An 81,240-nucleotide genomic window follows, 5' to 3' on the forward strand; every position below is an offset into this window, starting at 1 on the left:
ATCGCCGTCGTTATCGAGAACATTACCTTCAGCGACGGTATCTTCAGCAACAGTATTGCTGTCATTTTCAAGTACCGCAGCATCATCAACAGGGGTGACTTCGAGGGTTAATGTTGCCGTATCACCAGTATTGGTGGTGTAAGTAATAACTGGAACTTGGCCATTCCAGTTAGCTTCAGGGGTGAAGGTGTAAGCTCCATCTTCATTGATGACGAGGGTTCCGCCTTCAACGGTAACTTCTGTACCAGCAGTATAAGTGACACCATCAACTTCAAAACTCACCACGGTTAAGTCGTTATCGATATCGCCGTCGTTATCGAGAACATTACCTTCAGCGACGGTATCTTCAGCAACAGTATTGCTGTCATTTTCAAGTACCGTATTATCATCAACAGGCGTCACTTCAAGGGTTAATGTCGCTGTATCGCCCGTATTGGTGGTGTAAGTGATCACCGGTACGTTACCGTTCCAGTTTTCATTTGGAGTAAAGGTATAGGTGCCGTTTTCATTTAGGACTAAGCTGCCGTCTTCGACAGACACGGTATCGCCTGCATCATGAATGGTGGCATCGCCTGCCACAGTGAAGGTGGCCACGGTTAAGGTGTTATCCACATCAGCATCATTATCCAGTACGTTACCGGTGGCGGGTGTGTCTTCGGCGACCGTGTTGGTGTCGTTCACTAATACCGATGCATCATCAACCGGGGTGACTTCAATGGTTAAGGTCGCTGTTGATCCCGTGTTGGTGGTGTAGGTGATCACCGGTACGTTACCGTTCCAGTTTTCATTTGGGGTAAACGAATAACTGCCATCAGCATCTATAACTAACACGCCATCATCTAATGTTACTGACGTACCAGTTGAGTATGTTTCGCCATTAACTTCGAAACGAATAACAGTGAGTGTGTCATCGGTATCGGAATCATTAGCTAATACATTACCCTCTGCTACAGTATCTTCAGCAACAGTAATGCTGTCGTTTACAGCAATTGTAGGGATATCATAATCTTCGTTAGCTGTTGCTGTTCCCTTTGCCCCATCAGCGCCGTATCCATATACAATGCCATCAATTACAGTGTCGGGATCGTTTAATAAGTCAGTCGCATCGACATCTACTGAGAATGTACCATCAGATTGCATAATCGCTTGGTATTCTTGACCATTAATGGTCAACATAATGATACCGGTAGTGATAGAAGCATCAGCGGTCACGGTACCTGTAATTGTAATCGTGCCAGTCGCTTCATCTGGCGTCAGTATGTTATCGCCAGTGACGGGATCAATATCTAAAGTAATGTTTGTATTATCAGGAAGATCATTATCATAAATACGTAACGTAGCCTGAGTATCACCTAGTACAGCATTGGTTGGATTAGATAAGTTTATTAGCGCAAATTCAGGGCTACCTTCTACGATTAAATCATCTGTAATAGGGACGCTAATATAAGCTGTAGTTTCACCAGGGAGGAAAGTCACAGTGCCACTTACATTAGTGAAATCTTCACCGAATAAAGCGGTTAGCTCTTCTGAGCTATAATCAAGGGTAATGGTTTCTGTGCTTGGTTCACTTAACGTCAGCGTGAATAATGCAAACTCCATTCCTTCTACAACAACGGCGTAGTCAATATCGACAACAGGTAAGTCTGAACCGTTACCGTCGTTATCAAAAATGGCAAATTCTAGTTCTTCATCATAAACATTTTCACCAGTAACAATGGCATTGAAATATTCAGTTGGTTCAATAATGGCATCATCAAAAATAGGCACGCGAATTAGGATGCTATTGTTACCTGCTTCAAGGTTGAAGCTAAATATAGGTCTAGCAAGATCACCACTTGAATCAATCCCTCCTACAGTCATGGTCTGCCACGTTAGGCCACCATCATTCGAGTATTCAAGAGGAACTAAATAATCATCAGCATATTCGGCAATTGGGTAACCGAGTTGCTCACTGAGTAATTCACTGGTGAAAGTGATGAACAGTTCTTGATCGGTTTCAAATGTGAGTTCACTATTTAAAGTGAATTGATTAAAACCAACATCTTCAAAAACATCTGGAATATTAGCAGATAGATGTGATTTATATTGATCTTGGGTCGCTGAAGTGACGTCTCTGAAGACGGTCCAATCTTCTACACGGTAATCAATACTTAGGCCTTCAAGATCGTATTGGGTAATACCTTCATTTAAGATAATGACAAAATTGCCATCACCTAAATCTTGTAAAGTCCCAATGTCCTCAAAAGCTGCGCTGAGTCTAACATTGCTAACCAATAAGTTTTGGTCGATAACCTGTTGGCCTACAGCACCTTCTAGTAAATCGTTGGCTGAGAAAGTAATTTGACCATCTAATTCATTATAGTTGTAGGTAATTAACCCACCGGGTACGTCAAGGATATCTACGGTACGTTCGTCATGTTCATCAGGGGTTCTATCGCCTGCAATATCATCAATGGTATCTGCAACATGCTCCATTGCAATGGTTTCGAAGACATTCTGACCATCTTCTTGTCTTTCGGTATCGCGGGTAAAAATAATGCCTAACTCAGCAAGTACTTGAGATATCATCTCTTTACCTGCAGTGGCAATATTTAAAGGTTGGCCTGTGGTGGGATCAATATAATTGGCTAATGCCTCGTGAACAGATAATAAAATATTGATATTAGTGCTGTAGCTGTCATCATTATTGATCAGGCTATTGGTATTTAAAATACCGTCATCAATGCCGTCGGATAAATCGTTATCCAAGGCTTGAAGGAAAATAGCCATGTTCTCAACATAATCCATGTTGGTATCAGACAGCAAAGTGCCAGCAATATCTTGCAGGAATAAAATATCCCCTTGAATGACATCGGCACTAAAAGTAGCAATAGTGACACCGCCGACCATAAAGGTAATGGTGTCGCCAGGGAGGTAAGCAAATGATCCCGGTGAACCCAAATCACCGGTAAAACCTGATAATCCAGAAGAGGTGGTAAAGGATACGCCATTGACAAAATTATCGGTAAACTGAGCTACATTAAAGTTGTTATTTAGCGCATCAACGCCATCATCACCTAATGAAAGACTCGCGGTTAAAATATCTGGTGCATCAAAAGAGGTATCAAAGCCTGCTGTAGCAATAGTTTCCGAGCCTTCACGAGCTAATGAAGCGAAATCACTACCACCTTGATTTGTTGCTGTCTCACCTGCTGCGGTTTCAGGTAGTTCAGCGGTTGGATCTTCACCGGATTCAATTAATGCCTGTAGGGCTTCAATCTCAGTGAGCTCATCTGTGGTCATATCTATGATAGTTTCGGCCGATAAGTTTTCAGCTATGTTGTCACCATTGAGAATAGTGCCATCATCAAAGGTCACCACAAACGCAATGCCATCGGCTACTTGGAGTTCTGCCCCTGCAGGAATAGTATCTCCTGGAAGAATGTTTTTTGTTTCATTGTTCAACGTGAGAGTAATCTCTCCATTAGTTGAATTTAAAACACCATTTTTTGTCGTTACAACAGAACTCATGACCTTAGCTCCAATAACCCGCATTTAACCTGATATTCATAGTGTTAGCATAACTATGCATATCGAGGTATTTGCTGTTATAAGTTTGAAAGTTAAATTAACCGCAAGTTAACAATTTTAGCAGTAGCCTTACTATAGGTCAATTTTTTGACCATCTAGTTCTTCGTAATAAACTAATGAATTTAAGAGGGAAATAGAAAAGTCTTGTAAATCAGTACAACTAAGTGATTACAGGCAAATGTTAAATTTTTAATACATTAGCATTAGGTGATGTTGGTAGGCTATTCATGAGATATTTGTTGCTAGATTAGCTTGTTTCACGTAGAAAAAAGCGATAAAAAAACCTGCCAAATGGCAGGCTTTAGTGTCTAACTGATTATAGAAAGCGATTAATTCATTATGAAATTATTGCTTAATATTTGCACAAGTTTTACTCGCTAGCATTAGCCGCTTTTCGATAACTTTGTAGTGCAGCGGTATTTTCACCGAGTTGCTCTTGCACTTGTGCTAATGCCAACCAATGCTGTCGTAATGGTGATACGTCACATACTTTTGTCCAGTGCTCTTTTGCGACTTTAGTATCACGTTTTTGCATGGCTAACTTGGCTAAACACACTTGATATCCAGCATCATGCTCATGGGTTTGCTGGTAACGTTGCAGTAGTTTTCTTATTTCATCATCGTCAGCATCTAGTATGTGGGGCAAGGCCGATAAAATGCTGTTACTGGGTTCGACTTTCAAACTCTTAGAAAGCAGCTTTAAGGCATCTTTTTTACGTTCATACTGGCATAAGCCGCGAGCATAAATGGCGATGAGAGTCGGTTGACTGCGCTCTGTTTTACTAAGCCAGTGCCAACACTTCTCAAGATCTTGTTCGTTAGATTCAGTTGCAGCAGTCAATAGGGCAATATTAGTTTGTTGCTCTATATTATTAAATATCTCATCAGTAACGATTTGACGTTTTTTAATAGCAGGTAAAAGTAACTTTAATGCTTGCCAGTCACCCTGTAACTGATATAAATCCAAGGCTAATTTTAGCACTGGGGTTTTACTTTTACTGGTTGGATTGAGTAATTGTAGCTCTATTCTCGCCTCAGCTAATTGACCCTGTTGGATAAGGTAGCGAGTTTTTGAGGTTCTGGCTGCGGTTTGTGCTAGCGGATCTTCTGCCGCTTGAGCTAAATATTGATCACGGGCTTGGCTATTGTGTTGATGATGAGCAGCGCGGGCGGCGGCAAATAAATTCAAAGCCGGCAGTTCGCCTTTTGCTGCGCCTTTAGACATGGCTTTTTCAGCACTAGGCCAGTCTTCTTCTGCCAGTGCTAAGGCCCCTTGTAAGGTATGTTTTTTAGCGGCTTGTTTGCGCCAGCGATCAGGTAAATAGCGGCTATGAATAATGATATTCAGTAGGAAAATAATCAGCCATTCAACTATCTGTAGCGCTGCATAAAATAAAATTAACCCCAGTAAACCAAAGACTAAACTGGTTTCTATTTGATAATCGCCCGCCGCAATATAAATATAGCCTGTGTTGCCGATGATAAATGGGCTGATACAAAAACCGATTAAAATGATAATCACATATGCAAGAGTTTTAATCATGACTGTGGTTCCTCTGCTGGAACCAACTCACCGTAAGTAATGAGCTGCTGAAGTAATCGGGTAGACTCAAATTTTTGCTGGTTTATTTCTTCAATGGTGACCGTCATTAGTGCATCTAAAGCCCGCAGCGCTTCTTGGGTTTTATCTTCGTCTAAATCAAAGTATTGCTGGATCCACGTTCGCGCAAAGCCAACCGATTGGCGATAATTAACTTGATCATGTTGATACAGGGCTAACTGAGCTTGGAGTAATTTATTGCGGATATTTTCAACCAGATACCATTGCTGATCTGGGGCTAGTAGCGGCTCAAGATCTGTAGTGCGCTTACGAATAGTGATAAAACCATCCGTTACTGAATGCCAAGTCTTGGCTAAATTACTTTGCCAGTCATCTACTGAATCTGAGATGGCATTTTGCTCCGCCAAGTCTTCTGCTGCTTGGGCTTTAGCGCGATTCAATGGCAAGGTATCTAACTGATTAAGTATGCCATCAATAGCGTAAATGGTGCCTGCCACATCAGTGGTTTTGATGGAATTAGTTCGGGCGAGATCATTGGCAAGTGCGCGGCGTATCGGCAATAAGGTGGGATCTTTCATTGCTTCAATACGCTCATCAGCAGATGTTAATAAACTTGCTGCTGTTTTAGGGTCGTTTTCAAGAGCCAGTTTTCTAGCTGCCATACGGACTAAGTATTCAGCTTCAGATGCCATCCAGTTATTTGGATTACGCTGAGCCAGTGTAGCGACCCGTTGCTGTAATTGCTGTTGTGATTTAGCTAACTGCGCTTGTTGCTGATAAGCCTGTGAATTTTGCTGTTGCTGGGCTTCTAATACTGCAATGCGTTTATTGGGTTCTACCAGCGCTTGCGTGACTTGACTACCTATTACGCTGGTTTGTTGGTTTTGAGTTTGCAGCTGCTGTTTTTGCTCTTGCAGTTCCATCCATAGCAGATAGCTTAGGCCTATTCCGCCAATGGCAATGATCAGGCAAATAAGAATACTGAAACGCACCCACCATGAACTTTTACTACGGTGTTTTTTTTCTGGGCTAGCCTCAGAGTTTGTGGCTTGCTTTTGTGTGGTTGATGAGGGATTTTCTGACTCAGGTTCGCTCACTTTATCTGCTTCGATAACAGGAGTTGATTCAATCACATCATTGTCTGAATGAGCTTGTTGATTAGGATCTTGTTTGTTGTGTTCCATGAGCTGTCCTTGAGTACCTAGTTTGATCATCCACAGTGCGACCAAATCATTAATGCGAGCAAAAACACGATAAGGCAAAGTTACAGTTTGGCAGGATTAAACATTATCGCAAATACAAATGACTAACTAATGATTAAACAGATAATGCAGCTAAAACAGCTTGAGTATTCGCGCCACTTGCATTGGTGACGTGAGTTAACCCGACTATTTTTGCTCTTTGCTCCACTCGATTACTGGGGACTATGATATGACATGATTGCAACCATGCAAATAACTCTTTTGGAACAAGTTTAATTAGATTCTCTAGCACATCGCCACTGGTGACGATTATGGTATCAATGCCGAATTGCTGCCACTGACTGCAAACCAAGGCTGAATCTAGCTTTGGCAGACTGCGTTGGTAGACTTCCCAGTAGCAAACATTGGCCTGTCTGAGAGTCAGTTGCTCAGCGATAGTTTCGCGGCCGCCAATACCTCTTACGATAACAATGTGTTGATTTTTAATATCGCTTAATGATGTCAGTGATAATAAGCCTTCACTGTCCTGGCTGTCTTCAGGGGCAATTTCAGGAGTGATGTTATATTGCGACAGGGCATCAGCGGTGGCTTGGCCAACGGCGTAATAGCGACAATCTGGAAATTTATCATTAAGGCTAATGGCTGCAAACTTTACCGCATTAGTGCTAATAAAAATTAAGCTGTCAGCTTGGGTGAGGGTGTTGGGGTTAATCCGGTTGTGAGTAGGTACCACAGCTAATAAAGGAGTGACCATGAAGTCGACTCCTTTCGCTTTAAGCTTATCTGCCATAGCTTGATTGCGCCCCTCAGGGCGCGACAGTAAGACTTTCATCTCGATTACTGGTTGTAAACAGCGTCTAGAATGGTTTTAGCACCGCGGCTAAGTAAATCTTCAGCCAGTTGCTCACCTAATGCAACCGCATCAGTTTTTAAACCAGTCACATTACCTTCAATGATTTGGCTGCCATCAGGGTTACCCACTAGGCCACGAAGATGTAAGCTATCGCCATCAATTTCAGCATAAGCACCGATTGGTACCTGACAGCCACCTTCTAAGCGCATATTCATCGCTCTTTCGGCAAAAACACGGTAACGAGTTTCTAAATGCTCAAGTGGCGCAAGCAATGCTTTAACGCGTTCGTCATTCATGCGGCACTCAATGCCGACAGCGCCTTGGCCATTTGCAGGTAGTGAGTCTTCAGCTGAAATAAAGCTGGCAATACGCTCATCAAGTTTTAGGCGGATAAGACCTGCAGCAGCAAGGATAATCGCATCGTAATCGCCGCTATCTAATTTAGCTAAGCGAGTACCGACATTGCCACGTAAGTCTTTAATGACGAGATCTGGGCGAGCCGCACGGATTTGACATTGACGACGAAGACTTGAAGTACCCACAACAGCGCCTTGTGGTAATTCTTCAATGGTTTTGTAAGTGTTTGATACGAATGCATCACGTGGATCTTCACGCTCACAAATCACTTGTAAACCTAGACCTTCAGGGAAGTCTACCGGTACATCTTTCATTGAATGCACCGCGATATCAGCGCGATTTTCAAGCATGGCAACTTCAAGTTCTTTAACAAAAAGACCTTTACCGCCAACTTTAGCCAGAGGCGTATCTAAAATAACGTCTCCTTTTGTGCTCATTGGTAATAGCTCTACGGTTAAATCTGAATGAATACGTTCAAGTTCTGCTTTTACGAATTCTGCTTGCCACATTGCAAGTGGGCTTTTACGTGTAGCGATACGAATAACATTTTGAGACATGCCAAAGAGTTCCATCAATAGACTTAATTGCAATAATGCTAACATTGCCAGAAAGCAGATGTAACAAATCGATAGCGATTGTTTGAACTATGCACGTAGTTTTTTGTGATGCAGATCTCATTTGCTGGTGTATTTAAATAAAAGTGCTAACATGATCACGTTTCTACTAATTTATTTAACGCTAATCAACATGGTTTTTAACTGCGCTGCAGTATGTTGATAATTAGTAACTTAGTGCTAGTAACAGGATGATACTTTGAATCAAAAGGTTTATCGCTCCATCGAGATAGCTAATCAACTCAATCTTGTTCGATATGAACGGGTTAAATCCTTATTGTCGCCAATTCAGCAACAGCTTTTCGATATCATTCCTTATTTGATCCATCATCATAATGTGCAACTGCCCGGCAGTAACTCCGCTTTAACGCCTTTTGGGATCAGCCAATTTGACATGACACCTGCTATGGAACAGGCGCGTCACAGTCTGCATTTACCCAGTTTAGATCTGCAAGCAGCCCAGCCCAGTGCGTTCGAAGGAGTGTATTCCATGGGCAGCACCGCAAGTTTTGGCCAAAACCCTAAAAGTGATGTTGATGTGTGGTTGGTTTACAAATCAAGCTTAAGTCATGCTGATTTAGCATTAGTTACTGAAAAAACAGACCAATTGACTCAGTGGTTTGCAAGTTTTGATTTTGAAGTGAATTTTTATCTGGTACACCCATTACAGTTTAGAGAATGCAGCGCATTTGATAATTGTTACAGCTCCCTTGGCGAAGAGCACAGTGGCAGCACCCAGCATTGGTTATTATTAGAAGAATTTTATCGCTCCCATATTCGTTTGTCTGGTAAAGCGGCGGGGTGGTGGCCGGGTGCTGACGCTGATAACGAAGTGTTGTTTTTAGGCGATGTGCAATCCATGCCGGCAACTGAATATTTTGGCGCCTCATTATGGCAACTCTATAAGGGGCTCAATAAACCCCATAAAGCCTTGCTTAAGGTATTGCTGCTGGAAACCTATGCCGCAGAGTACCCGCAAGCAAATTTTATTACCCAGCAGATTTGGCAACAGTGCCTGCAAGGGGATTTTACTGAATCCAATGATGCCTATTTAATTTTATATCAGCGTATTGAAGCATATCTACTCGGGCGACGGGACACGCGCCGCCTCGAAATTGTCCGCCGTTGTTTTTATCTTAAGTGTGGGGTCAATTTAACAAATCGCTGCGTGGCCAGAGATTGGCGCAGAGATAAAATGCAGCAATTGGTTGAGGACTGGGGTTGGCCCCATAGTTTGTTAGAAACACTGGATAACAGCCAGCACTGGCATTCAGGGCAACTGAAATGGTTTAACAAGCAGCTTAATGAATTGCTACTAATCAGTTATCGCACCTTATTGGACTTTGCCTCAAAACAAGCATTAAGCGATCGCTTTAGAGTGGAAGAGTTAGGGATCCTTGCCCGTAAACTTCATACTTATTTCAGTGACGATGAGCATCAATTATTACCTTTAAACAAGCTGTGGAGCAGCTCAATAATCGAGCCTCATTTAACCATTATCCATAGCCTTAAAGAGTCACGATTTTATTTATATCGCCAGCCGCATAATTCTGGGCAGCTATTGGGTGAGTCAGCCATTATTAAAGCCGACACACCCACAGCATTGATTGCGTGGGCGGTGATGAATGATATTTCTACTGCGGACACTCAGTGGCAAGAGTATGGCCGCAGTAAACACCGTAAAGCCCGCTTGACTCAATTGGCATTAAGCCTTAATCCGTTGATGACGGCGACAAGCAAAGTCTCCAAAGCTGAATTGTGTCAGCCATTTTTTTATAAAAAAATTATTGTTGTGGCCAATCTTGATAAAGACCCAACCATCAAGTGGCAAGGGCAAGAGATCATGATTGATTACATGAACTCCAATGTTTTTTCCTTAGGCAAAAAACAGCAAAATATGTTGTCTACCATTGATATCATTTGTCTCAATAGTTGGGGCGAGTGGCAGTGTCATCGTTTTAAAGGTCCATTGGGATTATTAGAGGCGCTGTCTTTTGTTGCTATAGGCTTAAAATGTAAACCTCAGCAAGTAGAAATTAATATTGTCGCCTGTGCCCAGCGGCTGAAAAAACAATTACATGATGCGCTGCAGGGGATTTTTTCTCAATGCGTCAAATACTGTTATGAGGCGCGCACTTTCTCAGGGTTAATGCATCCGTTACAGCTTGGCGGCCATCGTTATGGTTTATATTTTAATCCCATGGGTTTGGTGTATAACCTCTTGGGTGATGACGCGGTTAAAGCTGGGCCGATAAAAGTGCAGCGTTTTAAAAAGCCGCAGCTGAATGCGCCAGCTGCCATCATCAAAGCTGATCCCTACGGCGGTATCCCCAATGTGATTAAGTTGTATATTTCCAAAGGGGCAAAGCAATACTTTTTACGCCAGCGACCTGATGTTTTAGATGTGTTTATTATTGATGAAGCAAACGAGCTTAAACATCAATTATATGAAAATATGTCGATGCAGGAGTTGGTGGAAAAAGAAAGCCACAGTTTTGCATTTGAGCAGGGGGTATCATCACAGCATTATTTTAATATGCCGCAATTTTTTAAATTAGAAAGAATAAACGGTGAGTTAAACGTGGTGCCATTTGGGGTGATGATAAATGAATTGAGTTCAGACTTCTAAACCCAATTCAGTTTTGCTGACATTATCACTTTAGATATCGACAATTTGAGCTAGTACACCTGAGGGATTAAATCGCCAGCGAAATACCGCTTTGCTTTTTAATCGACTCAATCACAAACGGCATGAATATATTGTCATTACGCTCATCAAACCACTTTCCATCAACTAACGCAAAGTGATAACCACCAAAGCGAGTCGCAATCCAGAGCTCATGTAACGGCTCTTGTTTATTGATGACGATTTGCGAACCATCTTCAAACTCAAGCTGTAAAACATTACCACTGGCATTGATGTCTACATCGGCATCTTGCTCGTCAATAGCAGCTTCAATGGCATTTTCTATCTTGCTGAACATCTCATCTGCCAATTGATGAAACTCTGTATCTGTCATAGCCATGCATTTCAATCCTTGTGCTTTCTAGGTTATGAATGCGATTATAAGGCTATAACTCCCCAGATGCATAGAATGTTGAGAAAAATGAGACTGTTTTTATTCGTAATGCTTGCTAGCCTATCCATTATAGGCTGCGGACAAAAAGGCCCTTTATATAAAACTCCTGACGCAGAAACCAATCAGGAACAGCGAAAACCGCCAGAGTCTACCCTTGAGGAAAACCAAGTTAAACCTCAGACTCAGTCTCAACAATTGCCTCAAAAGCTAGGTTAAAGCCGCCTTTATCGCATAAAAGTATTACAGAATAATAAACAAGGAATCGCATAGTGGATCATTTTATTTATCAACAAGACAGCTTATTTGCTGAAGGCTGCTCAGTAGAGCAATTGGCTCGTGAGCATGGTACGCCGCTATATATTTATTCGCGCGCAACCTTAGAGCGCCATTGGCATGCCTTTGATAATGCCGTGGCAACGCACCCTCATTTAATTTGTTATGCCGTTAAAGCTAACTCTAACCTTGCGGTGCTGAACGTATTAGCACGTTTAGGCAGTGGCTTTGATATTGTTTCTGGCGGTGAATTAGCCCGGGTTATTACCGCTGGCGGCGACCCTAAAAAAGTGGTTTTTTCTGGGGTTGGTAAAACAACGGCGGAAATGGAACAAGCACTGAATATTGGTATTTATTGCTTTAATGTTGAATCAAGCGCTGAGCTTGAGCAACTTAATGAGGTAGCTGGCCGTTTAGGTAAAGTGGCCCCAATATCATTGCGAGTTAACCCAGATGTGGATGCCGGCACTCACCCGTATATTTCTACCGGGCTTAAAGAAAACAAATTTGGTATCGCCATGGATGAAGCTGAGCAAGTGTTCGCTCGCGCCCATAGTTTGCCTAATCTAGATGTTAAAGGGGTTGATTGTCATATTGGCTCACAGTTAACTGAAATGCGCCCGTTTTTAGATGCCATGGACCGAATGCTAGCGCTAATTGACCGCTTAGCAGTGCAGGGCATTGAAATTAAGCATTTCGATGTCGGTGGTGGCTTAGGGGTGACTTATGATGGTGAAACTCCGCCGCATCCTGATGTGTACGCCGCCGCCTTACTTGAGCGCTTGGGCGATCGACCACTAAAATTGATATTTGAACCCGGGCGCGCCATTGCAGCTAACGCCGGCATTTTTGTCACTCAAGTGTTGTCATTAAAAGAAAACAGCGATAAGCGCTTTGCTATTGTGGATGGCGCCATGAACGATCTCATTCGTCCGTCGTTGTATTCAGCTTGGCAAAACATTATCCCTGTTAACCAAACTGCGGCGCAAACCTTTGCTTATGATGTGGTCGGCCCAGTCTGTGAAACCGGTGACTTTTTAGGTAAAGACCGTCAGTTAAATGTGGCAGCAGGTGACTTTTTAGCTGTACGTTCAAGTGGGGCATATGGCTTTGTGATGGCATCTAACTATAACTCTCGTCCACGTGTGGCAGAGGTCATGGTCGATAAAGATCAAAATCAAGTGATCCGTGAGCGTGAAAAGATTGAACAATTGTGGCAAGGTGAACATATACTGCCGTAATAGTTTATCAATACGTTCATAATAGTTCGATAAAGGAAGACACTTTTGATCCAATTCACCAAGATGCATGGTCTAGGTAATGATTTTATGGTGGTTGATGGCGTAACACAGAATGTGTTTTTTTCGCCAGATCAAATTCGCCGATTAGCCGATCGTAACTTCGGGATCGGTTTTGATCAGCTGCTATTAGTCGAGCCGCCTTACGACCCAGATTTAGATTTTCATTACCGCATATTTAATGCAGATGGTAGTGAAGTTGAGCAGTGTGGCAATGGCGCCCGCTGCTTTGCGCGTTTTGTGCGTAACAAAGGGTTAGTCAATAAATACAAAATCCGCGTTAGCACCAGCTCAGGTAAAATGACCCTGCGCTTAGAGCGTGATGGCAGCGTTACCGTGAATATGGGCGTGCCTATCACAGAGCCCAGTAAAATCCCATTTCGGGCCAAACGCAGCGAAAAAACCTATTTATTAACAAGCCCCAAGCAAACGTTTCTTTGTGGTGCCATTTCTATGGGCAACCCCCATTGTGTATTAGATGTGGATGATGTTGCCACTGCAGAGGTGGAAGAAATTGGCGCTATGCTGACCCGTCATGAGCGTTTCCCTAAAGGGGTTAACGTTGGCTTTATGCAAGTGGTTAATCGTGGCCATATTAAGCTTAGAGTCTATGAGCGCGGCGCAGGTGAAACATTGGCTTGTGGTACCGGCGCTTGTGCTGCAGTGGCCATTGGGATTTTGCAAAATAAGTTAGATAACCAAGTTAAAGTTGACTTACCCGGTGGTAGTTTAAACATTAACTGGGAAGGTGAGGGCAAGCCGTTATGGATGACTGGACCTGCTGAACATGTATTTGATGGACAAATCCAGTTATGACCGATGTAATTAATACCAAAAAAATGCTCGCACAAAATGCCAAAGCAGCAGCTGATTTGGGCGCTGACTTAAGCATGCCGACATTATCGATGGAGGATTTAGCCATCGATGAGCACCTGATCCGCGAGTATTTGCTGCAAAATCCAGAGTTCTTTAATCGTTACCCTGAATTATTGCTGGCGATGCGTTTATCTCATCACGAACGCGGCGCAGTGTCATTGGTCGAGCGCAGGCAAGAAATGCTGCGCACCCGAGTTACCCAGCTTGAAGAAGAAATTACCTCATTAATGAAGATAGCCACCGAGAACGAGAAAATTTTTCGCTTTAATCGGCAGTTATCCTTAGACATTCTAAAGTGTGAAGATTTAGGCCAATTAAGACAGTTGGTGTCACAAAGCCTTAAGCAAGAGTTCGGCTTTACCCATGTAAGGCTGATAACCGTGCATGATATTGACAGCGAATTGGCTAAGATTTGGCGTCAGCGTATTCAGCAAGGTTATTATTTTGGCCGCTTAACCCAATCAGAGTCTAAGCGTTTATTTGGTGGCGAAGTCGGCTCAGTAGCATTGACCAAGCTGTCAGATGAAAATGGTCAGGTGATTTTTGGGGTTGCATCAGCTGATGCGGCGCATTTTCATCCGGATATGGATAATTTGTTTTTTGAACAAATACGCGATTTACTCGACCATATGCTGCCGAAATTTTAAATGTCACAACTTTTTTAAGCTTTAACATTACTGTTTTAGCTTTATCATGATCTGCTTGGAGGTAGTGTTATGAGTCAGCTAAGTTGGTTAGCCTCATTTGAACGCTACCTTATTTCAGAGCGACAATTATCCCCCTATAGTGTGCGCAACTATTTGTATGAAATTAATCGTGCCAGCAAAATAATATTTACTCACAATGAGTTAACCGAGAATGATGATTCATGGTTAGCGGTAAGCCGTGAGCAATTACAAGCCGTTCTCGCCAAACTTCACCGTCAAGGCTTAAGCCCGCGTTCTTTATCACTGTGTTTATCTTCCCTTAAGCAATTTTTTGAATTTTTAGTGCGTGAGCAAGTGATTGATGCCAATCCAGCTAAAAACCTCAATGCCCCCAAGCAAGCTAAGCCTTTACCAAAAAATATGGACCTAGATGCGGTTACGCATTTATTGGATATTGATGCTAGCGACCCCTTAAGTAAACGAGATAAAGCCATTATGGAGCTGTTTTATTCCAGCGGCTTACGTTTAGCAGAGCTTGCGAGTTTAAATATTCACGATATTGATTTTCAGCAACAGGAAGTCAAAGTCATGGGTAAAGGCAGTAAACAGCGGATTGTGCCTGTGGGTAAAATCGCTCTTAGCGCATTACAAACTTGGCTTGATTCGCGGGCTGAAATGCCATCAGCTGACGCGGGTGATGCGCTATTTATCAGCCAACAGGGAAAACGTTTATCACACCGTAGTATTCAACTGCGGATGAATAAATGGGGTCAGCAGCAAGCATTATCTGCAAAAGTTCACCCGCATAAATTGCGCCATTCCTTTGCAACGCATATGCTTGAATCAAGTGCTGATTTAAGAGCGGTGCAAGAATTGCTGGGTCATGCCAATCTGTCAACGACCCAAATCTACACCAGCCTTGATTTTCAGCACTTAGCGAAAGTGTATGATGGCGCTCACCCTAGAGCGAAAAAAGCCAAGGGGAAATAATGAAACAATACCTAAGACTGAAACCGTTTAAAGCCATTAGTTTTGATTTGGATGACACCTTGTACGACAACGTGTCGCACATTATTAAAGCGGAAGCTGAAATATCGCATTTTATGCAAGATAACTTTAAAGCGCCGTTAAATTGGGGGATCTCCCAGTGGCGCTTGTTGAAATCTCAGGTGATTGCAGAGCATCAAGAGTTGGCCCATGACACCACTGCCGCGCGCTATGAAGTGTTACGCCAAGGCTTACTGCTATGGGGCTACAGTGAAGCACAAGCTAGCCAAGGTGCCCAACAAGGGATGCAATGTTTTAGCTTTCATCGTAGCGATTTTAAGGTAACGGAGGAGGTATTGAGTTGCCTTGCCAACTTAGGAAAGCACTTTCCGTTAGTGGGTATTACTAATGGTAATGTGGATGCAACGCGCATTGGTCTTGATGACGTATTGCAATTTGTGCTGCATCCTGGACACGGGGTTAGGATGAAGCCCTACAGTGACTTATTTGATCTCAGTTGCCGCCATTTAGCCATCAAGCCCAGTGAGTTACTGCATATTGGCGATCATACAATCAGTGATGTGTTAGGTGCCAGAAAAGCGGGTTGTCAAAGTGTGTGGTTAAATCATCAAGCGAGTGACAACAGGCAAGCTAAATATATTTTACCCCATATTGAAATCCATCAATTAGATGATCTTACAAGCTTGTTTGGCTAATATTTTTAGCAATATCTATTTGTAAAAGAGTTTATTTTAACTCCCTTACTTTGAACTGTGTTTTTCAAATTATAAGTGCCTTAACGGGCATTTTTTGGCTGCTTTTGGCGAAAAATAGCCAAAAAAAATGGTTCTGCTGGGGAGCAAGAACCATTAAACATGATGAATGTTAAATTGGAGCGAAAACAATGATGAAACTGGGATAAAACAAATCTGGCTCTATTTACAGTGCTAATGCCGCTGGAAATAACAGGTTATTTTCAATATTAATATGGGTCTGTAAGTCTGCATCAAACTCAGCAAGTGTCTTGTAACACTTCTGCCAAGTACTACAAGCGCCTTCAGGAGCTTGATAGTTTTGGGTTAATTCTCGTAATTGTTGCAAGATGGTGCCAGCATGGTCATGCTCGTGTTCCATGGCATTGATTGGGTTACCAATATGGCCAAAACAACCATTTACTTCCAAGCCATCACCTAAGCGTCTCATGGCAGGAAACAAAATTTGTTCTTCTTTCATAAGATGTGGCATTAAGTCTGAAACCAAGGCTTGCACAAGGTTAGCTAAAGGCTGGATTTCTGCATGATCGCTAGCATGTGCTTGCACCATTCTTTGGGTGTATTCAACCAGTAAAGGCGCCGTTTCACGTACATATTGATGATGAGTCACTTCAATATAATCAATGAGTGATGCGAGGGGCAGTGCCTGTAATTGCTCAAAGCTTGAAGCTGTGGTCATGAATATTCCAAAGATGCATTTAATTTACATGTATTTTATATGCATCTTTAAATTGCTCAATACAAGCACCATAAAAGTGTTATCTAGATCACGTTTTATGGCGCAATATGTCTCTTTATGAGTACTGCTATTGAGTGCAAGCTTGATTGGTTTTTAGCGGTGAGCTCAACACAAGATTACTGACTTTTTGCTCGCTCACCATGCCGCCAATTCTTAGCAGCTTATCTTGATGACAAATGAGGCCGCGATGATCCATTGAGGGTGTTGCAAGCCTTATTGGGGTAAGCCAGCTGTTGCTAGCAAAGTCGAAGCTATATTGATATTGCTGTGGGGTACTGGGAGCGCCGTTATAACCGATACCACTATAATTGTATGGGTTGTCACTGCCACCAATAAAGATGGCGTAGCCTGCTTTGTTATTGTCTCTATCACTGTCTTTATTGCTATTTTTATTAGAGCCTACACCTGTTGCCGCCATTCTATAATGCGCAATAGCAGGCTTGTTCATGTCACTTTTTGCCGTCTTAGCAACAGAATAATGTGGCAGTAATTGCCAACTAATTCTTAAATGATTCTCTGGGTTCAGTTCACCATATAAACACACGGGTGATGATGCATAGCTGCGACGTTTACCTATATTAGCCTGAACTTTCACACCATCGCACAAGACAATTTTATTGTTAACCATGGCCACCGCTTGACCAAACACCGCCGGGGCAGGTATCGGACTTGCCTGAGACCAAGTATCGGTTTGAGTGTCATACACTTGCACTAAATTAACATTGCCGTCGTTGTGCCAACCACCAAATAAATATACATAGCGTTGTTGGTAAACACTGGCAGCCGTGTCATCAACAGCGACGGGCATGTCGGCAATACGTTGGTACTCATTAGCGCTGATGTCGAAACGGTAATTATCGACAGTGCTAATTTCTTCATGATTTTTAGCCACAGTGTAGCCACCAAAAACATAAGCTTGATCATCAACACCCACAGCGATTGAGGCTAATCTTCCAGCCAAAGGCGCGACAAAAGGAACATCTTTAATGGGCTGCCATTGGTTATTGGGACTCGATAAATCAAGCGCCCACGCTTTATTATGCACCGCGAGATAATCTTTTGCTTCAGCAAGCCCGGTAAAACTCAGTAAATACTGGGCATTATCTGTAGTGACTTTGGCGATGGCATTATTTGAAACTGACTCAGGCAAGGGCGCATAGGTTGCAAAAGCAATCGGTGCAGAAATGATTAATAAGATAGCCGAGTTGAGTTTTAAAGGCAGTTTCATGTAAATCCTTTTGTGGGTTAGCACTGTATTTATTAGTGTAGCGAGCAGTGTAATTATTCGTATGGTAAGCAGTATTTTTTCGGTATATGCAAGCATACTTTACACAAAATAAAGTATCGAGCGAAGCCTTGATAAGAAAGTATCACAATTAAATTTCTATGAAAATTAAGGTGTTTCAGGTAATTTAGACGCTTATTATTTAGTGAAAATTAACTCTATTCGCACCATAAATTAAAATAATAACAAGGGTAACGACAAATTTTGATTATCCATAAATCATATAGAAAAATATTCTCAGCCCACTTTCTCCATCGGTGGCTAATGCTGGTGCTGGCGATTCCCATCATCATATGGAGCGTGACCGGTAGCTACTTTGTGTTGATGGATATTGGCTTTATTCGCAGTGATCATGTGGTTAGCAAAGTAGAAGTTATTGACCCTTCTCAAGTGCAATACTCGGTAGGTAACGTCTATCAAAATTACCCTAAAGCCCAGCAAATATCCCTTAAAAGCGTGCTTAGTAAAGCGGTTTATCAAGTCAATTTAACAGATGATAAGCTGCTCATCGATGCGCAAACGGGTCAGGTACTTGAACGCTTTAATGAGCAACAGGCACGTCAAATCGCAGCTTTATATTTACCATCGGTTTCAGCGACCCAATTAAGCTCCATTAGCCTTATCGAACACAATGCACCAGCTGAGTTATCTGCAAGGCATCTACCTGTGTGGCGAGCTGAGTTTGATGATATTGGCATGACAACCCTCTATATATCCGCTAAAAGTGGCGATGTGGTAACCCGCCGACATGAATACTGGCGCTTGTTTGACTTGTTTTGGAAGTGGCACATCATGGATTATAACGACGGTGAAGCCATTGATAATCAGTTACTCTTTTATACTTCAATAAGCGCATTTATCGCTGTTTTTTCTGGCCTGGTGTTAGTGTGGCAACGCCGAAAGAGGTATGTGAAATGAGTGCTAAATCGAGCGTGAGAACAAGTAAAATACCAGGCAAGAAAGCCAAGCGGTTACAGCATTTGATCCGAGTCTGGCATTACTGGGTAGGCGCGTTAGTTAGCCTACAATTTTTGATTTGGCTAGGGACTGGTATTTACTTTAATATCACCCCACACGAGGCGCTAAAAGGCATGGCATATAGTCATCATGCTGCCCATGAAGACTATAATTTCAATGCTGCAGAACTAATAACGGCAAAGCAAGTACTGACAAACCATCCGAATCAACAGCAATTAGCACTCATATCATTGGACAGCAATCCCGTGTATTTACTGACTGAAACCGCAATGCGTTATAAACATGAGTGTCAGCAGCAAACCTTAGTGAATGCCTATAGCGGTGAAGTGATTCATATTGACCTATCGTTAGCAACCACGCTGGCCATCGACAGTTATAGGGGGCCTGGCAGCGTTATCAGTGCTAATAAACTTAAGCCGCCGATTAGCGAGTGGCCTAAAGAATGCAATCCCTTATGGCAAATCAACATGGATGATGATCTTGAGACACGAATATACATCAATGCCATTAATGGCCAGTTAATTGGCCACAAAAATAGCGACACTGAACTGGCAGATTTGATGTTCAAATTACATTTTATGGATTACTTACATCAAGGCAGTTTCAATAATCCTTTCAGTTGGTTTTTTGGCTTAATGGGCTTGTTTTTATCACTGTCAGGTTTGTATTGGGTGGGAGAGAACTTAGTGAATAAGCGTTATAAATTAACGCGGTTCTTAAAGGTTAAAAGCTGAGTTTAAGTGTAGTTATTTTCATGGTTTAATAAAATCAAACTAAAAAGAAGGCCCTCATCAGAGGGCCTTTCTCATAGGTATTGTTTGCTTAACATGCCTATATAATCGTGAAGCTTAATATTTAGTGAAGCTTACGGCGACGACCAGCGAATAAACCTAGTACACCTAATGCTAAGAAGCCTAAGCTACCACCGCTTGATTTTTTCTCTTCAACAACAGGAACTTCAGGTGCTGGCGCTACAGGCTCTACGCCATCAGAGTTAACCGTTAGCTTAAAGCTGGTGGTTGCTTGATCAGACGGGTAAGCCATATCATGCACAGTTACAGATACCATGGTTTCACCAAACCAGTCAGCATCAGGGGTAATCGTGATGCTATCACCTTCAACTTTAGCAGTGATGTTATCACCTGCCACCATAATGCCATTGACTGTGCCTTTAAGGTCAGCATAGACAACATTCATTGTAAGAGAGCTATTCTCTTCAATTACTTGGTCTGTAAAACCTGCAACTTGAATATTACTTGCTGATGAAACCGTATGGGATACCGTCACTAACTCTGAATCAGCGTATTGACTGCTAACCTTTACTGCATTATCCATTCCAACAGCTGCAGCTGATACACGGGCAGAGAAGCTAACCGTTAATGCTGAGCTTTCAGGGCCTTGATAATCAGCACAAACTAGCATGCCTTCAGCCACTTTTTCATCAACGTTATTGTAGGCAAAACCGTCATTGTACCAACCACCGACAGGCTGGTAGGTGCCACGCTCACCGTAATAACCATGTAGACCAATTGAACCAAAATGATCGTTAGCCGTTTGCAGCGCTTGATAACCAAACATGATTTCATGGGCACCAGGGGCAAAATCTAACTTAGTTGAGATAATGGTTTCAACATCAAAGTAAGCTGATGCATCTGGGTTACGGTTACCGGTAAAGCGGTTATCAATTTCTGCACCACCTTTCCACTGGAACACATAATAATCATCAACCACAGCACCATATACTAGGTTAGTGACTGCGCCGATATCTTCACGGAATGCCACTTCTGGCATAATCACATCACCACGCCACAATGGGGCAACCATAGTGTCAGGGAAGCTTTGGAACACATCATTAAACTCATAATGGTAATTATAGAAATCTGGCATTTCGTCAAATTTCACATAACCAAATGGTGAGATTTCAAGTAAGTCATGCAGCATGTCTTGCTCTGCACCGTATAAAGGTACGTGAGGTAAATCATTCGCTGACATTGGAATACTCAAATATTGGTTAGAGTAGCCAGTAATGCCTAAATCAGAGAAACCAAACTCACTTGGTACATCCACAAAGGTGTCACTCGCGCCCTGCATTTGCGCAGGAATACGACACGTCGCATCCTCTAGACTCGTGGTAAACACATAGTGACGTGGGGTATCTAATGACGAAGGTTGCACAGTATTAAAGGCAATGGTATTACCATCAATTGTCATGTCTTCAGTGTATTGTGGTAAGCCAGAAACCTGAACGCTGTCTTCAATTAACTGGAAGCCTGAAGCGAGTTCAGTACTTAAGGTTAACTGACGCTCACCACCTAACAAGTTAGGCGCTAGGCTGACTTCAAACTCAACAATATCACCGGCCTTGGCACTGGTATGGCTTGCTTCAATTTCGGTGTCGCTACCGTCATGAATAAGCTGTACTGGGATATAACCTAAGTTATCATCGTTATAGCTGTCGCTACCAATTCCCACATAACCATAATAAACATCGCCCTCTACAGCATCAGCTAAATCATAGTTTAACTGTACACGGTAAGGGTCCATGCCATTTGATGAATCTGGGCCAACGGCAGTCAGATTAGCGTCATCTTGATCACCGATGATAGCTAAAGCGAAGATCATATTATCAGCAAGGTTAGCTGCATCTTCATAATCATACTTATAGTTAGAGCCATAAGCCCAGTAAGTCCCTGGAGTTGGATTATTAATGGCGCAGTAATCGTTGTTATCAATACGAGAATAACAAATGGCTTCTTCATTCCACTGGATTTCACCGTCGTTATTGACATCCATACCGATATCGATTGATGCATAAGCATTATAGTCAGCTTTAACCACTTCCCACACAATACGCTTAGTGCCTTCTGGTACGTCAAAGAAGTTAACCACTTGGCCATCATCAATACGTGATTGCGCGGTATTGTCTAAGTCGCGCACATCACTGCGCTGCATTTGCACATCAAAAATTTCAGCTTTAACTAAGCCATTAACGCGGCTATTAAAGGTTTGAATTTCTTCAGTGGTGATTTCAGGGGTTAAAATATGCCCTTGTTGGCGGTGGATATTACCGACCACATTTTCAGGCATACTGGTACCACTGTAGCGAATGCTAACCGGTAAATGTTGCATTGGCATATCCGTGCTTGCAGGGGTAATAGTCACATCACCTAGTAAGCGTAGAGATGATGAATCTGCACCCGGTGCTTGAACTTCTAACACTGTTGCTGTGAGCATGATGGCTTGAGTTTCGCCTTTGCTAAGGCTAAATGTCTTAGGCGACACTTCAAGCGACAGCATATCTGCGCCATCCATTGCCAGCGACTCAGCATCCACAGTCCAACTGCCATCAGCTGTCGCGGTAAATGTCCGCATCATGGTACAAGTGCCACTGCAGCTTTCATTGTAAAAATATGGCACGTTTAGGGTGTTAACTGTGCCGCCATTTTTAGGGTTAGCCGCGCGGTAGTTATCACCGGTTTCATCCATGATTAAACCCGCTTTAAATGCGCGAGCAACGTTAATCACGCCACTACCTGCATCACTAAAGCCTGCTGGCTCTAAATCAACAAAGGGGTAAGTTTCAACCGTGCGAGTCACTTCAGCTAAATTCGCAGTCATCATTAATGCTGACTGAATTTGTGCTGGTGTCCAACTTGGTTGTGCTTGCTTTAATAATGCCATTGCACCTGCAACATGGGGCGCTGCCATTGAAGTACCACTAATGGTGTTGTAGTCACCAGGTACACCTACACCAGAAAACGGCATTTCATCAGCCCATGCCGCATAAATATCAACACCAGGAGCGGCAAGGTTTGGTGACATGACTTCAGGGTTATCAAAGTTATGTCCACGAGATGAGAAGTCAGCTAACGCATTAGGCACACGTTCAGTCGTCACCACATTTGAAGCCGTGATGGTTAACTGATGATCACTGCCTTTAGATAACCAGCTTGATAAACCAAACCAGTTAGTTGAAGCATCACCATAATAACCACTATAAGGCAAGTGAATACCGGGGATCACATAAGGGTCGTTATTAACCGACTCTGTAGAGCTGGCGTTACGTAAAATAAAACCACCTGCACCGCCTTCGGCTACGTTAATGGCTTTTTGTACACGAGCGATATCACCACGCTTACAAACTACAATTGGCGCAGTGTCATATGGAATGCCTTCAGGAGAGTTATCAAAAAAGCCTGCTGGGAAGGCTTCATTACATTTTTCATATTCCCAGCCGTAGGCTTTTGCTTCAACCACAGGGCCTGTATAACCTTCGGTAATCCCGCCGCCAACAAGTTCTGGTAGCTCTTGCTCGCCGCCAGTTGCGCCAGTAAGCATTTTACCTTCAACACTAAACTCACGTGTATGAGTGGTTGCTGCAACAGAGGTCACCCAAGGGGATAAGTGATCAATTGCGCCGCGGCGTACATTTGCTTCAGAAGGGTCAAAAGAGTTACCCGCTGAGGCTGATACCGAAATACCGGCTTCTCGTGCTGCTAAAAAGGCCATCTCCATTGGGTCTTCCCATGGGAATGCGCCATAAGCAGTACCAATTGAGTAGTTAATCACATCTACGCCATCGGCGACTGCATCTTCAATACCCGCAAGTAATGCAGAACCAGGGCAGCCGGTATAATTATTAAAGCTGCCGTCACCTGGGTGACACACTTGGTACATAATGACGTTAGCGTGCGGCGCGACACCTGAAATACGCGGTAACATTAAGTCCGTTGGTTTGCCGTCACTGGTTACGCCAACATCAGGCACCATATAGGTACTATCTAATATGATATTACCGGCAGCGGTAGAGGCGGTGTGTGAACCATGGCCGTTGTAATCTTCGCCATTTGCAGGTCTTAATGGACCTTCGATTTCCCACCAGCCTTTATCAGGTTGAAAACTTTCATCGCTATAAGTGTCGGTAATCACAGGGTAAGAGCGCACACCAATAAGCTTGTCATTACACATGCTGGCAAACTCTTCTAGCTCACAATCACCAATGTAGCCATCATATCGTGCTGGTAATTGATGTACGTAGCCATCATCGCCTTGTGCTGCAAACGATTCATGGTCGGTGTTAATCCCGGTATCGAGCACGCCTACAACAATACCTTTACCGGTAAACGCTTCACCAGTAACTTCACCGGTCCAAAACTTGTCAGCGCCGATATGCTGTGGACCCACATCAGTTTGTAATTGGTAGATGATTTCACGGGTCACACTGACAACACCAGATAAGCCGGCAACGCTTGCTGCTTGATCTTGAGTCATACGCATCGACATACCGTTAAAGGCAAGCTGATAGTTAGCGATAGTTTTAGTGTTACCTACCAAGCTGGTAATTTGCGAGCTTACGCTAGCTTGTTTTTCACTAAGGTAACTACGATATGATTGTACATCGGTACTATTGATATCAACTTTATCATGCAGCTGTGGGCTTAATGCCGCCGGGATTTTACTGGTTCGAGGAGTCGTAGCATTTAATCCAGCAACACCGCCTTGATATAATGAAACTGGCTTGTCAGATAACTGAATAATATAAGTTTGCTCACCTTCAACATCATCTTCATAAACAAAGGGAACTTTTTGATCAACACTTGAAATAGCACGATGAACATTACGTCCATTACTATTTCGAGTTTGTGTCACTACCTCTCCAGATAAACGATCTTTATTTTTATTGTCGTTATATTGCTTAATTGCATCGGTAATAACTATAGGCTTAATATTGGCCGAGTATGCACCATCAGCATTGGCGCTATCAGCACTCGCTCCGGCAGCACCCGCATAAATGGCCGCTAGGGTCATTATATGAACTTTGTTCAGTTTCATTGTCGTTTCTTCCGTTATTATTTGTGAATGCAAATTTTTTAACAAATTTGTCACATGAATATTTAACGTGTATTTGCGTTAGCGGCCAATGCATTTTATGAATCAACTGATAGTTTTTGTGAAAAACAATAAAGGCTAGCGATCAAATCATAAAATAAATAAGGTTAAAAACCAATGGTTTGACTTTTTTTAGATAAAAATATCAGCTATATAAGAGATTAAATGGAGTGAATTGAGTTTACTTGGCGCCTATGGTGATACAAAGTGAAACAGTCACTACAGGGTGATTGTTGTGATTATTAGGCTAATTGAACTATCGCCATTAGCTTTACTAATAAAATAATAACAATGGTACATTTTTACTGCTAAATAGCGTTAAGTATCTTTATAGCTAGAGATAATAATTTATTTAATAGTTGGCTTAATAGTTAGTGTTTTATGTTATTTGATAAAGATTAGTTGGTGAACATTATTTTATAAATTTTAGCACGGAAATATTAATTTAAATAATTCAGTTTAAATATAAGTAGGATTGATATGGAATTACGTCACATTAAATACTTTGTTGTATTGGCTGAATTAAAACACTTTCATAAAGCTGCCGCAGAGTTAAATATTACTCAGCCGTCACTATCCAAAAGCTTGCAAAAACTCGAATTATTAGTTGGTGGTAAGCTATTTCAGCGCGACTCTAAAAATATGACGCTAACCCCTTTGGGGGAAATGGTATTAGCTCATAGCCAAAACATTGTAAAGCAGCACGATAAACTAAAACGCGATATCGCCAGCTTTCATGGTGAAAATGAGCATGAAATTAGCATTGGCGCCAGCCCTATTCCATCAAACTGTTTAGTGGGCCCTATATTGGGGCAGTTTATTCAGGCTTGTCCCAAAATGACCATTGATTTTAAAGTGGATCATTGGCAATCATTAACAGAGCTGTTACTTCAAGGAAAGTTGGATTTGTTTGTTGCGGAAGCCAAAGTGACTGAGCTTGAAGATAACCCATTACTTCACTTACAAGCGCTGCCACCATTTCCGGTGATATTTTGTTGTCGTCCTGATCACCCGCTTACTAAGCTGCCGAGATTATATTTAGCGACATTTAGAGATTATCCTTTGGCGATCCCATTGAAATTGCCCATTACCATCGCCAATCAATTTGAAGACTTATTTCAATTACAAAGAGATGATTTTGCCGGTTTAATTCGTTTTGATCAGCTTCACTCAATTAAAGACGCTATTTTTCATTCAGATTTAGTAGTGCTAACTCCAGAAATAGCAGTACGTGATGAATTATTAGCGGGCACCTTGGTGCAGCTTAGCCCGCAATTGATGCCGAAACTGAATGCTAAGTTCAGTATTGTTAGCCTAGCAGAAAACCAACAAAGCCAATCGATTAAGGTGTTTAGCGAGTTTATTGTGCAGCGAGCTAACTCAGTTAAGGACTCAGTTAATGAGCTTGAAAACTTAGATATACAAATTGCGTAAGGCTGAAAAGTAGGGCAAACCTAACGAGTATCAAACTAACTTAGCTTGGCATGACTGCGTTACTGGCACAAATAGCATCACAATTTATATGGTTATTTCCAGAGGGTAGGCTATAACTAAGATGCTTGACTAAAATTGCCGCATGCCAACCAAGGATTGTCAGTATGCTTAAAATTGTATTTTTGCTTCTATTATTTAGTTATTCCCTCGAGATACTCGCCTCTCCTAAGTTTTTTAAAGTTTACTTTGATGCCGATAGAACGGGTCATATTGAATCGTCATTAGCAATTGAACAGGGTTTTAAAGTCGCATTTGAACAGGCAGATAATAAACTTGGTGGCCTTGGTGTGGAATTTGTCACCTTAGATCATCGAGGTAATGTCGGCAGAAGCAAAAAGAATATGGACCGTTTTTTGAAAGATCCTAATGGGATAGTGTTTATAGGCGGTCTGCATTCCCCGCCATTAATAAAATATCGAGATTTTATTAATGAGTCACAATTGCTCACCCTTGTCCCTTGGGCTGCTGGTGGACCAATTACTCGATACCCCTCAAAAGATAATTTTGTTTTTCGGCTTTCGGTAGATGATCAAAAAGTTGGCAAGCACTTAGTTGATTTTGCGATGCAAAAACAATGTAAAAAACCACACATGATGCTCGAAAATACCGCTTGGGGTAAATCTAATTATCGCAGTATGACTTCTGCCCTTGAGGCTTATGGCATGACTGAAGTGGGGGAAACTTGGTTTGCTTGGGGGATAAACCCAGCGCAAGCAAGATTATTATTAGCAACCGCCCAAAAAGAACAAGTTGACTGCTTATTTATGGTCGCAGGGGCCACAGAAGGGGCGTTAATCGTAGCCGCTGTGGCTGAGCTGGGTTTGGATATTTCAATATACAGTCACTGGGGGATTACCGGTGGGGATTTTGCCACTGTGGTGCCATTTGAGATCCGCAATAAAGCAAATTTACACTTCATACAATCATGCTTTAATTTTTATAGCTCAGAGGTAACTGATTTTAATCAGCAGGTTTTTAATGATGCTAAAGCTATGTTTCCAGAGCAGTTTGTTGATAAAAACATCAAATCGCCGGCAGGCTTTGTTCATGGTTATGATCTCGGTAAAATTTTTATCGCAGCCGCCAATAATGTCAGTTTTACTGACAATATAGTCACTAATCGCATCGCAATGAAGCAGGCACTGGAGTCGATGACAGCGCCGGTTGACGGATTAATAAAACAATATCAGGCACCATTTAGTGTATTTAGCCATAGCGCCCCAGATGCCCATGAGGCGCTAGATGAAAACGATTTATGTATGGCGATATACGATGATATTAATGCGGTTAAATTGATTGAGCAGTAAGCCTAAGGCGTCGAATTTATTATGTGGTTTGATAAAAAAAATGGAATGCATTTATTTTCGCTGTTTATTTTGTTGGGGGCCATTACCTTTATGGCGTCCAGTTATATTTTTGTGTCCAATCAGGCCGCTGAAACTGCAAAACTCATCAATGAAGAGAATTTAAAAGGTAAATTTTCTGCAATTGAACAATACGTTGCCGAGTTCATCGGCGCCCATGAAAGGGATGTTAATAAAATATCCTCTTACCCTGATGTTATCAGCGCGACGCTAGAAGGTGTTGATGATAAACATACCTTACATGACCAACTATCACTGATAAAACCACATGATGTAGATACTTTTGTGAACCTGTATGACTTTGCTGGCGAGGGCATTTATCTTGAATTTGAGCTTGGGGAGCAACTAAGACATTACCTGGTTGAGGGGATTAATGATGAGTCAATTCTTAATGATAACAACTATATCTTTTTTAATGAGCGTGGCCAAGATTACTTATTAATCACTGAGCCGATACGATATCACGCATTAGCTGAGGGCTTGACTGCTTATATTATCCAGTTAAATGACTCGCAATTAATAGGTCGATTAATTGCAGATAAAAATCATTGGTTTGGGATCAGACAAGACAGGTTTAACTGGGCTATGTCTCCCCAGGGTGGCTGGCAGACTCAAGCGAAAATGATCCCCCAATTTGATATTTATCTTCTGTATGCATCATCGCCACAATTTGTTGAAAAAATAGAGTCAGACTTCTTACGAAGCTTATTTCTTAGAATGCTGCTTGCTACCAGTATGACCATTTTACTCTTGTATTTTTTGGGTAGAAAAATCTTAGTATCCCCCTTTCAGTCATTAGCTCGCTCACAGCAATTACTTGAGCAACAGGCGGAAAATTTAAAAAATAAAGAGGCTGAATCAACTCGACTTGCGCGGGTTGTCAAATATATGCGAGATGCGGTGGTATTTACCGATCCTGATATCAAAATAATTTGGGTCAATGGTGCATTTGAGAAGATGACAGGCTATAAAAAACATGAAGTGTTGGGCATGAAACCCGCAGATTTACTGCAAGGGCCAAAGACTAGCAAAGTAACGGCTCGTAAAATTGGTGAGCTAATAAAAAATAGAGGCTTTGGTACTTTTGAGATAATTAACTACACCAAGAGTAACGAAGCCTATTGGTTAGAGGTGCAAATTGGGCCGCTGTATGATGATTCAGGTGAGCTAGAAGGTTTTATGGCGGTTGAGCGTGATATTACTGAGCGCAAAGAATTGGAAGACTCGTTAAAACTCACTGCCAAAAAAGCCGATGCCGCAAATATCTCAAAATCGCAGTTTTTAGCATCAATGAGTCATGAGCTTCGCACTCCAATGAATGGCGTGTTAGGTATGACAGAACTGATTAAAGACACTTCTCTTAATGTTGAACAAGAAGAGATGGTCAATACCTTATTGAGATCAGGAAAGCACATGCTATCTGTGCTCAATGATATTTTGGATTTTTCAAAAATTGAAGCGGGGAAATTAACCTTAAATTTAACCCGTTTTACCATCAACGAACTCAAGTCGGAAGTTGAACCGATTTATAAAGCCTTGTGCGATGAAAAAGGCTTGGCATTTAGCTTTGAGTCGGCTGGCGAGCAAGATAAAGTTTGTGTCGCTGATAAGATCCGAATTCAACAAATACTACAAAACTTGCTCAATAATGCGTGGAAGTTTACCCCTCAAGGCCATATTGCCGCGTCAATTAACGTCATCAATAATGGGGCTGAGCCGTTATTAGAAATTATTGTGTCTGATAGCGGTATTGGTATTAATAAAGATAAACAAGATTATGTTTTTCAGGCATTCTCTCAAGCTGAAGCGGATACCACCCGTCGGTTTGGCGGCACTGGGCTGGGGCTGGCGATTATCTCTGAGCTGGTGAATGTTATGGGAGGTAGCATAGAACTCAATAGTGAGCTGGGGGTAGGTAGCCAGTTTAGAGTGAGTATACCGATTAAATTAGATGCCAAACCGCAACAGGTCACAGGTCATCATAGCTCTATGTTTGATGGCTCAGGTTTAAAAGTGCTTATTGTTGAAGATAATAAAATCAATGTAAAAGTGATGAAGATGTTCCTCAACAAACGCGGCTTTGATTGTGAGGTCGCTGAAAACGGTCAAATTGGTGTCGATAAAGTGCAAGCAACACACTTTGACTTGGTGATCATGGATAATCATATGCCGGTGATGGACGGCATTGCCGCGACCAAGGCAATTAAAGCGTTAAACTTGGCTAATGAGCCGTTAATTATTGGCTGTACCGCAGATGCTTTTGAGCAAACCCGTATCGATATGATCAGCATGGGGTGTACTGAGGTTGTCACTAAGCCTATTCATAGCTCTAAATTAGACGAGATCTTAATCGCTATCTTTTGAGCTTACTCATAGCGATAGCCCGCAAGCCTGCTTACATAAAACGCCTGTCTATCTCATTAACCCCAGTTGCGGTTAACTCAATTGCCCATCGCTAAATCATTAGCAGATAAAGATCATGCTTAGGCGCTTAAGATTAAGCTATAGTGACGCCTAAATATCAATAGTTTGCTGTTCAGCCATTAAGCCGTAGGTTGTAAATTGTTACCAGAAAAATTTAAAAAATCAGAAAAAACGATCAAGCATAGTTGGTTTGGGCGCCTGTATTTAGGCGCTGCAGATGCCATTAAATTATCGGCTAATGGCATTGAGTTTCGTGCTCAGCAAGGTCGTTTATTTAGGCATTGGTTTACAGTAAAACCTGTACCTCAGCTGCAACAATTTACTTGGCAGCAACTGGTTGCGCCAGCCGAGTTTACCCCAAGCTTTTTAGGCAGTTTGCTTCGATTTCAAGCCCAAGGCCAGTTTTATCAGGTGCCATTTCTGGGATATTTTTCTAACCCCAAATTTAAACAAGACATTGAACAATATTGGGCGCAAGCTCATGAGCAGCAGCTGTGTGAGTTAGTTGCCCGCATTGAGCATACCTTAGCGAATAAGTATTTACGTCAGTCGTTACTTGGGCAAATGCAGCCTCGCATTAAACGTGAATATCGCCGCTGGTTTCCATGGTGTAAATCGGCGGGGTTATCGGTAACGCTTAACGCTGCGTTAGTGAAATTATCTGGCTTTTATCATTGGAATAACGCCAAGATAGCGCAAATTCGTTCGGCTTATGTTGACAGGCAATTAGTCAAATATGCAGACTTTTTTGATAATGTTGAATCAAAGCCATTAACCGATAAACAGCGCCGCGCTTGCGTTATAGATGATGATAACAATTTATTACTGGCAGGGGCTGGCACCGGTAAAACCAGTGTAATGGTGGGGCGTGCAGGCTATTTAGTTGCCAGCGGTCAAGCGCAAGCAGCGGATATTTTATTGTTAGCTTACGGCCGCAAAGCCGCTGATGAAATGGATGACCGCATCAAACAAAAACTGGCCACAGATGCAATAAAAGCCAGCACCTTTCACAGCCTTGGTTTAAGGATTATTGCAGCAGTGGAAGGCAAGCAGCCCAGTTTGTCACCATTGGCAGAAGATGACCAAGCCAAAGAGAAATGGTTACAACTCCAGCTTGATTACTTGCTTAAAGATGAGGTTTTCAGCAAACGGCTGTGTGAGTTTTTTAGCCAATATTATTATGTGGAAAAAAGCCCATTTGATTTTGAATCCGAAGGCGAGTACTTCCAATACTTAACTGACAATGATATTCGCACGCTTAAAGGCGAGCGGGTTAAGAGTTTCGGCGAACTGTATATTGCTAACTGGCTATTTAAAAACGGCATTGAATATCGCTATGAAGCCAAGTATGAGCATGATGTTAGTAGTGTTGATTTTCGCCAGTACCAGCCTGATTTTTACCTGCCAGAATATGATGTTTATATTGAATATTACGGCATTGATGAGGCTAATAATACCGCCAGTTATATCGATAATCAGGCTTATCTTGAGTCGATACAGTGGAAACGCGAGTTACATCAACAGCATGATACTGCCTGTATTGAGCTATTTTACTATCAGCATAAAAAGGGCCAGTTAACGGCAGAATTACAACAGGCATTAACGGCATTTGAACTGCAATATGCGCCGCTGCCCGATGACGCGATACTGGCAACCCTTAATGAGCTTGGGCGGGTGACTGAATTAGCCAAATTATTTAGTCAGCTTATTGGTTTATACAAAGCGGCTTGCCTTGATAATAAAGGCCTAGACAAGCTATTTAATCAAGCTACTGATCCCAAGCAAAGCCGTAAGGCATTTGAATTGCTCCAGCCCATATTAACCGCTTACCAACAGCAGTTAGCTGCAAATGGCGATATCGATTTTGAAGACATGATTGCCAAGGCGCTTAACTATATACAAACAGGGCAATTCATTAGCCCGTGGCGTTATATTATGGTGGATGAATTTCAAGATATCTCCGAGCCTAGAGCGCGTTTAGTTAAAGCATTAACACAGGCTTACTCAGCACAGAGTAAAACCACAGCCTCATTATTTTGTGTTGGCGATGACTGGCAGGCTATTTATCGTTTTAGTGGCGCAGATGTCAGCCTAACGACCCATTTTAGTGACTATTTTGGCGCAGCTGCGACAAGCTATCTTGACCAAACATTTAGATTTAATAGCAGCATTGGCGATGTTGCTACCCAGTTTGTCACTCAAAATCCGGCGCAGCTTAAAAAACAGATTCGCTCCAACGTGACAGTGACCCAAGCGGCGGTGTCAGTGATTAAGCGCGGCGAACATGAAGCCGCCACAGCTGACAACCCAAGCCCTAATGCGTTAGCGCAAGCATTGTCGGCGATTAGTGCTAGGGTCAATAAGCTTAAAGCTGGCGCAAAGCAACCGACAGTGTACTTACTGGCCCGCTTTTGGTTTCAGCTGCCAGATAGTAATACCCTAAGACTACTGAATCAGCAATACTCCAATATAACCATTGAGTGTCAGTCCTTTCATGGCGCTAAAGGTAAAGAGGCTGACTATGTGGTAATCATCGGAATGAAAACCGGCCAGCATGGCTTTCCATCAAATAAAATCATCCCGCCTTTGTTAGATGCCTTTTTAGCAAAAGAAGAAGACTTTAAGTACGCTGAAGAGCGACGGTTATTTTATGTGGCGTTAACCCGTGCTAAGCATCGCGCCTATGTACTGGCTGATATGACTGATGTCAGCCCGTTTGTCACAGAGCTTATTCAAGATGGTTATGCCATTGAGCAAGCAGAATTTACGACCTCTATAGTGCAAAGGCTGTTTGAAGATATTAACTGTGTTCGCTGCACCACAGGAGTATTAAAGCAAAGAACCGGTAACTTTAAGTCATTCTATTCCTGTTGCCACTTTCCTTTGTGCGACCACAAAGAAGCAGGCTGCGAGCTTTGTGCAAGCCCCATGACCCGTAAACGCTTTGCAGGCTTTAAAGTCTGTCTTAATGATCAATGCGCCCATACCACACCGTTATGCAGCGTTTGCGGCGCTGATATGGTGCTAAGAAAAAGCGCTCGGGGGGAATTCTGGGGCTGTAAAAATTATCGTGGTAGTCATCGTCAAAGTAGCAAGGCTAACAGCAGGCAAAGTTGCACCCATGCAGTTGATAAAGCCAAGTTAGTACTGCCGAAGTCGATCGACTTGAAAGGAGTGAGCCTTCTCTGATGCTATCAAAGATATAGCAGCAGCTAGCGGCTCACCCTAGGGGCCGATATTATTGCCCTGCTGTTTTTTGATTTAAGTTACGGGTATAAGTCGGGACATCGAGCTCAGCTAAGCAATGATTATCATCGTTACTGTCTACAGACTTTTCTTTTAGAAAATCGTGAAGATTAAGCAGCTCTACTGATGCAAAGCGGTCTGTTGAAGGCGGTACTTTAACATCATCCATAATGATTACTGATTGGTCGGTTGTGGCTTGAATACCGGTGGCAATCACCATCAATTCCAGCTCGCAATCCAGCTCAGGCACTATGGTTAATCCAATTATCACCAATGCACTAGGGTCGAGTTGCTGCTGCAGGGTTTCGCCAATCATATTATATTGGCTGAGCTCAATATTTTCAGATGCCATCACACTGACAATCGCTCCTTTGGCATGAGTCAGCTCAACGTCTTGCAGTAATGGATTTTTAAGGGCGCTATTAATCGTCACTTGGATATCTGCACCTGGCATTTGCTTCGCCACTCCCATAGCGGCTCGTCCATGGTGATTTACCACCGCAATGAAATCATTGAGATCGATATTAATCAAACCTGATTGGCTAATGGTGGTGGTTAACCCCAGCAATACATCTTGCAAAATACGGTTACTTTCAAAAAAGGCGTTAACTAGGCTGACTTTCTTATCCAGAGTTTTAGCCAGTTTGTCATTAGGTAACACGATTACAGCATTGGCGTGCTGCATTAATTTATCGACGCCTTTATTGGCCAGAAGATTCCTTTGCTGGCCTTCAAAACTAAAAGGGGTGGTAACCACGGCAATTAATGGTTTATTTAGCGCTGAGGCGACTGAAGCCATGAACGGGATGGCGCCAGTGCCAGTGCCGCCGCCCATACCGCCAGTAATAAAAATGATGTCGGCGAGTTCAATAAGCTCTTTTATTTGTGCTTCAGACTCCTGCGCAGCAGCTTGACCTTTTTCGGGCTTAGCGCCCGCACCTAATCCTTTAGTGGCTTCAATGCCAATTTGTAATCGAGTGCTAGATTGAGAGGCCTGCAGTGATTGTGCATCAGTATTGACGGCAATCAGCAGGACGTTGTCATTGAATGACGATTGGCTAAGTTGATTTATGGTATTGCAGCCGCAGCCTCCCACACCGAAAACGGCAATGCGAGGTGATGGGCTGTTTTGCGTCAGTAAGTCAAACATCGATTCATCTCCTTGAAGTTACGCTAAACAGCGTAACTTAAGGGTGCGACAGCCTAAGACGCAGCAATTTGATAGCGCGCATTGACCTTGCTAATTAATCGAGTGAAATGGGCTCTTAATTTGGCTGGTGCCAGCACTTCGACATTGTCAGCCATGCTCCACAACAATGTTCTTAATCCTGAGGTGTCTTCAACGGTTGCTTCAACCAGATAGCGTTTATCTTCTAACTGCTTAACAGTTTGATTGTCACTGAGCTTGGCATTGCGCATGATAAAGTTTGCTGATGCAGAAAAAAGCAATTCAATATCAATCAACTCCGCTTGGTTTTCCATTTTTCTACGGGCAATATTAGCTTCACTTCGAGTAATGGAAGGGGTGTCCAACACTCGCACATTACGTAGTAAGTCGATGGATTTGGCAAAAAGTTTTGGCTCAACCGTGCCAATGGTAAAGGTCAGTAGTGCGACACCATCTGATATTTGTATACCTTCAGGATTAATGGGCGTGTAATCAAGCCAATAGCTTTTCCCTTGGATCACTCGCTTTATTTGGCAGGCAATCTGGCGCTTGTTAAGCAGTGCCGATTGCACAGCTTCAAATATTTGTGGATCTTGCTGCTCAATTATAAAAGGAAAAGGTTTAGGTAACTGCGCCACGCGGCAGGCCCAGTAAAGCCAAGGGTTATCAGGATCATTTCCTAATATTTGATCTGCACGGTCAAAATAAGGGGTCAACTGCTTAAGGCTTTGGGGAGGCAGCAGTTGGCTAGCACTGTGCTTTAGGGTGTAAAATGCCAATGCCATGTGATTATCCATCAAGGTCAAGTTAAGACCACGCCAACAGGCGGCAATCGACCAGCCAAAAGGCTTGCTTCTGTCATCGAGCACTATGCCAAACAGCCCCATGTCGTACATGGCTTTTAATTCCCGCTGCACGGTTCTTAATCCAATATCAAAATCACGACTTTGCAGTCTTGCAGTGATGTCATTAGCGGTAATGCGCCTTGGATGAGCAGGTATTTGTTCCAGCATGGCAATTTGGCGTTGGATATTGATTTGCATCGATGTTCTCCCGATTATCTATGCCATGAGCATAATACTACCCTGCGACAGAATCTGACGCACTAAGCATTTTTTGTATCATTATCTGATATTTAACCATGAGTAAAAGTTAAAGTTTTAGCTTGGGAATTACGTTGAAGGAAAGCGGAATCGAATACAGGAAGGGGCAACAAAACAACGGGGGTATATATGGGGGACATATCAACAAAAACGGGCTTTCCATTGCTGGAAAGCCCGTTTTCTTACAATCACTTAGACGTTAAGTCTTAGTTCATGCCGTATGGACTGTATAGTTATCTTTTTATATCTTACTAATTCCTGATTTGCCTTCCTAACTTATTGTCACGAAAGGTTTACCTTCAATATTGCATCTCGTTTTATCTCGGAGTATTCTAACAGGTATCAACTTACTTGTGGGTTTAAGTGTGGGTTTAAAATGTCTCTAGTCGCTTCTAAACTGGATAAAATGTTAAAAGGGTTCGAAGGTAGGACACCTAAGAAACTAGCCGATAGAGACGGGTTGATAGCCTTATGTCGTCCATCTGGTAAGGTTTCATTTGTGTTTAGGTTCCGATTTGATGGTAAGCAACAAACCCTTACACTTGGTGAATATACTGGCAAGCCACAAGGAATGGCGTTGTCGGTTGCTAGAAGTAAGGCAGCCGAGTGCAAGGCATGGCTTAATGACGGCTATAACCCTTCTGTTAGGACTAAGCTTATCAAGAGTGGTAACGCAAAACCTGTGACTGTGAAGGATGCTTTAGAGCACTGGATAGATAACCACGCCAAAAAGAACAGAGTTAATTGGTCTAAGGTTCAATCTCAGTTTAATAAATGGATTTACCCAAAAATCGGAGAACTGCCTCTTGCAGATTGTGGTACTAGCAACTGGATAGCGGTATTTGATAAGTATAAAGCCGTTTACCCTGTGGGTTCTGGTTATGCTTTCCAAGCGGCTAAACAGGCGCTAAAGTTTTGTCGAGTGAGGAAGTATGCGGTTAGCAATGCTTTGGATGATCTTTCAATGGCAGATGCTGGAAGTGTCCAAAAGGCTAAGAAACGAGTGTTAAACTTTGACGAGTTATCCGAATTAATTCAATGGGTAGATTCGTTATCCCCCCATAAATATTATGCAAATATTGCCGCAATACTTCTTGCTACTGGTGCGAGAACTCAAGAAGTTAGATTATCAAAAATAGATGAATGGGATCTTGATAAGCGCCTCTGGACAGTGCCAGAAGAACACAATAAGAATAAAAAAAAGCTCGACAGTAAAGGGCTAAACGCTGAGATCCTAAGACCAATACCCAAGCATCTAATACCGTTAATAACAGAGCTAAAGCAACGGGCTATCGATAGCAATTGTGAATATATACTGGGAGAACTAAAACAGTCTCCAGCCGTCAGTAGTTTTGCGCCAACACTAGCCCAAAAATTAGGTCATGAAAAATGGAACTGGCACGATTTAAGGAGAACACTTGCAACTGTGTTAAATGAAAATGGAGTAAACCCGCTAACAGTAGAAAGCTTGTTAGGTCACTCATTGCAGGGATCTATGAGCCACTACGTTCATGCTGACAGATTAAGAGATAAATCCATTGCTTTGGATACATGGCGAAACCTGCTCGCTAATGAAGAAGCTAACAATGTAATAGTGATGAGTGCTGGTAATGAGTAAATTTCCCTTCGAAAGTTATTTTGATGATGACGATAATTATTACTGTGAGTTTGATGAGTTTAGGGCTGAACTATATGCGGTTGGCTCCTCATCCCAAATTGTTAATAATGTGATGGACAGGCTTCGCGAATGGAGAGTAAATAATGATCCTAGTTACTTAGACCTAGCTATTGTTCTACTGTCCACTGATGGGGTAGCAATACCGCCGATGATTACGAAAGAATTGGCAAAAGTAGCTTGGGGGAGGCTGAATGGTGATTATAAACCTTCTGAATCAGGAAAGAGTATGCGTAATGCAATGACTGAATTAGCTCTTAATCAGGCTATGCATTGGATTACGTTATTGAACACTTATTGTGGCATAACTAAGCACAAAGCAAGTAAAATGGCAGCAACACTGTTACTTGCTAAATTCCCTACAATGGAATCTTTCGAGGCTAGCACGTTAGAAAAGAGGCACCCTCAACTTGTTTCAAAAACATTTATCAATAACCTTAAAAAAACAACTCCTGAATGGTCAGCGGCAGACCAAGAAAAATTTATTAAGCAATTCCCAGAAATAGCAGAAAGGTTTAATAAATCAAGTCGTCATTAACCCGACAAAACTACCGCAATTTATTCCCTAAATTATTATCTTAAATCTCCTTAGTATGTTGGTTGTCTTCTCAAACAAGGTAACTAACATGACTAAATATCTCTCTTACAGTGATCTAGAAACCCGCTATAACCGTTCAAGTAAATCTATCTGGCGATGGTGGAAAGTCGATAAACGCTTTCCTGCACCTACTCGTATTAATGGGGTTTTACTTGGCTGGACAATTGAGCAAGTAGAAGCGTTCGAGCAAGGTCAATTCTCTTAAACAATCTATTAAAACTAACCCGCCAACATAAAAAGGATTACAGATGAAAAAGAGTATTACCCCTAAAAAGCTGGCCGCTGCAAAGTGCCTATTAACGCGACTGCTTAACGGTGAGGAGTTCACTGAAAAGGAGATATCAGATCAGTATGGTTATGGAGGAAGCCGTTTGATTGATGTTGTTAGATACGAGCCGTTATGGGTTCCAGTCCCAGATGCTAGAAAAGGGCGCATATATAGGGTTATGCCAGAAGAGATACAAGGATATTTTGATGGGTGTGGGCGTAAGATTCAGGAGAAAAAGCAAAGAAGTAAATACTACGCGCAAGAGCATGTAAAAGTTAAGAAGAAGCTGCATGAGATATCTGGAAGAAACGAGGCATCAAAGAGCCGAATATTAAGCATGGTCTACGAAGTGCTAAACGAGCTAACGGCCAACGATGACCCAGAAAGGCAAAAGGAGCCTAAACAATAAGTTCAAACCCCTTTCATTAGAACATGGTTAGCGGCTCAATCTTGGCGGAGCGACCGTTAACCATCATCCAAGGATAGCTTAACAATGAGCATTCATTCAAGCGTTAACCTAGCGCCTAAGAATTTGAAGGTTTCCGACCCCTCCAAAAATAAGACATTCCTATATTGCTGGTGGGTAGCGGGTTGCCATTTGCAGGTTTCCGACCCGTTTAAATATTATCTATATAGCACCTACTTTTTAATGATGGTGCTTTAATGGCTTATTCAACCAAAAAGCTCACGTTGAAGCATGGTGATTATGTGATTGAGATTTTGAGCGGGTCGTTAGGTTGGCATCGGAAAATCATGTTGGCTGGGTTGGGGCAGATTGAAAGCCTTTTAACTCATACCGATAGAATTTTTGTTATTCGGATGGATTGTCACCCATCTGGCTTTTCAACGAATAACAGCCAAATAGAGGTGTTTATAAGGCGCTTCAAGAGGAAGTTAAGGCGGCGCTATCCTGAGCTATTAATCGGTCACTTGTGGGTTAGGGAGCATGAGAAAGCTAAGAATCAACACTACCACTTTGTATTGATGGTAGACGCTAATCGGATTCCTCATTCGAACGTGGTTACTGATGCTGCGGTGGGGGTTTGGGAGAGGTTAACAGGCATTCACCCGCACATACCAAAGAACCCATTTTACTTAGTAAAGCGAGGTGATAAACAGTCAGTGCAGGAAGCTGCAAAGCGAATGAGTTATTTAGCTAAATCTAGGGGGAAGGGTTACAGACCCGACCAAACTAAGGATTATGGTTCAAGTAGAATTAAGGCGGCTTAATGGATTGGTATATTTATATTGCAGGAGTATGGGCTATCGGTGATTTTTTTCGTGTTCTCATTGGGCTTATTAGATCAATAGTGGTTCAGAACCAAAATAAGAACGGCAAGATTAGTTGCTCGACAACTACGTATAAACAGCTTTAATGGTTCATTAGAAAAGGTTTTTCGTATGATTGGTTGCTTCACTGGGCACAGAACAAGACGATATATTGACAGTAAACAGCGCATAGAAGCTAAGTCATTCAAGCCATTCATTAAAGAGCATAGCAAGAGGTTCAAGCTAGATAGCCCCGATAAATATCCCCAAGAATTTACCATTAAATCTCATAGTGAGTTACTGACAGTCCTATGGTTTGAATCAGAAGGTAATGAAAATTTCCCAGTGCCTTTGGTATGGGACAACACTAAATACCCCCGTTTGATATTCCTTTGTCCATGCTGTGAGTCCAAAAGGCTTTATCTATACGGTGCATCAAATGGTTGGGCTTGTAGGAAGTGTTTAAACCTTCATTACAGCGTGCAGTCGATGACTACTGAGGAAAGATTAAGGAAACGGATTAGAAAGCTTAGGCGCTTAATTTGGGGGGCTAACGCTTCAATGGATACTTTTGAAAGGTCGTATGCTTACGGGAAACCAAGGCTAGTAAGGTATAAGCAATTCATTGATGATGTTGTTAAATTAAACCAGCTTGAAGATCGTTACCTTGAATTGGTGGAAAAGCGATTTTCGAAGTTGAACGTTAGAATTACAAAGCTAATGCGGGAGGTTGGATCTACATAAATTATTGGTATTGAGCAATGAAAAGGTGTTAAAAGTAACTATAGGGGTTAAGTCAAAAGCCTAGATTAAGGGATTAAAATGAAAAGGTTTATAGGGTTGGCATTTATTTTTCTTGTTAGCTTATCAGCTCAATCGGAAGAGTTTGTAATAGAGTCAGTCAAAATAATGGATAAAGAGCCTCATTATGCAAACTCACGCCATTCTAGAATCACAGTGTTAATACCGAAAAACATAAACAGAGGTTACTCTGTTGAATGCACATACTACAAAATGATTAAGGATAGCGACCCTGAAATTGTGGCATCAACAAATCACTTAGCTTTAAAAGTAACACCTGAATGGACGGTAAAGGCTAAACCAGAAGATATCGATTTTGTTATCTGTAAGGGAATTGAGCTATGAGTCGAATTTTAGTTATTTTTTCTATATTGCTTCTAAGCGGTTGTGCAGCGCCAACTTTAAAAATGGTTAATCATGTAGGGGCGATTACCTATGAAGGGAATGCTGAGTATAGCTCTAAGCAAACCGAACAAGGTTTATTTGTCGTTGCGTTTCGCAGTGTGCACAGGTTTCTACCAGATACTCAAAAAGATTATCAAGAGTGCAGTGACGTGCTGAATACTGTAGCTAAAAACTATAAGCCAGTTTTATGGAATGAGGTTACTGTGGCTGCACATGAATACAATGGGGTGACAGGAACGGCCAATACAACATGTTCATTTACTTTCAAAGAAGTCATTTAAATCGTTATTTTCCGCTAACGAAATGAAGGGTAATATATTAAATGTGGGTTTAACTGTGGGTTCAAAATGTAAAACGGGCTAACTATTTCTAGTTAACCCGTTTTTATACAACAGCTTAGAGGTTTAACTCTAGTTCATGCCGTATTTTTTTAATTTTTTGCGTAAAGTGCCACGGTTAATACCTAGCATGTTCGCTGCACGTGTTTGGTTGCCACGTGTGTGTTGCATGATGATGTCTAGTAAAGGTGCTTCAACTTCACTTAATACCATTTCATATACTTCAGACGCTTCTTGACCGTCTAACTGAGAGAAGAAGTTTGTTACTGCGCGCTTAACTGCGTCACGTAATAATTGTGGCTTGATTGTACCGTTAGCGGTTTCAATCTTACCTACGGTTAGCTGGTGAACTTCTGTGTTAGTTGTCTGATCAAACATTCTATTCTGCTCTTTATATTAAAAATTAACTAATTCATCAAAGTAACATTCCACAAGGGAATATTGCTGTTCAGCGGTTTCAAGCCTATTGAAGTCAGCACGAAATTGACGCTGCTCTTCTTGGTTTAGGTACCATCCCATGTGCTTTCTAGCAAATCGGACACCTTTGTACTCGCCGTACAATTCGTACAAAGCGTTAAGGTGTTCGAGCATGATTTCTCGTTGCTCGCTTGCCTCAACTGGCGGTAATTTGTTACCTGTTTCCAAGTAGTGGTGAATTTCTCTAAAAATCCACGGTCTGCCTTGGGCTCCTCGTCCTACCATTACAGCATCGGCGCCAGTGTAGTCTAAGACGAACTTAGCTTTTTCTGGACTGTCGATATCTCCATTGGCAACAACAGGGATTGAGACATTTTGTTTTATTGCTTTAATCGTGTCGTATTCGGCAAAGCCTTTATACATACACTGCCTAGTGCGGCCGTGAACGGCTAAGGAGGCAATGCCACAATCTTCGGCAATATGAGCAATTTCAACACCATTACGGTGTTCAGGTTGCCAGCCTGTGCGAATCTTTAGCGTTACCGGTACATCAACTGCACTAACAACAGCCTGTAAAATCGCTTTTACTAGCTGGGGATCTTGCATTAATGCTGATCCAGCAAGCTTCTTATTCACTTTTTTGGCAGGGCAGCCCATATTGATGTCAATGATGTGAGCGCCTTGTTCAACGTTGAACTGGGCGGCCGCAGCCATTAAATCAGGATCTGCACCTGCAATTTGTACTGAACGAATACCTTCTTCACCAGAATGCATCATGCGCTGGCGGCTTTTATCGGTATCCCAAACTTCGGGATTAGATGAAAGCATCTCTGAAACCGCTAGGCCTGCGCCATAACGTAAACAAAGATTTCGAAAAGCGCGATCGGTGACACCTGCCATTGGTGCCACGATCAGCTGATTTTTCAGTTGATAGGGGCCAATTTGCATTGAGTTATTCACCATGCTCGTCAAAGGGGCGCTATATTAGCCCTTTTTTACCGTCCTGAAAAGGTCAATAAATGAACTAAAGATAACTTTTTTGCTTGACTTTTAGTTGTGGAGTCGTCAGCGCCCCTTTTGGCGTAAAACTAGCTGTCATAAGGGGTGTGCTGCCTTTACCGTTATTTGCGGGTGCCTGTCAAGCGGCTCCAGTCTTCTTTGTGAGCCGCTTCATCCATGATGAACCATTGGCTGTAGAATTGTGATACTTCTTCTGCTTGCTCTTGTAGTAAGCCTGAAAGGGCTAACTTACCACCTGTTTTGACTTTCTCTGCAATCAATGGGGCAAGCTCGCGCAGTGGGCCGGCTAAGATGTTAGCGACTAAGATATCAGCCTGTAAATTTTCTGGTTGGTTTTCGGGTAAATACAGTGACAACTGCTCGACAACACCGTTGCGCTCGGCATTGGCTGTCGATGCATCAATGGCTTGATAGTCAATATCAACCCCGGTGACCTTCTTCGCGCCAAGCTTTAATGCAGCAATGGCTAAGATGCCTGAGCCACAACCAAAGTCGATAACTTCTTTATCTGACAAATCTAAGCTGTCTAACCACTCTAAACATAATGCGGTGGTTGGGTGAGTACCAGTACCGAAGGCTAAACCTGGATCAAGAATAACATTTACTGCGTCTGGTTCAGGGATGTCACGCCAGCTTGGGCAAATCCATAAACGCTGACCAAATTTGATGGGGTGGAAGCTGTCCATCCATTCACGAACCCAGTCTTTATCTTCTACTTGTTCAATTTTATGGTTAAAGCCTTTACCTAAGCAGGGAACTGACTCTAATAACTCTATGGTCGGTGCTAAATCAGTGCCAGCATCAAATAAGGCCATTAATATGGTGTCTTGCCATAAAGGTGTTTCACCTAGTTTAGGCTCGAAAATTGGCTCATCTTGGCCGTCTTCGTAGGTGATAGACACAGAACCTTGATCCATCAATAAGTCGCCTAGCATGTCTGCATGATCGCGATGAGTGTGAATTCGTAATTGGATCCAAGGCATGGGATTTTCCTAACTGATAATAAAATTAAACATGAATTGGCGGCTATTATAGCTGATGCCATAACGAGGTGGCAGATATTCCTTTGGGTTTATCGGCCAAAAAGCAAAAACGCGCCAAATGATAACTATTTAGCGGCTGATATTTGTTGTGAAACATTGGTTTTTACACTTCAGAAGTGGACTGATTGTGGGACTATTTCACCGCGATGAGTGTATTTGAGTCAAATTGACTATGATGATTTAGAGGGTAATATTTGTATCGTTATCAAAATTATTTTAGTAATGAATGATTAAGATGTGAGATTAAGGTCCAGACAATGCAGATAAATGATTTACACCTGTTTGTGCGAGTGGCTGATTGCGGCAGTATTGGCGCTGCTGCAGTTGAGCTAGATATTTCAGCTGCTGCGGCAAGTGCAGCATTAAAACGATTAGAGAAACAGTTAAATAGCGTACTGTTTATTCGCACCACTCGTAGTTTGCGTCTGACCGCCGAAGGTGAGCATTATCTGATCCATTGTCGCGAGGCGCTGGCGCAATTGCAATTAGGCCAGCAAGCCTTGTTAACCGAAAAAGGTAAAATCTCAGGTCAGCTCAATATCTCAGTCTCTTCTGACTTTGGCCGGAATGTATTCTTACCTTGGTTAGACAGTTTTCTACTGCAGTATCCAGATTTAACCATTCAACTGCATATAGGCGATAGCCTTAGCCATTTTCAGCACGATAAAATTGATATGGCGTTACGTTATGGCATACCGCCTGATTCAAGCCAAGTGGCGTTTAATATTTGTCATACTCAACGGGTGTTATGTGCCTCTTCTGCTTATATTCAGCATCATGGCGAACCTAAAAGCCCAGCTGAATTAGCGCAGCACAATTGTTTAATTTATAAGGTTGATGAACGTAATTATGATTTGTGGACGTTAATTAACGAGCAGCAGAGCTTTAAAATACGGGTGAGTGGTGATCGAAGTAGCAATGATGCTGATGTCACTCGTCGGTGGGCAGTATCAGGCCAAGGCATTGTATTTAAATCGGCTTTAGATGTTGTAGATGATTTAAATAGCGGTCGACTGCAACAGATATTGCCTGGATTTACCAGTGAGGCGATGCCGTTGAATCTCATTTGTGCAGGGCGACAGCATGTCAGCCCTGCCATGTTGTTAATGCGTGATAAACTGCGGCAACATTGCCTGCAATTACAACAAGCTGTGGCTATTTAGTCTTATGTTTAGAGGGTTTGATATCAAGTTCAAATCTTTATCTCAAAGCGCAGTGGCTTGCTAACATCTCACGATTCGCGTTGGTGTGATCTGCATCTGACTCTTGCCTTGCGGTTGGTGATCTGGGTCACTTGCTGGTTTTTGGTTATTGCTACCGTTTGTGAACTTGATATGGTCATAAGTCATATTGAATTTACAGGACGTGCAAATTTATGGCTGATCAACCCGCTCTTGAAGCGCTAACCTCTGCAGCAAAAAAGACCAGCGGATTCTCTCATCCTGTATGGGCCGCTCGGGCCGATATGCTTCAAAGTGCAACTGGCCTGTTACTTGGCATATTCATCATTATGCATCTGCATTTTGAGTCGAGTATTTTGATCAGTAAAGAAGCCTTTTATCATGTAGGCCACTTCTTAGAAGGGGGCATGTTCAGTGAAACTGGCCATGGCTTTCCTGTTCTGACTAAATTCATTTCGGCATTTATGCTGATAGTCTTATTAATCCACGCTGTATTTGCCTTACGTCGCTTTCCTGCACAAATAAAGCAATGGCGGGCACTTAGAAGTCAAATGACCATTATGCCTCACCAAGATACTAAAATTTGGTTTTGGCAGTTAATTACGGGTTTTTTACTGTTCTTTCTCGCCCCCGTTCACTTGTTTGACATGATCACCAATCCTGAAATCGGCCCGCATTTATCGGCTGAGCGTGTTTACCACCAAGATGTGTGGATGCTGTATGTCTTGCTATTACCTGCTGTGGTATTGCATGCCATGTTTGGTCTCTATCGCCTAGCGGTAAAGTGGGGCGTGACCACAAAGCGTATGGCGGCGCTTAAGCTTGCCAAAATAATGGTGGTTTACTTAATGATTATTGGTATCGCAAGTTTATTGACCTACATCTTTATTGGGCAATCGTTGGAGTTACCCGTAACGCCTTTTGTACCGAGTTAAAGACACAGTGACTGTGCACAGTCATGCACCATTGAGTTTATCGCTTAGAAATACAAAGCCTAATACCGTATTAAAGGAATGCCAGTGAAAATTATTTATACAGATTCATTAGTTGTCGGCGCCGGTCTTGCTGGTTTACGTGTGGCAATCGCCTCCAAAGAGCGTGGTTTAGATACCGTGGTGCTGTCATTAATACCTGCCAAACGTTCCCATTCTGCTGCAGCCCAAGGCGGTATGCAAGCCAGCCTTGGTAATACAGTTAAAGGCATGGGTGACGATGAAGACGTCCACTTTCAAGACACAGTAAAAGGCTCTGACTGGGGCTGCGATCAAGATGTGGCGCGCATGTTTGCCCATTGCGCACCTAAAGCGGTGCGAGAACTTGCTAATTGGGGCGTGCCTTGGTCACGTATTAGTGCTGGCGATCGTGAAGTGGTGGTGAACGCCGAAAAGGTCACCATTACTGAAGCCGAGCAAGCCCACGGATTAATTAATGCCCGTGACTTTGGCGGGACTAAAAAATGGCGTACTTGCTATACCGCCGACGGCACCGGCCACTCACTACTGTATGCCGTTGACAACAAAGCCATTGAAATGGATATTCCTGTCCATGAACGCATTGAAGCATTATCGCTTATTCATGATGGCAAACGTTGTCACGGCGTCATTGCCCGTTGTCTCATTACGGGTGAATTACGTGCCTATATTGGTAAATCAACGACGATTGCAACAGGCGGCTATGGCCGTATTTATGAAGTCTCTACCAATGCCATTATCTGTGAAGGCATTGGCCAAGCATTGGCGTTAGATACTGGCGTTGCCACATTAGGCAATATGGAAGCGGTGCAATTTCACCCAACAGCGATTGTACCAGTGGGGATCTTAACCACGGAAGGTTGCCGAGGTGATGGCGGCTTACTGCGAGATAAAGACGGTCATCGTTTCATGCCAGATTATGAGCCTGAAAAGAAAGAGCTCGCCTCTCGAGATGTGGTCTCACGGCGCATGACTGAACATATGCGTAAAGATAAAGGCGTTGATAGCCCTTATGGGCCGCATTTATGGCTTGATATCACTTTGCTTGGGCGCAAACACGTTGAAACCAACCTTAGAGAAGTGAAAGAGATTTGTGAAAATTTCTTGGGCATAGATCCTGCCAAAGACTGGATCCCAGTGCGTCCGACTCAGCATTACTCAATGGGCGGTATTCGTACTAATGCTACCGGTGAAAGCCCGCAATTAGCAGGCTTATTTAGCGTGGGTGAGGCTGCGTGTTGGGATATGCATGGTTTTAACCGTTTAGGTGGAAATTCTCTGGCTGAAACTGTAGTTGGCGGTATGATCATCGGTAAGTACGTGGCTGATTTTTGTGAAAAGAACACCCTTGAAATCAATACAGCCGAAATTGAAGCCAGCATGGCTAAGATGCAGCAAGAAATCAACGGCTTGTTAGTCGGTAAGGGCACTGAAAATGTGTTTGATATCAAACTGGAAATGCAGCGCATCATGATGGATTACGTAGGTATTTTTCGCAATGGTCCTGAGCTTGAAAAAGCCATTGCTGAATTAAAAGAATTACTGGTTCGCAGTAAAAGTATTGGCCTTAAATGTAAAAAACGTCATGGGAACCCTGAGCTGGTGGAAGCGTTACGTGTGCCGCGTATGCTGCGGGTTGCCTTAACGGTTGCGTGCGGCGCCAATGCCCGTACAGAAAGCCGCGGTGCCCATGCTCGTGAAGATTACCCGCAACGTAATGATAAAGAATGGCTCAACCGCACTTTATCAACTTGGCCAGACGAAAACGCCCTTGAGCCCAAGCTAACTTACGAGCAACTTGATGTGATGAAGATGGAGTTGCCGCCAGGTTATCGTGGTTATGGTAACGACAATGCCATTGCGCATCCTGATACAGCTGCCCGTGAAGTTGAAATTGAAAAAATCCTCGCTGAGCTGGGTGACGATGCAGACCGCGTTGAAAAACAAGCAGCCGTTATGCCATTTGATTTACCAGAAAGCTTGCGTCCGCGTAATGAAAGATTAAGTGACACCTTTTTGGCGTCAGGAGAAAAGAGCTAATGACCAGCCCACGAACTATCAGTTTTAATATCTTTCGTTACGATCCACAAGATCCAAGCGATAAACCTAAAATGGTCACATATGAGCTCACTGAAGCGCCTGGAATGACAGTATTTATTGCGCTTAATATGCTGCGTGAGCAACAAGATCCTTCACTGCAGTTTGATTTTGTCTGCCGCGCAGGGATCTGTGGCAGTTGCGCTATGGTGATTAATGGCAAACCTACATTGGCTTGTAGAACCTTAACCGCTAATTTCCCTGACGGTAACATTACCCTAATGCCGTTACCGGGTTTTGAGTTAATTGGTGACTTGTCAGTGAACACGGGTAAATTCATGCGCGAGCTAGCTGAGCGACTGCAGTTATGGTTGCAACCTGATGCCAACGATATTGATATTCATCGCTTAGAAACGCCAATGGACCCTGCTGAGGCGGCTAAGTTATATGAGCTTGAACGCTGCGTTGAATGTGGTGTTTGTGTGTCTGCATGTGCCACTAAGCAAATGAAAGACAGTTTTGTTGGCGCTGTGGGGATGATGAAAATCGCCCGCTTTGAAATGGATAGCCGTGATATTCGCAGCGCAGAAGATTTCTATCATGTGATAGGTAATCAAGATGGCGTATTTGGCTGTATGACCTTACTGGGTTGTCAAGATGCCTGCCCGAAAGATTTACCGCACATGCAGCAAATTGCCTATTTACGCCGTAAAATGGCGCAAACTATTGTGAGCTGTTAACTCAGGCGTTATAAGGGTTAAATTTACAAATAAAAATGCCGCTAACTCAGTTAGCGGCATTTTTGTATTCAGTTTACTGTACTGAAACGATAAAGAGAATTAACTCTTAGCGCGTTTCATTGCAGTGAAGAACTCATCGTTAGTTTTGGTCATTGCCAATTTATCGATAAGGAATTCCATGCCGGTAACTTCATCCATAGGATTAAGGATTTTACGTAAAATCCACATCTTCTGTAGCTCATCAGGCGTGGTTAGTTTCTCTTCACGACGAGTACCAGAGCGGTTAAAGTCGATTGCAGGGAAAACGCGTTTTTCAGCTGCTTTACGAGAAAGGTGTAACTCTTGGTTACCAGTACCTTTAAATTCTTCGTAAATAACTTCATCCATTTTAGAGCCAGTATCCACAAGCGCTGTTGCGATAATGGTTAAGCTGCCGCCATGTTCGATGTTACGTGCAGCACCGAAGAAACGTTTTGGACGATGTAATGCGTTTGCATCAACACCACCAGTAAGCACTTTACCTGATGATGGGATTACTGTGTTGTATGCACGGGCAAGACGAGTGATTGAATCTAATAAGATAACCACGTCTTTTTTGTGTTCAACTAAGCGCTTGGCTTTTTCAATAACCATTTCAGCAACTTGAACGTGACGACTTGCTGGCTCATCAAAGGTAGAAGCAATAACTTCACCTTTTACCATGCGCTGCATTTCGGTTACTTCTTCAGGACGTTCATCGATAAGTAATACCATTAACACCACTTCTGGGTTGTTATAGGTAATGCTTTGCGCCATGTTTTGTAGCAATAAGGTTTTACCCGCTTTAGGCGGAGCCACAATCAAACCACGCTGACCTTTACCAATTGGAGAACATAGATCCAAAATACGTGAGGTGATGTCTTCTGTTGAACCATTACCACGTTCCATACGCATACGTTCTTCTGCATGCAGTGGGGTAAGGTTTTCAAAGAGGATTTTTGTGCGAGAATTTTCAGGCTTATCGAAGTTAACTTCGTTAACTTTTAAGAGTGCAAAATAGCGTTCACCATCTTTCGGTGGGCGGATTTTACCAAAGATGGTATCACCGGTACGCATATTGAAGCGTCTGATTTGGCTAGGAGAGACATAAATGTCATCAGGGCCTGCTAAATATGAACCATCTGAGCTTCTTAAAAAGCCGAAACCATCTTGGAGGATTTCAAGCACACCGCCACCAAAAATGTCTTCACCGCTTTTGGCGTGGGATTTCAGAATAGAGAAGATGATGTCCTGTTTACGGGCACGGGCCATGTTCTCTAATTTCATGCTATCTGCTAGTGAAACCAGATCTGATATAGACGTGTCTTTTAATTCAGTTAAATTCATGTTGGGGGTCTTGTATTACGCGACGATGCTTACTGCAATCAATCTTTCTTTGGGTCTTACGAAATTGAAATAGTCGATTGATAAGCGAGTAGGGGTTTGGTTGAAAAATCTGATGAATAAATTAGCACTATATGGGCAGTGCGTCCAGAATTTTAGCGAAAAAACGGCACAAATTGTTCATATATTGTGCCGATTGTCACTTTTCAAACGTAAAACACGCAACATTATTAAAATTGATTGTTGTTCATTACACTAAAATAGCGTTTTTTTTAGCAATAACCTGCTAACGGGGTTAGCAGGTTATGTCATTAATCAATAGTGCCGCGATTTTATAAATAGACTTGATTAAGCTTGTGCGTCAATAAACTCTTTAAGTTGAGTTTTTGATAAAGCACCCACTTTAGTAGCAACTAACTCGCCGCCTTTAAACATTAATAATGTTGGAATGCCACGTACACCGTACTTAGCAGGTGAAACATTATTTTGGTCAACGTTTAATTTAGCTACAGTTAGCTTACCCGCGTACTCTTCAGCCACGTCGTCTAGGATTGGGGCAATCATTTTACAAGGACCACACCACTCTGCCCAGAAGTCTACCAGTACTGGTAATTCTGAGTTAATGACGTCGTTTTCGAAGCTGTCATCGCTTAGGTATACAATTTTATCGCTCATGTAGATCTCCAGATTTGGCACCATTGCTAGTTTATTAATGGCTTACCATGTATATTGGGACGGTTAAATAGCTTTTCAAGTGACCGTTCTATTAATGTAGCTATTTGAAACGATCGAGTCTTTTTTTGCAACACTAACGGGTATGCTTGCGCTATGAGCGAAACACATTTATCAACACAAAGATTCGCCGACTTCCCTCTGAAGTCAGAGGTTATACAGGCTTTGAACGAAAATGGCTTTGAATTTTGTACGCCAATTCAGGCGTTATCTCTTCCCATTTTATTACAACAAAAAGATATTGCTGGCCAGGCACAAACAGGAACTGGCAAGACAATGGCCTTTTTAGTGGCCACTTTTCACCACCTTCTCTCAGTTGCTGAGCCAGAAGGTCGTCAAATTAATCAGCCTAGAGCTATCATCATGGCACCGACTCGCGAACTTGCGATTCAGATTGCCAAAGATGCTAAATTGCTTGCACGACATACGGGTTTAAAAGTCGGTATTGTTTATGGCGGTGAGAGTTATGATGTTCAACGCCAAGTGCTTGATGCTGGTGTTGATATTTTAATTGGTACTACGGGTCGTATTATCGATTACGTACGCCAAGGTGTGATCAGTTTAAATGCAATTCAAGCCGTTGTGCTTGATGAAGCTGATCGCATGTTCGATTTAGGTTTTATTAAAGATATTCGTTTCTTGTTTAGGCGTATGCCTGATGCTAAGTCACGCTTAAATATGTTGTTTTCAGCGACGTTATCAATGAAGGTTCAGGAATTAGCTTACGATCATATGAATGATCCAGAAAAAGTTGAAGTCTCACCTGGCGAAAAAACCTCAAAGAACATCAAAGAAGAAATTTTCTACCCTTCGACTGAAGATAAAATGCGTTTGCTTCTGACATTAATGGAAGAAGATTGGCCAGAAAAGGCTATCGTATTTTCAAACACCAAACACAGCTGTGAAAAGGTGTGGTCATGGTTAGAAGGCGACGGCCATCGAGTGGGGTTATTAACCGGTGATGTACCGCAGAAAAAACGTATTCGCATTTTAGAGCAATTTACTTCAGGCGCGCTTGATGTGTTAGTTGCAACTGATGTGGCGGCGCGTGGCTTACATATTTCTGATGTATCTCATGTTTATAACTATGATTTACCAGATGATTGTGAAGATTACGTTCACCGTATTGGTCGTACAGGTCGTGCGGGACAAAAAGGTGTGTCAGTGAGTTTTGCTTGTGAAGAGTACGCACTGAATTTACCGGCCATTGAGACGTATATTAAGCACTCAATACCAGTCACTAATTATGATCGTGAAGCTTTGCTAGACGATTTACCTCCACCGGTTCGTATCCATCGTAAGCACCCAACAACACGTACGCGTGATGGTGCGAGAAGTGGTGCGCATCGCAGTGGTGGACGTCCACCTCAAAGGGCACGTAGACATTCGTAAATGACAGTGACAGCTGCAATGCCTGCATATGCCGCGATAACACTCGGCTCAAATAGTTTTAATATGTTGGTCGCTCACACCCTGAACGGCCAACCCACTATTATTGCAAAATACAAACGTAAAGTACGTTTGGCTGAAGGTATTGGGGCTGATAACCGTCTTGATGAAGCCGTATTACAGCGCGGGCTAGATTGTTTGCAAATGTTTGCTGAGATGCTTGATAAACATCAAGTCGCAGCTGAGCATGTGGCGGTATTTGCCACCGCAACTTTACGTGTGATCAGCAATGCTGATGAGTTTCACCAACGGGCATTACCGATTTTAGGTCATCCGATTGAAGTCATTAGTGGTTTGCGAGAAGCTGAATTAATTTACCAAGGTATGGCGGCCACTACAGAAGGTGGCGGCCAACGCTTGGTGATTGATATTGGCGGCGCCAGTACTGAGTTTATTATCGGAAATGGTAATCAAGTGCTGTTTAAAACCAGTTTAGACTTTGGCTGTGTGCGCTTTAATCAACAGTTTTTTAAGCAAACGCCTTATCTAATGGCTGATTTTGAGCAAGCTAAAGCTGCGGTACTGATGGCGCTGAAGCCTTGCTTGCAACAACTGACACAATTGGGTTGGCAAGGCGTTGTGGGCGCATCAGGGGCTGTACAGTCTGTGGTGTCAGTACTTCATCATCGCGAGCTGTCTGAGATCATCACTTTGAAAGTGCTGCATCGTTTTAGAGACGAAGTGTTGGCACAGCAAAATGAGTCACTGCATCATATTCAAGGCTTATCTGCTGAAAAAGCACCGACATTTGCCTCAGGGATTGCGATTTTAATCGCCTTATTTGAGTTACTTGATATTGAGTCGCTTAATTTATCGGGTGGTGCGCTGCGTGAAGGAGTGCTAAGCATGTTGGCTGCAAGAATGGCTTAATGCTTTAATGACCTTGTAATAAAAATCGAATACAAAAAACGGGATCATTTGATCCCGTTTTTATTTGCCTGAAAAAACTCAAGAGGCTTTCAAAACAGACTATTTCAGAATGTTGACTAAATCTTGTTCCAGCGACACTGTTGGACGTTCAACGATTCGGCCAATTTCTTCATCTTGTTGCTGAATGATAAAGGTCGGGATTCGGGTGAATTCATATGCTGCCGCTAGGCCTTCTGGATCAACTTTGCTGCGATCAATACCTATGTAAGTCACGGTAATATTCGGATTGGCCGCTTCTTCGATAAGGCGCATGAAACGTGGCGTTTCACGATGGCAATCAGGGCACCAAGTACCAATAATTACCACGATATTTGTTGGGGTAGTTACCGCTTTTAATTCAGTTAATGCGGCAGCATCAATTTTATACTGCTCATACTCTGCAGCGTAACCTGGTAAGTCTTTTTCAAGTGTTGAAATATCAACAAGTCCGGTAATAATCACTTCTTGTTTCTCCTCGCTGCATGTTGCCATGAAGCCTGTTTGCTCTTCATCGAATGAACAACCACTGCCAGCCATGGCTGAGCCAGCAACCAAATGGCTGCCAAAGAAAATTGCGGTTGTAGCTAATAATGTTTTAACAGTGTTATGCATGATAAGGCCTCAAGAAAGAACAATAAAACAATTCAATCATTTAACCTTAGGTTAGTGAAGTTGAATATTAGCTAGCTGTTAGCTAGATCACTAATATAAGTAAAATTCAAAGATAACTTTGCACTGGCTCATAGTGCATTAGCAAGAGTTAATGTTTATTGCTACGGCGATGAATGTCACTATTGGGGGGTGTTTTAGTCGCCTTTGTAATCAATTTGAATCATTTAGCCTGCAAAATGCGCAATAAAAAAGGAGACCAATAGGTCTCCTGTTTGTTATTCATCTTGTATAAATAAAATCTTTTATTTACTTATCTTCTTTTAGCCATTGAGCGGCACTTTTTGCAAAATAAGTTAATATGCCATCAGCGCCTGCGCGTTTAAAACAAAGTAATGATTCCATTACAATGGCTTTTTCAGCTAACCAACCATTTTGAATTGCTGCCATGTGCATGGCATATTCGCCACTCACTTGGTATGCAAAAGTCGGCACTGCTAGTTCGGTTTTTACGCGGCGAACGATATCAAGGTATGGCATGCCAGGCTTTACCATTACCATGTCTGCACCTTCTTGAATATCTAATGCGACTTCATGTAAGGCTTCATCGCTATTGGCTGGATCCATTTGGTAGCTATGCTTGTTGCCACCTTTAAGGTTACCTGCTGAGCCGACAGCGTCACGGAAAGGGCCGTAGTAACTAGAAGAGTATTTGGCTGAATATGCCATAATTTGGGTGTTAACGTGGCCTGCAGCTTCTAATGCTTCACGAATAGCGCCAATTCGGCCATCCATCATGTCTGAAGGAGCGACAATGTCAGCGCCGGCTTCAGCGTGTGATAAGGCTTGTTTGACTAAGATCTCAGTGGTGATGTCGTTAAGGATGTAACCTGTGTCATCAATAATGCCGTCTTGACCATGGGTGGTGAAGGGGTCAAGTGCCACATCTGTCATAATCCCAAGCTCAGGAAAAGCTTGTTTTAACTCACGTACGGCGCGCTGTACTAAACCGTCACAATTGTAAGCTTCTTCAGCCATGAGGGTTTTCTTTTCCGCAGGTGTAACTGGGAACAGGGCAATCAAAGGAATGCCAAGTTCGACTAATTCAGCGGCTTCTTTGAGTAATAAGTCGATTGAATAGCGTTCAACACCCGGCATCGACGCCACTTTTTCGGTGCGATTGTTGCCTTCAAGAACAAACATTGGGTAGATAAGGTCATTCACCGACAGTTTGTTTTCTGACATTAAACGGCGGCTGAAATCATGTTTACGCATGCGGCGCATTCTGCGCTGTGGAAAAGCACTAGTAATTATATTCACATTCGACTCCTGAAATTAGACTGATCTTAATCAGACGAAAACAGACAAACCTGATTTCGTCCACTGCGCTTAGCTTGGTAAAGCGCTTTATCTGCTTGTTCAAGTAACTGAGTTGGCTGTTCATTGGTTTCGATAATGGCAGCGCTCACACCGATACTTACGAAAAGGGAAATAGGGTTATTATCCCAATCGATTGATAAATTAGAGATTGCTTGGCGAATTCTTTCAGCCAATAGCATCGCTCCTACACTATCAGTATTTGGTAATATAATAGCAAACTCTTCACCTCCAAAACGTGACACCAGATCGGTTGGACGTTTTAAAAACTCAGAAATTGTTGTCGCAATCACTTTAATTGCAAGGTCGCCAGCAAGGTGACCAAATTGATCATTAATCTGTTTAAATTTATCAATATCAACCATTAGGATAGCAAGTGAGGTTTGCTGACGACGACTAATGCGTCCTTCTGCGGTTAGGCGTTTATCAAAGGCGTTTCTATTTTTTACCCCAGTTAAACTGTCAGTGGTGCTTTGTTGCTGCAGCTTTTGATTGGCATCATTTAGCTCACGTAAGGTGACTTCGAGCTCAAGAGTCCGCTCAGCGACCATTTGTTCGAGACGTTCATTGGTTCTCGCTTCTGCTTTTAAAGCTTCATCACGGTTTTGTTGTAGTTTTTGGGCTTGCTCTAGGGCCTTTTTTTGCATTTGAAGTTTGGCTTTTCGTTCATCGTTATAGCGCACTGCTAGCACTGCAGCCATGACAATGACTTCAAAGGTCAGTCCGATCATCATTGGAGTATGCGCTGGCATATACCACTGTAAATAGCCCAGATAAATGAGCCCGCTGAGAATGGCACCAATAAATAGCCCGATACGGGCAATAGCATATAAACGTGCATTTTTACTGCCTTTAATTACTTGTATTAAAGATACTGTAATCAGTACACAGCTAATGGCGATTACCGAGAAAGTGAGCAAATATAAGCTGAACTTAAAATCAATAAACGAGATAACCAGACTCAGTAAAACGCAGTAAACCGCAAGGTAACGACCGACTAATAGCATCGGTTTATTATGATATTTAAGTAGCATCACTTTTTCGGTAAACATCAGCGCAAAAGCTAAGGCTATCGGGATTAATATTGGAATGGCTAAGTTTTGCACCACCGGCAGTGTGGGCCATAAATATTGAAAGGCAATACCATGAATAGTGGCCACAAGTAGAGTTAAACTGAGTACATAGCCACTATAGTAACTATAACTAAAAGACCCTGATGCGAGGGCAATAAACAAACTAAATAGCCCAATGGCAATCAATATCCCAATTTGAAAGCCATTAGCAAGGCTTTGAGACTCAATGGCATGGCTGTAATCATTTTTACTCCATAGTACCAATGGAAAATTTAAGCTGCCGCGATTATCGATTTTTAAGTAAAAGGTATGTGTTTCGTTTGGCTGTAATTCAAAGGGGTAAAGAAATAAATTACTTTGCAGTGGGCGCTGTTTAAACGGATAGCTATCACCCATTAGCTCCACTTTTACTAATTTGTTATTGACTAAATGATATAGTTTCATGCTATCTAGCAGTGGGTTATTCAGCGCTATCATGCGTGATAGATGGTCATTAGGGCTAAAAATACTAAAACTCAACCAAGTATTTTTAGCGCCAATTTTACGCATATCGCCGCGGCTTAACTTGCGCCAATCTTGTTGGCTATTTTTTAGCAGTGTTAAGCTGGCAAGCTCTTCAATATCTTGAGACTGATTGATATACATCCAATCCGTTAATTTGATTTTTGTAATGGATGAGGCGGTTAATCTTAGCGGGGGATTGGCGTGCTCAACGGCAAGCGCGTGGGCTGCTTGTAATTGAGTTAGCAATATAATAAAAAACAAAGTAAATGCTTTAAACGCCCAATGCACTTGCTGCATTAATCCTGCCCTAGGTTAAAAAAACGCTGGCTGTTGGTGTAGCAATGGGCTGCCAGCTCTGCATAGGGTTGCTGACGAAGATTAGCAATATACTCGGCAATATAGGGCAAGTATTGTGGCAAATTTTTGCTAGATTTGGGTTTAGGGCGCATGCTGCGAGGTAATAAATAAGGGCTGTCAGTTTCAACCATTAAGCGGTTGTTTGGGATCAATGGCACTATGCTCGCCAGCTCAGCGCCGCGACGTTCATCGCATACCCAGCCAGTTATGCCGATATGTAAATCTAATTCAAGACAAGCAAGTAACTCATCTTTGCTGCCCGTAAAGCAATGCAGCAGCGCTGCAGGGAGCTTGTGGCGATATTGACTTACTATTGCAATAAAGTCCTCGTGAGCGTCACGACAGTGCATCAGTACCGGCATTTGTAATGCAACTGCCAATTCAAGTTGGGCGTGAAAGGCAAGGCGCTGGGCATTACGGGGAGAAAAGTCGCGATTATAATCTAAACCGCATTCACCAATAGCAACCACTTGCTTTAATGCTGCTAAGGTTTTTATCTCATCAGCACTGGCAGCATTCCAGCTACTGGCGTGGTGAGGGTGAACCCCTGCAGTGCTATAGAGTTGCTGAGGGTATTTTGCGCACAGCGAGGCGCTGTCGCTACTTTCAGTAATATCACTGCCAATAACAATTAACGGCGAAACATGATGTTGCGCCGCTTGAGTCACTATGTTGTCAATATCAGCGATTAACCTGCTGCTAAGCAAATTAACGGCTATGTCGATATGCTGCGGCATGATTTATTTTAAACGCTTCACTCGAATAGTGGAGTTACGATCATCGCTGCCCAGTAGGAATGAACCGAGAGCGCCTTTTTCAACAAAGACGGTTTGATCTTTTTTCACTTTATAGCGGTCAGTACCTGATTGCTTCCAAGTTTGATTATTAGACAGGGTAATAATTAATGAGCCGTAAGGATCTTTTTTTACCGATACAACGTCAGCATAAAGGCGAGTGACATCCTCATCGACCTTCTTTTTAAGACCAAACTCTTGTTCTGCAGTAGGATTGTTAGACGTTGCAACTGCAGCCTTTGTTACGGCAGATGCAGTTACTACTGCTGGCGTCGATACCGCAGTAGCAGTCTCTGTTGTCGCTGAAGTGAGGGAGGTGTTAACTGACGCGGCTAATGTGTCGTAACACATTAGCCGGTCAAGTTTGTCAGTTTGAGCTGCACAGCTCGCCAGTTGTTGCTCAACACTGGCCTGTGCTTGAGAAGAGATAGCCAAAGCAAAAGTGGCAATCAAAGTTAAACGCATTACAGAATCCTTCTTTTTATTGGTTAACTAGTCCATGAGTGCGATGCGCAATTTAACTATCAGCTTTCTCGTTCTCTGGCTCTTCGTTATCTGTATCTTCTTTTGGGGTATATAGCCTAGCTGCTAATAAACCACCTTCAAATAATATTAACATAGGAATCGCTAACATTGTTTGTGAAATAATATCAGGTGGCGTTAGCATCATGCCAACCACAAATGCACCTACAACAATGTAAGGGCGTTTTTGTTTAAGCTCATCTGGTGTTGTCACGCCAGCCCAGCACATTAATACTACGGCTACAGGGATTTCAAAGGCTAAACCAAAAGCAAAAAATAGCTTTAAGATAAAACTTAAATAGCTACTAATGTCGGTTGCTACTTGCACTCCTTCTGGTGCGACACTGGTGAAAAACGCAAATACCACCGGAAATACCACGTAATAGGCGAAAGCAATACCGAGGTAAAATAATACCGTACTGCTAAATAGCAGCGGCATAATCATGCGCTTTTCGTGTTTGTATAAACCGGGCGCCACAAATGACCATACTTGAAATAGTACGTAGGGGATCGCCACAAAAAATGATAACACTAAGGTTAATTTAAATGGCGCAAAAAAGGGCGCGGCTACATCCGTTGCAATCATACTGCCGGTCTCTGGCAGTGATTGCATTAATGGGATTGCCATATAATGGTAAATGTCATTTGCCCAATAAACTAAGCAGATAAATACCAGCAATACGCTGCCGATAGCTCTAAGTAACTTATTTCGTAACTCAAGCAAATGACTGATAAGAGGTAGCTGTTGTGACATTGGTTACCCGTGTTAGCTTTTGGTATTTGAACTGTCAGAGTCGTTTGCTTGTTCACTTTTGGCAGTAGAACTTTCAGCGGGTTTAGCTGCAGAGGTATCTTTGGCTACTTCGTCAACTTGATAGGGACGATTAACCGATTTTGCAGCATCTTTTAGCTGATCAATGGACTCTTGTAGTTCAGGTGATAGGTTCGACAAACCTTTGCTTTCTGCTTTTTTAAGGTCAGCATGAAGCTGATCAATTTTAAGCTCTTGCTCTAATTCATCTTTGACTGAGTTTGCCATCCGCTTTAATGAGCGGATCCACTCAGATATTGAACGTACTGCAACCGGAAGTCTTTCGGGGCCGAGAACCACAAGCCCCAAAATTCCAATCAGCAGTAGCTCCATAAAGCCAATACCGTCAAACATAATGAATTACGCCTGTTCTTTATCCTTTGACTCGGATTTCTGCTCAGTTGCCTGTTCAGACTTTTTCGCAGTGCTGTCTTCTAGAGACTTCTTTTCTTCATCTTCAGGATTCATTGCATTTTTGAAGCCCTTAACAGCCCCACCTAAATCGCCACCTAAAGAACGTAATTTTTTAGTTCCGAATAACAACACAACAATTAACGCAATAATTAGAAGCTGCCAAATACTGATGCCGCCCATGAACATTTCCTCTATAAGAATAAAAACATGATGTTGGAATTTTTACATTCACAATTGTAACCTTTATACATAGAGTATTATGAACCTCTAATGTATAAGTGCTAGTTAAAATTTACGGTTTTTTGGTCTGGATCGCCATCCTGTGAACCAAAGCACTATACCTGATGTGATACAAATGTAAGCAGGCCATAGTGTAGCGTATTGGTTTAATAATATTGTGCCACAGATCAACATTACAGCAGCTGTTATTAATAAGTAATTACTTTTATGGGCTTTATGTTGAAATTTTAGGTACTTATCAAGCATTTGTTGTTGGGTGCCCAGTAGTTTTCGACCCATTTTTAAATTGTCATAGATAAGTTCTGGAAATTCTGGCAGCTTTTCAGCCCAATAAGGGCTCTTCATTTTAACTTTATCAAAAATGGCTTTCGGGCCGACTTGTTCAGACATCCACTGCTCTAAAAACGGTTTAGCTGTTGACCATAAGTCTAGCTGTGGGTACAGCTGACGACCTAAGCCTTCAATGTAAAGTAATGTTTTTTCGAGTAAAACAAGTTGTGGTTGCACGACGATATCGAATCGGCGGGCAGTGCGAAATAACTCCAGTAACACATGGCCAAATGAGATTTCGTCTAATGGCTTATTAAACATGGGTTCGCAAACCACTTTAACCGCTTGCTCAAATGCCAGTACGTCAGTGTTTTCTGATACCCAACCCGATTCAATATAAAGCTGGGCAATACGCTGATAATCACGATTAAAAAAGGCTAAGAAATTTTCTGCTAAATAGCGTTTGTCGACATCATTAAGGGTGCCCATAATGCCGCAATCCATGCCGATATAAAATGGGTTGTCAGGGTGTTCACGGCTTATAAAAATATTGCCAGGGTGCATGTCAGCATGGAAAAAATTATCACGAAATACTTGGGTGAAAAACAGCTCAACACCGCGTTCAGCCAAAAGCTTTAAATTAGTCCCTTGGGCTTTTAAGGCTTCAATATCTGAAACAGGAATGCCGTAAACACGCTCCATTACCATTAGGCGAGGGTAGCAATAATCTTCATAAACATAAGGCACATACAAGCTATCAGAGTCTAAAAAATTGTTACGTAGCTTGATGGCATTGAGCGCCTCTAGTTTAAGGTTTAGCTCGCCTAAAATGGTGGTGCGATAATCATCAATGACTTCAGCAGGGCGCAGACGATTGCCTTCACCTAATAGCTTTTCAAGTAAATTGGCCGCTTGGCACATCAGTTGTAAATCAGCATTAACTTGCGCTTCAACGTTGGGACGTAAAACTTTTAACACCACCTCTGCGCCATTTTCTTTCAAGTTAGCAGTGTGAACTTGAGATATGGATGCTGACGCTAAGGGAATGTCTTCAAAGTTGTCAAATAATGAGTCTATCGGCGCTTTTAGTTCTGCTTCAATAGCTTGGCGGGCAAGGGTTGAATCAAAAGGTGGTACGCGGTCTTGCAACATCGCCAGCTCACTGGCCCACTCATCATTGAGTAAGTCACGGCGAGTTGACAGCATTTGTCCCAGCTTGATGTAAACCGGTCCTAAATCTTGCATCGCCAGCTTTAAACGCTCAGCAGAAGATTTGTCTTTGTGTTGGTTGCGGATCCAAAAGAAACAATTTCGCAGAAGTGAAAAGTACCAGGGAGTTTTATTTTTGGGTAAAACATCATCTAAGCCGTAATGGAGTACAGTTTTTATGACTTGGTAACCACGCCTGATACTTGCAATTGTCATGGGGTAATTTTTTCTCTTAATTTTGCTATCTTGGACTCAATGCTTGTTGTTCTATCAACAAGCTGTTCCAGATTATCACGAAAATGAATGAAGTCGATTTGATGAGGGGCGAGTCGATATTCTTCAGTGGTTAATTGACCCACATGAGAGAGCGACTTTTCAAACACTTGCTTCATTGAACTGGCTAAGTGTTTGGTATTAGTCAGCAACATATGAGTCGGGGCATCACCAATATACTTTGATAATGGCTCGGCAAAATCTAACTCAATGTGCTTTAAGTAATGACTAAAGCTTTGCAATAAGTTGATATCGCCATCGAGGATCAGCTTATCTTGCTTAATGAGCTCGGTAAGGTTAGCCCCTTCAGTCACCTTATAAAGCGTAGTGACATCAGCAGTAATACTGACGTCAACAGTGGCTTCATAAGCGCTCATGACTTGAATTTGCGGTGCAAAAATAAGGTATATTGGCCAACTAACTTGGGTTAACTGAATTTTGAATACTTTACCGTGCAACGGCTTTAGTCGCGCATATTCACCCTGATCTTGTGCTTGTAACTGCCCGAGAGCAGTTTCCATTGCAGCACAAGCCAGTAATGAACAGTGGTTCGGCAGCATTAGAATTTATAACCGCGATGTAAGGCGACAACACCATCAGTCATATTGGTGTAGTCAACTTGTTCAAGACCGGCATCAAGCATCATTTGCTTTAAGGTTTCTTGATCTGGATGCATGCGAATTGATTCAGCTAGGTATTCATAGCTGTCAGCATCTTGGGTAATTAGTGCGCCCATTTTAGGCAACACTTTAAAGCTATAAAGGTCATAAACTTTACGCATGACTTCGTGTTGAGGTTTTGAGAACTCAAGCACTAATAACTTTCCGCCAGGTTTTAGTACCCGGCGCATCGAGCGTAATGCTGCGTCTTTATCGGTCACATTACGTAAACCAAACGCAATGGTAATAATATCAAAATGATTGTCAGGAAACGGCAGTGCTTCAGCATTAGCTTGTACGTAACTGACATTGCTAACAATGCCTTTGTCGCGCAATTTAGTACGGCCAACTTTAAGCATTGAATCATTAATGTCAGCAAGAATAACCTGGCCGCGCTCACCCACAAGGTGTGAGAATTTAGCGGTTAAATCACCGGTGCCGCCAGCAAGGTCAAGTACTTTCATGCCCGGTCTTGCGCCTGCGGTCGCAATCGTGTGACGTTTCCAAAAACGGTGTACACCGAATGACATAACATCATTCATGATGTCGTATTTAGCAGCAACCGAATGAAATACGTCAGCAACTAAATCCGCTTTTTTCTCTGAATCAACGGTTTTGTAACCAAAATGGGTGTTCTTTGGGTCGCCCTCAGACATCTGTGTATTCCTATAATGTGCGGTAATTAACAGCGAGTGTATGTCATTGCTTGCTTTGCAGAAACTTCAATCAGCCAGAATGTGATCAAGTTTACTTGAAATAGCTAAGAATGCGTTAAGACAGCGTATTATTCTATCTCATCAAAATTGCCCTGCATTAGAGCATAAAATTCACAGTTATTGAATAGTGAAAGTATTAGGTAATAGCGTGCAATAAATTTAACAGCTTAAGTTTGTACGATCCTTAAGCGAGAGAAGTTCAAATATCCCTTGCTTAAGCTAGCTTACTTTTCTTGCCTGGATATAACTGTACATTAATTCACAGACACTTTGGCCTACATCACGCTTACCAGCCATATCACCCGCATCGTGACATTGAGGCGCGGCTTCAGCAATATGCAGATAAGCACAAGGGCAGTGTTTAGCGATGTGATGAATATAGTGGCAGGCATCTAACAAGGGCACACCGGCAAAAGTGGATGCGCTGCTGGGCATTTTGGCGATGGCATCTACATCAATTTCTAAGGCCACTGGCAGTTGAGTTTGATTAAGATTGCTGGCGATTTGTTGCAGCGCTTGGCTTAAGTCGATTTCTCGTCTGACCCAAATTTGCTGAAAGCTGTGCCAATGACCGCCAAATAAGCTTAATTGCTCTAAGGTGGCTTCAGTGTTTTTTAGCTCATGTAAACCTAGCACATGGTAATAAGCCAGTGCGCCATTGGCTGCAGCATAGCTAAATCCGTTGCCACTGTGGCGCCCTTCCCGTGGGCGAAAATCGCTATGGGGATCAAGGTTTACTGCCGCAGCCGCCTGATTAAAGTGAGCCTTAGTCGCCATTAGCATGCCATATGCATTGTTATGACCGCCGCCGATCACTATGGGCTCAAGCTCTGCTGCCATAATTTGGCTGATCACACTAATGACTTGGTTATCAAGTTCTTTAGTCGCTTGCCTTAACTCTTCTAGGGATGCCGCTTCTGGCAGTGGGGCCTGAGATATTTCCCCTAAAATAAGACACTGTTTACCATCAAGGTAGCGGTTGGACTGCAAATTAAGCCATTGTTGCATAGTGGCACTAAAGGCTGCAGATGAGCCGCCGCGGCCTAAGTTAGCCCTTGGACCAGCATCTTCGGTAATTCCGACGATAACAAATTGCACCCCATTGGTTTTAGCCTCACAAAGTGCCTGTTTAAGATCCGCTAAAGAGGGGGCTGATTCGGAGATAAGCTTGACGGTTTGGCCCAGTTTGCTTTCGCCATCTCTGCTGGAGAGGTATTGATTAACTTCACGACGGGTCATTATCTGCAACATTAAGAACCTATTTCATTCAATTGGGGTTAGCTTTAAGGCTAATATGTCGAGCCACATATCTAGAGTCAAATACTTAGAGCTTATGACTTAAAAATAGGCCATAAAAAAGCCAGCATAGCTGGCTTTAGTCGATATTTAAACTGGTAATATGTAACCAGCAATATCAATCGATTATTCGATATCTAATGGCTCTGGCGATAAGATAACGCCAGTATTGTCAGCATAGATATGGTCGCATGGCAGGAATGTTACCCCACCAAAGTTAACTGGGATTTCAACTTCACCAACGCCATTAGTGTCAGCGCCAATCGGGATTGAAGCTAATGCTTGAATACCAATATCCATTTCTTCAAGGGTGTCAACGTCACGTACTGAGCCGTAAACAATAATGCCTTCCCACTTGTTAGCCACTGCGATTTCAGCAATCGAGGCATCAATTAATGCACGGCGCATTGAACCGCCACCATCTACTAACAAGACTTTACCTTCGCCTTCTGCTTGCAGCGCATCAGCAATTAAGCCGTTATCTTCAAAACATTTGATGGTACTAATCGAACCACCAAAAGAGCTACAACCGCCGTAATTACTGAACATTGGTTCTACTACATCAACGACATCTAAATACATATCACACAATTCTGAGGTGTTGTATTCCATAGTGACACTCCTTGGGGTTAGCGATTCACAGAGGTTTTCGCCAGTTATCAAAGCAATAATATATGAATTATATGAGCTTTTTATGAAAATAACAGCGATATTCATCACTTGATAAAGATAATCAGTTAGTTGTTCAGTCTTTGGTCTTAAGGCGGGATGACTTAAACGGCTGTTGTTTATCGCTGTGATAAGCCCTTTATTAGCCTTAGTTCTTGTTTTTATATGATTAACTGCATTGTTGCCCTGTCTGTGGTGACTCCTTTGAGTAAGTTATGATTGTCATAAAAGTTTCGATAGCTTGTCATCTAAGCGTCATTAGCCCTATTTACAGTTCTTATTAAGGTTGAACAATTGAACTATAAGGATTTTGTATGGCTATGACGATTAGCGCATTGGATAAGTTTGTGTTTTGCCACATTATTACTTTTTGTCGAACTCATGAGTTAACCCCTTTAGCGAAAAGAATCTCAGCAAGTGGGGATGGCCATTATTACGTGTATATGGCGGTAGGTTTATTGTTTTTACATCCTCAAGGCAGTCAGTTTTTTAATTTGATGTTAGTGAGTTTTATCATTGAACTGCCGTTATATTTTGTCTTTAAAAATGCCATTCGCCGCACTAGGCCTTGCGCCGCTTTTGCAGGCTTTGATAGCAGCTTTCAGGCATCAGACAAATTTAGTTTGCCATCGGGGCATACTGCAGCGGCCTTTATTATGGCGATGGCTATCACTTCGACTTTTCCTGCATTGTGGCCAATCGCAATGACCTGGGCTGTGGCGATTGGATTATCTCGAATAGCGCTTGGGGTGCATTATCCATTGGATATTGTTGCTGGTATTGGGTTGGGGGTCGGTGTGGTTATCTTAGCCGAGCCGTTGATTTAGCTTGTCATAGCGCTGAAATTGGTCATTAAACAAGGTAAATCATGAAAATATTATACGGTGTTCAAGGGACGGGAAATGGCCATATTAGCCGTGCCAGAGTCATGGCAAAGGCGTTAAGTAAAACTGATATCGAGGTTGATTTTTTATTTAGTGGTCGCGCCAAAGATGAGTACTTTGATATGCAATGTTTTGGCGACTATCAAGTTAGAACGGGCATGTCTTTTATTACCGAAGACGGGCGAGTCAGCATTGGCAAAACCATTAAAAGAAATATCACTTCACCCATTGTGTCTGAAGTGAGACAACTTGATTTGAGCGGCTATGATTTAGTGTTAAACGACTTTGAGCCAGTGAGTGCTTGGGCTGCTAAAAAACAGGGCGTGACCGCAATTGCGATCAGTCATCAAGCGTCCTTACAATACTCAGTACCTAAACAGGGAATGAGCTGGTTTGATGAATTACTGTTAAACAACTTTGCACCTGCAGATATCAAATTAGGCTGTCATTGGCATCATTTCGGTTTTGCTATTTTACCTCCCTTTGTAGAAGTTGAGCCAAGTTGTGGTGCTCACAGTCATCAAATTTTGGTGTATTTACCCTTTGAAAGTGCCGACGCGATAGCAGCTTTTTTAAGGCCTTTTCCTGACTATCAATTTTTTGTTTACCATGGCAATAAGCCAAAGCAGTCATTACCAGATCATATTAATTGGTTCAGCTTTGATCGCTGTGGGTTTAAACAACACATGTCGCAATGTGGTGGGGTAATAGGTAATGCAGGTTTTGAGCTTGCCAGCGAGGCGATGACATTAGGTAAGAAGCTACTGGTTAAACCGCTTCAGGGGCAATTTGAGCAATCATCAAACGTAGCAGCATTAGAGCTGTTGGCTGCAGGACAAAGTATGGATAGCTTAGATAGTAAAATGTTAGCCCGATGGTTAAAGGCGGCGTCGCCCAAGCCTATTGCATATCCGCAAGTCGGTGATGCCTTGGTGGGGTGGTTACTACAAGGTAATTGGCATCAACATCAAGCGCTTTGCCATGATTTATGGTCCCAAGTCGATCTACCTGATAACTGGCGCAAGTAAATGGCATCAGTAAATCGAGCCTTTCTTTGTCTGTGACTCAAGATCAATCAGTTAGCCGCTAGCTTTGCTAATTACTTTGGTAAGTAATAAGTAATAAGTAATAAGTCACATTAGCTGACTTTTGAATGATGCTGATGAAGTTGCTCGAGTAACTCATCTTCCAAAGCAAAGCGCGCTTCCATTGCTTGAGCTAAATTAGAGAGATCGCTATCTAATTCTAGCAACATAGAATCGCTATCTGCTTCAGTATATTTGTCATTGAAGTCTAATGCGGCATCAGTTGATTCACTGATTTGTGGTAATAACAGTTGTGCTCGGGCTTTACTTTGTTCACCTGATTTTTCACACTCATTAACCAATTGATCGTATACCTCAAAATGACCTTCAGAGACATAATCAACTAATTGAGCGCAAAACTGCTTAACGGTATCTAGTTCAGGTAAGCTTTTTGCTGGGACAGAGTAAGGGGCGAGGCCAGCAATTTTGAAGTATTGGATCAGTAATGCTCTGCGGTGCTGCAGCCATTGATCAACCAGCTTATTGGAGCCACCCCATTTTTGTTCGGCTTTTTCTAGTTTTGTCAGCATTATCATTCTCAATTTAGTAACCAATACATAACACTTAATGTATGAGAGAAAGTAGTGATTAATCAACTCTTTTCTGCAAAAGAAGCAATGGATTGACCAGAGGAATGGGCTGAGTTACGAGGGAAATATTCTTTGTTATTGTAATCTAAAGAAAAATGCCCAGCGATAGCATGCTACCGCTGGGCAAATAGATTTTTAAGGGCTCGATTTATCGTGCTTCTTGATTGTTCTTGCTAGCGCAGACTTTTTATATCAAAGGTGCAGCTAAGGTGCAACTTTTTTGTCGAGTTAGCTTCACACCTAGTCAAAAATCACCCTTTTTGTGAGCATATTAACGTTTATATTAGCAATTTTGATACTAGTAGGAGGGGCAGCTCACATAAATTTAGCAGAACTGGTTACATTAATACCTTAAGTCGCTAAACTACGGTTCAGCGGATATCAATATATGTTTAGGAATCAAGCCCAATGGCAGAATTAAAGAATGATCGTTATTTACGCGCTTTACTAAAACAGCCTGTTGACAGAACGCCTGTATGGATGATGCGTCAAGCTGGTCGTTACCTTCCAGAATACAAAGCAACCCGTGCTCAAGCCGGTGATTTCATGTCGCTTTGTAAAGACCAAGACTTGGCTTGTGAAGTGACTTTACAGCCATTACGTCGTTATGATTTAGATGCAGCTATTTTATTTTCAGACATTCTAACCATTCCAGATGCAATGGGCTTAGGCTTATACTTTGAAACTGGTGAGGGTCCACGTTTTGAACGTCGAGCTGATACCGTTGACTCGATTAAAAAGCTTTGCATTCCAGATCCAGAAGATGAACTTGGTTACGTGATGCGTGCAGTAAGCACGATTCGTCGCGAGCTAAAAGGCGAAGTACCGTTAATTGGTTTCTCTGGTTCTCCTTGGACGCTAGCCACTTATATGGTTGAAGGTGGTTCAAGCAAAACATTCGAAAAAATTAAGAAAATGGCTTACGAAGAGCCAGCAGCATTACACATGCTTTTAGACAAGTTAGCTGATTCAGTTATCTTGTACCTAAATGCACAAGTTGCTAACGGTGCTCAGTCGTTAATGATCTTTGATTCATGGGGCGGTGCGTTATCTCACCACGCTTACCGTGAGTTCTCATTACGTTACATGCAAAAAATCGTTGATGGCCTAACTCGCCATGCTGACGGTCGCCAAGTTCCTGTTACCTTGTTCACTAAAGGTGGCGGATTATGGTTAGAGTCTATGGCTGAAACTGGTTGTGATGCGCTCGGTTTAGATTGGACTGTTGATATCGGTGATGCACGTCGCCGTGTTGGTCATAAAGTTGCGCTGCAAGGCAACATGGACCCATCTGTACTTTATGCTTCACCAGAGCGTATTCATCAAGAAGTGGATCAAATCCTATCTTCTTACGGTGAAGGTACTGGCCATGTATTTAACTTGGGTCATGGTATCCATCAACATGTTAACCCAGAACATGCTGGTTCATTCATTAACTCAGTACATGAGCTATCAGCGAAATATCATAAGTAATTGATAATGATGCGCACAAAAAAAAGACGAGCAATGCTCGTCTTTTTTTTAATTCGTTTTCGACCACTGAGCTTTACCATATTTTATTCATCATAGTTTTAATGGTAATGAGTGCTCTCTATCACAAAGTGACAATTGAATATTCTAAATTGTGATCTTAACAAAACTCTTAGTGGGGTTTATTTGATACTTTATCGTCATTCTGAGAATTAAGTATTATTTAGCTAACTAGCTTTGTTTCATGATGAAACAGAGGCAAAAACTAGTAGCCTTTGCCAAAAAGAGTTAATTATGAAAATTCAAATTATTGTTGCTTTAATGTTCTTTGCTGTATTTGCTGCGCTACTACCAGGTACCCATTACATTTATGTGGCTAATGCCGATTATTATATGGGGCAATTTGTGACTGTTGCGGCAGTATTATTAATGTGGGGAAGTCTATTTGCTGGTTTTGTGAGTCTTTTCTTCCACAAAATTAAAAAACTTTATCAATCTATCTAAAGTTAATAGCTATTTCTGTAGCTGAATATAGGCGCTCCCTCTAAAGGAGCGTGTTCAGTTATGACCCTCAAAGTCACCTTAATTATAGGTGGCTTTGTTATTTTTAGTGTTTGTCTAATTTAGTGTGTGGCTAGTTCAATCATAAAACGGCTTCCTTTGCCGGGAGTGCTTTTAATATCAATACGGCACTTTAGGAGTCCAAGCAATTGGCGCACTATGGCTAAACCAACACCCAACTGTGGCAATGTTTGATTGGGCTCAAATGATAACTGCTGCATGGATAATTGTTTTAAGGCTTCGACTTCATGCTTATGCATGCCTGCGCCAGTATCTTTAACGGCTAACCAGCTTTGACCATTTAAGCTTTCGCTGTATACCTTGATGGTGCCACCTTTTGGGGTGTATCTCAGGGCATTATCTACAAGATTATTTAATATTCGACGCATTAATTGTGGGTCGGTATACACTTGCAGCTCATCGGCAATATTAAAGTCTAAGAGTATTCCAAGTTTTTGCGCTCTGGGTGCAAAAGTTTGTTTTAAATCCAGTAATACCTCTCGCAAATTAATTTGACTTATTTGGGCACTGATTTGACCATTTTCCAGTGCTGCTAATTCAAGTAATTGTGCCAGTAACTGCTGTAAGTTTTGCCCTGAATTAGCGGCGTACTCAATTAATTCTGGTTGGCGCTCTGCTGGCGGTAATAGTAGCCAGGTATCGATATATCCCAGCAAAGAGGTGAGTGGGGTTTTTAAGTCATGGGACAAATGCAGTAAGAAGTCATGTTTGGCTTGTTGTTGGCGTTTGACTTGTTGGTGTTGTTGGCTGATTTTATGCAGTAAATGATTAATATTGTCACTGAGGACTCTGATTTCTTCGCTGCCATTGTAACGGTTAGGCAAAGCCAGTGTGCCGCTTAATGGCGAATCTTTTAATTGGTTGAGATCGCTAGCTAATTTTTTAATTGGTTGGGTAAAAAAGCCCAGCAATAGCACAAATAACATCAGTGCAAAAATAATCCAAAAGCCAATGGTAGCGCCCCAAAGCTTGGGCTGATTTTCTGAGTTTATTAGTGCTTGCCAGCTATCATAATCTTCGCCGCCGATGATGACATATAAGTATCCACTGTGAAGCCCGTCAGTAGTGATGAGCGGGCTGACGGAAAAGATTTTTTCTGTTTTTTTTGAGCGGGGATCTGTGCCTAAAATCGGTAGGTCTCGACCTGCAATAAATTGCTTTATCTTGGCTAAATTTACTCGAGTGGTTTTGATTTTCTCTTCTTTGGCATCGTAAGCAATGACACGACCTTGTGGATCTAAGGTATAAATTTCAAAACTTGGGCCCAGCAGCATAAAGTCGTGAAATGCTTCTTTTAGCGCTGCATCTGAGGTAATCCCTTGTGACAATAACGGATTAATGTGCGCCATATGTTCAGCAAGTTGTAAGTGTAATGATTGCTGAATTTGATTACGGCTAAATTCATGGTTGAGTTGTAACCATTGCCACAGGGCTACAAAAAGTAGCAACACCATTAAAGTGGCAGATAAGAATAGTCGGTTAAATAAGCGGTTCATTAGAGACCCATATACACTTTAAAAATAACATGCTTAAAACGAATATCAGCTAAGTTGCTGATGGTGGAGAGAACTTATAGCCTACACCCCAAACGGTTTTGACTAATTCTGGATGCCCAGGGCTGTGGGCGAGTTTATTGCGTAAGCGATTAATGTGACTGTTAATCGTATGCTCATAACCGTCATAGTTGTAACCCCACACTGCCTCTAATAATTGCATTCGGCTAAATACTTGTAGTGGATGCTTGGCCATAAACAGCAACAGATCAAATTCTCTAGCGGTTAATTCCAGCGGGCAGTCATTGGTAATGACCTCACGGGTTGCTGCGTTAATGGTAACGCCATTAAACTGCAGTTGCTCAGAGCTGATTTGTTGAGTTTTACTACGCCTAAGCATGGCTTTTACTCGCGCTCGTAGCTCCAGCACACTAAAGGGTTTGACTAAGTAATCATCAGCACCGGCTTCAAGGCCCAATACAATATCGGCTTCTGAATCTTTGGCAGTTAGCATCATCACAGCAACCGAGTTGTCAGCTTCACGAAGTTGCTGGCACAACATAATGCCATCGCCATCAGGTAGCATACGGTCCATCAAAATCAAATCAATTACACTAGATTTAATGATGTTAAGCGCTTGGCTTAATGTGGTGGCATGAAACACCTCATAATTTAGTGCGGTTAGATTTAGCATGATGAGCCTTGCCAAATCTTGCTCATCTTCAACCAACAAAATATGTGGCTTGATTTGGTGCTGATGGTGCTGATGGTGCTTATTAGAATCATTCATCCAGAATTTCCCATTTCAGGTCCTTATCCAGCAGACCTGAGATGGGCGGATAAACTTTCAGCTTGTTTGGTTTTTAATCATAAAGGCTGATGCTTGCTATTGTGTGCGGCTGATTGATATGGCTATTGCCGGATTATCAAAACGGTGTGATGGCGTTAGGACTGAGTCCATTAAACCGTCATACATGGTGATCACGCCTGGATGAATATGAACAAAATCAACATCATCACGGGTTGCATTAAACCCCTCTCCGCCATCAGCAGGTCCGGGCATGGTACCTTTTTCTTCTGTATTAGCTTCAGTGCCAGCGTCGTAAACCATGCCTTTCATAGCGACCATAGTGTCGACTGCTAACATCGAAATGTCGTAACTGTTTAATCCAGTAAAGGCATCGTTGGTGTTTACCAGCATGGTTGCTACGGTAAGGTTGGCAACATCGGCTTCATCTAAAGTAATTGTGATGGTTTCTGACATGCCTGGCATCAATATACCAGCGCCACTGGCCGTAACCTCGATACCCTCAATAGCCGCTACATCACTTGAATCGCCGCCTTCAGCAATTTTCTCTAGGGCGACATTTGCGCTTTCGCCTGCTTGCCATAACATCACATCATTGCTATGAACGGCAATTGCAATCGGTGACATGGGTTGATTAGCCGTTAAGTTTGTCACTGTGACGCTATAGGTTTGCATTACCGTATCGGGCGTTGGGGTTGGAGTCGGCTCAGGAGACGGTGAGTTGTTATTGTCTGAACAGCCACTTAAGCCCAGCACAGCAATTAATGCTGCAGCACTCAGGCTATATTTATTGATATTTTTGATTGGATATTTCATCACATGCCCCTTATTTAACGGTAACAACAACTTTCGCAACAGGGTTTAACCAGCGATGAATTCGGCTGTCTAAATCACTGGCGCCGCCGGCTGGATCAGTATCACCAAGCACACCTGGGTGAGTGTGGACATAACCATTAGTAGCACCATCCATAACACCAGTACCATTCATACCTCCGTCACCACCTGGCGCTGCTGGAATACCTGCAACGCCGGACATTCCGCCGCCATTAACCACTTCATCATTGGCTTCAGTACCCGCATCATAGGCGTTTACATAAACTGTGTAAGTACCCGACTCAGTCGGGATCTCCCAGCCATCTAACCCCATAAAGGCATCATTGGTTGGTAGTACCATAGCAACGATAGAAAGGTGCGTCATTTCCATTGAATCAAGCATGACATCACTGACATTAGCACCGGGGGCTAATAAACCCATGGCTGGGTTGGTAACAGTCACGCCACCTGCGCCCATAACTGCGGCATCTAAATCAGCAATATCACCGCCCTCGGCCATTTTTTGTAATGCTGGTGTAGCCATTTCGCCCACTTGGAATAGGTGACTGTCAGCATCGTGTGCTGCAATAAACAATGGCGTGAAGTGATTACCGTGGGTTAGGTTAACAACACTGATTTCAACTTCAGCAGCATTAGCTGACATACTGAACAGGCCAGCGGCGATGAGTCCACAAGTCAGTAAGCTTGCTTTTTGTGAGATAGGTTTTAATACAGATGATTTCATAACGGAGCTCCTTTTGTTTAATTGCAATCGATTCTGCCAAAGGGATCTCACTGTGTTATCGCCAAATTATCACAAAAGTTTAACATCGTTATTTTTGCTAAATAATTGTGCTATCTTGGCGATATATTAAGACAACCTGGAGTCAATATAATAATGATAAGAAGCTTAACTCCTGATGATTTTCAACAAGTTATTGAACTCGGAAACTTGGTTCATGGTGAAGGGTATTTAAATCTATCTTCGCTTGAAAAAATTTATCGAATGGGTATAAAAAATAATATCAATGCTCACTTCATCGCAGAAAGTGAACAATTATCACCAACTAAAAATACCCATAATTCGACGGCTAATATTGTCGGTTTTAGGCTGACTTATGCCGCTGGGAAGTGGCCAGTTGATCAATGGTGTACTCCTGAAAAGTGGCCTGTTACTGCTGAAAACATGTGTTATTTCAAATGTAATACAGTAGCAGAAGCATATCGCGGTCAGGGGATTGGTTCTAAATTACTGCAAGCGTCTATTGCGGCTGTTAAGCAACAGGGCGCCAAAGCGGGGGTGAGTCACTTATGGCAACAAAGCCCAAATAACTCGGCGGTAGGTTACTTTACTCATGCTGGTGGGCAATTAATTAAACAACATCCGAGCCGTTGGAACCAAAAAGTAGACGGTAGCGATTATCTTTGTGTGCTTTGCGGCGATGATTGCCACTGCACAGCTTGTGAAATGGTGATTGAATTTAGCTAACCATTTATAGATAGACGTTATCAAAAGGCTTTATTGCAGATTTTAGTGCCCGCATTTGCACTCATATAACCAAAATAAAAAGAGCCGCTGCTATGTATGATCCTTTAATAACCCCGAATGCTGCTTCACAACCACTGGCCAATAGCTATTGGGCAAGTACCCAAGCTTTGCCGCCACGCTTACCTCACCTAAGTGGTCATCAGCAAACGGATGTCGCGATAATTGGCGGCGGTTATACAGGATTACTGACGGCATATTATCTCGCCAGTAAATACCATATAGATTGCCATGTATTAGAGGCAAACCAAGTGGGTTTTGGTGCCAGCGCCCGTAATGCAGGTTTTGTATTAAAGGGCTCGGGCAGGTTGGGCTATGCCGCTATGGCAAAACGTTGGGATTTAGCCACCACTAAAGCCATTTATGGCGAGTTTAGCCAAGCTGTCGAGCGCGTTGAATCACTAATTCATAAATACAATATAGAGTGTGATCCGCAGGAGAAAGGCTACTTAAAGGTGGCGCATAACCCTAAGGCGTTGCAGCAGCTTAAAACAGCCGCTGACTTTATTCAGCAGCATTTAATACCTTCACCATTAGACAGTAAATCACCCTCGTCAGCAGGCTCTGCAAATATGGATCAGCATGCGCAATTTATTAATGCTGCAGACTTTCGCCGAGATTATTTAAATCATCACCAAGCCTATGGCGCACTGCGATTAAGTGATGGCTTTGGGGTAAACCCGCTAAAGTTATTGCTGGGCTATAAATCAATGGTTGAGCATCAAGGTGTCACCCTATCTGAAAGCTCATGCGTGCTTGACTGGATCGAGGAAAATGGCAAGCACCGTCTGTTCACTGAGCATGGTGAGTTAAGCGCAAATAAAGTGATAGTGGCCGCCAATGGCTATACGCCCAAAGCGTTTAATCACCGCATTGATGAAAAGTTTTTGCCAATACTCAGTAATATTATCGTCACTGAGCCACTTAGTGCTGATGAGCTGCAAGCCGCTGGTCTATTTAGCCATCAAGTAACCATGGACACCCGCATTTTAAAATATTACTTCAGGTTACTGCCTGATAATCGATTACTGTTTGGCGGCCGCGGCGCTGTGTGGGGGAAAGACGCTGCAGATCCGATTTATGGTCAGCGACTCAAGCTGGCCATGAATAAATGCTTTCCTGCATTAGCGACTAAAAAAGTGGCCTATAACTGGACGGGCTGGATAGCGGCATCAATGGATGATATGCCCCATGTAGTTGAGAAAAACGGCGTGGGTTACAGCTTAGGTTATTGCGGCGCTGGGGTGTCTTTTAGTGCACAAGCGGCTTTTCGATTAGCCCAAAGTATTGCCGGTGAAACACCAACTGAAATAGCTAATTTACCACTTTATCAAAACCCATTACCCCGTTTGCCCTTTGCTAAAGCAAGGCGAATAGGGCAATGGGGTTACTATCATTATGGCTGGTTGAAAGACCGTTTTGGATAACAGCTTATATAGTCATTTATATAGTCACTTATATAGCAGCAGGCTAAGTCCGTATTTTTGAAATTTATAAACCTTCTGTGAGTTGCAGTGATTCATCTAGCGGTTGTATTTTGATATTGAAATACGCATAGGATGCACTGATGAATGGGCAAACTAGGTTAAAGATTGCATAAGGCAAATAAGCAATGGTTGCTACGCCTAAGGTACTGGCCATGAAAGCGCCGCAGGTATTCCACGGGATAAGTGGGCTAGTTACTGTAGCTGAATCTTCTAGAGTACGGCTTAGATTAACTGGCGCCAACTTGCGTTTTTGATATTCAATTTTGAGCATTCTACCGGGCAGTACAATGGCAATATATTGATCGGCAGTAATAATATTTGCGCCGATACAAACTCCCAAAGTGGTGATAATTAAGCTGCTAGTCCCCGTCACTAAACTTAAGATACTTTCCAGTAAGCGCGATAATGATCCTGTCACTTCCATCACGCCGCCAAATGTCATGGCGCAGAGGATTAACCAAACCGTGGTGACCATGCTGCTCATGCCGCCGCGGCTTAATAAGTTATCTAAAACCGTGTCACCTGTGGTGGCCACATAACCATCAAACATCGCAATCCAAATACCTTTAATGAGCGCCACAATCGGTAGCAGATTATCCTCATTAACATAGCTGACCACATTATCAAATTGGAAAATCGCCGCACAAATAGCCCCAGCAATCGTCCCTAGAATTACGGTAGGAAAGGCTGGCATTTTTTTGTTAGCAAAAAATAACACCACTAATAAAGGAATAAGCAGATGCAGGCCAGGTTGATAAGTTGCTTCGAGGAGCAACAGGGTGCTATCAAGATCTGAATTGAAGCTAGCAACATCGGCTGATAGCCCTAAAACAGTGAAGACAATTAGCGCAATGATAATGCTGGGAACCGTAGTCCAAGTCATGTATTTGATGTGGCTGAAAATATCAGAGCCTGCAACCGCTGGCGCTAGGTTGGTTGTGTCTGATAATGGTGACATTTTATCGCCAAAATAGGCGCCGCTAATAATCGCGCCAGCGGTGATATTAATATCTAATCCCATAGCGGAAGCTATACCAATTAAGGCAATACCTAGGGTACCCGCCACAGTCCAAGAGCTACCAATACTGATCGCGACCACGGCACATAAAATACAGCTAGCGGCATAAAAATATTGTGGATGCAGGATCTGCATACCGTAATAAATCATTGTCGGCACAGTACCCGCAAGTATCCAAGTACCGATAAGCGAGCCCACGGTAAATAGAATTAACAAGGCGCCAGTCGCCACTCCAATACTTTTAATGATGCCGCGCTCCATTTCATTCCAGCTATAACCATTTTTATAACCGATAAGAATGGCAATACAGGCCGCTAGGATGAGGGCAATTTGATTTGCACCAGAAGAACTATCTGAAGAGAAAAGATACACCGCAGTGCCTAGCATTGCTATGAGGGCAAAGACGGGTGCAAGGGCATCGAGCAAACTGGGCTGTTTGTGTTTGTTTAGCTTTTGCTTATCAGACATTGAGTGATCTCTATTATTATTTTTTTGGGGTGTGATGAGATTTTTTATATTTATGCTGGCTGTTGCGCTGTCAGTATTATTTGTTATTAACTTGTGACAGAGTGACATCCTGCCATAGGTCTAAGGGGTAAGTCGATGTTTTATGGCAATGACCAGCAGTGATAAAAAATGTGGCTCTTTGGAGCTGATGAGGCGATTGTGACTATTAAGTTAACTCAGTAAAATAGCTATTCGCTTAGGCTAATAAAAGTGAATAACTATGTAAAATTTATAATGTAGTTATTATCGAAACCTTAGCCTTTGTTTGAATAAATAGTCTTTGTATGAATAAATTTTTATCATTCTTACAAATACTTGTATGTGTATTTTTGCTTATATCCTAGACTGTATTATTGAGAGCTTAGAGTTCAGTTTCAGCACTATTTCATCACTATTTCATCATCAGTTAGAGAGTTAATATCATGTCCGCAGCGGAAAAATCATCTCGTAAGTTAAGTTTTTATATTATCGGCGTGATCCTGTTTGTGTGGTTGTATAGCCTATGGGCCGATAGAGTCACCCCTATGACAGGCGATGCGAGAGTCCATTCCTATTTGGTGAGAGTTGCCAGCCAAGTGGCTGGTAATATCGTTGATGTTAATGTCAAAAATAACCAAGTGGTAGAAGCGGGTGAGGTGCTGTTTAAAATCGACCCACGCAACTATCAAATTGCCTTACAGTCAGCCCAAGCTAACCTTGCTATCACAGGGCAAAGTATTGGCGCCAATACTGCAGCAGTTGAAGTTGCTCAAGCGAATGTGATTGATGCGTTAGCAGCCCGCAATAACGCCAAAGAGCAAGCGGTAAGGATCACCGAGTTAGCAGCGCAGGGGGTATTAAGCCAATCTGACTTAGATAATGCAATTGAGTCTCGAGATCGAACCCAAGCCAGTTATAACGCCGCAGAAGCCTCATTAGTACAAGCCAAACAAAATTTAGGCCCACAGGGTGAAAATAACCCGCAGTTATTGGCGGCCATGGCCAACCTTGAGCAAGCGCAGCTAGACTTACAGCGCACCGAAGTGATTGCGCCTTCACAAGGTGTCGTGACCAATTTACAACTTACTCTAGGGCAAAGAGCCACGGTTGGCACGCCGATGCTGACCTTTATAGATCCCCGCGGTATTTGGATTTCAGCACTGGTTAGAGAAAACTCTCTAGAGCATATTCGTGAGGGGCAACGAGTTGAAATTGTGCTCGATGCACTGCCAGGGAGGGTGTTGAATGGCAAAGTCGATAGCATAGGTTGGGGGACTGGTGGCAGTAATAATATTGACCAAGCAACAGGCTTTTTAACCGCAGATACCACTTCGTTAAATGCCCAGCGTTATCCGGTTAACATTGTTTTTGAAAACGATGATATACCGCAAAACATTCGTTATGGCTCCCAAGCTACCGTTGCCTTTTTTACAGAGCAAAGCAGCTTTGGCGAATGGTTAGCTAAAATTTGGATCCGAGTTGTGAGCGTGTGGACCTATGTTTCGTAATGCGGTGAATCCGATCATCAGGCTGGTATTTTTCCCGGTCTTTTTGCTGTTTTATTTGCAATACTCTGGGGCGGCTATGCCTATTTTAGCGCCGATGTTTGTGGTGATATTTTTAACCATCATGCCATCAAAGCCGCCTATGAGTATGTTACTTAAACTGCTTATCATATTATTCTTTCTTAGCTTTATATTGGTGTTTCTTGCTGGGGTGTTAAAAGACACTCCCACAGGTTATGCGCTATTTTGCTGGGGATTATTTTTTTGGTGCTTTTACCGCAGTCATCACGATCCTAAAGATATGCTTGCCACCTTAGCCTTAATGGTGGTGATTATCATGACAGTGATGAATTTCCAAATGGGTGCGCCAGTGGACGTGTTACCTTGGTTGATGTTTGAAGCCTTTTTAATTGCCATCGTTATCACCTACATCAGTTTTTTATTATTCCCAGGTGATGAGCAAGATATTTTAATGGATGAAACCGTTAAAGAAGGGGCGCAAACTAACATTGGGCTTATCATGTTTAAAGCCACCGCCATGTGTATTACGCTGGTGGTACTTATCAGTATTGGCAGTACGCAAACCATGCTGATTGCCATCACCATTGGCAGTTTGATTAAAATTCCTATCTCGAATGATCATCGTATTTATAGCCAGAATAAAATTGTCACCACCGCCACTGGGATCTTATTTACCTTACCTGTGATGCTACTGTTTGCCTTTGGGGTTTCAACTTGGATGTTAATTGGGGTGACGTTATTTTGCGGTCTGCAGTTAGCTTGCTTTGGCATTCGTCGACAATGTCGCTTTAGTATTTACCAGTTATTGTTTACTAATTTTATCGTATTAACGTATCAAATCATTAAGCACCAAGCGGCAGATTCACTGTCGTCTGAATTTACCCGTTTAATCTCGATTGTTATTGCCATACTGGTTGGGGTGTTGATTTTGAATTTAAGCAAACACTCGGCGGTGCCTTTAGTAAAGGAAGATAAATAGTTTAATAAGCTCCTAATACTTTAATGGAATTGAATTTTGAACGCTAAAACAAAAATCCCTGTGACTTTTGGCATTAGTTGCCATCACAGGGATTTTTTTAATTCAGCATTAGGCTAAAAAATTAACCTTTACCTTGCTCACGTGCGATAGCGCGGTAGGCAATATCAGTGCGGAAGTAGACGTCATCCCAGTGGATAGCATCGACTAGCTTGTATGCGCTAGCTTGTGCTTCTGTCACAGTGTTACCTAGTGCTGTGGCACATAATACGCGGCCGCCTGCAGTGACAACATGGCCGTCTTTCATGGCGGTGCCAGCGTGGAATACTTTGGCGTTGTTATCACCTAATGATAAACCGTCAATCACGTCAGCTTTACGGTAAGCATCTGGGTATCCGCCTGCTGCAAGTACAACACCGACTGCTGCGCGTGAATCAAATTCAGCAGTCACTTTATCTAACTCACCCCGGGTAGCGGCTAGACAAAGCTCAACTAAGTCTGATTGCAGACGCATCATGATTGGCTGCGTTTCTGGGTCGCCAAAGCGGCAGTTGTACTCAAGTACTTTTGCGCTGCCATCTGGAGAAATCATTAAGCCTGCGTATAAGAAGCCGGTGTAAACATTGCCTTCTGCTGCCATGCCGTCGACCGTTGGGCGGATAACATTAGCAATGGTCCAGTCGTGAACAACTTGGGTCACTACTGGTGCAGGTGAATATGCACCCATGCCGCCAGTGTTAGGGCCGTTATCGCCGTTATCACGGGCTTTATGGTCTTGGCTGGTGGCCATTGCTAAAATGTTTTTACCATCTACCATTACGATAAAGCTGGCTTCTTCACCTTTTAAAAATTCTTCGATAACAACCCGTGAACCTGCTTCACCAAACTTGTTACCTGCTAGCATGTCTTCGATTGCTGCGTCAGCTTCAGCTTGGTCTGCCGCGATAATCACGCCTTTACCCGCTGCTAAGCCGTCAGCTTTAATCACCACAGGGAAACCTGTTTTGTTGGTTAACTCAACTGAGTAAGTTTTTGCTGCTTCAATTTCAGTAAAGTTTGAGTAGTCAGCTGTTGGGATGTTATGACGTGCTAAAAAGTCTTTAGTGAAGGCTTTTGAAGACTCAAGCTGTGCAGCGCCTTGAGTTGGACCAAAGATAGGCAAACCTGCTTCATTAAAGGCATCCACTACGCCAAGTGCTAATGGTACTTCTGGGCCAACAATGGTGAGTTCAATTTTATTATCTTGAGCAAATTTAACCAGCTCTGAAATTGCTTCAACCTTAATGTCGATGTTTTCTAGTTTTGGCTCTAAGGCTGTACCAGCATTACCTGGTGCAACAAAAACTGTTTCAACTTGAGCTGATTGTGCTGCTTTCCAAGCTAACGCATGTTCGCGTCCGCCGCCACCAATAACAAATACTTGCATCTTTTAATCCTCTTATAGCTGCGCCATGGTCTCAGTTTCTGCTTCAAACATGCTCACTTATGCTTATAAGCTCCGCGTGTTTTCATTGAACTTGAAACAATGGCTTGCTCTAATATGCTTAAAAAGTCCATGGTCTCAATTTCTGCTTCAAGCATGCTCACTTATGCTTATAAGCTGCGCTTACTTTCATTGAACTTGAAACAATGGCTTGCTCTAATATGCTTAAAAAGTCCATGGTCTCAATTTCTGCTTCAAGCATGC

At 42.5% G+C, this 81,240-nt stretch carries 69 protein-coding genes and 1 pseudogene; 34 read left to right on the forward strand and 36 right to left on the reverse strand.

Annotation, left to right across the window (positions count from 1 at the left end):
* The 5 genes from Q4546_RS12475 to hemC form a co-directional block, all read right to left on the reverse strand.
* Positions 1–3,510 (reverse strand): retention module-containing protein (locus Q4546_RS12475; RefSeq protein ID WP_303446361.1); only part of this gene is annotated, 3,510 nt, incomplete at its 3' end.
* Between the two features lie 430 nt (positions 3,511–3,940).
* Positions 3,941–5,113 carry a heme biosynthesis HemY N-terminal domain-containing protein gene (locus Q4546_RS12480; protein WP_102440239.1) on the reverse strand — a complete coding sequence of 391 codons (1,173 nt, stop codon included), beginning with the start codon at positions 5,111–5,113 and terminating at the stop codon, positions 3,941–3,943.
* On the reverse strand, positions 5,110–6,315 hold the full coding sequence (locus tag Q4546_RS12485) for a uroporphyrinogen-III C-methyltransferase (protein ID WP_157936125.1): 1,206 nt from the start codon (positions 6,313–6,315) through the stop codon (positions 5,110–5,112). Before Q4546_RS12485 ends, Q4546_RS12480 begins: the two co-directional genes overlap by 4 nt.
* Positions 6,316–6,448: 133 nt before the next feature.
* On the reverse strand, positions 6,449–7,165 hold the full coding sequence (locus Q4546_RS12490; RefSeq protein ID WP_102440237.1) for a uroporphyrinogen-III synthase: 717 nt from the start codon (positions 7,163–7,165) through the stop codon (positions 6,449–6,451).
* A gap of 5 nt (positions 7,166–7,170) precedes the next feature.
* Positions 7,171–8,100: a hydroxymethylbilane synthase gene (gene hemC, locus Q4546_RS12495; protein WP_102440236.1), complete on the reverse strand. Its 930-nt coding sequence runs from the start codon at positions 8,098–8,100 to the stop codon at positions 7,171–7,173.
* A gap of 256 nt (positions 8,101–8,356) precedes the next feature.
* Here hemC and Q4546_RS12500 point away from each other — a divergent pair, with 256 nt between their 5' ends.
* A complete protein-coding gene (locus tag Q4546_RS12500) occupies positions 8,357–10,786 on the forward strand; it encodes a class I adenylate cyclase (RefSeq protein WP_102519924.1) in 2,430 nt (809 codons plus the stop codon).
* A gap of 67 nt (positions 10,787–10,853) precedes the next feature.
* Here the strand turns inward: Q4546_RS12500 and cyaY are convergent, their stop codons facing one another.
* The gene (cyaY, locus tag Q4546_RS12505; RefSeq protein WP_076539407.1) at positions 10,854–11,183 is read right to left on the reverse strand and encodes an iron donor protein CyaY; all 330 of its coding nucleotides are present in this window, start codon (positions 11,181–11,183) and stop codon (positions 10,854–10,856) included.
* Positions 11,184–11,264: 81 nt separating this feature from the next.
* Between cyaY and Q4546_RS12510 the strand changes: the two genes are divergently transcribed.
* From Q4546_RS12510 to Q4546_RS12535, 6 genes are all read left to right on the forward strand, one after another.
* On the forward strand, positions 11,265–11,453 hold the full coding sequence (locus Q4546_RS12510) for a lipoprotein (RefSeq protein ID WP_241901024.1): 189 nt from the start codon (positions 11,265–11,267) through the stop codon (positions 11,451–11,453).
* A gap of 53 nt (positions 11,454–11,506) precedes the next feature.
* A complete protein-coding gene (lysA, locus tag Q4546_RS12515; protein ID WP_102476048.1) occupies positions 11,507–12,751 on the forward strand; it encodes a diaminopimelate decarboxylase in 1,245 nt (414 codons plus the stop codon).
* 45 nt (positions 12,752–12,796) lie between these two features.
* A complete protein-coding gene (gene dapF / locus Q4546_RS12520; RefSeq protein WP_102440233.1) occupies positions 12,797–13,624 on the forward strand; it encodes a diaminopimelate epimerase in 828 nt (275 codons plus the stop codon).
* A gap of 74 nt (positions 13,625–13,698) precedes the next feature.
* Positions 13,699–14,331, forward strand: coding sequence for a DUF484 family protein (locus Q4546_RS12525; RefSeq protein ID WP_102440240.1), 633 nt, complete (start codon positions 13,699–13,701; stop codon positions 14,329–14,331).
* Positions 14,332–14,400: 69 nt separating this feature from the next.
* Complete coding sequence (xerC, locus tag Q4546_RS12530; RefSeq protein ID WP_102476047.1) at positions 14,401–15,321, forward strand: tyrosine recombinase XerC; 921 nt, start codon at positions 14,401–14,403, stop codon at positions 15,319–15,321.
* On the forward strand, positions 15,321–16,034 hold the full coding sequence (locus Q4546_RS12535; protein WP_303446362.1) for an HAD-IA family hydrolase: 714 nt from the start codon (positions 15,321–15,323) through the stop codon (positions 16,032–16,034). Before xerC ends, Q4546_RS12535 begins: the two co-directional genes overlap by 1 nt.
* Positions 16,035–16,257: 223 nt before the next feature.
* Here the strand turns inward: Q4546_RS12535 and Q4546_RS12540 are convergent.
* Both Q4546_RS12540 and Q4546_RS12545 read right to left on the reverse strand, forming a co-directional pair.
* Positions 16,258–16,749: pseudogene (locus Q4546_RS12540) on the reverse strand (hemerythrin domain-containing protein); the annotation flags it as partial.
* Between the two features lie 148 nt (positions 16,750–16,897).
* A complete protein-coding gene (locus Q4546_RS12545; RefSeq protein WP_102476040.1) occupies positions 16,898–18,058 on the reverse strand; it encodes a kelch repeat-containing protein in 1,161 nt (386 codons plus the stop codon).
* Positions 18,059–18,379: 321 nt separating this feature from the next.
* On the opposite strand from Q4546_RS12545, the gene Q4546_RS12550 reads away from it, so the two are divergent.
* Complete coding sequence (locus Q4546_RS12550) at positions 18,380–19,033, forward strand: peptidase (RefSeq protein ID WP_102440228.1); 654 nt, start codon at positions 18,380–18,382, stop codon at positions 19,031–19,033.
* Complete coding sequence (locus Q4546_RS12555) at positions 19,030–19,827, forward strand: PepSY domain-containing protein (RefSeq protein WP_102440227.1); 798 nt, start codon at positions 19,030–19,032, stop codon at positions 19,825–19,827. Before Q4546_RS12550 ends, Q4546_RS12555 begins: the two co-directional genes overlap by 4 nt.
* A 121-nt stretch (positions 19,828–19,948) precedes the next feature.
* Here the strand turns inward: Q4546_RS12555 and Q4546_RS12560 are convergent, their stop codons facing one another.
* Positions 19,949–24,925: a S8 family serine peptidase gene (locus Q4546_RS12560; RefSeq protein ID WP_303446363.1), complete on the reverse strand. Its 4,977-nt coding sequence runs from the start codon at positions 24,923–24,925 to the stop codon at positions 19,949–19,951.
* Positions 24,926–25,462: 537 nt separating this feature from the next.
* Between Q4546_RS12560 and Q4546_RS12565 the strand changes: the two genes are divergently transcribed.
* The 4 genes from Q4546_RS12565 to Q4546_RS12580 all read left to right on the forward strand — a co-directional run bounded on the left by Q4546_RS12565 (position 25,463) and on the right by Q4546_RS12580 (position 33,453).
* Positions 25,463–26,416 carry a LysR family transcriptional regulator gene (locus Q4546_RS12565; protein ID WP_102519929.1) on the forward strand — a complete coding sequence of 318 codons (954 nt, stop codon included), beginning with the start codon at positions 25,463–25,465 and terminating at the stop codon, positions 26,414–26,416.
* A 164-nt stretch (positions 26,417–26,580) separates the two neighbouring features.
* Complete coding sequence (locus tag Q4546_RS12570) at positions 26,581–27,783, forward strand: ABC transporter substrate-binding protein (protein WP_102476036.1); 1,203 nt, start codon at positions 26,581–26,583, stop codon at positions 27,781–27,783.
* 21 nt (positions 27,784–27,804) lie between these two features.
* Positions 27,805–30,204: an ATP-binding protein gene (locus tag Q4546_RS12575; RefSeq protein WP_303446364.1), complete on the forward strand. Its 2,400-nt coding sequence runs from the start codon at positions 27,805–27,807 to the stop codon at positions 30,202–30,204.
* Between the two features lie 198 nt (positions 30,205–30,402).
* The gene (locus tag Q4546_RS12580) at positions 30,403–33,453 is read left to right on the forward strand and encodes a UvrD-helicase domain-containing protein (protein ID WP_303446365.1); all 3,051 of its coding nucleotides are present in this window, start codon (positions 30,403–30,405) and stop codon (positions 33,451–33,453) included.
* Between the two features lie 49 nt (positions 33,454–33,502).
* Here Q4546_RS12580 and ftsZ read toward each other — a convergent pair whose 3' ends face one another.
* Together ftsZ and Q4546_RS12590 are read right to left on the reverse strand one after the other, a co-directional pair.
* Complete coding sequence (gene ftsZ / locus Q4546_RS12585) at positions 33,503–34,660, reverse strand: cell division protein FtsZ (RefSeq protein WP_303446366.1); 1,158 nt, start codon at positions 34,658–34,660, stop codon at positions 33,503–33,505.
* A gap of 53 nt (positions 34,661–34,713) precedes the next feature.
* Positions 34,714–35,721, reverse strand: a complete 1,008-nt coding sequence (locus Q4546_RS12590) for a YafY family protein (RefSeq protein ID WP_102437015.1) — start codon at positions 35,719–35,721, stop codon at positions 34,714–34,716.
* Positions 35,722–36,157: 436 nt separating this feature from the next.
* Between Q4546_RS12590 and Q4546_RS12595 the strand changes: the two genes are divergently transcribed.
* The 7 genes from Q4546_RS12595 to Q4546_RS12625 all read left to right on the forward strand — a co-directional run bounded on the left by Q4546_RS12595 (position 36,158) and on the right by Q4546_RS12625 (position 41,078).
* The gene (locus tag Q4546_RS12595) at positions 36,158–37,399 is read left to right on the forward strand and encodes a site-specific integrase (protein WP_303446367.1); all 1,242 of its coding nucleotides are present in this window, start codon (positions 36,158–36,160) and stop codon (positions 37,397–37,399) included.
* Entirely contained in the window at positions 37,392–37,994 is a 603-nt protein-coding gene (locus Q4546_RS12600; RefSeq protein ID WP_102530746.1) for a hypothetical protein, read from the forward strand. Before Q4546_RS12595 ends, Q4546_RS12600 begins: the two co-directional genes overlap by 8 nt.
* 88 nt (positions 37,995–38,082) lie before the next feature.
* Positions 38,083–38,259 (forward strand): AlpA family transcriptional regulator, encoded by a 177-nt coding sequence (locus Q4546_RS12605; RefSeq protein ID WP_102530745.1) that lies wholly within the window; start codon positions 38,083–38,085, stop codon positions 38,257–38,259.
* 43 nt (positions 38,260–38,302) lie between these two features.
* A complete protein-coding gene (locus tag Q4546_RS12610; RefSeq protein ID WP_102530744.1) occupies positions 38,303–38,731 on the forward strand; it encodes a hypothetical protein in 429 nt (142 codons plus the stop codon).
* 254 nt (positions 38,732–38,985) lie between these two features.
* Positions 38,986–39,552 carry an inovirus-type Gp2 protein gene (locus Q4546_RS12615; RefSeq protein WP_102530743.1) on the forward strand — a complete coding sequence of 189 codons (567 nt, stop codon included), beginning with the start codon at positions 38,986–38,988 and terminating at the stop codon, positions 39,550–39,552.
* 861 nt (positions 39,553–40,413) lie between these two features.
* On the forward strand, positions 40,414–40,737 hold the full coding sequence (locus Q4546_RS12620) for a hypothetical protein (protein WP_102530741.1): 324 nt from the start codon (positions 40,414–40,416) through the stop codon (positions 40,735–40,737).
* The gene (locus Q4546_RS12625; RefSeq protein WP_102530740.1) at positions 40,734–41,078 is read left to right on the forward strand and encodes a hypothetical protein; all 345 of its coding nucleotides are present in this window, start codon (positions 40,734–40,736) and stop codon (positions 41,076–41,078) included. The genes Q4546_RS12620 and Q4546_RS12625 overlap by 4 nt, the downstream gene beginning before the upstream one ends.
* A 129-nt stretch (positions 41,079–41,207) precedes the next feature.
* Here Q4546_RS12625 and fis read toward each other — a convergent pair whose 3' ends face one another.
* From fis to prmA, 3 genes are all read right to left on the reverse strand, one after another.
* Entirely contained in the window at positions 41,208–41,513 is a 306-nt protein-coding gene (gene fis / locus Q4546_RS12630) for a DNA-binding transcriptional regulator Fis (protein WP_011494902.1), read from the reverse strand.
* An 18-nt stretch (positions 41,514–41,531) separates the two neighbouring features.
* Positions 41,532–42,500 carry a tRNA dihydrouridine synthase DusB gene (dusB, locus tag Q4546_RS12635; RefSeq protein ID WP_102437013.1) on the reverse strand — a complete coding sequence of 323 codons (969 nt, stop codon included), beginning with the start codon at positions 42,498–42,500 and terminating at the stop codon, positions 41,532–41,534.
* A gap of 173 nt (positions 42,501–42,673) precedes the next feature.
* Positions 42,674–43,555 (reverse strand): 50S ribosomal protein L11 methyltransferase, encoded by an 882-nt coding sequence (gene prmA / locus Q4546_RS12640; RefSeq protein WP_102437011.1) that lies wholly within the window; start codon positions 43,553–43,555, stop codon positions 42,674–42,676.
* Between the two features lie 317 nt (positions 43,556–43,872).
* Here prmA and Q4546_RS12645 point away from each other — a divergent pair, with 317 nt between their 5' ends.
* The 4 genes from Q4546_RS12645 (at position 43,873) to Q4546_RS12660 (ending at position 48,544) form a co-directional block, all read left to right on the forward strand.
* Positions 43,873–44,778 (forward strand): LysR family transcriptional regulator, encoded by a 906-nt coding sequence (locus Q4546_RS12645; RefSeq protein ID WP_303446368.1) that lies wholly within the window; start codon positions 43,873–43,875, stop codon positions 44,776–44,778.
* Between the two features lie 212 nt (positions 44,779–44,990).
* On the forward strand, positions 44,991–45,731 hold the full coding sequence (locus Q4546_RS12650; protein WP_102437007.1) for a fumarate reductase cytochrome b subunit: 741 nt from the start codon (positions 44,991–44,993) through the stop codon (positions 45,729–45,731).
* 84 nt (positions 45,732–45,815) lie between these two features.
* On the forward strand, positions 45,816–47,807 hold the full coding sequence (locus tag Q4546_RS12655; protein ID WP_102437005.1) for a fumarate reductase flavoprotein subunit: 1,992 nt from the start codon (positions 45,816–45,818) through the stop codon (positions 47,805–47,807).
* A complete protein-coding gene (locus Q4546_RS12660) occupies positions 47,807–48,544 on the forward strand; it encodes a fumarate reductase iron-sulfur subunit (protein WP_102437003.1) in 738 nt (245 codons plus the stop codon). The genes Q4546_RS12655 and Q4546_RS12660 overlap by 1 nt, the downstream gene beginning before the upstream one ends.
* A gap of 99 nt (positions 48,545–48,643) precedes the next feature.
* On the opposite strand, the gene rho is transcribed toward Q4546_RS12660, so the two are convergent.
* Positions 48,644–49,909, reverse strand: a complete 1,266-nt coding sequence (gene rho / locus Q4546_RS12665; protein WP_076539336.1) for a transcription termination factor Rho — start codon at positions 49,907–49,909, stop codon at positions 48,644–48,646.
* A 345-nt stretch (positions 49,910–50,254) separates the two neighbouring features.
* Complete coding sequence (trxA, locus tag Q4546_RS12670; protein ID WP_055023577.1) at positions 50,255–50,581, reverse strand: thioredoxin TrxA; 327 nt, start codon at positions 50,579–50,581, stop codon at positions 50,255–50,257.
* A 153-nt stretch (positions 50,582–50,734) separates the two neighbouring features.
* Here trxA and rhlB point away from each other — a divergent pair, with 153 nt between their 5' ends.
* Both rhlB and Q4546_RS12680 read left to right on the forward strand, forming a co-directional pair.
* The gene (gene rhlB, locus Q4546_RS12675) at positions 50,735–52,030 is read left to right on the forward strand and encodes an ATP-dependent RNA helicase RhlB (protein WP_102436991.1); all 1,296 of its coding nucleotides are present in this window, start codon (positions 50,735–50,737) and stop codon (positions 52,028–52,030) included.
* On the forward strand, positions 52,031–52,957 hold the full coding sequence (locus Q4546_RS12680) for an exopolyphosphatase (protein ID WP_241904971.1): 927 nt from the start codon (positions 52,031–52,033) through the stop codon (positions 52,955–52,957). It begins immediately after the preceding gene.
* A 99-nt stretch (positions 52,958–53,056) separates the two neighbouring features.
* Here Q4546_RS12680 and Q4546_RS12685 read toward each other — a convergent pair whose 3' ends face one another.
* The 13 genes from Q4546_RS12685 to rraA form a co-directional block, all read right to left on the reverse strand.
* Positions 53,057–53,608 carry a thioredoxin family protein gene (locus Q4546_RS12685; RefSeq protein ID WP_102476031.1) on the reverse strand — a complete coding sequence of 184 codons (552 nt, stop codon included), beginning with the start codon at positions 53,606–53,608 and terminating at the stop codon, positions 53,057–53,059.
* A gap of 306 nt (positions 53,609–53,914) precedes the next feature.
* Positions 53,915–54,925 carry a porphobilinogen synthase gene (gene hemB, locus Q4546_RS12690; RefSeq protein WP_102436987.1) on the reverse strand — a complete coding sequence of 337 codons (1,011 nt, stop codon included), beginning with the start codon at positions 54,923–54,925 and terminating at the stop codon, positions 53,915–53,917.
* Between the two features lie 26 nt (positions 54,926–54,951).
* The gene (locus Q4546_RS12695) at positions 54,952–56,856 is read right to left on the reverse strand and encodes a diguanylate cyclase (protein WP_303446369.1); all 1,905 of its coding nucleotides are present in this window, start codon (positions 56,854–56,856) and stop codon (positions 54,952–54,954) included.
* On the reverse strand, positions 56,856–57,653 hold the full coding sequence (locus tag Q4546_RS12700) for a TatD family hydrolase (protein WP_102436983.1): 798 nt from the start codon (positions 57,651–57,653) through the stop codon (positions 56,856–56,858). The genes Q4546_RS12695 and Q4546_RS12700 overlap by 1 nt, the downstream gene beginning before the upstream one ends.
* Before the next feature lie 3 nt (positions 57,654–57,656).
* Positions 57,657–58,175 carry a hypothetical protein gene (locus Q4546_RS12705; protein ID WP_102476028.1) on the reverse strand — a complete coding sequence of 173 codons (519 nt, stop codon included), beginning with the start codon at positions 58,173–58,175 and terminating at the stop codon, positions 57,657–57,659.
* Positions 58,176–58,227: 52 nt separating this feature from the next.
* Entirely contained in the window at positions 58,228–58,986 is a 759-nt protein-coding gene (gene tatC, locus Q4546_RS12710) for a twin-arginine translocase subunit TatC (protein WP_076539321.1), read from the reverse strand.
* Positions 58,987–58,998: 12 nt separating this feature from the next.
* Positions 58,999–59,397: a Sec-independent protein translocase protein TatB gene (tatB, locus tag Q4546_RS12715; protein ID WP_303446370.1), complete on the reverse strand. Its 399-nt coding sequence runs from the start codon at positions 59,395–59,397 to the stop codon at positions 58,999–59,001.
* A gap of 6 nt (positions 59,398–59,403) precedes the next feature.
* Positions 59,404–59,637: a Sec-independent protein translocase subunit TatA gene (tatA, locus tag Q4546_RS12720; protein ID WP_076539319.1), complete on the reverse strand. Its 234-nt coding sequence runs from the start codon at positions 59,635–59,637 to the stop codon at positions 59,404–59,406.
* Between the two features lie 105 nt (positions 59,638–59,742).
* Positions 59,743–61,392, reverse strand: coding sequence for a ubiquinone biosynthesis regulatory protein kinase UbiB (ubiB, locus tag Q4546_RS12725; protein ID WP_102476026.1), 1,650 nt, complete (start codon positions 61,390–61,392; stop codon positions 59,743–59,745).
* Complete coding sequence (locus tag Q4546_RS12730) at positions 61,389–62,009, reverse strand: SCP2 domain-containing protein (protein WP_102476025.1); 621 nt, start codon at positions 62,007–62,009, stop codon at positions 61,389–61,391. The genes ubiB and Q4546_RS12730 overlap by 4 nt, the downstream gene beginning before the upstream one ends.
* Complete coding sequence (gene ubiE, locus Q4546_RS12735; RefSeq protein WP_102436973.1) at positions 62,009–62,764, reverse strand: bifunctional demethylmenaquinone methyltransferase/2-methoxy-6-polyprenyl-1,4-benzoquinol methylase UbiE; 756 nt, start codon at positions 62,762–62,764, stop codon at positions 62,009–62,011. Before ubiE ends, Q4546_RS12730 begins: the two co-directional genes overlap by 1 nt.
* A gap of 279 nt (positions 62,765–63,043) precedes the next feature.
* Positions 63,044–64,075 carry a formimidoylglutamase gene (locus Q4546_RS12740; protein WP_303446371.1) on the reverse strand — a complete coding sequence of 344 codons (1,032 nt, stop codon included), beginning with the start codon at positions 64,073–64,075 and terminating at the stop codon, positions 63,044–63,046.
* A gap of 171 nt (positions 64,076–64,246) precedes the next feature.
* Entirely contained in the window at positions 64,247–64,732 is a 486-nt protein-coding gene (gene rraA / locus Q4546_RS12745; protein ID WP_076539310.1) for a ribonuclease E activity regulator RraA, read from the reverse strand.
* 371 nt (positions 64,733–65,103) lie between these two features.
* On the opposite strand from rraA, the gene Q4546_RS12750 reads away from it, so the two are divergent.
* Together Q4546_RS12750 and Q4546_RS12755 are read left to right on the forward strand one after the other, a co-directional pair.
* The gene (locus Q4546_RS12750) at positions 65,104–65,616 is read left to right on the forward strand and encodes a phosphatase PAP2 family protein (protein ID WP_102436970.1); all 513 of its coding nucleotides are present in this window, start codon (positions 65,104–65,106) and stop codon (positions 65,614–65,616) included.
* 41 nt (positions 65,617–65,657) lie between these two features.
* A complete protein-coding gene (locus Q4546_RS12755; RefSeq protein WP_102476023.1) occupies positions 65,658–66,701 on the forward strand; it encodes an MJ1255/VC2487 family glycosyltransferase in 1,044 nt (347 codons plus the stop codon).
* A 110-nt stretch (positions 66,702–66,811) separates the two neighbouring features.
* Here Q4546_RS12755 and rsd read toward each other — a convergent pair whose 3' ends face one another.
* On the reverse strand, positions 66,812–67,288 hold the full coding sequence (gene rsd, locus Q4546_RS12760; RefSeq protein ID WP_198590413.1) for a sigma D regulator: 477 nt from the start codon (positions 67,286–67,288) through the stop codon (positions 66,812–66,814).
* 468 nt (positions 67,289–67,756) lie between these two features.
* On the opposite strand from rsd, the gene hemE reads away from it, so the two are divergent.
* The gene (hemE, locus tag Q4546_RS12765) at positions 67,757–68,821 is read left to right on the forward strand and encodes a uroporphyrinogen decarboxylase (protein WP_102436964.1); all 1,065 of its coding nucleotides are present in this window, start codon (positions 67,757–67,759) and stop codon (positions 68,819–68,821) included.
* Positions 68,822–69,112: 291 nt separating this feature from the next.
* Positions 69,113–69,322 (forward strand): hypothetical protein, encoded by a 210-nt coding sequence (locus Q4546_RS12770; RefSeq protein ID WP_102519941.1) that lies wholly within the window; start codon positions 69,113–69,115, stop codon positions 69,320–69,322.
* Positions 69,323–69,441: 119 nt separating this feature from the next.
* On the opposite strand, the gene Q4546_RS12775 is transcribed toward Q4546_RS12770, so the two are convergent.
* From Q4546_RS12775 to Q4546_RS12790, 4 genes are all read right to left on the reverse strand, one after another.
* On the reverse strand, positions 69,442–70,896 hold the full coding sequence (locus tag Q4546_RS12775) for a HAMP domain-containing sensor histidine kinase (protein ID WP_102519942.1): 1,455 nt from the start codon (positions 70,894–70,896) through the stop codon (positions 69,442–69,444).
* Between the two features lie 49 nt (positions 70,897–70,945).
* Complete coding sequence (locus tag Q4546_RS12780) at positions 70,946–71,683, reverse strand: response regulator transcription factor (RefSeq protein WP_303446372.1); 738 nt, start codon at positions 71,681–71,683, stop codon at positions 70,946–70,948.
* A 96-nt stretch (positions 71,684–71,779) separates the two neighbouring features.
* Entirely contained in the window at positions 71,780–72,517 is a 738-nt protein-coding gene (locus Q4546_RS12785) for a spondin domain-containing protein (protein WP_198589304.1), read from the reverse strand.
* Positions 72,518–72,527: 10 nt separating this feature from the next.
* Complete coding sequence (locus tag Q4546_RS12790; RefSeq protein WP_303446375.1) at positions 72,528–73,178, reverse strand: spondin domain-containing protein; 651 nt, start codon at positions 73,176–73,178, stop codon at positions 72,528–72,530.
* 234 nt (positions 73,179–73,412) lie between these two features.
* Between Q4546_RS12790 and Q4546_RS12795 the strand changes: the two genes are divergently transcribed.
* Together Q4546_RS12795 and Q4546_RS12800 are read left to right on the forward strand one after the other, a co-directional pair.
* Entirely contained in the window at positions 73,413–74,003 is a 591-nt protein-coding gene (locus Q4546_RS12795; RefSeq protein ID WP_102436952.1) for a GNAT family N-acetyltransferase, read from the forward strand.
* A 92-nt stretch (positions 74,004–74,095) separates the two neighbouring features.
* A complete protein-coding gene (locus Q4546_RS12800; protein WP_303446373.1) occupies positions 74,096–75,487 on the forward strand; it encodes an FAD-binding oxidoreductase in 1,392 nt (463 codons plus the stop codon).
* Between the two features lie 64 nt (positions 75,488–75,551).
* Here Q4546_RS12800 and nhaC read toward each other — a convergent pair whose 3' ends face one another.
* On the reverse strand, positions 75,552–77,033 hold the full coding sequence (gene nhaC, locus Q4546_RS12805) for a Na+/H+ antiporter NhaC (RefSeq protein ID WP_102436948.1): 1,482 nt from the start codon (positions 77,031–77,033) through the stop codon (positions 75,552–75,554).
* 461 nt (positions 77,034–77,494) lie between these two features.
* On the opposite strand from nhaC, the gene Q4546_RS12810 reads away from it, so the two are divergent.
* Together Q4546_RS12810 and Q4546_RS12815 are read left to right on the forward strand one after the other, a co-directional pair.
* Positions 77,495–78,559: an HlyD family secretion protein gene (locus Q4546_RS12810; protein WP_102436946.1), complete on the forward strand. Its 1,065-nt coding sequence runs from the start codon at positions 77,495–77,497 to the stop codon at positions 78,557–78,559.
* Complete coding sequence (locus Q4546_RS12815) at positions 78,549–79,556, forward strand: DUF2955 domain-containing protein (RefSeq protein ID WP_102436944.1); 1,008 nt, start codon at positions 78,549–78,551, stop codon at positions 79,554–79,556. The genes Q4546_RS12810 and Q4546_RS12815 overlap by 11 nt, the downstream gene beginning before the upstream one ends.
* A gap of 121 nt (positions 79,557–79,677) precedes the next feature.
* On the opposite strand, the gene purD is transcribed toward Q4546_RS12815, so the two are convergent.
* The gene (purD, locus tag Q4546_RS12820) at positions 79,678–80,979 is read right to left on the reverse strand and encodes a phosphoribosylamine--glycine ligase (RefSeq protein WP_303446374.1); all 1,302 of its coding nucleotides are present in this window, start codon (positions 80,977–80,979) and stop codon (positions 79,678–79,680) included.
* Positions 80,980–81,240: the final 261 nt, after the last annotated feature.

The sequence above is a fragment of the Shewanella sp. 4_MG-2023 genome (assembly GCF_030548015.1).
GTDB lineage: Bacteria > Pseudomonadota > Gammaproteobacteria > Enterobacterales > Shewanellaceae > Shewanella.

Bases quoted from the DNA above. Each gene is read 5' to 3' on its own strand.
- Q4546_RS12790 (WP_303446375.1), bottom strand. From the start codon at position 73,178: ATGTCAGCTAATGCTGCTGAAGTTGAAATCAGTGTTGTTAACCTAACC.
- Q4546_RS12535 (WP_303446362.1), top strand. From the start codon at position 15,321: ATGAAACAATACCTAAGACTGAAACCGTTTAAAGCCATTAGTTTTGAT.
- Q4546_RS12590 (WP_102437015.1), bottom strand. From the start codon at position 35,721: ATGCAAATCAATATCCAACGCCAAATTGCCATGCTGGAACAAATACCT.
- Q4546_RS12485 (WP_157936125.1), bottom strand. From the start codon at position 6,315: ATGGAACACAACAAACAAGATCCTAATCAACAAGCTCATTCAGACAAT.
- nhaC (WP_102436948.1), bottom strand. From the start codon at position 77,033: ATGTCTGATAAGCAAAAGCTAAACAAACACAAACAGCCCAGTTTGCTC.
- Q4546_RS12660 (WP_102437003.1), top strand. From the start codon at position 47,807: ATGACCAGCCCACGAACTATCAGTTTTAATATCTTTCGTTACGATCCA.
- hemE (WP_102436964.1), top strand. From the start codon at position 67,757: ATGGCAGAATTAAAGAATGATCGTTATTTACGCGCTTTACTAAAACAG.
- Q4546_RS12770 (WP_102519941.1), top strand. From the start codon at position 69,113: ATGAAAATTCAAATTATTGTTGCTTTAATGTTCTTTGCTGTATTTGCT.
- Q4546_RS12595 (WP_303446367.1), top strand. From the start codon at position 36,158: ATGTCTCTAGTCGCTTCTAAACTGGATAAAATGTTAAAAGGGTTCGAA.
- Q4546_RS12550 (WP_102440228.1), top strand. From the start codon at position 18,380: ATGCTGGTGCTGGCGATTCCCATCATCATATGGAGCGTGACCGGTAGC.
- Q4546_RS12705 (WP_102476028.1), bottom strand. From the start codon at position 58,175: ATGCGTTTAACTTTGATTGCCACTTTTGCTTTGGCTATCTCTTCTCAA.
- xerC (WP_102476047.1), top strand. From the start codon at position 14,401: ATGAGTCAGCTAAGTTGGTTAGCCTCATTTGAACGCTACCTTATTTCA.
- Q4546_RS12700 (WP_102436983.1), bottom strand. From the start codon at position 57,653: ATGCCGCAGCATATCGACATAGCCGTTAATTTGCTTAGCAGCAGGTTA.
- Q4546_RS12815 (WP_102436944.1), top strand. From the start codon at position 78,549: ATGTTTCGTAATGCGGTGAATCCGATCATCAGGCTGGTATTTTTCCCG.
- tatB (WP_303446370.1), bottom strand. From the start codon at position 59,397: ATGTTTGACGGTATTGGCTTTATGGAGCTACTGCTGATTGGAATTTTG.
- Q4546_RS12795 (WP_102436952.1), top strand. From the start codon at position 73,413: ATGATAAGAAGCTTAACTCCTGATGATTTTCAACAAGTTATTGAACTC.
- Q4546_RS12620 (WP_102530741.1), top strand. From the start codon at position 40,414: ATGAAAAGGTTTATAGGGTTGGCATTTATTTTTCTTGTTAGCTTATCA.
- Q4546_RS12570 (WP_102476036.1), top strand. From the start codon at position 26,581: ATGCTTAAAATTGTATTTTTGCTTCTATTATTTAGTTATTCCCTCGAG.
- ftsZ (WP_303446366.1), bottom strand. From the start codon at position 34,660: ATGTTTGACTTACTGACGCAAAACAGCCCATCACCTCGCATTGCCGTT.
- fis (WP_011494902.1), bottom strand. From the start codon at position 41,513: ATGTTTGATCAGACAACTAACACAGAAGTTCACCAGCTAACCGTAGGT.
- Q4546_RS12645 (WP_303446368.1), top strand. From the start codon at position 43,873: ATGCAGATAAATGATTTACACCTGTTTGTGCGAGTGGCTGATTGCGGC.
- tatA (WP_076539319.1), bottom strand. From the start codon at position 59,637: ATGGGCGGCATCAGTATTTGGCAGCTTCTAATTATTGCGTTAATTGTT.
- Q4546_RS12565 (WP_102519929.1), top strand. From the start codon at position 25,463: ATGGAATTACGTCACATTAAATACTTTGTTGTATTGGCTGAATTAAAA.
- Q4546_RS12755 (WP_102476023.1), top strand. From the start codon at position 65,658: ATGAAAATATTATACGGTGTTCAAGGGACGGGAAATGGCCATATTAGC.
- rsd (WP_198590413.1), bottom strand. From the start codon at position 67,288: ATGCTGACAAAACTAGAAAAAGCCGAACAAAAATGGGGTGGCTCCAAT.
- ubiB (WP_102476026.1), bottom strand. From the start codon at position 61,392: ATGACAATTGCAAGTATCAGGCGTGGTTACCAAGTCATAAAAACTGTA.
- Q4546_RS12600 (WP_102530746.1), top strand. From the start codon at position 37,392: ATGAGTAAATTTCCCTTCGAAAGTTATTTTGATGATGACGATAATTAT.
- Q4546_RS12810 (WP_102436946.1), top strand. From the start codon at position 77,495: ATGTCCGCAGCGGAAAAATCATCTCGTAAGTTAAGTTTTTATATTATC.
- Q4546_RS12730 (WP_102476025.1), bottom strand. From the start codon at position 62,009: ATGCTGCCGAACCACTGTTCATTACTGGCTTGTGCTGCAATGGAAACT.
- Q4546_RS12800 (WP_303446373.1), top strand. From the start codon at position 74,096: ATGTATGATCCTTTAATAACCCCGAATGCTGCTTCACAACCACTGGCC.
- Q4546_RS12525 (WP_102440240.1), top strand. From the start codon at position 13,699: ATGCCGACATTATCGATGGAGGATTTAGCCATCGATGAGCACCTGATC.
- Q4546_RS12560 (WP_303446363.1), bottom strand. From the start codon at position 24,925: ATGAAACTGAACAAAGTTCATATAATGACCCTAGCGGCCATTTATGCG.
- Q4546_RS12740 (WP_303446371.1), bottom strand. From the start codon at position 64,075: ATGTTGCAGATAATGACCCGTCGTGAAGTTAATCAATACCTCTCCAGC.
- hemC (WP_102440236.1), bottom strand. From the start codon at position 8,100: ATGTCTCAAAATGTTATTCGTATCGCTACACGTAAAAGCCCACTTGCA.
- Q4546_RS12575 (WP_303446364.1), top strand. From the start codon at position 27,805: ATGTGGTTTGATAAAAAAAATGGAATGCATTTATTTTCGCTGTTTATT.
- Q4546_RS12775 (WP_102519942.1), bottom strand. From the start codon at position 70,896: ATGAACCGCTTATTTAACCGACTATTCTTATCTGCCACTTTAATGGTG.
- prmA (WP_102437011.1), bottom strand. From the start codon at position 43,555: ATGCCTTGGATCCAATTACGAATTCACACTCATCGCGATCATGCAGAC.
- dusB (WP_102437013.1), bottom strand. From the start codon at position 42,500: ATGCAAATTGGCCCCTATCAACTGAAAAATCAGCTGATCGTGGCACCA.
- Q4546_RS12615 (WP_102530743.1), top strand. From the start codon at position 38,986: ATGGCTTATTCAACCAAAAAGCTCACGTTGAAGCATGGTGATTATGTG.
- cyaY (WP_076539407.1), bottom strand. From the start codon at position 11,183: ATGGCTATGACAGATACAGAGTTTCATCAATTGGCAGATGAGATGTTC.
- Q4546_RS12610 (WP_102530744.1), top strand. From the start codon at position 38,303: ATGAAAAAGAGTATTACCCCTAAAAAGCTGGCCGCTGCAAAGTGCCTA.
- rho (WP_076539336.1), bottom strand. From the start codon at position 49,909: ATGAATTTAACTGAATTAAAAGACACGTCTATATCAGATCTGGTTTCA.
- Q4546_RS12510 (WP_241901024.1), top strand. From the start codon at position 11,265: ATGAGACTGTTTTTATTCGTAATGCTTGCTAGCCTATCCATTATAGGC.
- Q4546_RS12780 (WP_303446372.1), bottom strand. From the start codon at position 71,683: ATGAATGATTCTAATAAGCACCATCAGCACCATCAGCACCAAATCAAG.
- purD (WP_303446374.1), bottom strand. From the start codon at position 80,979: ATGCAAGTATTTGTTATTGGTGGCGGCGGACGCGAACATGCGTTAGCT.
- Q4546_RS12685 (WP_102476031.1), bottom strand. From the start codon at position 53,608: ATGCATAACACTGTTAAAACATTATTAGCTACAACCGCAATTTTCTTT.
- Q4546_RS12545 (WP_102476040.1), bottom strand. From the start codon at position 18,058: ATGAAACTGCCTTTAAAACTCAACTCGGCTATCTTATTAATCATTTCT.
- Q4546_RS12650 (WP_102437007.1), top strand. From the start codon at position 44,991: ATGGCTGATCAACCCGCTCTTGAAGCGCTAACCTCTGCAGCAAAAAAG.
- tatC (WP_076539321.1), bottom strand. From the start codon at position 58,986: ATGTCACAACAGCTACCTCTTATCAGTCATTTGCTTGAGTTACGAAAT.
- Q4546_RS12605 (WP_102530745.1), top strand. From the start codon at position 38,083: ATGACTAAATATCTCTCTTACAGTGATCTAGAAACCCGCTATAACCGT.
- Q4546_RS12480 (WP_102440239.1), bottom strand. From the start codon at position 5,113: ATGATTAAAACTCTTGCATATGTGATTATCATTTTAATCGGTTTTTGT.
- rraA (WP_076539310.1), bottom strand. From the start codon at position 64,732: ATGGAATACAACACCTCAGAATTGTGTGATATGTATTTAGATGTCGTT.
- trxA (WP_055023577.1), bottom strand. From the start codon at position 50,581: ATGAGCGATAAAATTGTATACCTAAGCGATGACAGCTTCGAAAACGAC.
- rhlB (WP_102436991.1), top strand. From the start codon at position 50,735: ATGAGCGAAACACATTTATCAACACAAAGATTCGCCGACTTCCCTCTG.
- Q4546_RS12555 (WP_102440227.1), top strand. From the start codon at position 19,030: ATGAGTGCTAAATCGAGCGTGAGAACAAGTAAAATACCAGGCAAGAAA.
- Q4546_RS12785 (WP_198589304.1), bottom strand. From the start codon at position 72,517: ATGAAATATCCAATCAAAAATATCAATAAATATAGCCTGAGTGCTGCA.
- Q4546_RS12750 (WP_102436970.1), top strand. From the start codon at position 65,104: ATGGCTATGACGATTAGCGCATTGGATAAGTTTGTGTTTTGCCACATT.
- Q4546_RS12680 (WP_241904971.1), top strand. From the start codon at position 52,031: ATGACAGTGACAGCTGCAATGCCTGCATATGCCGCGATAACACTCGGC.
- Q4546_RS12625 (WP_102530740.1), top strand. From the start codon at position 40,734: ATGAGTCGAATTTTAGTTATTTTTTCTATATTGCTTCTAAGCGGTTGT.
- ubiE (WP_102436973.1), bottom strand. From the start codon at position 62,764: ATGTCTGAGGGCGACCCAAAGAACACCCATTTTGGTTACAAAACCGTT.
- Q4546_RS12695 (WP_303446369.1), bottom strand. From the start codon at position 56,856: ATGCAGCAAGTGCATTGGGCGTTTAAAGCATTTACTTTGTTTTTTATT.
- Q4546_RS12490 (WP_102440237.1), bottom strand. From the start codon at position 7,165: ATGAAAGTCTTACTGTCGCGCCCTGAGGGGCGCAATCAAGCTATGGCA.